Genomic DNA, 115,343 nt, shown 5'->3' with positions numbered 1-115,343 from the left:
GCAGCCGGGCCGACTCCGCCGCGCCGACCAGCCGGCCCACCGCCCCGCGGTGCCGCGCGAAGGCGTATCCCGACACCCCTCGGCCCCGGGACTCCTGGCCCGAGAGCGCCACCTCGGGCGCCACATCGAGCAGCACCAGGTGCAGCCCGCGGCCGCCGCGCGCCGCGGACCGCGCGATCCAGCGGCGCACCCAGGCCAGGGTGCCGCAGTCGTGCACCACCACGCTGTCGCCGGAGCGCAGCGCACGGTGCAGCGTCAGATAGTGGGCGGCCCGGACCAGCGGGCGGTAGAGGGCGTACGGCAGCCGGCGCAGCCTGCCCCGCGCCCAGCGCTCGCGGACGTCCTGCGAATCGATGCGGTGCACCGCGGCGCCGTGCGCGTCCAGCGGCGGCACGACACGGTGCATGAGGGTGCTCTTGCCGCTGCCCGGCAGGCCGGAGACCACCACCAGGTCACCGGCCGGAAACCGCAGCTCGGCGGCGCCCCGCGCCCGTCCCCCGCCCCGGAGGTCCACGGTCTCGGCAGCGCGCCCCGGCCGGACCACGGGCCGCGGCGGCCGCCCGGTCCGGGTCATGACGGGCGGCGCCGCCGGCACGACGTCCGGGGGCGCAACCCCGGAAGTGGCCCCCCATGCCGCTTCACTGTGCACCGTGATCGTCCTCCCCGTCCGGTTCTGCTCCGGTTCGAGTCCGTCCCCTACCCGCAGAGTGTCAAGAAAAGGTAATGCCCATCAAGGAGATTGTCCGATCTGCCCATGTCACGGCCGGGGCGGCGGCCGGGACTCCTGTATCCGGCGATCCCGTGCAATGATGTGGCCGCCACGTGCACCAGCGCAGCTACTCGTGCACGGCCAACTCCATACCGGCCGCTTGAACCCGCGCGGGAGAGTCCCCGGCCGCCATGGCGGGGCGCCGAAGGAGCAAGTCCTCCCTTGAATCTCTCAGGCCCCTATACCGCGCGGGCGAGGCAGATCTGAAAAGCGAGCCACTGCCCGGCCTACGGGCGGCTCCACCCAAGGTGCAAACCGGGTCCGTTCGCGCGATCCCGGTGAACCTCTCAGGTTCCGATGACAGATGGGGAGAACGTCTTGTCACCCATGCCTGGGAGCCCAGAACCATGACAGATGCCCCCCGCCTCACCGCGCTGGACGCCACCCATCGCGCGCTCGGTGCCACCATGACCGACTTCGCCGGCTGGGACATGCCGCTCCGCTACAGCAGCGAGCGTGACGAACACGTCGCCGTCCGCACCCGCGCCGGCCTCTTCGACCTCTCCCACATGGGCGAGATCACCGTCACCGGCCCGCAGGCCGCCGACCTCCTCGACTACGCGCTGGTCGGCAACATCGGCGGCGTCAAGACCGGCCGCGCCCGTTACACCATGATCTGCGAGGCCGAGGGCGGCATCCTCGACGACCTGATCGTCTACCGTCTCGCCGACCAGGAGTACATGGTCGTCGCCAACGCCTCCAACGCCCAGGTGGTGCTGGACGCGCTCACCGCGCGCGCTGGCGGTTTCGACGCCGCGATCCGCGACGACCGGGACGCCTACGCACTGCTCGCGGTGCAGGGCCCGGAGTCCCCCGCGATCCTCAAGGCGCTCACCGACGCCGATCTGGACGGTCTCAAGTACTACGCGGGACTGCCCGGCACGGTCGCCGGTGTGGAGGCACTGATCGCCCGTACCGGATACACCGGTGAGGACGGCTTCGAGCTGTTCGTCCGGCCGGCCGATGCGGTCGCCCTCTGGGAGGCGCTGACCGAGGCCGGCAAGGACGCCGGTCTGGTGCCCTGCGGTCTGTCCTGCCGCGACACGCTGCGTCTGGAGGCCGGCATGCCGCTGTACGGGCATGAGCTGAGCACCGCGACGACGCCGTTCGACGCGGGCCTGGGCCGGGTCGTGAAGTTCGAGAAGACCACCAACGGCGGTGACTTCGTGGGCCGCGAGGCGCTGGCGGCCGCCGCCGAGCGCGCCGAGACCCGGCCGCCGCGCAAGCTGGTCGGCCTGGTCGCCGGGGGCCGCCGGGTCCCGCGCGCCGGGTACCCGGTCGTCACGGCCGACGGCACGGTCATCGGTGAGGTCACGTCCGGGGCGCCGTCCCCGACGCTCGGCAAGCCGATCGCCATCGCCTATGTCGACGCCGCCTACGCCACACCGGGTACCGAGGGTGTCTGTGTGGACATCCGTGGAAGCCATGAGCCGTACGAGGTCACCGCTCTGCCGTTCTACAAGCGGCAGAAGTAACGGTTCATCGGCGGCGGACCCGGGCAGCGGTGCGCCCGCGCGTCTCACTGTGCAAGACCCTCCCCCTGGCCGTGCCAGGGGGCGACCCCCTTCACGATCACACCCTCGCGTACAGGAGAATCGAGCCATGAGCAACCCCCAGCAGCTGCGCTACAGCAAGGAGCACGAGTGGCTGTCGGGCGCCGAGGAAGGCGTCTCGACGGTCGGCATCACCGAGCACGCGGCCAACGCGCTCGGCGACGTCGTCTACGTGCAGCTCCCCGAGGTCGGTGCCACGGTCGCGGCGGGCGAGACCTGCGGCGAGCTGGAGTCGACCAAGTCGGTCAGCGACCTCTACTCGCCCGTCGACGGTGAGATCACCGAGATCAACGAGGATGTCGTCAACGACCCCTCGCTGGTGAACTCCGCCCCGTTCGAGGGCGGTTGGCTGTTCAAGGTGAAGATCAGCGGTGAGCCGGGCGACCTGCTCTCGGCCGACGAGTACGCCGCCTTCATCACCGGCTGAGCCACCCGGCTCCCCCGACCGCCACCGCCCGCGTGACAGCTCCCCCGGACTCCGCCCAGGGGACCCTCTCGCGCCCCTGACTCCCCAGGAAAGACTCATGTCGCTTCTGAACAGCTCCCTCCATGAGCTCGACCCCGACGTCGCCGCCGCCGTCGACGCCGAACTCCACCGCCAGCAGTCCACCCTCGAAATGATCGCGTCGGAGAACTTCGCCCCCGTCGCCGTCATGGAGGCCCAGGGCTCCGTCCTCACCAACAAGTACGCCGAGGGCTACCCCGGCCGCCGCTACTACGGCGGCTGTGAGCACGTCGACGTCGTCGAGCAGATCGCCATCGACCGCATCAAGGCGCTCTTCGGCGCCGAGGCCGCCAACGTCCAGCCGCACTCCGGCGCACAGGCCAACGCCGCCGCCATGTTCGCCCTCATCAAGCCGGGCGACACCATCCTGGGCCTCAACCTCGCCCACGGCGGCCACCTCACCCACGGCATGAAGATCAACTTCTCCGGCAAGCTCTACAACGTGGTGCCCTACCACGTCGACGAGAAGTCGAACCTGGTCGACATGGAAGAGGTCGAGCGCCTCGCCAAGGAGCACCGCCCGAAGCTGATCGTCGCCGGCTGGTCCGCCTACCCCCGCCAGCTGGACTTCGCCGAGTTCCGCCGGATCGCGGACGAGGTCGGCGCCTACCTGATGGTCGACATGGCGCACTTCGCCGGCCTGGTCGCCGCGGGTCTGCACCCCTCCCCCGTGCCGCACGCCCACGTCGTCACCACCACCACGCACAAGACCCTCGGCGGTCCGCGCGGCGGCGTGATCCTCTCCACCCAGGAACTCGCCAAGAAGATCAACTCGGCGGTCTTCCCGGGCCAGCAGGGCGGCCCCCTGGAGCACGTCATCGCGGCGAAGGCGGTGTCCTTCAAGGTCGCGGCGTCCGACGACTTCAAGGAGCGCCAGCAGCGCACCCTGGACGGTGCCCGCATCCTCGCCGAGCGCCTCATCCAGCCCGACGTGACCGAGGTCGGCGTGTCCGTGCTGTCCGGCGGCACCGACGTGCACCTGGTCCTCGTCGACCTGCGCAACAGCGAGCTCGACGGCCAGCAGGCCGAGGACCGCCTCCACGAGGTCGGCATCACCGTCAACCGCAACGCCATCCCGAACGACCCCCGGCCCCCGATGGTCACCTCCGGCCTGCGCATCGGCACCCCCGCGCTGGCCACCCGGGGCTTCCAGGCCGAGGACTTCCGCGAGGTCGCCGACATCATCGCCCAGGCCCTCAAGCCCGCCTACGACGCCGAAGCCCTCAAGGCCCGCGTCACGGCACTCGCGGACAAGTTCCCGCTGTACCCGTCCCTGTGACACGTCTCATGCAGTGACCTCCCCGGCCGCCGACGACCGGCGGCCGGGGAGGGAACAGAGCCGGTGAGCCCGGGGCGCTCGGTCCCGGGCTCGCTGTCTGCCTGCCCGTTCTCCTCCCCGCTTGCGCGCTGTCACGGTGCACTCCGGTGTGGTCGCCGCGTGCATGGCCGACGCGGCGGAGGGCAGCAGACCTTCCACGGGGAGGCGGCATGGCGGCCGGGCCCCGCTCCGGCGGATCAGAGCCGGACCGGCCTCCTCGACAGGCCGGGACCCGTGCGCCGCCCGGCATCGCCCCGGCGCCGTATCCACACCGACACCGACCGTTACCCCCGGCGCCGCGCACCCGACGGTTTCCGTCCGGCGGCAGCCGACCGGGTCCGCGTTACGCTCAAACAACGGCGCAGAATCGTACCTCCTGCCCCATTGCTCCACCGTCCACCACGAGCAGACAAGGGAGTCAGCCTCCGTGGCCATCTCCGTCTTCGACCTCTTCTCCATCGGCATCGGCCCCTCCAGCTCCCACACCGTCGGCCCGATGCGCGCCGCCCGGATGTTCGTCGGACGCCTCAAGAAGGACGGCCTGCTCGCCCAGACGGTCAGCGTCCGCGCCGAACTCTTCGGCTCCCTGGGCGCCACCGGCCACGGCCACGGCACCCCCAAGGCCGTCCTCCTCGGCCTCGAAGGCCACTCCCCCCGCACCGTGGACGTCGAATCCGCCGACGACGAGGTCGAGCGCATCCGCACCACCAAGCGCCTGCGCCTGCTCGGGGCGGAAATAGGCACCACCCATGAGATCGACTTCGACGAAGCCACCGAACTCATCCTCCACCGCCGCCGCGCCCTGCCCTACCACGCCAACGGGATGACGCTCTTCGCGTATGACGCCACCGGTGCGCCCCTGCTGGAGAAGACCTACTACTCGGTCGGCGGCGGCTTCGTCATCGACGAGGACGCGGTGGCCGGCGAGAACCCGATCGTCCCCGACGACACCGCCCTGACCCACCCCTTCCGCACCGGCGACGAACTCCTGCGCCTCTCCCACGACACCGGCCTGTCCATCTCCGCCCTCATGCTGGAGAACGAGAAGGCCTGGCGCACCGAGGACGAGATCCGCGCCGGACTGCTGGAGATCTGGCAGGTCATGCAGGCCTGCGTCACCCGCGGCATGTCCCGCGAGGGCATCCTGCCCGGCGGCCTCAAGGTCCGCCGCCGCGCCGCCCACTCCGCCCGCCAGCTGCGCTCGGAGGGCGACGCCACCGCCCACGCCATGGAGTGGACCACCCTCTATGCGATGGCCGTGAACGAGGAGAACGCCGCGGGCGGGCGCGTGGTGACGGCGCCCACCAACGGCGCTGCCGGCATCATCCCCGCCGTCCTGCACTACTACATCAACTTCGTGCCCGGGGCCGACGAGGACGGCATCGTCCGCTTCCTGCTCGCGGCCGGTGCGATCGGCATGCTCTTCAAGGAGAACGCCTCGATCTCCGGCGCCGAGGTCGGCTGCCAGGGCGAGGTCGGCTCCGCCTGCTCGATGGCCGCCGGCGGCCTCGCCGAGGTCCTGGGCGGCTCGCCCGAGCAGGTCGAGAACGCCGCCGAGATCGGCATGGAACACAACCTCGGCCTGACCTGCGACCCCGTCGGCGGCCTCGTGCAGATCCCCTGCATCGAGCGCAACGGCATGGCCGCCGTCAAGGCCGTCACCGCCGCCCGCATGGCGCTGCGCGGCGACGGCCGCCACCATGTCTCCCTCGACAAGGTCATCAAGACCATGAAGGACACCGGCGCCGACATGAGCGTCAAGTACAAGGAGACGGCGCGGGGCGGTCTGGCCGTCAACATCATCGAGTGCTGAGGACGGGGTGGACGGCGATGTCGAGGACAGCGCCTGCCACCCGCCGGGTGTGAGCCGCCGGGCCGGGTGAACCGGCAGGCGGGCCCACCGGTCCGGGCTACCTGCCGATCTCCCAGGCGAAGGGCGGGAGTTCGCGGGCCCGCGAGTAGATCTCCAGGGCCTGGCTCGTGGGGACGAAGGGGTGGACGCGGGCGCCTTCGAGGCCGGCCAGCAGACGGGCGCAGTGGTGGACGCAGCCGGCGACCTCCCTGCCCTGGCGGTCGACGAGGGTGGCGGCCTCCCGCGGTCCCTCGCACGGGGTCGGGTCCTTGGCGGCGGCGGCCGCGCAGCGGCGGGGGGCGGGATCGGCGGTCCCGTCGGCCGACGGGCGCGGCGGTGAAGCGTCGAGAGGCTGGTTCATCGGTGGGTCCCCCTGATGGTGCGGACGTGCCGTGAGCGGCGCCGGTGGCGGAATCGCTTCCGTCGTCACGGCACCTCACGACAGTGCTGCTCGGCGCGGGACGCGTCCATGCCCGCCTTGGGGAAGACCTGGTCCGATCGTCATCTGTTCATGGGAATGCGCATATGCAGGGGGGATGCGCGCTATGGGGCTTCTGCCGGCCCGCATCGGGAGGGGTCCCGGCGGGGGACGGCGAACGGCTCCAGGAGCAGGGCGAGGGCCAGCAGGGCCGCCGCCAGGAGCCAGCCTCCGAGGACATCGCCGGGCCAGTGGACGCGCAGGGCGACACGGGTGAGGCCGACTCCGGCGGCCCAGAGGGCGAGCACCACGTACCAGGTGCGGGCGACGGAAGGCCGGGCCCGTCGGGCGATGCCCCAGGCCAGGATTCCGGCCGCCAGCGCCGAGGTGGTGGCATGGCCGGAGGGGAACGCGTAGCCGGAGGCCCGCCCGGCCCAGTCGGCGGCGGGCGGGCGGGGGCGGGCGAGCAGTTCCATCAGGCCGTAACGGATCGCCTGGCCGACGGCGAGGACGACGAGGGCGCAGAGCACCGCGCGGAGCCGGCCCGCCGCGTCCCGGCCGGCCAGCAGGCCGGCGAGTACTGCCAGCAGATAGGGGACCGGCCCGGTGCCGGTGGCGGTCAGCGCACCGGCCATGGAGCGCAGGGGCTCCCCGTGGTGGGCGGCGGACCAGCGGATGGCCGCCCGTTCGGGAGCGACCGGGGCTCCGTGCCGTACGGACACGGTGATCGCCAGGGCGGCGAAGAGCGCGGCGCAGACCGCGGCGAAGAGGAGGAGCGGGGCCGTACGGGAGCGGCGCCGCGGCCCAGCCCGCAGTACCGGCTCCGTCCCCTGCCGTGACGGCTGTGGCTGCGGACCCGGTCCCTGCTCGGACGCCGTCACCGTGCGGCCACCAGCGGGCGCAGCCGGGTGGCGCGGATCCGGTCGACGGCGGGGGCCGCGCGGCGGGCGAGCGGGGTGAGTCCCCGGGCGACGAGGGCGCCGACGAGCAGGCCGGCGGCGACGTCGTGCGGGTAGTGGGCGCCGACCCAGACGCGGGAGGCCGCCATCAGGAGCGCGGCCGGTACGGCGATCCGGCCCAGCTGCCGGTCGCACAGCAGCAGCGCGACCGCGGCCGCCGCCACGAGGGCGGAGTGGTTGCTGGGGAAGGACCAGTCGCCGGGCCCGGGACAGACCTCGATGGTGACGGCGTGGAGCGTCCGGCAGGGCCGTGGTTCGCCGACGAAGGTCTTGGCGAGGTCGTTGACGAGAAAGGCGGTGACCACGACGACGGGGGTGGCCAGCGCGGTCGCCATCGCGCCGGCGTCGCGGGTCCGCGCCCGCCACCAGCCGATCAGCATCAGGACGGCGAAGAGGGCGAGGCCGTAGTCGGTGCCGTACGTGATGAGGGTGTTGAGGTCGTGCGGGGTGTGGCGGGCGAGCCAGGTGATCCGGGTGTAGAGGCCGCCGTCGATCGAGGCTCCCCCGAAGGCGAGGTGGGTCACGGGGGTTCTCCTTGGCGGATCGGCAGCTCGGCGGCTGGGTGCGGTGGTGCGGACGGGCGGTCGGCCGGTGGTTCAGGCGCCGGGCGGCGGGGTCGGGTCGGGGGCCGGGTGCGGGCGCCTGCGGGAGCGGAGCAGTTCGACGGCGAGCGGGGCCAGCGACACCAGCACCACCAGGGCGACCAGCGGCAGCAGATAGCGGTCGACGTTCGGTACGGACGACCCCAGGGCGTAGCCGGCGAGGGTGAGGCCGAGCGTCCAGAGCAGGCCGCCGGCGATCTGCCAGAGGGCGAAGGTGCGGGCGGGCACGCCCAGGGCGCCGGCCAGCGGGTTCAGCACGGTGCGCACGACGGGGACGAAGCGGGCCAGGACGAGGGCCTTGGCGTGGCCGTAGCGGGCGAGGAGCGCCTCGGCGCGGGCGGCGCCCTCGTGCAGCCGGCGGGCGCGGCTGCGGGCCAGCAGGGCGCGGCCGCCACGCCGGCCGATCCAGAATCCGGTCTGGGAGCCGGCGAGCGCCCCGACGACGGCGGCCGTGAGCACCTGCGGCAGCGCGAGGTGGACCCCGCCGCCGGTGCCCGGGGCGCACAGCAGACCGGCGGTGAACAGCAGCGAGTCGCCGGGCAGGAAGAAACCCACCAACAGCCCTGTCTCGGCGAAGAGCGCGACAGCGACGCCCAGCGCGCCGAACGCGGCCAGCAGCGATCCGGCGTCGAGCACGTTCACGGCCTGGTTGACCGCTGTCACCTGCGAAAATGCGGCGGCGGCAGACATGTCGGCGGCCCCTTACATAATGGGTTGCGGGCCGGCTTCCGGCCGACCCGGCCGACTACAGTCACGTAGACGGTCTACGGAACTGTAGACGACGAAAAGGTCAAGGGCGATCCATGTCGGAGACATCACCCGTGCAGCGGCGCCCCTCAGGCGAGCTGGAGGCGAGCGTGCTCGCGGCGCTCTGGGCGGCCGAGGGGCCGCTGAGCCCCGCCGAGGTCCAGAGCGCGCTGGGCGGCCGGCTCGCGCGGACCACCGTCACCACGATCCTGACCCGGCTGCACGACAAGGGAGCGGTCTCCCGCTCCCGGGCCGGCCGCGGGTTCGCGTACTCGCCGATACAGGACTCCGCGGGGCTGACCGCCCGGCGGATGCGCAGCGAGCTCGACAAGCAGGACGACCGCGGCACCGCGCTCGCCCGCTTCGTCTCGCAGCTGTCCAGCGAGGACGAGCAGGTACTGCGGTCCCTCCTGGAGGGCGCGGAGGGCGGCGCCCCCGAGGGGCCGGAAGCCGGTCCGCAGCCCGGTCCCGGGGCCGGGCCGTGATCTTCGCCGTATGGATTCCCCTGCTGATGCCGCTGCTCGCGGTTCCGGCCGCCCGCCGGCTGGCGCAGTCGCTGCCACCGCGCGCCGCGGCCTGGCTGCTGACGGGCTGCGCGGCCGCGCTGGCCGCCTGCACGGCCGCGGCGCTCGGCCTGGTGATGGCCGCCGGGGCGCTGCGCCTGCCGCCGGTCGCCGCCCTGGGCCGTCTCTCCCTGCCGCTGCTCGGCGGCGATCCCGTCGTCTCGGTCCCCGCGGCCGGTGTCGCCGCGGCGCTGCTCACCGCCTGTGCGCTCGCCGTGGTCCACCGCACCCTCCGCCATCACACCGAGCTGCGCACCGCCCGGCGCACCACCGGCGCACATCCCCCGTCGGGCGATCTGTGCGTAATGCCGGACTCCGCGCCCGATGCCTACGCCCTGCCGGGCCGCCCGGGCCGGGTGGTGGTCACGGCCGGGATGCTGCGGGCGCTGCCCCCGGACGAGCGGGAGGCGCTGTTCGCCCATGAGCGCGCCCATCTCGCGGGCCGGCACCACCTCTTCCTGCTCACGGTCGCGCTGGCCGCGGTCTGTCATCCGCTGCTCCGGTCCCTGCGCGCGCCCCTCGCCTACGCCCTGGAGCGCTGGGCCGATGAATCGGCCGCGTCCCGGGTGGGCGACCGCCGTGTCACGGCCCGCGCCATCGGCCGCGCCGCGCTGGCCGCCCGCCCCGCTGCCGCGGCGGCGCACCGTCCCGGCACCGTCCTCGCCGCGACGGCCGGGCCGGTACCCCGCCGGGTCGCCGCCCTGCTGGCCCCCGAGCGGGCCGTGGACCACCCTCCGGTGCGCGCCGGTCTCCACGGCCGCCGTCTGATCGCCGCGGCCCTGCTGGCCTGCGTCACGTTCTCCGCAGCCGCCGCCCTGGACGCCGCGGCCGATCTGCACGAGACGGTGGAGGTCGCCCAGGGGGAGGCGGCGCGCTGACGGGCCGGGGAGGGCGGGCGCGCACGGAACGCCGCCGGGCATCCTGGCGCTGCGCCCTGACGGGCCGGGAGGTCAGGCGCCCCGTGCTACGCGCCCGGCCCGGTCCCCGTAGCGGACCCCGCTCCCGTCCCCCCGCCCTTCCCCCTCCCGACCGTGAAGCCCAGGGTGGCGCCGCCGCCCGGACGGCGGGTGGCGAAGGCATGGCCGCCGTGGGCGGTGGCGATCTCGCGGACGATGGCGAGGCCGAGGCCGGAGCCGGGCAGACCGCGGGCCGTCGCGGCCCGGTAGAAGCGGTCGAAGACCCGGGTGAGGTCGGCGTCCGTGATACCGGGGCCGCGGTCGAGGACCTCGATGCGGGCGCCGGTGACGAGGACCTCGATCGGCTCCGTGCCGCCCGCGTCGAACTTGGCGGCGTTCTCCAGCAGATTGGTGAGCGCACGGTGCAGCGCGGCGGACCGCCCCTCGACCACCGCCGGGCGGATGGTCCGTACGGTGATCTCGCGTCCGGTGCGGCGGCGGGCCGAGGCCGCCGCCTTCTCCGCGACATCGGCCAGGCTCACGTCGGAGAGCGGGTCGTCGTCACGCTGTCCGGCCGCCAGATCCACCAGCTCGTTGACCAGATCGCTGAGTTCACGGGCCTCCCCCGCCAGATCGGCCAGCAGCTCGTCGCGGGCGTCCGGGGGCAGCTCGTCGAACCGCTTGAGCAACGAGATGTTCGTCCGGAGCGAGGTCAGCGGGGTGCGCAGCTCGTGGCCGGCGTCCTGGACAAGGCGCTGCTGGTCCTGGACGGCGCTGGCCAGCCGGCCGAGCATGTCGTCGAAGGCCCGCCCGAGCCGGGCGACCTCGTCCCGCCCCGCCACCGGTACCGGCACGTCCAGCCGCCCGTGTTCCGCCACCTTCTCGGCGACCGAGGTCAGCCGCACCAGCCGGCCGGTGATCCGGCGCGCCAGCCACCAGCCGCCCGCACCGGACAGCGCGATGACCGCGGCGGCCAGCAGGGCGGTGCGCTGCTGGAGCGCCGAGAGCAGATCCTCGGTCTCGCTGAACTTCTGCGCGACCTGCACCGCACCGCGGCCGCCGCCGAGCGCCACCGTCGCGACGTGGTACTCCTCGTCGCCGATGTCCGCCTCCCGCTCCGTGTCCCGGCCGGCCTGCGCGCCGGTGGCGATCCGGCGTTCCGCGGCGCCGACCGGGAGGGCCGGGCGCCCCGGCTCCACGATCCGGCCGCCGGCGCCCAGGATCTGCACCTCGGTACGGGTGGGCCGGGTGAGGTCGTCGCGCGGCCCGTCGTGGTCGGGGTCGGCGCTCGTGTAGTCGGCCGGCACGAACTGCTTCTCCTGGACCTGGCTGCGCAGATCCCGTACGACCTGCGAGAACACCGACTTCTCGTCGACCCGTACCAGCCGGGCCGCCGCGTCGTAGCTGAGGAATCCGACGAGCAGGGTCACCGCCGCGGCCCCCGCCGCGAACGCCACGGCGAAGGCCGTGCGCAGGCTGGCGGGCTTTCGGGTGCGCAGCCAGGCGGCCGACCCGCCGCTCCGCCAGGAGCGCAGCCGGCTCCGCAGCCGGGCGCGCAGCCGGCGATCGGGACGGGTGCGGGGACCGGTCCCGGTGCGGTCGCGGGGGCCGGACATCTCAGTCCTCCCGCAGCACGTAACCGACGCCGCGCACCGTGTGGATCAGCGGGCGGCTGCCCGGGACGTCGACCTTGCGCCGCAGATAACCCACATACACCGCGAGGTTCTTCGAGCCGGGCCCGAAGTCGTAGCCCCAGATGCGGTCGTAGATCGTCGAATGGTCCAGGACGATCCCGGCGTTGCGGGCCAGCAGCTCCAGCAGCTCGAATTCGGTCCGGGTCAGCTCCAGCTCCCGCTCTCCGCGCCAGGCGCGGCGCGAGGGACCGTCGATCCGCAGATCCGCCGCCTCGACGACACCGCTGTCCGCCACCCTGGCGTCGTACGGCCCCTCGGCCGCCTCGTCCTCGTCGCGGCCGCCGGAACCGGCGGCCGCGCCGCCCTCCTCCGTCGCCGCTGCCGCCGTCGTCCGCCGCAGCAGCGCCCGCAGCCGGGCGAAGACCTCTTCGACTTCGAACGGCTTGACCACGTAGTCGTCCGCCCCGGCATCCAGACCGGCGATCCGGTCGGCCGTCTCGACCCGGGCGGTGAGCATCAGGATCGGGGTGCGGTCCTGCTCGGCCCGCAGCACCTGGCACACCTGGAGCCCGTCGATCCCCGGCATCATCACATCCAGCAGGATCACATCGGGCCGCTCACGGTGCGCGGCGGCCAGCGCCTGAATGCCGTCGGCAACAGCGGTGACCTGGTACCCCTCCAGCGTCAGGGCACGCTCCAGCGCGGTGCGGATGGGGCGGTCGTCCTCGGCGAGCAGCACGGAATGGGTCACCCGGCAAGTCTGCCAAGGGCCCGGAGGTGCGGCGGCGGGCGGCCGGTCCGGCGGTCGCTTTCTTACCCGGATCTCACCCGCGGTTCTTACCGGGCTCTCACCGTCGCCACGCCATCGGCTTACCCCTTACCGCCACGGTTGCCCCGTGCCGGACGGGCCGGGCGCGGCGACCGGACCGCGAACGTACCGGCCGGTCGGATCGAACGACTCGGCACATCTCGGGGAAGAGCACGACACCGTATGAAGATCACCCTCCTGCTGCACAACGCCTATGCCATCGGCGGCACCATCCGCACCACCTTCAACCTCGCGGCCGCGCTCGCCGGCCGGCATGACGTCGAGATCGTCTCGATGCTGCGGCACCGCGAGGTCCCGCGGTTCACCCTGGATCCGCGGGTGCGGCTGATACCGCTGGTGGACACCCGGGTGGGCAGCGAGGACATGGCCGATCCGCTCTTCGGTGAGCCCGCCCGGGACTTCCCGCTCGCCGAGAAGCGGCACCACCAGTACAGCCGGCTGGTCGACCTCCGCGCCGCGGAGTTCCTGCGCACCACCGACGCGGACGTGCTGATCGGCACCCGGCCCGGCATCAATGTCTACCTGGCGCGGTTCGGCCCCCGCCGGGCGCTGCGGATCGCCCAGGAGCACCTCCGCTACGACGCCCACAGCAAGCGGCTCCGGACCGAGCTCGCCCCGCATTACCGGACGCTGGACGCCGTGGTCACCACCACCGAGGCGGATGCCTCCGTCTATCTCGCACGGATGCCGCTGCCCGGCGTGCGGGTCCTGGCCGTGCCCAACATCGTGCCCGCGCCGGCCGGGCGGCCGTCCGAGGGCACCGCGAAGGTGATCGCGGCGGCCGGCCGGCTGGTCCGCGGCAAGCGCTTCGACCTGCTGATCGAGGCGTTCTCCGCGGTCGCCGCCAAGCACCCCGACTGGCGGCTGCGGATACACGGCGGCGGCGCCGAGCGCGCACAGCTCCAAGGGCTGATCGACGGGCTCGGGCTGAGCGAGCAGGCGGAGCTGACCGGGCCGCGCTCCCCGATAGAGGCGGAGTTCGCCAAGGCGTCGATCGTCGCCTCGGCCTCGGACGCGGAGTCCTTCGGCATGACCATCGTCGAGGCGATGCGCTGCGGAGTGCCCGTCGTCAGCACCGACTGCCCGCTGGGCCCGGCCGAGATCATCCACGACGGTACGGACGGGCTGCTGGTGCCGCGCGGCGACGGCCGGGCGCTGGCCGCCGCTCTCCTCCAGCTCGTCGAGGACCCGCAGCGCCGCAGCGAGATGGCCCGTACCGCGCTGGAGAGTTCGCGCCGCTACGACCCGGAGCCGATCGCCGAGCGCTACCAACTCCTCTTCCAGGAGCTGCGGTCGACGCGCGGGAGCCGCGCCCGGCAGCGCGTCCTCGGCCGCGCCCGCGCCCGCGCACGACGGCTGGTACGACGCGCCCTGCGGCGCTGAAGCAGCCGTCTTCCGGCCCGCGGGGCCGGTCCGGCCGGCGAAACCGGCCGCCTCAACTTGACCGCGGCACAAGGAACTTCCCGACCGCAGCCTGGCGTCCCCGGTAGCGAACATGCTGAACTGCTGGAAAGCGAACAGGCACCACCGCCGGAACAAGGCTGCCGCGCAGCAAGAAACGCCGGCTCGCAGGAAATCCGATCACCGAAACGCAGGACCAGGAACCCGGGAACCCAGGAACCCAGGAACCCGGGAACGCCCGGAACACGCTGCAACGCAGGGGACGCTTCGAGCAGTTGACGCTTCGAATCCGCAGGTCCGATCGGCAGGAGGCCGTTCATGCTGCATGGTGTCGATGTCAGCTCCTACAACACTTCGTACTCCGCCGAGGGGCTGGACTTCGTTTTCGTCAAGGCCACCGAAGGCCGCTCCTACATCAATCCGCATCAGTCCGCGCAGGCGTCAAAGGCCCGTAAAGCGGGCTGTGTGGTCGGTTTCTACCACTTTCTGTGGCCGGGGAATATCGCCGCCCAGGCGAGATACTTCGTCGAGAAATGTGTATCGGTCCAGGGCGACCTCCTCGCCTGCGACTGGGAGCGCACCGGCGAGGGGACGTACGCGAGCAACGCGCAGAAGGACCAGTTCCTGGCCGAGGTGAAGAAGCTGCGGCCCACCCACCGGGTGATGCTCTACTGCAACCGCGATTTCTGGCTCAACCACGACACCACGTCCTACGCGGCCGACGGCCTGTGGATCGCCGACTACGTCTCCGCCGGGCATCCGCGGATCAAGGCGAAGTGGCGTATCCACCAGTACACCGACCGGCCCCTGGACAAGGATGTCGCGGACTTCTCGACCAAGGCCGCCCTCAAGAAGTGGGCGCACCCGGCATAAGGTTTCCTACCGGCGCGCCTTTCCGCGCCCCCAGGAACCGCGCCTACGCAGCGGGGAACACTGCGTAGGCGGCACAGGAGCAGCGCGTCACCCCCACCGCACGACGCAGCACGAGAACAAGAGGAGCAGCCGTGACCGACCCGGCGTCCAAGGCCCTGCAACAGGAGATCGCCCGGGATCTCCAGGTGACCGCGTCCTTCGACGCCGAGCAGGAAATCGAGCGCCGGGTGACCTTCCTCACGGAACGGCTGACCTCCACGGGCCTGCGCTCCCTGGTCCTGGGGATCAGCGGCGGCGTCGACTCCACCACCACCGGCCGGCTCTGCCAGCTCGCCGTGGAGCGGGCCCGCGCCGCCGGGCACGACGCGACGTTCTACGCGATGCGGCTGCCGTACGGCGTCCAGGCGGACGAGAAGGACGCTCAGCGGGCGCTGGAGTTCATCCGCGCCGACCGGGAGCTGACCGTCGACATCCGCCCGGCGAGCGACGCGGCCCTCCAGGCCGCGGTGGACGGCGGGCTCACCTTCCGCGACGCCCACCACCAGGACTTCATCCAGGGCAACATCAAGGCGCGCCAGCGCATGATCGCGCAGTACGCGGTCGCGGGTGCGCACGACGGCCTGGTCGTGGGCACCGACCACGCGGCCGAGGCGGTCTCCGGCTTCTTCACGAAGTTCGGTGACGGTGCGGCCGATGTGGTGCCGCTCACCGGGCTGACCAAGCGCCGGGTGCGCGCGGTGTCGGCGGCGCTGGGCGCCCCTCAGGAGCTGGTGCACAAGGTGCCGACGGCCGACCTGGAGACGCTCGACCCGGGCAAGCCGGACGAGGACGCGCTCGGTGTGAGCTACGACCAGATCGACGACTTCCTGGAGGGCGAGCCGGTCGACGCCGCGGCCGCCGAGGCCATCGTCCGCCGCTACCGCCTCACGGACCACAAGCGGGCGCTGCCGCTGACTCCCTGAGGGGCGGGCGCTGCCGTCGCCCCCGGAGGGCGGCAGCGCCCGGGGCGGCTGCGGGGCGGCTTCTGGCGGCTCGGAGCTGCGCTGCGGCTGCGCGCAACGGCCGCTGAGCTCTCCCCCGCCCCCGTAACGTCCCCGGCCCCGCCCCCGCCCGTCATGGACCGGCAAGGCGACCGTCACCGTCCCGGTGCTAAATCGTGGGCGTGAGCGGGCATGCATGCGGCCATGGGAAGCCGCGAAGTGCGATCGGAAGATCAACTGTCAGTGGGGCCGCCTAGGCTCCAAGACATGGGTTACGCAAACCTGCGCGAACTCCAGACCGCGCTGACCACCGCCTCCGACCTTGCCTCGTCCCTGCAATCCGCGCCGACCCGGCGCGATGCGGACCAGCTCGTCGACGTCCTCCGGCAGGCGCTGACCGCTGCCGGCTCACTGGGCGCCGAGACCGGCCCGACCGGCTGCGCCATACATCCGAACGGCGCGGTCGACCCGTTGTACGGCGACCCGGAGGACCCCCTCCCGCCGGGCTACGGAAAGTGTCTGCTCTGCAACGACCGCCGGCGCAGAGCGGACGCCCACCACCCGCACCCCCGCCCGCATCCGCGCTGGCGCCGTCGGCTGAGCGCCTAGGCAAGGCGCCCAGAGTCCGACCGGCCGGACCGCTGCGGCCAGGGCCGGACTACCATCCGCGCATGCGACCTGCCACATACAGCGATGAGGACCTGGAACAGCACTCCCTGCGGCGACGGGTGCCCGACGACGGGCAGCGGTCCGGCTTCGAGCACGACGTCGACCGGATCCTGTATTCGACGCAGTGGCGGGCACTGGCCGGCAAGAGCCAGGTGGTGGCCAGCGCCGAGCTGGGCGCGTACCACACCCGGCTGACCCACTCGATGAAGGTGGCTCAGCTCGGCCGGCGGATGGCCGAGCGCCTGGAGCGCCGATACGGCGGGCCGAATCCGGCGCTCGTCGAGGCGGCGTGCATGGCCCACGACATCGGCCATCCGCCCTTCGGGCACGCGGGTGAGCTGGCGCTGCGCGCCACGATGGACGAGCTGCACTTCGCGGACGGTGTGCTGGACAGCTTCGAGGGCAATGCACAGACCCTGCGGGTGCTGACCTTCCTCGCCGCCCACAAATATCCGGGCCATCGCGGTCTGCACCTGACCCGCGCCTGTCTGGACGCCGCCACCAAATACCCATGGGAGCGGGCGCCCGTCGACCAGGATCCGGCGCGGCATGTGAAGTGGGGGGTGTATGTCGCCGACCGGGAGGCGTTCTCGTGGGTGCGGGCCGGCCGTACGGACACCGCCGTGCCGGTCGAGGAGCAGGTCATGGACTGGGCGGACGATGTCACCTACGCCTGCCATGACGTCGAGGACTTCTACCGCACGGGCCTGATCCCGCTGGCCGCGCTGTTCCCGCCGGACGGTGCCGCGGGTGCCGACACCGAGCGGGAGATCCGCCGCTTCCTGGATTACGTCCAGGCCAAGCGGGCGCGGGAGGGTGAGGCCTTCGACCGTGCCGCGGCGCTGGTGATGATGGCGGACATCGGCAAGCGGCTGGCGGTGCCCGCTCCGTACAGCGGCAGCCATGAGGACGCGGTCGCGGTCAACCGCCGCACGGCCGATCTGATCTCGTACTTCACCCGTGGGATCGAGCTGGAAGTGGGCGGCGCGGCCGCGATCCGCTACGGGGCGCAGCTGGTGATACCGCCGGAGCGGCGGGCCGCCTGCGATCTGCTCAAGGAGCTGGTGTGGTGCTATGTCATCGACCGCCCGGCGCTGGCGACCCAGCAGCACGGCAAGCGGCGGGTGGTGAGTGAGCTGCTGCGCTGGACCCATGACGCACCGGAGCTGCTGCCGCCGGACCGCGCCGAGGAGCTGTCGCTGCACGGCGACCGGCTGCGTGCCGCCGCGGACCATGTCGCCTCGCTGACCGAGGACCAGGCGCTGGCCCTGCACCGGCGGCTGTCCGGCACGGGCCTGGGGTCGGTCAACGACAACGTCTGGCTGTGAGCCCGGGGGCGGGAGGCCGGCGCCGTTTCGCAACGGCCCGGCCCCGCCCCCCGGCCACTCGGGCCCGCCCGGTGGCCATTCGGTCCCGCCCGCCGGTGGCTATTCCTTCCCACCGCGCGGCTGGTCGGCCACGTCCCGGGGCCGTTCCGTACCGCCCCCCGGCTGATCGACCTCGTCCCGGGCCTGTTCCGTACCGCCCCCCGGCCGGTCGGCCCCGCCCCGCGGCGGTTCCGTCCCGCCCCGGGGCTTCTTCTCCGGCCGTAGCGCGATACGGCCGAGCACGGCCGCGACGGCCAGCGCGGCCACCGCGATCAGCACCTGGTCCGGTACGCCGTTACCGATCCGCGTCGCCCATTCCTCGGCCCGGACTTCGGCGTCCGCGTCGAGGATCCCGGGCAGCGCGCTGGTCCCGTTGAACCGCAGGAACAGCACGCCGATGCCGATGAAGAACACCCCGGAAAGCACCGAGGTGGTGTGCAACCGCAGCTTGCCGAGGGTGAATTCACGGCCCCGCAGCCAGCCCCGGGTGCCGAGCTTGCAGCGGTCCCAGAGCAGCGCCAGCACGAACAGCGGCAGCGCCATGCCCAGCGCGTAGACGGCGAGCATCGAGGCGCCGTACACCGGTGAGCCGCTGACCGCCGTCACCGTCAGCACCGCGCCGAGGATCGGGCCCGCGCAGAAGCCGGCGAGGCCGTAGACACAGCCGAGCAGAAACGTGGAGACGGCCGACCGCGGGGTGATCCTCGCGGCGGCGGCCTGGGCGCGCCGGGAGGCGAAGCCCAGGCCGAGGATCTGGGCGAGACCCATCGCGATGACGACCCAGCCGCCGACGGCGATCAAGAGATCGCGGTGGCCGTTGAACAGCCGGCTGGCCGCCGTACTGGCCGCGCCGAGCGGCACCAGCGTCGTGGCCAGCCCCAGGTAGAACACGCCGGTACGGGCCATCAGCCGGCCGGGGGTGGAGAGGGAGTACGCGAAGAAGGCCGGCAGCAGCAGCGCGCTGCACGGGCTGAGCAGGGCCAGCGCCCCGCCCAGGAACGCCGCGAGGTAGCCGATGTCGGTCACTGCCCGGCCCCCTTGTCCGCCGGCCCGTTCTTGGCCTCCGGCCCCTTCTTGGCCGCGCGCGCCGCGGCGTCCTTGATGCCCTGCGCGAAGACCTCGGCGGGCTGGGCCCCGGCGACCGGCCGGCCGTTGATGAGGAAGGACGGCGTGGACTGCACCCCGAGCCGGTAGCCCTCGTCCTGGTCCTTCTTCAGTGCCCGCTCGGCGTCCGCGCTCTTCAGGTCCGCACGGAACTTCTCGATGTCGGCCACACCGCTGGTGCGGGCCAGGTCGACGAGCTTGTCCTCGGCAAGCGCCTTGCCCTTGCGGGTCTTGGCGTACAGCGCGTCGTGCAGCTGCCAGAACCTGCCCTGCTGCCCGGCGGCCCAGGAGGCGCGGGCGGCGCGCTCGGAGTCGGCGCCGAAGACGGTGAAGTTGCGGAATTCGATGCGCAGGGTGCCCGCGTCGACGAACTTCTTGATCAGTCCGGGCTGGGTCTCGCGGGTGAAGCGGCCGCAGAACGAGCACTGGTAGTCGGCGTATTCGACCAGGACCACCGGGGCGTCCTTCTTGCCGACGGCCAGTGGGTCGCCGTCCTGGCGCCGGCTGGTCCGCTCGGCCAGGTCGTCGAACATCTTCTGCTGTGCGGGATCTTCCTCGGGCTCGACGGAGGCGGCGGCCTCGGGGGCGCCGCCGCGGTCGGTGCCGCGGTCGCCCTCGACGGACTTGCCGATGGCGACCCCGATGGCGATGACGGCCACGACGAGGGCGATGACCGCGCCGATGGCGGCCAGTTTGCGGGTGGGAGAGGCGGAAACGGGCATGCGGAAGCTCCAGACGTACGCAGGGGGAATTCAGGCCGTGTGCGTCGGGACAGCGGCCTATATCCGCAGTACGGGCAGGAGCGTGGTGGGGTCGGTGGCGGGCGCGCCGTCGGTCGGTGGCCGGGCGAGCGCGCACTGCGCGGGCAGGTCCGCGGCGAGCGGCCCCGGGCCGGTGGTGGCGGGGGCGAGGGGCTCACCGCGGTGCGGGGCGGGCAGCGGGGCGGACTCGTCGGGCCCCGGCGCATGCCGGTCCGAGCACTTCTTGGGCGCGTGGACCACGGCGACGGGGGCGTCGGGATCGAGCTGCGGGCCGCTGTCGGCGGCAGCCGGCCGGGCCGGTGTGTCACCGCCCGCCGGGTTCGCGGCGTCCGGTGGAACCGCCGTCGCGTCCGGTGCGGCCGCCGGCGCGCCACCGGTGCGCCATGACGCCGCGGCCGTCGCCGCCCGGCCCGACAGCCAGGCCTGGTCGCCGCCGATGCGGCACAGCAGCGGACCGAAGGTGACGGCGAGGAGGAGCAGCAGCGTCAGCGTGCCCGACCGGCGCACGTGGTGCATGTTCCTCCTCTCCGTACCTGGCGCGAGCATGAACAACCCATCCTACGGATCGTCACCGCGCGAGCGGAGCACCGACCGGCCTCGGGGCCGTCGGGGCGCCCGGGGCCCTGCGGCCGGGCGGGGAAACCGGTTCTCAGCGGTCGGCGATCCGCATCTCGAACCAGGTCGTCTTGCCGCGGGGCAGCAGATCCACGCCCCAGCGGTCGGAGAGCTTGTCGACGAGGAAGAGGCCTCGGCCGCTGATGTCCATTTCCTGGACCGGCATGAGACAGGGCAGACCGCGGGACGGGTCGCGCACCTCGATACGGAGCCAGCCACGTCGGCGGAGCATCCGCAGCCCGAACGTGCGGGCGCCGGTGTGCCGCACGGCGTTGCCGACCAGCTCGGAGACCAGCAGCACGGCGTGCTCGGTGAGCTGGGGGGTCAGGGACCACTGTTTGAGGAGTACGGCGGCGGTCAGCCGGCGGGCGATGCCGGCGGACTGGGGGCGCGAGGGGAGCCGGACCTCGCCGAGGGTCGGGTCACCGACCAGATCGAGTGCCGCCGACACCGGTTTGCGAGGAGCCTGTGCGGTGTCCTCGCCCCCCTCGGGGATGCCCCATCGCGCGGCGGCCGTATCCCTCCGCGGCCGCGGCTGCTCCATTCCTTCGAGGCCCGCCATGCCTCCCATCATGGCCGCTGCGTGGCGTCCACGGGGGCGGAACCGACGGAATCGATTGTCCGGAATCGTCGGTTCCAGCCCCCCGGTGAGACATATGCCAACGGCAGTTAAGGTTTCGGTGCGCCCCGGCTGACCTGCGACGACACCGGGCCCGCGAAGGAACGACCGAGCAGATCAACAAGGTGCCCTTAAGGCGCAATTAAGCCTTTTCCTTGTCGCCCACACGAGGCATTACCTCCCGGGCAAACCTCAGAAGCCCCATCAACACCAGCAATTTCAGAGGAACTTGGCCTTGCCCGGCCCCTCCTCGACGAAGCTGCGCATACCCGTCTCCCGGTCCTCGGTCGCGAACAGCCCCGCAAACCAGTTGCGTTCGATGGTCAGGCCGGTGTCGATGTCCGTCTCCAGGCCCGCGTCGACGGATTCCTTGGCGGCCCGCAGCGCCAGCGCGGGGCCGGCCGCCAGCCGTGCCGCCCAGGCGTGCGCCTGCTCGTAGACCTCGGCGGCCGGCACCACCCGGTCGACCAGGCCGAGGGTGAGCGCCTCCTCGGCCTTCACCTGACGGCCGGTGAAGATCAGGTCCTTGGCCTTGGACGGGCCCACCAGCCGCGCCAGCCGCTGGGTGCCGCCGGCCCCCGGGATCAGGCCCAGCAGGATCTCCGGCTGGCCGAGCTTGGCGTTGTCAGCCGCGATCCGGAAGTCGGCACAGAGCGCCAACTCGCAGCCGCCACCGAGCGCATAGCCGGTGATCGCGGCGACGACCGGCTTGGGGATTTGGGCCACGGCGGTGAACGAGTCCTGTAGGGCCTTGGAGCGCACGACCATGGCCGGGTGGTCCATGGCCTGCATTTCCTTGATGTCCGCGCCGGCCGCGAACACCTTCTCGCCGCCCCACACGACAACGGCACGCACATCGTCGCGGCGGGTGACCTCCTCGGCCAGCTCGCGCAGCCGGTCCTGGGTGGCGATGTCCAGTGCGTTCATCGGCGGACGGTCCAGGCGGATGGTGCCGACGCCGTCGGCGACCTCGAAATTCACAGTCATGCGGGAAGGTTAGTACGCGTTAACGCCGTCGGGCCCGGTGCACTCCGTCACAGTGCACCGGGCCCGGTCGTCTTCCGGCCGCCCTACTGGCGGGCCTTCCACGTCTCCCAGGAGAGGTTCCAGTCGCTGAAGCCGTTGTCGGGCTGGATCGTTTCGTCATGCGAGTTCTTGACGATGACCACATCGCCGACGACGGAGTTGCGGAAGAACCACGCCGCCGGGGTGGAGCTGTCGCCGCCACCGCGCTGGTCGAAGAGGCCCACACAGCCGTGGCTGGCGTTGCGGTTGCCGAAGGTCGCGCTGCCCGACCAGTAGTTGCCGTGGAGGAACGTGCCGGAGGTGCTCAGCCGCAGCGCATGCGGGACGTCCTTGATGTCGTACTCGCCGCCGAAGCCGACGGTGTCACCGTTCATCCGCGTCACGAGATGCTTCTCGCTGATCACCATCTTGCCGTTGTACGTCTCGGTGCCCGGCGCGCCCGAGGTGATCGGGATGGTCTTGATCTTCTTGCCGTCGCGGACCACGGTCATCTTCTTCGACTCGGCGTCGACCGTGCTGACCTGGCTGCGGCCGACGGTGAAGGAGACCTCCTTGGTCTGGGTGCCGTAGACACCGGGCCGGCCCTCGACGCCGTTGAGGTCGAGCTTGAGGGTGACCTTGGTTCCGGGCGCCCAGTACTTCTCGGGGCGGAAGTCGAGGCGGTCGTTGCCGAACCAGTGGCCCTCGACCGGGACCGACGGCTTCGCGGTGACCTTGATGGCGTCCTCGACGGCCCGGGGATCGGTGATGCCGCGGGTGAAGTGGATCGAGACCGGCATCCCGACGCCGACCTGCTGGCCGTTCTCGGGGCTGTACTGGCCGATGAAGGTGTTCTTGGGGACGAGGGTGGTGAAGCTGGAGTGCTCGGCGGCCGCCCGGCCCTTGCCGTCCACCGCTATGGCGTCGACGGTGTACTCCGTCGAGGCGCCCAGATGGCCGCTCGGCTGCCACAGGGCGCCGCTGCCCGCTATCTTCCCGTCGACCTCGTTGCCCTTGCCGTCCTTGACCTTGACGGACTTGAGCCTGCCCTTCTGGGCGGTCACCTTCAGCGCGCCGCTGGTGGCGACGTCATGCGCGCCGTCCTTGGGCGCTATCGTCACGGCGGCCTGCGAAGCGGCCTTGTCCCCGCCCGCCTTGCCGGCCGGACTGTCCTCGTCGCCGTCGCCGCCACATGCGGTCACCAGCAGCAACACCGCCCCGAGCACCAGGGCCGGCGGGCCGCCCCTGTGCGGCCACCGACGCCGGCGAGCCGGCTCCCCCGAATTCGGCTGGACGTTCACAACTGGCCCCTTTTCCCCTCGCACGGCCCGCAGTCCCCCGCGCGCGGGTGCGGACAGCCGCGCGCTTGCCGTTAGATAACCACACCGCGGTGACAGTGAACTCCCCGTGAATGTCACCGTTCAGTCCCAAGTGCGGGGGTGGTGCGGGGGCAGGGGGCGGGCGGTGCTGCGGGCCGGTGCCCGGTCAGTCCAGCGCGGACCCGGCCCGCCACAGCTCCCAGGGCATGTTCCAGCCGCCGAGGCCGTTGTCCGGCGCGACCGTACGCTCCGGGGAGTGCTGCACCACCACGGTGTCGCCGACGATCGAGCGGCCGAAGAACCAGCCCGCCGGGGTGTGCGGGCCGCCGCCCTTGATGTCCTTGAGCCCGACGCAGCCATGGCTGGTGTTGAGGCCCCCGAAGATCTCGGGCGGCGCCCAGTAGTTGCCGTGGAGGAAGGTCCCGGACCTGGTGAGGCGCATGGCGTGCGGCACGTCCGGGATGTCGTACTCGCCGCCGAAGCCGACGGTGTCGCCGTCCATGCGGGTCATCGAGTGCCGCTCCAGGATCACCATCTTCCCGTTGTAGGTGGGGTTCTCGTCGTCGCCCGCGGTGACCGGCAGCACCGCCACCACCCGGCCGCCCTGGTGCACCGTCATGGTGTGCCGGGCGGCATCGATGACGCTGACCTGGTCCCGGCCCACCCGGTAGTGGACGGTCCTGCGCTGCGTCCCGTAGGCGCCCGGCCCGGCCTTCACCCCGCGCAGCCGCAGCTCTGCCGTGATCTCGGTACCCGGGCGCCAGCGCTCACGGGGCCGGAAGTCCAGCCGGCGGTGGCCGAACCAGTGGGCGGCGATCTCGACGGCGGGCCGGGCGCTGACCCTGACGGCGCGTTCGACGGCCGCGCGGTCGGCGAGCGGCCGGTTGAAGACCAGCGAGAAGATCAGGCCGGTGCCGACCGTGGCGTCGCTCTGCGGGGAGAAGTGGCCGGTGAAGCGGTGTGCGGGTACGGAGGTGGTGAAAGTGGTGTGGCGGGCCGAGCGGTGGCCTGCGCCGTCCAGCGCCACCGCGTCGACGGTGTACTTCGCGCCGAGTTGGAGACGTCCTGGCACCGGCCGCCAGGCCATGCCGTCCGGCGAGATCCGCCCGGCGACCGGCTGCCGTCCGGCGTCACCGGTCCGGCTGACCTCGACCCGCTCCAGCCGCCCCTGAGGCACCCGGACCTCGAACCGCCCGTCGGCGCGCACACCGTGCGCGCCGTTGTGCGGGATGACCCTGATCGTCTCCTCCGGGGAGCGCGGTTTGCCGCCGACGAACACCTCCGCGTCCGCGCAGCCGGCCAGCGCCACCGCCCCGGCGAGCCCGGCCACGGCGGCGAGGACGACGCGGGTACGGCGGGCCGCCCGTGCCGCCGCCCGACGGCCCGTCCAGACCTGCGCCCGGTCCGGCACCCGGCCCCGCACACGGTTTCCCTGGCGGTGCTTTGCTCGGTCCCCTGCTCGGTTGTGCTGATGGGCGGTCATATACCGGATTGTGACGGATGATGCTCAAGTTAGGAGGTATGCCGCGTAACGGAATGTCACGGACACGTAAGGCGGAACAATCAGCCCTCGCCGCGAGAAGCGTGAGGCAACGCCTGGTTGCGGGCAGAACAACGGGGAGGGCGGGGACACCTGCACGGCCGGGACTCCTCCAGCTGACGCTGGGCGGTACCCCCCATGCCGGGGACACCGCCCGACCGAGCCATGAGCCGCAGGAGGCCGGCACGTGTCGAGCGCACCCGAGCAGGAGGCGGTGGCGGATGAACCACTCGCCCCACCCGCTGACATCCGTCCCGGCAACCCCACGCCCCTAGGGGCCCGATACCGCACCGGCCCCGATGGCATCGCCGGCACCAACTTCGCCCTGTGGGCGGGCGGCGCCGAGGCCGTGGAACTGTGTCTCTTCGACGACGCGGAGCGCGAGACGCGCCATGCGCTGACCGAGCTCACCCACGAGATCTGGCACGGCTTCCTGCCCGGCGTCCGCCCCGGCCAGCGCTACGGCTACCGGGTGCACGGCCGCTGGGACCCCTGGAGCGGCGCCCGCTGGAACCCGGCGAAGCTGCTGCTGGACCCGTATGCCAGGGCCGTGGACGGCGACTTCGGCACCCGTACGGAGCCGTCCGGGGCGGGGTCCGCACTGCCCGGCCAGCTCTACGGGCACGTCCGCGACTGGCCGCAGCAGCAGGCCGCCGACACCGTGCGCGACGACCGGGACTCGGCACCGTACGTCCCCAAGGGCGTCGTGGTCGGCGAGGACACCGGGGACGAGGGCGGCGCCGACGAATGGGAGGACGACCGCAGGCCGAAGACGCCGTGGCCGGATTCCGTCCTTTACGAACTGCATGTGCGCGGCTTCACGATGCGTCACCCCGGTATTCCGGAGCGGCTGCGCGGCACGTACGCGGGGCTCGCGCACCCCGCCGCGCTGGAGCACCTCGTCCGGCTCGGCGTCACCGCCGTCGAGCTGCTGCCCGTCCACCAGTTCGCGCACGAGGACCATCTGGTGCGCCGGGGGCTGCGCAACTACTGGGGCTACAACTCCATCGGCTACTTCGCGCCGCATGCCGGATACGCCGCCACCGGGACCCGGGGGCAGCAGGTCGGTGAGTTCAAGCGGATGGTGCGGGCGCTGCACGACGCCGGCATCGAGGTGATCCTCGACGTCGTCTACAACCACACCGCGGAGGCCGGCGAGCTGGGCCCGACGCTCTCCCTGCGGGGCATCGACAACCGCGGCTACTACCGTCTGGCGGGCGAGGCCCGCCGCTACACCGACTACACCGGCTGCGGCAACACCCTGCATGTCGTCCAGCCCCATGTCCTGCGTCTGATCACCGATTCGCTGCGCTACTGGGTCACCGAGATGGGCGTGGACGGCTTCCGCTTCGATCTGGCGGCCGCACTGGCCCGCTCCATGCACGATGTCGACATGCTCTCCCCGTTCCTCGCGGTGATCGCTCAGGACCCGGTGCTGCGCCGGGTCAAGCTGATCGCCGAGCCCTGGGACGTGGGATCGGGCGGCTACCAGGTCGGCGCCTTCCCGCCGCTGTGGACGGAGTGGAACGACCGCTACCGCGACACCGTCCGCGACTTCTGGCGCGGTGCCCAGCACGATGTCCGCGATCTGGGATACCGCCTCTCCGGATCGAGCGACCTGTACGCCTGGGGCGGCCGCCGCCCGTACGCCTCGGTCAATTTCATCACCGCGCACGACGGCTTCACCCTCCGCGACCTGGTCACCTACGAGCACAAGCGCAACGCGGACAACGGTGAGGGCAACCGCGACGGCACCCACGACAACCGGTCCTGGAACTGCGGTGCCGAGGGCGAGACCGACGACCCGGACGTCACCGCACTGCGCCACCGCCAGCTGCGCAATCTCCTGACCACCCTCCTGCTGTCGACGGGCGTGCCGATGCTGGTCGCCGGTGACGAGATGGGCCGCACCCAGCACGGCAACAACAACGCCTACTGCCAGGACAACGCGACCAGTTGGCTCGACTGGTCGTTGCTGGAGGACCCCCGGTGGCGGCCGCTGGCCGGCCTCGCCGCCCGGCTCATCGCCCTGCGCCGCGCCCACCCCGTGCTCCGCCGCCGGGCGTTCTTCTCCGGGCGGCCGCATCAGCAGGGCGGTCTGCGCGATCTCGCCTGGTTCACCGCGGACGGTACGGAGATGGCCGAGCAGGACTGGTACACCCCGGGAGCCACGCTGGGCATGTACCTCTCCGGGAACGACATCTCCCAGCGCGACGCCCGGGGCATCCGCATCGTCGACGACAGCTTCCTCGCCGTGCTCCACGCCGCCGCCCACCCCCGCCCGTTCACCCTCCCCGGACCGCCCTGGGCCCGCGCCTACGAGCTCCTCGTCGACACGGCCAGGGAGGAGCAGCCGGGGGCGGCGGAACCGCCGTACGCGGCCGGCAGCACGGTCACGCCGGCCGGACGGTCGGTGACGCTGTTCCGGGCGGTGCCGGGCTGAGGCGAGGGCGGCCGCGGCACGGGGCCATCGGCGGTGGGGCGGCCGGACCTCGGCGCGGGGCGGCTCCGGCCGGCCCGCGGCGGAGCGGCTCGAAACAGCGGGCGGGGGGGCCGGTCCGGGGAAAACCGCATGAGCGTTGTCAGTGACGCGCCTTACGCTCGCGAGTGATGGCCGATACCGCGCACACCTCGCCCCCGCCCGACCGGACCGCCTCACCTCAACACTCCGCAGTGCGCTCGCTGTTGCGCCTGTGGCCGTTCGCCCGGCCCGTGCGGGTGCGCCTGTTCACGGCCGCGTTCGTGGGCGTGCTCGCCTCGTGCATCGGCCTGGTCATCCCGCTGGTGCTCAAGTGGATGGTGGACGGGCCCGTGGCGGAGCGCGATCCGGGCGGGGTGTGGCTCGGTGGCGCGTACCTGTTGCTGCTCGGGGTCGCGGAGGCGCTGCTGTTCGGGCTGCGGCGCCGGCTGGTGGCGCGTCCGCTGGCCGGGGTGGAGGCGGCGATGCGTGACGCGCTGTACCGCCATCTCCAGCGGCTGCCGGTCGCCTTCCACGACCGCTGGTCCTCGGGCCAGTTGTTGTCGCGCGGCACGACCGACCTTCAGCTGGTGCGCCTGTTCCTCGCCTTCCCTCTGACGTTTCTGCTGGTCAACGCCACCACCATCCTGGTGGGCGCGGTGCTCCTGCTGGTCCAGCGGTGGTCGCTGGGGCTGGTGCTGCTGGCGCCGGTGGTGCCGCTGATGGTGCTGTGCTCGGTCTTCGAGGCGAAGTACGGTCGCGCCGGACCCAGGACCAGCTGGGCGATCTGACGACGGTGGTCGAGGAGTCGGTGCTCGGCATCCGCATCATCAAGGGCTTCGGACGGCATCGCAGCCAGGCACGGGCCTTCAGGGAGCTGACGCACGCGCTGCGTACGTCCGAACTCCGCAAGGCGCGGCTGCTGGCCTGGATCCTGGGGTTCAACACCACGCTCCCGGAGATCGCGATCGGCGGCGCCCTGGTGCTCGGCACGCTCCAGGTGGCCGACGGCGTGCTGTCCGCGGGCACCCTCGTCGCCTTCCTGTCGACCGCGCTGGCGTTGCGCTGGCCGGTGGAGTCGATCGGTTTCCTGCTGGCCATGGGCAACGAGGCGGCGACGGCCAGCGACCGGTACTTCGAGGTCATGGACGTGCCGGCGGTGGAGGCACCGGGTACGAGCGCACCGGGTACGAGCGCACCCGGTACGGACGCACCCGGTACGGACGCACCCGGTACGGGCGCACCGGGTACGGGCGCTCCGGACCGGCGCGAATCGGCCACGGAGAGACCGACCCCGCAGGACCCGGCCCTGAAGGGACCAGCCCTGACGGAACCGGCCGCGCAGGAACCAGCCGCGCAGGACCCGGCATCCGCCGGTACCGGCGGGCTGGTCTTCTCCGGTGTCGAGTTCCGCTACCCCGACGCGCCGCCGGACTCCCCGCCCCTCCTCAAGGACATCACCCTGCACATCCGGCCCGGCGAGACGATGGCGCTGGTCGGGGCGACGGGCAGCGGGAAGACCACCCTCACGGCGCTGGTGCCGCGGCTGTACGACCCCACGGCGGGCCGGATCCGCCTCGACGGGCGCGATCTGGCGACGCTCGGCCGGGACGAGGTCCGTGCACTGGTCGCGGTGGCCTTCGAGGAGCCGACGCTCTTCTCGGCGACCGTCGCGGAGAACGTGCTGATGGGCGGGGAGAACGCCCAGGAGAGCGATCTCCGGCGGGCGTTGGCGGTGGCGCAGGCCGAGGGCTTCGTCGGCGCTCTCCCCGAAGGCAGTGCGACCCAGGTCGGCGAGCAGGGGCTGAGCCTGTCCGGCGGGCAGCGGCAACGGCTCGCCCTGGCCCGTGCCGTGGTCGGCCGCCCGCGCTTCCTGATCCTCGACGATCCGCTCTCCGCCCTCGATGTGCACACCGAAGCCCTGGTGGAGGCGGCGCTGCGCCGGGTCCTGGCGACCACCACCGCCCTGGTCGTCGCCCACCGGCCGTCCACGGTCCTGCTCGCCGACCGGGTGGCGCTGCTCTCCGGCGGCCGGATCGCCGCCGTCGGCACCCACCACCAACTGCTGCGGGACAACCCCGAGTACACCGCCCTGATGTCCGGCGAGGGAGAGGCCGCCCGATGACCACCACCGCGACTGGTCTCCCGCCCGACGACCCCGAGGGCCGCCCCGGCCCGCAGCAGCAGCCCCCTTCCGCACCGCGGCGGCCGGAGACCGAGGACTCCCCCGCAGCCGACTCCTTCGCCCTCGATGCGCTCCCCACCCCCAAGGGCGCCTCGCGCACCCTCCTCGGCTCGCTCCTGGCGCCGCAGCGGCGCCGGGTCCGGACGGTGGCCGTCCTGCTGCTGCTCCAGCAGGCCGCCGTGCAGGCCGGTCCGCTGCTGGTCGCCTACGCGCTCGACCGCGCGGTCCCGGCGCTGCGGGCGGGCGATCACGGGCCGCTGATCGCCGTGGCGGTGGCGGCGGTGCTGTGCGCGGGGGCGTCCGGCGGGCTCCAGTTCGGCTTCATCCAGCTCTCCGCGCGAGTCAGCCAGGAGGTCCTGCTCGACCTCCGCGGGCGGATCTTCCGGCATGCGCAGGCGCTGAGCCTGGACTTCCACGAGCGCTATACGTCCGGCCGGCTGATCTCACGGGCCACCACGGACGTGGAGTCGCTGCGCGAACTCCTCGAAGAGGGGCTCCAGGAGCTGGTCACCATCATCCTGTCGACCGTCTGCATCACCGCCACCCTGGCCTACCTGGACTGGGGCTTCGGCGCGGCCGCCCTCGCCTCCGCCGGGCCGCTCGCCCTCCTCGTACGCTCCTTCCGGCGCCGTTCGCACCGGGTCTTCAGCGCGAAGTCCACGGCGATGGCGGGCGTCATCGTGAAGTTCACCGAGACCCTGAACGGCATCCGCCCGGTGCAGGCGTTCCGCCGCGAGCGGCCCAACGACGCCGCATTCGCCCGGCTCAACCACGAGCACGCACGGATCAACGGCGACACCTTCCTGGAGATGGCGCGCTATGTCGTCCTCTCCCGGCTGGCGGCCAATACCGCGGTCGCCGCGATCGTCCTGTGGGGCGCCTACCGCGTGGCCACGGGCGGCCTGGCGCTCGGCGTCCTGGCCGCCGGGGTGCTCTATCTTCGGCGGCTGTACGACCCCATCGACCGCCTCGGGATGTTCCTCAACTCCTATGAAAGCGCGGCCGCTTCCCTCCAGAAGATCGCCGGACTGCTCGCCCGGCGCCCCGGCGTCCCCGAGCCCGGGGCACCCGCCACGCTTCCGGCCGTCGCGCCCGGCCACCCGGGCCGCGAGGCCGTCTTCCACGACGTCCGCTTCGCCTACCGCACCGGCGGCGAGGTGCTGCCGCGCTTCGACCTGACCCTTGCGGCGGGCACCACTGTCGCCGTGGTGGGTGCCACCGGCGCCGGCAAGTCCACCCTCGCCAAGCTGCTGGCCCGCTTCTACGACCCCACCGAGGGCCAGGTGCTGCTCGACGGCGTCGATCTGCGCGCACTGTCCACCACCACGCTGCGCCGCGGCGTCGTCATGGTCACCCAGGAGGCGTTCCTGTTCTCCGGCACGGTCGCCGACAACATCGCCCTCGGCCGCCCGGACGCCACCCGCGAGGAGATCGAACACGCCGCGAAGGCCATCGGCGCCCACGACTTCATCGCCGCCCTGCCGGACGGCTACGACACCGATGTCCGCAAGCGCGGCGGCCGGATCTCCGCCGGCCAGCGCCAACTGGTCGGCTTCGCCCGCGCCCTGCTCGCCGACCCCGCCGTGCTCATCCTCGACGAGGCCACCAGCTCCCTGGACATCCCCGGTGAACGAGCGGTGCAGCGCGCCATGACCACGGTGCTGCAAGGCCGTACGGCCCTGGTGATCGCGCACCGCCTCTCGACCGTCGACATCGCCGACCGGGTCCTGGTGATGGCCGACGGCCGGATCGTCGAGGACGGCCCGCCGGCGCACCTCATCGCCGACCGGGGCCGGTTCGCCGAGCTGCATCAGGCGTGGCGGGACAGCGTGGGGTAGGGGGCGGAGACGGCATGAGGGGGCGGACGGCATGAGGGGGCGGACGGCATGACGGATACGGCGGGCGGGCCGGGAGTTCCCCGCCATCGCAGTGCCGGGCGGTATCTGTGGTGGCTGGTGGCGAGCCAGCGGGGGCGGGTGGCGGCGGGCGCCTCGTACGGAAGTCTGTGGATGGTGGGGCTGATGCTGCCGCCGTATGTGCTGTCGCGGGCCATCGACGACGGGCTGGTGCCGGGCCGGATGCCGGTGCTGGCCGGCTGGGTGGCGGTGCTGCTGGCGGTCGGGGCGGTGAACGCCTGGCTGGCGGTCCTGCGGCATCGCACGATGACCCGTATCCGGATGGACGCCACCTTCCGTACGGTGCGGGCCGTGGTGGCGCAGACGCTGCGGCTGGGAGCGGCACTGCCCCACAAGGTGACCGCCGGGGAGGTCGTCACGATCGGGATCGGCGATGTCGCGGTGATCAGCCAGACGCTGACGATGACCGGGCCCGGCGTCGGCGGGGTGCTGGCGTACGCCGTCGTCGCCGTGCTGCTGCTGGCCGTCTCGCCGCTGCTGGCCGCGGTGGTGCTGCTGGGTGTGCCGCTGCTCGCGGTGCTGGTCGGGCCGCTGCTGGGACGGTTGCAGGGAGCGGAGACGCGGTACCGCGAGCGGCAGAGCGGGCTGGCCGCACAGCTGACGGACCTGGTCGGCGGACTGCGGGTGCTCAACGGCCTGGGCGGGAAAGAGGTGTTCGCCGACCGCTACCGGCGCGCGTCCCAGGCGCTGCGCGGCGAGGGGTACCGCGTCGGGTCGGTGACGAGCTGGGTCCAGGCCCTCGGGGTCGGCCTGCCGACGCTGTTCCTGGCCGCGGTGACCTGGCCGGCGGCCCGGATGGCGGTCCAAGGGACCATCACCGTGGGCGAGTTGGTGGCGGTCTACGGCTATGCGGCGGCCCTGGTGGTGCCGGTGTCGTTCTTCATCGAGGGCGGCTACGACCTCACCCGGGGGCTGGTGGCCGCCCGGCGGGTCGTACGGTTCCTGGCGCTGGAGCCGGAGCGCGCGAGGGGTGTCCGTGCGGCACGGGACGCTCCCGGCGCCGCCTCCGTGCTGCGTGATCCGGCGTCGGGTGTCGAGGTGGTTCCCGGGCTGCTGACCGCACTGGCCACCGCCCGGCCGGCCGAGTCGGCGGCGGTGGTCGACCGCCTCGGCCGGTTCGCGGATCCGGCCGCGACCTGGGGCGCGGTACGTCTCGACGAGATCGCGCCACGGCAGCTCCGCGAGCGGATCCTGGTCGCGGACAACGAAGCGGATCTGTTCGCCGGGACGCTGCGCGAGGTGGTCGCCGGGCGCCGGGACCCGTCCGAGGAGGCGATCGGCCGCGCCGTCCGGACGGCCGTGGCCGAGGACATCGTCCGCGGTCTGCCGGACGGGCTGGGCGCACCGGTCGAGGCGCAGGGCCGCAATCTCTCCGGCGGGCAGCGACAGCGGCTGCGCCTGGTGCGGGCGCTGCTGGCCGACCCCGAGGTGCTGCTCGCCGTCGAACCGGCCTCGGCCGTCGACGCGCACACCGAGGCGGCCCTCGCGACCCGGCTGCACACCGCCCGCGCCGGTCGTACGACGGTGGTCACCAGCACCTCGCCCCTGCTGCTCGACCGGGCCGACCGGGTGTATTTCCTCGTCGACGGCACGGTCGCGGCCGTCGGCAGCCACCGTGAACTCCTCGACGAGCAGCCCGGATACCGCCGCCTGGTCTCTCGGGGCGAGGGCGACGGCGACGGGGGCGCGGACGCGGAAGGCGACGGCACCCACATCGTGAGCGCGCCCGAGGCGCCCGTGACAGAGGAGGGCGCGCGATGACGTCGACCACCACCCGGCCCGGACGGACCGACGACGACGGGCTGCCGGACGGTGCGGCGCTCCCGGTGGCCGACCGGGCCACCACCCGGCGGGCCGCGCTGCGACTGATCCGGCGGGACGGCCGGGCCTTCGCCCTGATGCTCGCGCTGAACGCACTGGCCGCGGGCGCCGGCCTGGCCGGCCCCTGGCTGCTCGGCCGGATCGTCGACACGGTCCGGGACGGCGGCGGGGTGCGCACGGTGGACCGGCTGGCGGCGGCCCTGGTGGTGTGCGCGGTGGCGCAGCTGCTGCTGGCGCGGTACGCCCGGTTCGTCGGGCACCGCTTCGGCGAACGGACCGTGGCGCGGGTCCGCGAGCAGTACGTCGACCGGGCGCTGGCGCTGCCCGCCGCGACGGTGGAGCGGGCGGGTACCGGCGATCTGACGGCCCGCGGCACGACGGATGTCACCGCGGTCGCACAGACGCTGCGGGACGCCGCGCCGGAGGTGTTCATCGCCGTGTCGCAGGCGCTGTTCCTGCTGGCCGCGGTGGTGGTGCTCGATCCGCTGCTCGGCGCGTGCGGACTGGGACTGCTGTGCGGCCTGGTCGCGGTCCGGTGGTATCTGCGCCGGGCCCGTACCGCGTATCTGGCGGAGGGGGCGGCGACCTCGGCGCTCGCCGAGCTGCTGGCGGCCACCGCCGCGGGCGCCCGGACCGTCGAGGCCCTGGGGCTCGAGGAGCGCCGGACGGCGGCGAGCGAGCAGGCCATCGAGCGGTGCCGCCGCACCCGCACCCGCACGCTGTTCCTGCGCAGTGTGCTGCTGCCCGCCGTGGACCTCTCGTACGTCCTCCCGGTGATCGGCGTGCTGCTGGTCGGCGGGGCGATGCAGGGGCGGGGCGGCATCAGCCTGGGCGTGGTGGTCTCCGCGGCGCTGTATCTGCGGCAGCTGTCCGAACCGCTTCAGACGATCCTGCTCTGGGTCGAACAACTCCAGAGCAGCGGCGCCGCGTTCGCCCGTGTCGAGGGCCTGGGCCGGGCACCGCGGACCACCGGGGCCGCCCCCGCGGCCCTCCTGCCCCGCCCCTCCCCGGAGCCCTCCCCCGTCCCCGCCGCCCCCGCCGACGACCGCATCGATGTCACCGCCGTCCACTACGCCTACGACCCCGGGGGCAGCGGCCCGCGACCCGCCGCCCCTCGCGATGTCCTGCACGGTGTGGACCTGACCGTCCGCCCCGGCGAACGCCTCGCCCTGGTCGGCCCGTCGGGAGCCGGCAAATCCACCCTGGGACGGCTGCTGGCGGGCATCGACGCGCCGCGCAGCGGCTCGGTGACCGTCGGCCGGGTGCCGGTCGCCGCGCTGGATCCGGAGGTGCTGCGCCGGCAGGTCGTCCTCGTGACCCAGGAGCACCACGTCTTCCTCGGCACCGTCCGGGACAATCTGCGGATCGCCGCGCCCGATGCCGATGACGCCACGCTGCGCGGCGCACTTGCCGCCGTGGGGGCCGACTGGGCCGCCGAGCTGCCGGCCGGCCTGGACACCGAACTGGGCTCCGGCGGCCATCGTCCCGACGGCGCCCAGTCCCAGCAACTGGCCCTGGCCCGGGTGGTGCTGGCGGATCCGCACACCCTGATCCTGGACGAGGCGACCGCGCTGCTCGACCCCCGTACGGCACGGCACACGGAACGCGCGCTGGCCGCCGTCCTGAAGGGCCGTACGGTCATCGCCATCGCGCACCGCCTGCACACCGCACACGACGCGGACCGGGTGGCCGTCATGGAGGCCGGCCGGCTGACCGAACTCGGCACCCATGACGAGCTGGTGGCGGCGGACGGCGCGTATGCCGCGCTGTGGCGCTCCTGGCATAGCTAGGGCGGTCCGCAAAGTCCCGCCCCCGGTGCACCGAGGCGCCCGGCGGGGCGGATCTTCAGGGGACGGGATCCGGACGGCTATGAGCTGCGGCGGGAGCGGTTTCCGGAGGTTTGAAAGGGCCTGGACGGGTCGCGCGGCCGATCACGGGCCGTCCGGCTACCGGACACCGATTTCGCGCAACGGCCGGTTTCCGGCCAATCGTTGAACGGACCCTGACAACAAGCCACTTGTGGTGGGACTCTTCCCGGCAACCGCCGCACGGATCCCCACAGCACCACATCCCGCGGCCGCAGGTACCGCCTGCTCCACCGGCACCACCCGTACGTCCAGCACCTCCCGTACGTCTCCCCCCACACGCTCCAAGAGTTCTGCCTCGCTCTGCCCGGACGGCCGCTTCGCCGCCCGGTCCCCCTCGGCCGCCTCGCCACGCAGCGGCCACCGCAGAAGGAGTCAGTGTGAGACGCACCCCCCATGGACGCGCCGTTGCGACCGGCGCACTCGTCGCCGTCACGGCGATGCTGGCAGTCGGCGTCCAGGCCGGCACCGGCACGGCGGCCGCCCCGCGGCCGGGCACCACGCACGCCACCCCCGATCCCGGCGCCCTGCCGGCCAAGCTGTCCCCGTCCCAGCGTGCGGAGCTGATACGGGCAGCCGGCGCCACCACCGCCGAGACCGCGCGGCAGCTGAAGCTCGGCGCGAAGGAGAAGCTGGCCGTCAAGGACGTCTCGAAGGACGTCGACGGCACCGTCCACACCCGCTACGAGCGCACCTACGACGGACTGCCCGTCCTCGGCGGCGACCTCGTGGTGCACGAGAGCAAGGGCGGCACGCTCAAGGGCGTCACCAAGGCCGTGCGCTCCCAGATCAAGCTCGCCGGCACCACCGCGAAGGTGAAGCCCGCCGCGGCCGAGGCGAAGGCCGTCAAGTCGGCGCAGGCGCTCGGGTCGAAGAAGACCGAGGCCTCGAAGGCACCGCGCAAGGTGGTCTGGGTCGCCGACGGCAAGCCGCTGCTCGCGTACGAAACCGTGGTCGGCGGGCTCCAGGACGACGGCACCCCCAACGAGCTGCACGTCATCACGGATGCCACGACCGGGGCCAAGCTCTTCCAGTACCAGGGCATCGAGAACGGCGTCGGCAACACCCAGTACAGCGGCAAGGTCACCGTCGGATCGTCGGGCTCGGCGCCGAACTTCTCGCTGACCGACCCCACCCGCGGCAACCACAAGACCTACGACCTCAAGCACGGCTCCTCCGGGACCGGCACGCTGTTCACCGACGCGGACGACACCTGGGGCGACGGCACCCCGCAGAACACCCAGACGGCGGGTGCCGACGCGGCCTTCGGTGCCCAGGTGACCTGGGACTACTACAAGAACGTGCACGGCCGCAGCGGCATCAAGGGCGACGGCGTCGGCGCCTACTCCCGGGCGCACTACGGCAACAGCTACGTCAACGCCTTCTGGGACGACGGCTGCTTCTGCATGACGTACGGCGACGGCAGCGGCAACTCCGCCCCGCTGACCTCCATCGACGTGGCCGGCCACGAGATGTCGCACGGTGTCACCGCGGCCACCGCCGACCTCACCTACAGCGGTGAGTCCGGCGGCCTGAACGAGGCGACCTCCGACATCTTCGGTACGGCGGTGGAGTTCTACGCCAACACCTCCTCCGACCCCGGTGACTACCTCATCGGCGAGAAGATCGACATCAATGGCGACGGCACCCCGCTGCGCTACATGGACAAGCCGTCCAAGGACGGTGCGTCGGCCGACTACTGGTCGAGCAACGTCGGCAACAAGGACGTGCACTACTCGTCCGGTGTCGCCAACCACTTCTTCTACCTGCTGTCCGAGGGCAGCGGCCCGAAGGACATCGGCGGCGTCCACTACGACAGCCCGACCTTCGACAATCTGCCGGTCCCGGGCATCGGCCGGGCCAACGCCGAGAAGGTCTGGTTCAAGGCACTCAGCCAGTACATGAGCGCCAACACCAACTACGCGGCCGCCCGCACCGCCACCCTCAAGGCCGCCGCCGACCTGTTCGGTGAGGGCAGCGCCTCGTACAACACGGTCGCCAACACCTGGGCGGCGGTCAACGTCGGCTCCCGCGTCCCGGACAGCGGCGCGGTCTCCGTCACCAACCCGGGCGGCCAGACCAGCACCGTGGGCCAGGCGGCGAGCCTCCAGATCAAGGCGAGCAGCGGCACCGCGGGAGCGCTGTCGTACGCGGCGACCGGGCTGCCCGCCGGGCTGTCGATCAACGCGACCACCGGTCTGATCTCCGGTACGCCGACCACGGCCGGCACCGGCAGTGTGACGGTCACGGTCACCGACGCCGCGAAGAAGACCGGTACCACCGCCTTCACCTGGACCATCAACCCGGCCGGCGGCAGCAACGTCTTCGAGAACACCGACGACGTGGCGATCCCGGACGCCGGTGCGGCGGTCACCTCACCGCTCAATGTCGGCCGCACCGGCAACGCACCGAGCACGCTGAAGGTCGCGGTGGACATCGTGCACACCTACCGCGGTGACCTGGTCGTGGACCTGATCGCCCCGGACGGCACGGCCTACCGGCTGAAGAACTCCAGCGCCTTCGACTCGGCGGCCGACGTGAAGACGACCTACACCGTCAACGCCTCCTCGGAGAAGGCGAGCGGGACCTGGAAACTTCGGGTCCAGGACGTCTACTCTCAGGACTCCGGCTACATCAACGGCTGGAAGCTGACGTTCTGACCGGACGTCGGCACTCAGCCTTCACCCTCGTGTGATTCAGGCGGGCCGGTGCCTCAAGAACCTCGCAACTGACCTGTCAGGGCAAGCCTGTTGGGCGTCACTCCCGGATACTCGGGGGTGGCGCCCAGCTCCGTTATACGAACAGCGATCACCTCTCTACGGACATTTTTCAGCCAATCTCCGAACACCCTCCTGACATGCACGTGTTCGAAATGGCAGTCTTCCCGAACGCACGTCACACCCGCATCGCTTTGCACCCCCACCACTTGGCAAAGTTGAAGGAGCACGCGTGACCCCCCACATGTCCCGTAAGACCCGTGTCGCCGGTACCGCCATAGCCGCAGCGGCCCTCCTGGCCGCCGGCATCACCGCAGGTACCGCCGGTGCCTCGCCCGTCCAGGCCCCCACCGCGGACGGTTCACCCCTCAAGCTCAGTGCCTCGCACCGCGCGGAACTGCTGCGCGACGCGGGCGCCACCAAGGCGCAGACCGCCAAGGAACTCGGCCTGGGCGCCCAGGAGAAGCTGGTCGTCAAGGACGTCATCAAGGACGCCGACGGCACCACGCACACCCGCTACGACCGCACCTACGCCGGACTGCCGGTGCTGGGCGGCGACCTGATCGTGCACACCGCCAAGGGCGGCGCGATCAAGAGCACCACCAAGTCGACCGGCAAGTCGGTCAAGGTGGCCTCCACCACGGCGAAGATCGCCCCGACGGCCGCCGCGCAGTCGGCGCAGGGCACCGCGGCGAAGTCGCTCAGCGCGAAGAAGGCCGACGCGCAGGCCCCCAAGAAGGTCGTCTGGGCCGCCTCCGGCAAGCCCGTCCTCGCCTACGACACCATCGTCAAGGGCGTCAAGAAGGACGGCACCCCCAGCCGGATGCACGTCATCACCGACGCCAACAGCGGCAAGAAGCTGTTCCAGTACGACGACATTCGCACCGGCAAGGGCGAGAGCGAGTTCAGCGGCAGCGTCGAGCTGGGCACCACCAAGGAGGGCAGCGGCTTCACGCTGACCGACAAGGAGCGCGGCGGTCACAAGACCAGCAACCTGGAGAACTCCGAGTCCGGTGAGGGCAAGGCCTTCACGGACGAGGACGACAAGTGGGGCACCGGCAAGCCCGACGACCCGCAGACCGCGGCCGTCGACGCGCACTACGGTGCCGCCGAGACCTGGGACTACTACAAGACGGTGCACGGCCGCGCCGGCATCAAGGGTGACGGCAAGGGTGCCTCCTCGCGCGTCCACTACGGCAACAACTACGTGAACGCCTTCTGGGACGACGACTGCTTCTGCATGACGTACGGCGACGGCGAGGGCAACAAGGCCCCGCTCACCGCCATCGACGTCGCGGCGCACGAGATGTCGCACGGTGTCACCTCCGCCACCGCCAACCTCACCTACAGCGGTGAGTCCGGCGGCCTGAACGAGGGCACCTCGGACATCTTCGGTACCTCGGTCGAGTTCTACGCCAAGAACGACAAGGACCCGGGCGACTACCTCATCGGCGAGAAGATCGACATCAACGGTGACGGCACGCCGCTGCGCTACATGGACAAGCCGTCCAAGGACGGTCAGTCGAAGGACTTCTGGGACTCCAGCACCGGTGGCCTCGACCCGCACTACTCCTCGGGCGTCGCCAACCACTTCTTCTACCTGCTGTCCGAGGGCAGCGGCCCGAAGGAGATCGGTGGCGTGAAGTACGACAGCCCGACGAAGGACAACACCAAGGTCGAGGGCATCGGCCGGGACAAGGCCGAGAAGATCTGGTTCAAGGCCCTGACCGAGTACATGACCTCGAACACCGACTACAAGGCCGCCCGTGAGGCGACCGTCAAGGCGGCCACCGACCTGTACAAGGCCGGCAGCCCCGAGGTCAAGGGCGTCGAGGCCGCGTGGGACGGCGTCGCCGTCAAGTGACGCACCGCGCGGGAACGCGCTGATCGTCCCGGGGTGAACCACCCCGGAGCGGGCGGTGTCCGGAGAGCACTTCTCCGGGCACCGCCTTCGCGCGTCATGGGGCGGCCGCACCCCCGGGTGCGCGGCCGTGGGCCGTGGCGTGCCCGGCCGGAGGAGGGTGCCGGAGCCGGATCAGGTCGTCGGCGTCCGCCTCGTAGCCGCTGTGGGCGGCATCGGGGCCGCGGCCGTGGCCCCGGCGGTCCCTCAGGAGCAGGCGGTGCCGGCCGGCGAGCGGAAGCTGCGCGGCGCCGCCGTAGCGGGTGCCGTCTCCCCAGGTCAGGATGCCGTGGGCGAACACGACCGGTGGCCCGCGCCCTCCGGCCCCGCCTCACTCGGCCACCTGCACGCCCCGGCCCCTGCGCGTCCGCTCCGCACGGCCCGGCGCCGCCCTCCCGCAGCGGAAGCACGCGTGGAGCCGGCCTCCGCACACCGGCCGTCGCGTCAGCTCACCTGCTCACAGGCGTAGTTCAGCGACTTTCCACGGCCGGCGCCCCTCCCCGGCCCCGGCATCCGCCGATATGGCTGATTCCACCCCCTCATGCGCTCTTGTACGGACTCCCTCCTAGAGGGAGGCTGCGTGTGGCGCCGAGGGAACCCGGCCCGGCACCGGACATCCGCACACCGCAACTCCGCTGTGATCACAACGAGTTGAGGAGGCGAACGCCGACCGTGTCTGCGCAGCGCCGCAGTCTCCCGCGAGGGGACGGGGAGGTGTCCGCCGGGTCACGGCGGGCCGGTGGCCACGTACCCGTGGTTCACCTTCCGCCGGATCGCCCGGCCGCCGCCCGCGGGAAGGCTCGTCGGGTACGCCCTTCCTCGCCCGCGTCGCACACCTGCACAGGATCCACCGGGGGAACCACCGACCGGAGGCCGGCGGAGCACCGACCCGCCCCGCCGTGCCATCCGCCAGCCGAGTGAAAGCGGACAGGAGCGCCCATGCCCGCAACCGGTCCCCCGGCCGTGGAGCGGATACAAAGGACAAAACCCAGCAAAGCGTCACAAGCCCAGGTGAGCCCATGATCGGTCGCATTCCTGTTCTGGACATCCGCCCGCAGATCGATTGCGGCCGCCGCCCGGCGAAGGCGGTGGTGGGTGAGACCTTCGAAGTCTCGGCCACCGTCTTCCGCGAAGGGCATGACGCGGTCGCGGCGAATGTGGTGCTGCGCAATCCGGCCGGCCGCTGCGGCTCGTGGACCCCGATGCGGGAGCGGTCACCCGGCTCCGACCGGTGGGGCGCCGAGGTCACCCCCGGCATCGAGGGCCGCTGGTCGTTCACCGTCGAGGCCTGGTCCGACCCGGTCGCCACCTGGCGGCGCCACGCCACCGTCAAGATCCCGGCGGGCATCGACACCGAGCTGGTGCTCGCCGAGGGCGCCGAGCTCCATGAGCGGGCGGCCTCCGAGGTCCCCAAGAGCGACGGCAGGGAGTCCGTGCTCGCCGCCGTGGATACCCTGCGCAACCCCGAGCTGCCCGCCGCCACCCGACTGGCCGCGGCGCTCTCCCCTCAGGTCACCGCGGCGCTGGACCGCCATCCACTGCGCGAACTGCTCACCGTCTCGCGTCCGATGCCGCTGGTCGTCGAGCGCCGGCGGGCCCTGTACGGCTCGTGGTACGAGCTCTTCCCGCGCTCCGAGGGCGCCACCGTCACCCCGGGCGGGACGGCCGTCAGCGGGACCCTGCGCACCGCCGCCGAACGGCTCCCGGCCGTCGCCGCCATGGGCTTCGATGTCGTCTATCTGCCGCCGGTCCACCCCATCGGCACCTCTTTTCGCAAGGGCCCCAACAACGCGCTCTCGGCCGGCCCGGACGATGTCGGCTCCCCCTGGGCCATCGGCTCGCCGGCCGGCGGCCATGACGCGCTCCACCCGGACCTGGGCACCTTCGAGGACTTCGACCACTTCGTGCGCACCGCCCAGGAGCTGCGGATGGAGGTGGCCCTGGACTTCGCGCTCCAGTGCTCCCCCGACCACCCCTGGGTCACCCTGCACCCCCAGTGGTTCCACCACCGCGCGGACGGCTCGATCGCCTACGCCGAGAACCCGCCGAAGAAGTACCAGGACATCTACCCCCTCGCCTTCGACGCCGACTTCCGCGGGCTGGTCCGCGAGACCGAACGCCTGCTGCGCTTCTGGATGGCCAAGGGCGTACGGATCTTCCGCGTGGACAACCCCCACACCAAACCGGTGGCCTTCTGGGAGAAGGTGATCGGCGAGATCAACCGCACCGACCCGGATGTGCTCTTCCTCGCCGAGGCCTTCACCCGCCCCGCCATGGTGCACACCCTCGCCCGGATCGGCTTCCACCAGTCGTACACCTACTTCACCTGGCGCAACACCAAGCAGGAGATCACCGACTACCTCACCGAGCTGTCCGGGGAGAGCGCCGCCTACCTGCGGCCCAACTTCTTCGTGAACACCCCGGACATCCTGCACGCCTACCTCCAGGAGGGCGGCCGTCCCGCCTTCGAGGTACGCGCCGTCCTGGCCGCCACCCTCTCCCCCACCTGGGGGGTCTACGCCGGATACGAGCTCTGCGAGTCGACGCCGCTGCGCCGCGGCAGCGAGGAGTACCTCGACTCGGAGAAGTTCCAACTGCGGCCGCGTGACTGGGATGCGGCGGCCAGAGAGGGGCGCACCCTCGCCCCTTTGATCTCCACGCTCAACCGCATCCGGCGCCGGCACCCTGCCCTTCAGCAGCTGCGCAATCTGCATTTCCACCCGGTCGACAACGACGCCGTGCTCGCCTTCTCCAAGCACGAGGGGCACGGCGACCGGGCCGACACGGTGCTCACGGTGGTCAACCTCGACCCGCACCACACCCACGAGGCGACGGTGTCGTTGGACATGCCGGTACTCGGCCTCGGCCGGCACGAGTCCTTTCCGGTGCGCGACGAGCTCACCGGCGATACCTACCACTGGGGCAGAGACAACTATGTGCGCCTGGAGCCGGGCCGCTCGCTCGCGCCCGCCCATGTGCTGTCGCTGCGACCGTCCTCACCGATCGGAGGGTCACCCAATTGATCGTCAATGAGCCTGTCCCCGACACGTTCGAGGACACCCCGGCAAAGGACCGCGATCCCGACTGGTTCAAACGGGCCGTTTTCTACGAAGTCCTGGTGCGCTCCTTCCAGGACAGCAATGGCGACGGCATCGGCGACCTCAAAGGCATCACGGCGAAGCTCGACTATCTGCAATGGCTGGGGGTGGACTGCCTCTGGCTGCCGCCGTTCTTCAAATCCCCCTTGCGGGACGGCGGTTATGACGTCGCCAATTACACCGCCGTGCTTCCCGAATTCGGCGATCTGGCCGACTTCGTGGAATTCGTGGATGCCGCACACCATCGCGGCATGCGGGTGATCATCGACATGGTGATGAACCACACCAGCGACCAGCACCCGTGGTTCCAGGAGTCGCGCAGTGACCCCGAAGGCCCGTACGGCGACTATTACGTCTGGGCCGACGACGACAAGCAGTACGCCGACGCCCGCATCATCTTCGTCGACACCGAGGCCTCCAACTGGACCTTCGACCCGGTCCGCAAGCAGTACTTCTGGCACCGCTTCTTCTCCCACCAGCCGGACCTCAACTACGAGAACCCGGCGGTCCAGGAGGAGATGATCTCCGCCCTGCGCTTCTGGCTCGACCTGGGGATCGACGGCTTCCGGCTGGACGCGGTGCCGTACCTCTACGCCGAGGAGGGCACCAACTGCGAGAACCTTCCCGCCTCGCACGCCTTCCTCAAGCGGGTCCGCGCGGAGATCGACGCGCAGTACCCGGACACCGTGCTGCTGGCCGAGGCCAATCAATGGCCGGAGGACGTCGTCGACTACTTCGGCGACTACGGCGTCGGCGGGGACGAATGCCATATGGCCTTCCATTTCCCGGTCATGCCGCGCATCTTCATGGCCGTACGGCGCGAATCGCGCTATCCGGTCTCGGAAATCCTCGCCAAGACCCCGGCGATCCCGTCCGGCTGCCAGTGGGGCATCTTCCTGCGCAACCACGACGAGCTGACCCTCGAAATGGTCACGGACGAAGAGCGCGACTACATGTACGCGGAATACGCCAAGGACCCGCGGATGCGCGCCAATATCGGCATCCGCCGGCGGCTGGCCCCGCTGCTCGACAACGACCGCAATCAGATCGAGCTCTTCACGGCCCTGCTGCTGTCGCTGCCGGGTTCGCCGATTCTCTATTACGGCGACGAGATCGGCATGGGCGACAACATCTGGCTCGGCGACCGGGACGCGGTACGCACCCCGATGCAGTGGACGCCGGACCGCAACGCCGGATTCTCCTCCTGCGACCCGGGCCGGCTCTCCCTGCCGACGATCATGGATCCGGTCTACGGCTACCAGGTCACCAACGTCGAGGCGGCGATGAGTTCGCCCTCCTCGCTGCTGCACTGGACCCGCCGGATGATCGAGATCCGCAAGCAGAACCCGGCGTTCGGGCTGGGCAGCTACACCGAGCTGTCCTCCAGCAATCCGGCGGTGCTGGCCTTCCTGCGGGAGGCGCCGGGCACCGGCGGCGCGGACGACGACCTGGTGCTGTGCGTGCACAACTTCTCGCGCTTCGCCCAGCCGACGGAGCTGGACCTGCGGTCGTTCAGCGGCCGCCATCCGGTGGAACTCATCGGCGGCGTCCGCTTCCCGGCCATCGGGGAGCTGCCGTATCTGCTGACCCTCGCGGGCCACGGGTTCTACTGGTTCCGGCTGCGCAGGAATTCGGGCCGGCCGCCGGTGCCCTGACCGGGCACGGGCGCCGGAGACTCGCCCGTACGCGGCCGCACGGCGCGTACGGGCGTTTTTTGACCTTTCGTTCGGGCAGTCTCCCTACTACCGCACGGGCCGGGTGAGCCATCGTCGGTCCCCCCGGCTCGGGAGGGAGACCGCCGCGCAGCGGAGCAGGGCACGCCGGTATATCGCCGCTGCCGCACCAGACGCTCTCGCCCGGTGCCCGCCCCCGGACCCCGTCCAGGGGCACCGCCGGCACCCTCCGTCTGGGGGTACCCCCACCGCGCCACCGCACAGTCAAGGCCGTATTCCGGGACACTTTGCCCTATATGTCGTGTGCCCGGGGAAAGGACGCGACGCCATGTCGGACACCGCCTCGACCCGTGCCACCCGAAACACCCCTGATCACCGCCCGCTCGTCGCCGCACCGGATCTGCTGTCCTCGCTGGCGCCCCTGCTCGCCGAATGGGTACCACGCCAGCGCTGGTTCGCCGGCAAGGGACGGCTGATCACCGGCTTCACTCTGCTCTCGGCGACCGAGCTGCTGCCGTGCACCGACGCGAGCGCGCCCGGCCTGCTGCTGCTGCTCGTCCGCGCCCAGCAGAGCGCGCCACCGAGCCGTACGCCGTCCGGCGGCGACTGCTACCAGCTCCTGCTGGGAGTGCATCCGGCGCTGTCGCCGCAGCTGGCGCACGCGGCGATCGGCCGTCCGGGCGGCGGCCCGCTGCGCGGTCGCACCGTCTATGACGCGCTGCTCGACAACCGGCTGTGCGGGCTGCTGCTGGAGCGGCTGCGGGTGCCGGGCCGGCTCGGCGCGCTGCGCTTCTGCCGGGAGCCCGATGCCGACATCCCCTCCGGACTGGCGGGCCGGCCGATCGCCGTCGAACAGTCCAACTCCTCGATCGTCTACGGCGATTCCTTCATCCTGAAGGTCTTCCGGCGGATCGAACCGGGCATCAACCCGGATCTGGAGCTGCCGCGGGCCCTGGCGGACGCCAAGTGCGCGCGGGTACCCGCGCCCGCCGCCTGGTACGAGTCGGCGGCCGCCGAGGAGGGCGGCGAGGCGACGACGCTGGGCGTGCTCCAGCCCTTCCTGCCGGGCTCGGCGGACGGCTGGCAGCTGGCGCTGAGTGCGCTGGCCGTCCGCGCGGACTTCACCGGCTCGGCGCGGGCGCTCGGTCATGCCACCGCCGAGGTGCACACCGCGCTCGCCCAGACGCTGCCGACCACCGAGCTGCGCCGCCCGCAGCTCGATGTGATCGCCGCCCAGATGAACGAGCGGCTGGAGGCCACCGCCCGCGCCGTGCCCGTGCTCCAGCCCTACCGCGCCCGGCTGCGCACCGCCTTCGACGCGCTCGCCACCCTCGGCCACGACGGCCGCAGCTGGGCCGCCCAGCGCATCCACGGCGATCTGCATCTGGGCCAGACGCTGCGCTCCGCCGACGAGGGCCGCTGGTCATTGATCGACTTCGAGGGCGAACCCGCCCGCCCGCTGGCCGAGCGGCGCCGGCCGCAGCCGGCCGTACGCGATATCGCGGCGATGCTGCGCTCCTTCGACTACGCCGCGCGCAGCGGCCCGGCCGGCGGTGACCCCTGGTCGCTGGAGTGGGCCCGGCGCACCCGCGACGCCTACTGCCGGGGCTATGCGGAGGCCGGCGGGCTCGATCCGCGCTCGGCACCCGAACTGATGCGCGCCTACGAGACCGACAAGGCCGTCTACGAGGTGCTCTACGAGGCCCGGCACCGGCCCGACTGGCTGTCCGTCCCGATGGCCGCCATCCGGCGGCTGGCGGCCGGCGGGGAGCCGGCCGTGGGCGCGGACGGGACCGGTCCGGCCCGGTCCCCCGGGTCCGACAACGGCCGGGGGTGAGGGGCCGCAGACGAACCGCCGATCCGCCGCCCGTACGCCCCTGAACCCGCCCGACGCCCCGCCCCGCCCGAGGAGGCCCTCTCGTGACCGCCCGCCCGCCGTCCCGCCCCACCACTCCCGACACCGCACCCGCTTCGGGCGCGACCGACGACAGCGCGGCGGGGCGGTCCGGCCACCCGGCGGCGCCCCGGCCGCCGGCCACCGCCCAGCAGGGCACCTTCGCCGGCAGCGCGGCCGGCGCCGCCTCCTTCACCCGGCCGGCCGCACCTCGCGAGACGGCCGCCGTGTCCCGCGAGACGCCCGCCGCGCCCGGCCGGCCTGCCGGGCCCGCGGGCCCGGCACAGGCGGCACAGCCGGGGTCCGGCAGCCACGGGGTCCGGGCCGCCGCCCCGCTGTCCGACGGGGACCGCGACCGGCTCCTGGGCGGTGCCCATCACGATCCGCACGGGCTGCTCGGCGCCCACCCCGTGCGCGGCGGGCTGCTCATCCGGGTCCTGCGGCCGTACGCCGAGCGCGTCACCGTCCTGGCGAAGGGGCTGCGCGCCGACCTGCCCGCCGAGGGCGACGGGCTGTTCGCCGGGGTGCTGCCGCTGCGCACCGTCCCGGAGTACGAGCTGCTCGTCGACTACGGCGACAACGCCCTGACGGTGCAGGACCCCTACCGCTTCCTGCCCACGCTCGGCGAGCTGGACCTGCATCTGTTCGGCGAGGGCCGGCACGAGCAGCTGTGGCAGGCGCTCGGTGCGCGGATCATGGACCATCAGGGCGTGACCGGCACCCGCTTCACGGTCTGGGCGCCCAATGCCCAGGGTGTCCGGGTCGTCGGCAACTTCAACTACTGGGACGGGACCGGCCACCCGATGCGCTCGCTGGGCTCCTCGGGCGTCTGGGAGCTCTTCGTGCCGGGCATCGGCGAGGGCGAGCTGTACAAGTTCGAGATCACCCGGCCGGACGGCTCCCGGACCGTGCGTGCCGACCCGATGGCCCGGCGGACCGAGTGCCCGCCCGCCAACGCCTCGGTCGTCGACGCCTCGCACTACCGCTGGACGGACGGCGACTGGATGGCCCGGCGCGGCGAGCGGCCGGTGCACGAGGCGCCGTTCTCCGTCTACGAGGTGCACCTCGCCTCCTGGCGCCCCGGCCTCACCTACCGCCAGCTGGCCGTCCAACTCCCCGCGTACATCAAGGACCTGGGCTTCACCCACGTCGAGTTCATGCCGGCCTCCGAGCACCCCTTCGGCGGCTCCTGGGGCTATCAGGTGACCGGGTTCTACGCACCCACCGCCAGGATGGGCACCCCGGACGACTTCCGGTTCCTGGTCGACGCGCTGCACCGGGCCGGTCTCGGCGTGCTGATGGACTGGGTGCCGGCGCACTTCCCGCGCGACGACTGGGCGCTGGCGGAGTTCGACGGCCGGCCGCTCTACGAGCCCCAGGACCCGGCACGGGCCGCGCACCCGGACTGGGGCACCCTGGAGTTCGACTACGGCCGCACCGAGGTCCGTAACTTCCTGGTCGCCAACGCCGTGTTCTGGTGCGAGGAGTTCCATATCGACGGCCTGCGGGTGGACGCCGTCGCCTCGATGCTCTACCTCGACTACTCCCGCGAGGACGGCGACTGGACCCCGAACGTCCACGGCGGCCGGGAGAACCTCGACGCGGTGGCCTTCCTCCAGGAGATGAATGCGACGGTCTACCGCCGCTGCCCCGGTGTCGTGACCATCGCCGAGGAGTCCACGGCCTGGGACGGCGTCACCCGCGCCACCCATCATGTGGGCCCCGGCGGCTTCGGCGGTCTGGGCTTCGGCCTGAAGTGGAACATGGGCTGGATGCACGACTCCCTCGGCTATATCTCCAAGGAGCCGGTGCACCGCAAGTACCACCACGGCGAGATGACCTTCTCGATGATCTACGCCTACTCCGAGAACTATGTGCTGCCGATCTCGCACGACGAGGTGGTGCACGGCAAGCGCGCACTGGTGTCGAAGATGCCCGGTGACTGGTGGCAGCAGCGCGCCAACCACCGGGCCTACCTCGGGTTCATGTGGGCCCACCCCGGCAAGCAACTCCTCTTCATGGGGCAGGAGTTCGCCCAGGGCGCGGAGTGGGCGGAGAGTCACGGACCGGACTGGTGGCTGCTCGACCCGTCGTACGAGGCGGAGCCGGACCACCGGGGCGTACGCGATCTCGTCCGCGAGCTGAACCGCCGGTATGCCGCCACACCCGCGCTGTGGGAGCGCGACACCGACCCGGCCGGTTTCGCCTGGATCGACGGCGACGCGCACGAGGACAACGTCTTCTCCTTCCTGCGCTTCGCCGCCGACGGCACCCCGCTGATCTCGGTCACCAACTTCTCGCCCGTCGTCCGCCGCGCCTACCGGATCGGCGTGCCCGACACGGTTCCCGCCTGGCGGGAGGTCCTCAACACCGACGACCCGCGCTACGGCGGCAGCGGCGTCACCAACGCCGACGTCCTCAAGGCCGAACCCACCCCCTGGAACGGCCGCGCCTCGTCCGTCTCCCCCGTCCTCCCCCCGCTGGCCACCCTTTGGCTACGACCCTCCTGACCACCTCATGGCTGATGGCTGTCGGACCCTTCTCCCGCAACTGCGGCACCCCCGCCGAACAGATCCGTCCCCCACGTCGCTATGGCCTGTTCCTCCCCGTTCGCACCCCCGCGCACCCGGTCCTGACCGGCCGCGCCTTCCCTGTCACTTGCATAGTGCCAGGGGGCACTGACAATCGGCACGGGCCAGGAAAACACCAGGTCAGAGGGGTGCGAGAGGGGCGTGCGGGGTGGGGTGCGGGGCAGCGTGCCGCCCGGTCGCGCCGAAGGGGCGGGTGCCGCATCCGGCACCCGCCCCTTCTCCCCTCCTGCGCCGGGATTCAGACCTTGACGGACGTCTTCTCCAGCCCGTCCCGCGGCTCGATGACCTCCGCGCCGACCGGCGTGGCGGCCGCGTCGTCGACCAGCGTCTTCTCGTCGAACGGCACCCGGCCGGCCAGCACCTCCGAGGCCCGCGCCTTGTCGATCTCCTTGGTCCAGGTGCCGATCAGGATGGTGGCCACCGCGTTGCCGGCGAAGTTCGTCAGGGCGCGGGCCTCGCTCATGAAGCGGTCGATGCCGACGATCAGGCCGACGCCGTCCACCAGTTCGGGGCGGTGCGACTGGAGGCCGCCGGCCAGCGTCGCCAGGCCCGCGCCGGTGACGCCCGCCGCGCCCTTCGACGCGATGACCATGAACACCAGCAGCGAGATCTGCTGGCCGAGCGGGAGCGGCTTGCCCATCGCCTCGGCCACGAACAGCGAGGACATCGTCAGGTAGATGGCGGTGCCGTCGAGGTTGAAGCTGTAGCCGGTGGGGACGGTGATGCCGACCACCGGCCTGCTGACGCCCAGGTGCTCCATCTTCGCGATCAGCCGGGGCAGCGCCGACTCCGAGGAGGAGGTGGACAGGATCAGCAGGAATTCCCGGGCGAGGTACTTCAGCAGCAGGAAGATGTTGACGCCGGCGACCAGCCGCAGCAGCGCGCCGAGCACCACGATCACGAACAGCAGACAGGTCGTGTAGAAGCCGACCATGATGACGGCCAGGGACTTCAGTGCGTCCAGGCCGGTCTCGCCGACCACGGCCGCGATGGCGCCGAAGGCTCCCACCGGTGCCGCCCACATGATCATGGACAGCACCCGGAAGACCAGCTTCTGGAGGTGACCGACACCGCGCAGCACCGGCTCGCCCGCCGAGCCCAGCGCCTGAAGCCCGAAGCCGACCAGCAGCGCCACCAGCAGCGTCTGGAGCACCTCACCCTGGGTGAAGGCGGAGACCAGCGTCGTGGGGATCATGCCGAGCAGGAACTCGGACAGGGACTCCCCGCCGCCCTCCGTCTGCGCATGGCCCGCGTGCCGGACGGTCTCGGTGAGATGGAGACCCGATCCGGGGTCCAGCAGGTTGCCGACGACCAGGCCGATGGCCAGGGCGACGGTGGACATGACCATGAAGTAGCCGAGGGCCAGCCCGCCCACCGCGCCGACCTTGGCAGCCTTCCGCACCGAGCCGATGCCCAGCACGATGGTGCAGAAGATGACCGGCGAGATCATCATCTTGATCAGGTTCACGAACCCGGTGCCCAGCGGCTTGAGCTGGACGGCGACACCGGGGGCCGCGAAGCCCACGACGATGCCGAGCAGCACCGCCCCGATCACGGCGACGTACAGGAAATGGGTCCGGTCCCGCTTCGCCGGTGCGGTCTCCTCGGTGGTGCCCCCGGTGGACGGGGTCTGTGCAGCCACGGCTGCCTCCTCGGTCTACGGCTGTGCGCTGATCTGCGGCTCTGTCACACAACAAGTTCCGGCGACTATGCACGCCGCTGTGGCGCCCGTCACCCTTGCGTACATTTCGTTCACGTAAAACTGACCGTGCAGACGGTTCGGAAAGTGACCGTGCAGACTGTTGCGTATGCGACTCCCCCGACCCCGCCCGTCCCGGCGGCTGCGCGGTCCCCGCAGCCTCGCCGGACAGCTCTTCGCCATGCAGGTGGTGCTGGTGGCGGTGGTCGTCATGGGCTGCGCGCTCTTTGCGTACGTCAGCGCGGGACGGCAGGCGGAGGAGACCGCGCGGCGGCAGGCGACCGCGGCGGCCACCGCCGTCGCCGACTCCCCGGCAGTGGTGGCGGCGGCGCGCAGCAAGGACCCGACGGCCGCGCTCCAGCCGTACGCCGAGCGGCTGCGGCGCGATGCCGGCGTCGACTTCGTGGTGGTGATGGCCCGGGACGGGACCCGCTGGACGCACCCCGAGCCGTCCGCGATCGGCAGGAAGTACCTGGGGCACATCGGGCCTGCGCTGCACGGCAGGGTCTTCCCCGAGACGCACATGGGGGTGCTCGGACCGTCCGTACGGGTCGTCGCGCCGGTCCGTGATCCGCAGCGCGGCGGCCGGATCACGGCCCTGGTCAGCTCCGGGATCACCATCGAGACGATCAGTGCGCAGCTGCGCGAACAGGTCCTTGCGCTGGTCGGCGTGGCCGCGGCGGCGCTGGCGCTGGGCGGCCTGGGGACGTATGTGATCAATGCCCGGCTGCGGCGGCACACCCACGGGATGAACGCGGCCGAGCTCAGCCGGATGCACGAGTACCACCAGGCCGCGCTGCACGCCGTACGCGAGGGGCTCCTGATGCTCGACGGGCAGCGCAGGGTCGCCCTGATCAACGACGGCGGGCGGGAGCTGCTGGGGCTGTCGGACGACGCGGTGGGCCGTCTCGTCACCGAGCTGGGGCTGCCGGAGCCGCTGACCGAGGCGCTGCTGGCGCCCGGACCGCGCGTCGACGAGCTCCAGCTGACCCGCGAGCGGGTGCTGGTCGTCAACTCCGCACCGGTCTCCGGCGGGGAGCGCCGCGGCAGCGTCGTCACCCTGCGTGATCACACCGAACTCCAGGCGCTGTCCGGGGAGTTGGACTCGGTACGCGGCTTCACCGAGGCGCTGCGCTCACAGGCGCACGAGGCCGCCAACCGGCTGCACACCGTCGTCTCGCTGATCGAGCTGGGGCGGGCCGAGGAGGCCGTGGAGTTCGCGACCGCGGAGCTGGAACTGGCGCAGGCGCTGACCGATCAGGTGGTCGGCGCGGTCGCCGAGCCGGTGCTCGCCGCGCTGCTGCTCGGCAAGGCCGCGCAGGCCAACGAGCGCGGTGTCGCACTGATCCTCACGCCCGACAGCCGGATCGACGACGGGCTGCTGCCGCCCGGTCTGCCGGCCCGCGATCTGGTGACGGTGCTGGGCAACCTCCTCGACAACGCCCTCGACGCCGCCGCACCCACCCCGGAGCACGACACCGACGAGCCGCCGCGGGTGTGGGTCACCGCGCGGGCACACGACGGCGAGCTGCTGCTGCGGGTGGCGGACAACGGTCCGGGGGTGGCCGCGGACGCCGTCGAGGAGATCTTCCAGCGGGGCTGGAGCACCAAGCAGAGCACCACCGCGCCCGCCCGGGGCCGCGGCCTGGGCCTGGCCCTGGTCCAGCAGGCGGTACGCCGCAACGGTGGCACCGTCACCCTGGACCGGGCGCCGGAGGGCGGCGCGCGGTTCACCGTACGGCTGCCCCTGCGCACGGGGGCGACGGCATGAGCGCGGCGGCGGGCGCGGCCCGCCCGGCGGCGAGAGGATGTACCCGGTGACCCCCTCCGACATCCGGGTCCTCGTCGTCGAGGACGATCCGGTCGCCGCCGACGCACACGCCCTGTACGTGGGGCGGGTGCCCGGCTTCACCGTCTCCGGCACCGTGCACTCCGGCGCCGGCGCCCGCCGCCACCTCGAACAGCACGCCGTCGATCTGCTCCTGCTCGACCTCTACCTGCCCGACGGCCACGGGCTCCAGCTGGTGCGGACGCTGCGCGCGGCCGGTCACACCGCGGACGTCATCGCGGTCACCTCAGCCCGCGATCTGGCGATGGTGCGCGAGGGCGTCTCGCTCGGCGTGGTGCAGTACGTGCTGAAGCCGTTCACCTTCGCCACCCTGCGCGACCGGCTCACCCGCTATGCCGAGTTCCGTGCCACCACGGGCGAGGCCAGCGGACAGGACGAGGTGGACCGGGCGATCGCCGCACTGCGCGCACCGCGTCCTGCCTCGCTGCCCAAGGGGCTGACCGCGGCCACCCTGCGGGCGGTGACCGAAGTGCTGCGGGCCGCGGGGAGCGGGCTGACGGCGACCGAAGCGGCAGCCGACGTGGGCATCTCCCGGATCACCGCCCGCCGCTATCTCGAACATCTCGTGGAGAGCGGCCGGGCCGCCCGCGCGCCCCAGTACGGCCAGGTCGGCCGACCCGAATTGCGCTATCGGTGGTCGGGCCATTGACCGGCTGAGACAGCTGACCTGCTTTCAGCGGGCAGCCCACCGTGGTCAGTTGGAGGTCGCCGTGCGCCCCACCGCCCGCTGATTCTTCTGGCCGCCGCCATCGTGGCCGCCGGCACGCTCACCGCCTGCGGCAGCGGGTCCGGGAGCGACAAGAACACCGTCAAGGCCGCCTTCATCAAGGACACCAACGGCAAGGTTCCCGGAGCAACTGCCCGCCTCGGTGAGCATTTTCCATTTCTTCGGCAATTACGGGGCCATTGCCTTCGGTGAACTGCCGGCATTCTCGATCCTGTACTCGACACCCGTGCCCGTGCTGTACATCCTTGTCTCCCGACGGCTCGGCGGCGGCTTTGCGCTCGGTGGCGCGATGAAGGGCCGAGCCAAGCTCGTGCAGGGAAAACCCACGAGGCCGGGACGGAAAACCGGCCGGCTAGTAGCTTCCTACGACTTTCCGGCTTGGCTATCCACACGATAGGAGCGGCGCCACCCCGTCACTTACCGTGTGCCGGTGAACACACAAGCCGGGGAGCCCCGCCGGCCCCCTTTCGACGCCGAAGCCGCCCGACGGCTCCGCGAGGCCCTCGGCATGACCCCTGCCCATGTCGCCTATGGAATAGGGGCCGCGTTCGGAATACCGATATCGCCCGCGGCGGTGGCGTCCTGGGAAGACGGCCGGAGCACCCCCACGGAGGCCGAACTGACCGCGCTGGCCGGCGCCCTGTGGTGCGCGCCGGGCGAACTCCTCGGCGCACCGGACACGCTGCGCGAATACCGGATGACACTGGGCCTCGCCCCGGCGGACCTCGCGCTGCGGATCGGCATGGACCAGGTCGCGTACGAGCGCCTGGAGGCGGGCGGGAAGTGGAACGGCAACGACAGGCAGGCCGCGGCGCTCGCCGAGGTGCTGGACCTGCCGCTGCCGGCGCTGATCCGCTTCACCGGCCAGGACGGGAAGCTGACCGAGCTGCTGACCAGCGCCGCCACCACCCGCTGGCAGGCCTATGTCCGGCCGGTCGGCAAGGTCGTACCGCTGCCCAAGCACCGGCTCCAGGACGTTCTCCAGGAGTTGCACGCCGACTACCAGGCGACCATGACGGCTACGCTCAACTGGGGCGGCGGCGGCAGCGCCGACGAGTCCGGGCGAGCGGGACGCGCCTTTCTCGACGGCATCCTGGCGGAATTCTGGGCGCGGGCCGACGCACAGCACCACTGAGTTACTCCCGCAACCCTGAGACCTCCCGTCGCCCAGAGGTCGGACGGCCGTCCGTCCAGAGAATGACGCCGGGTACGGCGATGGCACTTCCGGCCGGTGCGGCTTTCGGTCCTTGCGGCCGAGGCGTGGGCTGACCTGTGCATTCGAGAATGGGGACATCGAATCTTCCGTCCCCTCTCCAGGAGTTCCCGTGTCCCACGCGGCCGCCCTTCCGGGTTTCCCCGGTTCCCCCGCCCCCACCCGTGCCGCCGTCGCCGCCCGCGCCACGGATCTGAGCAAGGTCTACGGCCAGGGGGAGACGCGTGTGGTCGCGCTGGACTCCGTCTCGGTCGAGTTCGGCAAGGCCCAATTCACCGCGATCATGGGCCCGTCCGGCTCCGGCAAGTCGACGTTGATGCACTGCATGGCCGGCCTGGACGCGATCTCCTCCGGCTCCGCCCGGATCGGCGATGTGGAGCTGGCGTCGCTGAACGACAAGCAGCTGACGCGGCTGCGCCGGGACAAGATCGGCTTCATCTTCCAGGCGTTCAACCTGCTGCCCACGCTGACCGCGCAGGAGAACATCACGCTGCCGATGGACATCGCGGGCCGTAAGCCCGACCGGGAGTGGCTCAACGCCGTGATCGAGACCGTCGGCCTGTCCGGGCGGCTCACCCACCGTCCTGCCCAGCTCTCCGGCGGCCAGCAGCAGCGGGTCGCGGTGGCACGGGCGCTGGCCGCCCAGCCGGAGATCATCTTCGCGGACGAGCCGACCGGCAACCTCGACTCCCGCTCCGGCGCCGAAGTGCTGGGCTTCCTGCGGGAGTCGGTGCGGGCGATGGAGCAGACGGTCGTGATGGTCACCCATGACCCGGTCGCCGCGGGCTACGCGGACCGGGTGGTCTTCCTCGCGGACGGCCGGATCGTCGAGGAGCTCCACGACCCCACCCCGGACGCCGTCCTGGACCGGATGCGGCTGTTCGACGCCAAGGGCCGTACGCGCTGACCCCGGCGCACCGCGCCCCGCCCCTCTCCGCCCCCCGGGGCGCTGCCCTTCATCCCGAGCCACCGGACCCAGGACTGACACCACCACCATGCTGCGTACTGCCCTGCGCAATGTCCTTGCGCACAAAGCCCGATTGATGATGACCGCGCTCGCGGTACTGCTCGGCGTCGCCTTCGTCGCCGGCACCCTCATCTTCAGCGACACCGTCGGCGAAGCCATCAGGAAGGCCTCCACCAAGAACCTCAAGGGGGTGGCCGTCTCCGTCCAGGCCGTCTCCGACGACAACGCCCCGCCGACCGGCAAGGACGGCAAGCGCACCACCCTCCTCGACGACAAGGTGGTGGACAAGATCCGTGCGCTGCCCGGCGTGCAGTCCGTGCGGCGCAATGTCGCCGGCACGGCGACCCTCGCCGGCCCGGACGGCATACCGATCGGCAACGGCTGGCAGAACATCGCCACCAACTTCCAGCCGGACAAGGACGGCTACGACGAGCGCTATCCGCTCATGGAGGGCCGCGGCCCGGTCGCCGCGAACGAGATCGCGCTGGACGAGGCCACCGCGAAGGCGGCAGGACACAAGGTCGGCGACTCGGTGCGGTTCGCCACCGACGGCCCGGTGCTGACGAAGAAGCTGGTCGGCATCGTCACGACCGAGGACCCGCAGGTGACCGCGGGCGGCAGCCTCGCACTCTTCGACACCGCCACCGCACAGAAGCTGTATCTGCACCCCGGCCAGTTCGACGAGCTGGTGGTGGGCGCCGCGCCCGGCGCCGATCAGCAGGCCCTGACCGCCAAGGTCCGCGAGGCGCTGCCCAAGGACCGCGCCGAGGCGACCAGCGGAACCGAACTCGCCGCCGAGCAGTCCCGGATGATCGCCGAGCAGAACAAGTCCCTGAGCCAGACGCTGCTGGTCTTCGCCGGGATCGCGCTGTTCGTCGGCATCTTCATCATCGCCAACACCTTCACCATGCTGATCTCCCAGCGCAGCCGGGAGATCGCCCTGCTCCGCGCGGTCGGCGCCTCCCGCCGGCAGGTCGTGCGCTCGGTTCTCGCGGAGGCGGGCCTGCTGGGCCTGGTCTCGTCCGTCATCGGGCTCGGGCTGGGCGCCGGGATCGCGGTGGGCCTGCGGGCTGTGCTCGACGCCAACGGCGCGGGCTTCCCGGACGGGCCGCTCATCGTCAGCCCGACTGCGGTGCTCTCCGCGCTCGGCGTCGGTGTCGTGGTGACCGTACTGGCCGCCTGGCTGCCGTCCCGCAAGGCGGCGAAGATCGCCCCGGTGGAGGCGCTCAACACCGTCGAGGCGCCGCCGGCCCTGCGCAGTCTGGTGATCCGCAACTCCCTCGGCGCGGTCGTCACCGGCCTCGGCGTCGCGGTCATGTTCTACGTCACCACGCTCAAGTCCGCCGACGACATGCCGATTGCGATGGCCGGCTCGCTCCTGACGCTGACCGGCGTCATCATCCTCGCGCCGCTGCTGTCCCGGCCCCTGGTCTCGCTGGCGGGCGTGGTCACCACCCGGCTCTTCGGCATCGGCGGCAAGCTGGCCAAGCAGAACGCGCTGCGCAACCCGCGCCGTACGGCGGCCACCGCTTCGGCTCTGATGATCGGCCTCACCCTGATCACCGGAATGACGGTGGTCGGCAACTCGGCTCAGCAGGCCATGGACAAGATGACGGCCAACGGGCTGAAGGCCGACTACAAGGTCGCGACCTCGACCTACATCGGTCTGGACGCCAAGCTGTCGCAGAAGGTGGCGGACCTCCCGGGCGTCGAGGCGATGGCTCCGCTGCGCAACTCGGGCATCGAGACCGGTGATTCCTATCTGAACCTGGTCGGCACCGACCTCGCGACGATCGGCAAGGTAGCCCGGCTGGACTTCACCAGCGGTTCGTTGGCGTCGGCCGGCGCCAACGGCATCGCGATCTCCCGGACCGCGGCCAAGGAGCACGGCTGGCAGACCGGTGACACCGTCGACGCGACCTTCGGGGACAAGAAGAAGGCCGAGCTGAAGATCGCCGGGATCTACACGGACAACCCGGTGGCCGGCGAGGCGATCGGCGCCACGGCCCTGGTGGACCCGCACATGACCGAGCTGAAGAACAACGAGCTGCTGGTGAAGGCCACTGACGGCCCGACGGAGGAGCTGGAGAAGCAGATCCGGCACGCCCTCGGCGACAGTCCGCTGCTGAAGGTCCAGGACCACGCCGACCTGCGCAAGGAGAACGCCGGGCAGATCGATACCGTGCTCTACATCGTCTACGGACTGCTGGGCATGGCCGTGATCATCGCGGTGGTGGGCGTCGTCAACACCCTTGCCATGTCGGTCTTCGAGCGGACCCGCGAGATCGGGATGCTGCGGGCGATCGGACTGGCCCGCAGCGGCATCAAGCAGATGGTCCGGCTGGAGTCGGTGGTCATCTCGCTGTTCGGCGCGGTCCTGGGCATCGGCGTGGGCGTCTTCCTGTCCTGGGCCGGCGGCAACCTGGTCAGCCAGGGACTCCCGACGTACGAACTGCTGCTGCCCTGGGGCCGGCTCGGGCTGTTCCTGCTGATCGCGCTGGTCGTGGGCGTGCTGGCCGCGCTCTGGCCGGCCCGCCGGGCGGCGCGGCTGAACGTGCTGGAAGCCATCGGCGCACAGTGACCGTCTGACCCGCACCCCCCACAAAGCGGCGCGCCTGTCCTCGGCCGAGGACAGGCGCGCCGCCGTTGGTGGTTCCGGGGGGCCGGGGCTCAGAAGACCGACTCGGCCTCGTCCATCCGCGAGCCGGGCACCGTCTTGAGCTCGGTGACGGCCTCGTGCAGCGGCACCATCGTGATGTCGGTGCCGCGCAGCGCGGTCATCCTGCCGAAGTCGCCGCGGTGCGCGGCCTCGACGGCGTGCCAGCCGAAGCGGGTGGCGAGCACCCGGTCGTACGCGGTGGGGGTACCGCCGCGCTGGACGTGGCCGAGGATGACCGGGCGGGCCTCCTTGCCGAGGCGCTTCTCCAGTTCGACGGCGAGGTGGTTGCCGATGCCGGTGAACCGCTCATGGCCGAACTGGTCGATTGCGCCCTTCTTGTAGTCCATGGTCTCCTCGGCCGGGTGGGCACCCTCGGCGACGCAGACGACCGCGAACTTCTTGCCCCGGGCGAACCGCTCCTCGACCATCTTGACCAGGTCGTTCACATCGAAGGGCCGCTCGGGCAGACAGATGCCGTGGGCGCCGCCGGCCATTCCGGACTCCAGCGCGATCCAGCCGGCGTGCCGTCCCATCACCTCGACGACCATGACCCGCTGGTGCGACTCCGCGGTGGTCTTGAGGCGGTCGATCGCCTCCGTCGCGACACCGACGGCGGTGTCGAAGCCGAAGGTGCGGTCGGTCGAGGAGATGTCGTTGTCGATGGTCTTGGGGACGCCGACGACCGGCATCCCGGCGTCCGCCAGCATCCGGGCGGCGGTGAGGGTGCCCTCGCCGCCGATCGGGATCAGGACGTCGATGCCGTAGTCCTTGGAGAGGTCCTTGGACTTCTCGCAGGCCTCACGGAGCCGGTTGCGCTCCAGCCGGGACGAGCCGAGGATGGTGCCGCCGCGGGCGAGGATGCCGCTGACCGCGTCGAGATCGAGCTTGCGGAAGCGTCCTTCGAGGAGGCCCTTGAAACCGTCCTCGAAACCGATGACCTCGTCGTCGTGTCCGGTGAGGGCGCGGTGGACAACAGACCGGATCACAGCATTCAGGCCAGGACAGTCGCCGCCTGCGGTGAGGACTCCGATACGCATCGTGCTGTGTCTCCTGTGCTCGCTGTTGGTTCGTGTGAGCCGGTCCGATTGTTTCACGGACGACCGGCCCTCCCCGCATACACAGACCCCACCCCTACTGTCCTCGCACGGACTCCGCAAGGGAAACTGGGAGAGCGGCTTAGCTAGACACGCAGGTATTGTCAAGAGGGGCACGCCCACAATAACGGCTGATTTTGACCTTGTGGCCATCGATTGGATCGGAGAGCACGCGTGACGCGCAGCGTGTACGTGACCGGCATCGACCGCGGCGACGGCCGCCAGGTCGTCGAGCTGGGGGTCATGGAGCTGCTGACCCGCCATGTCGACCGAGTGGGGGTCTTCCGCCCGCTGACCCACAGTGACGGGCCCGATCGGCTGTTCGACCTGCTGCGGTCCCGCTACCGGCTCACCCAGTCCCCCGACAGCGTGTACGGCCTCAGCTACGAGGAGGCCGCCGCCCTCCAGGCCGAACGCGGCATCGACGAGCTGGTCTCCCGGCTCGTCGAGCGCTTTCATGCCGTGGCCAGGGACTACGAATACGTCCTGGTCCTCGGCTCGGACTTCGCGGGCACCAACCTCCCGGCCGAGCTGAACCTCAACGCACGGCTCGCCAACGAATTCGGCGCCGCCGTGCTGGCCGTCGTCGGCGGTCAGGGCCAGGAGGCCGAGTCGGTACGCGCCGAGGCCCGCAACGCCTACGGCGCCTACCACTCGATGGGCTGCGACGTCGTGGCCATGGTCGTCAACCGGGTCGCCCCCGAGCACCGCGAGGCCGTCGTCGACCGGCTCGCCGCCCGGCTCCCGGTGCCCTGCTACGCGCTCCCCGAGGACGGCTCGCTCTCCGCGCCGACCGTCGGCCAGATCGTGCACACCCTCGGTGCCGAGGTGCTGCTCGGCGACGACTCGGGCCTCGCCAGGGACGCCCGGGACTTCGTGTTCGGCGGCGCCATGCTGCCGACCTTCCTCAAGGCGCTCACCCCCGGCGCCCTCGTGGTGACCCCCGGGGACCGGGCGGACCTGGTCATCGGCTCGCTCGCCGCGCACAGCGCCGGGGCCCCGCCGATCGCCGGTGTGCTGCTCACCCTCGACGAGCGGCCGGGACCCGACATCATGGCGCTGGCCGCCCGCCTCGCGCCCGGCACCCCGGTGGTCTCCGTACCCGGCGGCTCCTTCCCGACCGCGGGCGAGCTGTTCGCGATCGAGGGCAAGCTGAACGCCGCCTCGCCGCGCAAGGCGGAGACCGCGCTCGGCCTGTTCGAGCGGCATGTGGACACCGTGGAGCTGACGAACCGCATCTCCGTCGCCCGCTCCGGCCGGGTCACGCCGATGATGTTCGAGCACGAGCTGATCGAGCGCTCCCGCTCCGGCCGCCGGCGGGTCGTCCTCCCGGAGGGCAGCGAGGAGCGGGTGCTGCGGGCCGCCGATGTGCTGCTGCGCCGCGACGTCTGCGATCTGACGCTGCTGGGCGAGGAGGAGGCGATCCGCAAGCGCGCCGCCGACCTCGCCATCGACCTGGCGGGCGCCCAGATCATCGACCCGCAGACCTCCGAGCTGCGCGACCGGTTCGCCGAGCGCTACGCCGCGCTGCGCGCCCACAAGGGCGTCAGTGTCGAGCTGGCCTTCGACGTGGTCGCGGATGTCTCCTACTTCGGCACCCTGATGGTCCAGGAGGGCCTGGCCGACGGCATGGTCTCCGGCGCGGTGCACTCCACCGCCGCCACCATCCGGCCCGCCTTCGAGATCATCAAGACCAAGCCGGGCGCCCAGATCGTGTCCTCGGTGTTCTTCATGTGCCTGGCCGACCGCGTCCTGGTCTACGGCGACTGCGCGGTCAACCCGGACCCGAACGCCGAACAGCTGGCGGACATCGCCATCCAGTCGGCCACCACCGCCGCCCAGTTCGGCGTCGAGCCGCGGATCGCGATGCTCTCGTACTCCACCGGCACCTCCGGCTCCGGCGCGGACGTCGACAAGGTCCGCAAGGCCACCGAGATCGTCCGCGCGCAGCGCCCCGATCTGCTGGTCGAGGGCCCGATCCAGTACGACGCGGCGGTGGACGCGGCGGTCGCGCAGACCAAGCTCCCCGAGTCCGACGTGGCCGGCAAGGCGACCGTGCTGATCTTCCCGGACCTCAACACCGGCAACAACACGTACAAGGCCGTGCAGCGGTCGGCCGGTGCGGTCGCCGTCGGCCCGGTCCTCCAGGGTCTGCGCAAGCCGGTCAACGACCTCTCGCGCGGCGCCCTGGTCCAGGACATCGTCAACACCGTGGCCATCACCGCCATCCAGGCGCAGGGCGCCCAGCCCGGCGCCGGCCACACCGCCTGACCGGCCGCTCCCTCCCTCCCGTCCCCGCACCCCATCGGAAAGCGCTACATGACTGCCACCGCCACCCGCGTCCTCGTCCTCAATTCCGGCTCCTCGTCGGTCAAGTACCAGCTGATCGACATGAACGACGGCACCCGGCTCGCCGTCGGCCTGGTCGAGCGGATCGGCGAGCAGACCTCGCGCCTGGCCCACACCCCGCTGGCCGCCGGCGGCGACAAGCGGGAGACCGAGGGCGCGATCGCCGACCACGACGCCGCGCTGAAGGCCGTCGCCGCGGAGCTGGCCGCCGACGGGCTCGGCCTCGACTCCCCCCAGCTGGCCGCGATCGGGCACCGGGTGGTGCACGGCGGGCTGAAGTTCACCGAGCCGACCGTGATCGACGACGCGGTGCTCAAGGAGATCGAGCGGCTGGTGCCGGTCGCGCCGCTGCACAACCCGGCCAACATCACCGGCATCCGCACCGCCCAGGCGATGCGCCCCGACCTGCCGCAGGTCGCGGTCTTCGACACCGCCTTCCACGCCACGATGCCGGAGTACGCGGCCCGCTACGCCATCGACGTGGAGACCGCCGACGCCCACCGCATCCGCCGCTACGGCTTCCACGGCACCTCGCACGCCTATGTCTCCCGCAAGACCGCGGCGCTGCTGGGCAAGGACCCCTCCGAGGTCAATGTCATCGTGCTCCACCTGGGCAACGGCGCCTCCGCCTCGGCGGTGGCCGGCGGCCGCTGTGTGGACACCTCGATGGGGCTGACCCCGCTGGAGGGCCTGGTCATGGGCACCCGCTCCGGTGACATCGACCCGGCGGTCACCTTCCACCTCAAGCGGGTGGCGGGGATGTCGACGGACGAGATCGACGTCCTGCTCAACAAGAAGAGCGGTCTGATCGGGCTCTGCGGCGACAACGACATGCGGGAGATCCGGCGCCGGATCGACGAGGGGGACGAGCGCGCCCGGCTCGCCTTCGACATCTACATCCACCGGCTGAAGAAGTACATCGGCGCCTACAGCGCGGTGCTCGGCCGGGTCGACGCGGTGGCGTTCACCGCGGGCGTCGGGGAGAACGCCGCCCCGGTGCGGGAGGCCGCCGTCGCGGGCCTGGAGGAGATGGGCATGGCCGTGGACGCCTCGCTCAACGCCGTGCGGTCCGACGAGCCCCGGCTGATCTCGCCGGAGTACGCCCGGGTCGCGGTCGCCGTCGTGCCGACGGACGAGGAGCTGGAGATCGCTCAGCAGACATACGCCCTGGTCAACGCCTAGGACTCGGTGTTTCCGCCTACCGAAATATTCCGCTCCGAAACAAACCGATAGGATTCCGCCATGCGCCGTTCCAAAATCGTCTGCACCCTGGGCCCCGCCGTCGACTCCTACGACCAGCTGAAGACGCTGATCGAGGCCGGCATGAACGTGGCCCGATTCAACATGAGCCACGGGACCCAGCCGGAGCACGAGGAGCGGTATCACCGCCTCCGAAAGGCCTCCGAGGAGACCGGCCGCGCCGTCGGCGTGCTGGCCGACCTCCAGGGCCCCAAGATCCGCCTGGAGACCTTCGCCAACGGCCCCGTGGAGCTGGTGCGTGGCGACGAGTTCGTCATCACCACCGAGGACGTCCCCGGTGACAAGACCATCTGCGGGACGACCTACAAGGGCCTGCCCGGGGACGTGTCCAAGGGCGACCCGATCCTGATCAACGACGGCAATGTCGCGCTCCAGGTCGTCGAGATCGACGGCTCGCGGGTGCACACCATCGTCATCGAGGGCGGGGTCATCTCCGACCACAAGGGCATCAACCTGCCGGGCGCCGCGGTGAACGTCCCCGCACTGTCCGAGAAGGACATCGAGGACCTCAAGTTCGCCCTGAAGCTGGGCTGCGACATGGTCGCGCTGTCCTTCGTGCGGGACGCCAAGGACGTCCAGGACGTGCACCGCGTCATGGACCAGGTCGGCCGCCGGGTCCCGGTCATCGCCAAGGTCGAGAAGCCGCAGGCGGTCGCCAACATGCAGGAGGTCGTGATGGCCTTCGACGCCGTCATGGTCGCCCGTGGTGACCTGGCGGTGGAGTACCCGCTGGAGAAGGTCCCGATGGTGCAGAAGCGCCTGGTGGAGCTGTGCCGCAGGAACGCCAAGCCGGTGATCGTCGCGACCCAGATGATGGAGTCGATGATCACCAACTCCCGGCCGACCCGCGCCGAGGCGTCCGATGTCGCCAACGCCATCCTCGACGGCGCCGACGCGGTCATGCTCTCCGCCGAGTCGTCCGTCGGCGCCTACCCGATCGAGACCGTCAAGACGATGTCGAAGATCGTCGAGGCGGCCGAGGAGGAGCTGCTCTCCAAGGGCCTCCAGCCGCTGGTGCCCGGCAAGAAGCCGCGCACACAGGGCGGTTCGGTGGCCCGCGCGGCGTGCGAGATGGCGGACTTCCTGGACGGCAAGGCGCTGATCGCCTTCACCAAGTCCGGTGACACCGCCCGCCGCCTGTCCCGCTACCGCGCGGCCCAGCCCATCCTGGCCTTCACCACCGAGGCGTCCACCCGCAACCAGCTCACGCTGAGCTGGGGCGTCGACGCCTTCGTCGTGCCGCACGTCGACAACACCGACGCGATGGTCGACCTGGTCGACGCCGAGCTGCTCAAGCTCAAGCGCTACAGCAAGGGCGACACCATGCTCATCACCGCCGGTTCGCCCCCCGGCGTCCCCGGCACCACCAACATGGTGCGCGTGCACCACCTCGGCGGCGAGCAGGCCTGACGCCCCGGGCACACGAAACGGCGGTGGGCCGCCCCCGGCAAGGGGGCGGCCCACCGCCGTTTTCTGCGGCTCCCGGACGGCTTTGTGGTCCTCGGCCCGCGGCCGTGGCCCTCAGTCCGTGATCGACTGGTGCAGACCCGGGATGTGGAGATTGCCGCCGAACTGGCCCGCCTGGTCGATCTTCACCTTGGTGAAGTACGCGAACGGGACGTTGATCGGCGGCGGGTGCTCGGGGTCGAAGACGATCGGGATCAGGCCGAAGAGGTTGCCCTGAAGCCGCTCGGTGTACATCGTCACCTTGCCGCCACGGATCGTGGACGTCGATCCCGGTGCGCCCTGGACGTGGTAGCGCTTCTTGGACGTCGGGTCGTCGACGATCTGGTGCAGATCGCCGATGTCGACGCTGTCCGCCGTGAACTTCAGGGCCTGCTTGGTGTGGCCGTTCTGCGTCTGGACATTGACGACGCCCTCGTAGTTCAGGCCGCGCAGGGTGAGCGCGCTGGACTCCAGGTGCCAGGGGTCGTCGGGCAGGGTGGCGGGGGTCTGCTCGCCCTTGCCCTTCTGCTTGTTCTCGACGACGCAGGGGAACGCCTTCTTGCCGCTGGCGTCCTTGCCGTCGACGCCGCCGCCGGGCAGGGCGTTGTCCGCCGCGCCCACCGCGCCGTGGACGGTGTCGTTGACCGTCTTCGACCCGTTCTTGACGGCGTCACCGGCCTTGCCGGCGCCGTCCTTGAGGCCGTCGACCGTGTCCTGGACCGGCTTGGTGACCTTGTCGGTGGCGGAACCGGAGTCCTTGGACGCGGACGGCGAGGGGCTCGGCGAAGCCGGCTCGGACGCCGAGGGGCTCGGCGAATCCGCCGGCTCCTCGGACTTGTCGCCGCCGAGGAGACCGCCGAGCGCGTCACCGATGCCGCCCAGCAGACCGCCGTCGTCCTTCTTCTCCTCGGAGGCCGACGGCGACGGGGTCGCGGAGCCCGAAGGCTCATCGGTCTTCGCGGAGCCGGACGGCGTGGACTCGGGCGCCTTGTCGGCGTCCTTGCCGGCCGAGGGCGAGGGCGAGGCGGAAGGCCCGGCGGACGGCTCTGCGCCGTCCTTGCCCTGCGCATCGTCCTTCTGGTCCTTCGCACCGTCCTTGGACTTGGCGTCCTTCTCGTCCACCTTGTCCGGAGCGGTGACGCACGGGCCGTCCTTGAAGGGGCTCTTGGGCGCCGGCTTGGCTATCGCCATCTGGGGCGTCAGCCCCATGCCCATGAGCACGGCGGACGGCATGGCGGCGATGGCTATCGCCTTGCCCGCGGGCACGTGGAGCCGAGTCAGCAGCGGCTTCCTCGGTGCCGCGTGCCTCGGCCCGGTTCTCGCCCCGGCAGCTGCGCTCTCGTGCAGCTCGTCACCCGGCACGGTGCCTCCCGTTCGTTCCGTTGGTCGGGCTCGTTCCTGACAGGTCGTCCAGTCCATTGCCCAACCCGGGACCGGCAGCCGGCGCGGGGTGCGTGGCGACCACCGGTCCGGCGACCGTGGTGCGGCCCGCCTCGTCGGCGTCGTCCCCGCTCCGGCCGGCCTTGCCCGGCGCCCAGGAGACTCCCAGCGCACCGCCGATCAGCCCCAGGAGGAAGCCGATCAGGAAGGCGCCGAAGTTCGAGACGACCAGGGAGACCAGAGAGAGCAGAATCGCCGCCACGCCCGCGAAGACGCGCGAGGCGGGCTGGAACCACATGGTCAGACCGAGCACGACCAGCAGTACGCCGATGATCAGCGAGCCGGCGCCGGCGGTGGTCGCCATGCGGACGGTCAGGGAACCGATCGTGAGATTCGCGTAAGGGATGTACATGATCGGGATGCCGGCCAGCAGAGTCAGCATGCCGCCCCAGAACGGGCGGTATCCGCGCCACTCCCGGAACGAAAGCCGCTTGCGGCCGATGGTCTCGATCAGCCGTGGTCGCGTGTCGGCGCTCATGTCGTACAGCTCCTCGGGACTGGCAAATCGGTGGTTCTGTGCTGGGTGTCCTACTAGGCGCTACCCGGCGTACGGGCACGGGGAACGGCGATGGCCGTACAGCTCGCCCCGCGCCCGCACGCTCAGTGCGTCAGTAGCACTCGCTCTTGCCCTTGGCGACGCTCATCTTCAGGCCGCTGAGCTTGAACGTTCCGGCCGTCGTGGCCCATGCCTGCTGCCTGACGTGGGTCAGCGTGGCCGAGTCGGCCTGCTGGGCGAACGAGCCCGGGTCGGCCTTGTCGCCCTTGTGCATGCCCGGGCCCTTGGTCGTCGAGCCCGCAGCAACACCGATGTCGATGTTGTTGAAGGTCGCGTCCGCGGACAGCTCGTCGAGGTCGATGTAGAGGTTCTTCGCCTCGACAGGCGTGTCACCGCCACCGGCCGACAGCTTCATCGACACATCGCCGAAGACCGGGACCGGCACGACTACCGACTGGCACAGGTTCTTGATCTTGGCGTTCGAGAACCCCGAGACCGCCACCGGGACCTGCTTGCCGCCCTTCTGGGCGTCAATGGCTCCGTACTGAACAAATCCGGTGCCGTCCAGCCGGTCTGTAGCGACCTTGAACTGCTGGCCGGACACGCTGAACGACGCCGCGAGCGCACCCTGCGAGAGGGCAACACCGATCGCGGCCGTAGCCGCGACGCTCGGCACCATGACGACGGCGAACCGCTTCCATCTGGTCCCGCCACGAGCCAGGGACTCCATGACTTTCCTCCTTCTCGGACGTACATCTCCGGTACGGGCCGCCTCACTTGGGAAGCCGTACCTGGGATGGGAGAAGCGCTACGTCCTCGGGAAGGAGAGCGCCTGTCTCGGAGGCACATCGTGTTCCGAATACCGGCGATCACCCCCGAGCGACAACCACTGGCCACGCTCTCGCGCAACCTCACTGGACAGGCCCTGCCGGGTGGGGCAGAGACCCCCCTGTCCAAGACCGGCGACACTGCCGCCGGCCACTCGGTGGGGACCCAAATACCCCGCGGTGCCGACCGGATGCCGGACTGCGGGAATGGACCGAGCGTGGCCGATCGTGGTCCATTCGCGGCCGCCGCACAAGGGGCTCGTTACTTGCGGGTAACGACCCGATAACCACGCCACGACCCACCGAAATCAACCGGACACATACGGTCGCCACTAACGGTGAGGGGACATTGGGCAATTGCGGACACAGTGCCGCAAGGAGGTCGCCCAGGCTTACTTGAAGTAACAGCGGCCACGATTACCAAGTTTTGGTAAAACGTGGCCGCTGTGTCGTTTGTTCGGTCAACGCGCGGAGGGCGTACTGGTCAGAAGCGGGCGACTGCGAAGACAGCGGGTCAGAACAGCACCCGGGCAAGGGCGGTACGCCCCGCCGTCACCCGCGGATCTTCCGCGCCGATGACCTCGAACAGCTCCAGCAGCCGCCGTCGCGCTGCCTCCCGGTCGTCACCCGCCGACCGCTTCACCGCGTCGACCAGCCGGCCGAACGCGTCCTCGACGTGCCCGCCGACCAGATCGAGGTCCGCGGCCCGGATCTGCGCCTGCACATCGGCCGGGTTCTCCGCGGCCTCCTTGCGCACCGCCTGCGGATCCAGGTCCTGCACGCGATGCAGGAGTTCGGCCTGAGCCAGACCGAGCTTGGCCTCCGGGTTGGCCGGATCGTCGTTGAGCACGTTCTTGTAGGCCTGGACGGCACCGCCCAGATCGCCGGAGTCCAGCGCCTGGTTCGCGGCCTCCAGCAGGGCGTCGTAGGGACCGGCCGGCTCCGGGGCCTCGGCCTCCTGGGCCGGCTCGCCCTCGGCCTGCGGGTCGACGGGCGCTCCCACGATGCCGAACTGCTGCTCGGCGGCCTGCACCAGCTGGTCGAGCACCTGGCGGATCTGCGACTCGGGGGCCGCACCCTGGAACAGCGGGATCGGCTGGCCCGCGACGACCGCGAAGACCGCCGGGATGCCCTGCACCCCGAACTGCTGGAACAGCATCTGGTTGGCATCGACGTCGATCTTGGCCAGCACGAACTTGCCGGCGTACTCCCCCACGAGGCGCTCCAGCAGCGGACCCAGCTGCTTGCACGGCTCGCACCACTCGGCCCAGAAGTCGATGACGACCGGGACCTCGGTCGAGCGCTGCAGGACGTCCTGCTGGAACCCCGCCTCATCGACATCGAACACCAGGCGGGCACCGCTCGCGGGCGCCTGGCCCGTACGGGCGGCCTCGGCACGTGCCTGCTCCGCCTTCTGCTTCGCTTCCCCCGCCGCCTTCACCGCTGCGAGGTCGACGACTCCACTCATGGACATATTGCGTGGCTGCATGGGTCCATCCTCCCCCCTGGGCGGGCCGTTCCGGAAAGCGATCCGGAAAGCGCTGCGGTCTGCGATGCGATCGGTGCTGCGGCCTGCGGTGCAAAGCGCCGGTCCGGTGCCGCCGCCGGGCCTTCTGCCGGGCACCGCATCCCGTCCGCACGCCCCGCCGGAATGCCGGCGTACGTCCGGGACCGCTGCCCGATTCCGGCCCCGAGGAGGGCCGGAGTGCGGTCCCGAGGAGGACCGTCGTGCGCGGCCATGGGTCCCCACCCACGGCCAGTGGCTGTCGCTCTTACGCTACGACCCGTAGCGTAACTCGCCGTCGCCCCCGAGCAACAACCGGTTCCGGCCCCGTGGAGAGTGATCTGCCTCACGGGCGGCGTGGCCCGTACTCGCCGGTATGGTCGCCCGCATGCACCACTCAGCCAGCCCCCGGAAAGGCCGCACGGGCCGACCGCGCAGCGCCGAGACCGATCTTGCGATCCTCCACGCGACCCGTGCCGCGCTGGTCGATCTGGGCTGGGGGCGGCTCACCATGAGTGATGTGGCGGCCCGGGCCGGGGTCGCCAAGACCACGCTCTACCGCCGCTGGGCCAACAAGAACGAGCTCGTCGTGGACGCCGTGGCGGTCCTTTTCGACGAGCTCGAACTCCCCGACCGGGGCTGTCTGAAATCCGACATCGAGGGAGTGGTGCTCCAGTTCGGCGCGCTGCTCGCCCGGCCGGAGACCAAGACGGCGCTGATGGCCGTGGTGGCCGAGTCCACCACCGACGAGGCGCTGCGCGAACGGATCCGCTCGGCGATCGTCGACCGCCAGAAGCGGCTGGTCCTGCTCGGCCGCTCGCGCGCCCAGGCCCGTGGCGAGCTGCCCCCGGACACCCCCGGTGAGGAGGGCGAGCAGGCGGCCGCCCGCAACATGGACCTGATCTTCGATGTGATCGCCGGGGCGATCGTGCACCGCACCCTGGTCAGCGGTGAACCCGTGGACGCCGCGTGGGGGCGCGACTTCACGGCGCTCTTCCTCACCGGGCTGTCCGGTCTGGGCGACCAGCGCTGAGACCGGGCGCCGGGGCCCGGCCGTGGCGCGGCACCGAGGTGCCGCGCCACGCTCCGGTCAGACCTGGTAGCGGTCCGCGGCGAACAGCCGCAGGTTCTCGGCCACCCACTCCGATGTCCGCTTCAGTCCCTCCTCCAAGGAGACCTCCGGCCGCCACGAAGCCCACTCGCGGGCCCGGGAGTTGTCCGACAGGAGCCGCTCGACCTCGCTGCCGGCGGGCCGCAGCCGTTCGGTGTCCACCACCACCTCGGCCTCGCGGCCCGAGGCCGCTATCAGCGCCTCGGCGAGTGCCCCGATGGAGATCTCCCGCCCGGTGCCGAGGTTGACGACCTCGCCCAGCGCCCGGTCGCAGTCGGCCAGCGCCAGGAACCCGGCCGCGGTGTCGGTGACATAGGTGAAGTCGCGGGTCGGGGTGAGCGAGCCGAGCTTGATCTGCCGGGCACCCGAGTGGAGTTGGGCGAGGATCGTGGGGATCACGGCGCGCGCCGACTGCCGCGGCCCGTAGGTGTTGAACGGCCGCACCACGGTCACCGGCAGCCCGAAGGCGTGCCGGTGCGACAGCGCCATCATGTCCGCGCCGATCTTCGAGGCGGAGTACGGAGACTGCGGCTGAAGCGGGTGGTCCTCACCGATCGGCGCGGTCAGCGCGGTCCCGTAGACCTCACTGGTGGACGTGTGCACCAGCCGCCGCACCGCATGCCGCCGGCAGGCCTCCGCGACGTTCTCCGTCCCGACGACGTTCGTCTGCACATAGGCGCCCGGTGAGTCGTAGCTGTACGGAATCCCGATCAGCGCGGCCAGATGGAAGACGGTGTCGCAGCCCGCGACCGCGTCCATCACCCGGCCCGCGTCCCGCACATCGCCCGCGACCATCTCGACGGGGCCGCCCGGCACGAGATAGCGCGCCAGATTTCCCTTTTCGGCGTACGGCTTGTAATGGACGAACGCGCGCACCTCGGCGCCGGCCTCCACGAGCATGTCGACCAGGGCCGAGCCGATGAACCCCTCGGCTCCGGTCACCAGGACCTTACGGCCCGTCCACTGCTGGGTGTTGCTGCTCATGCTGACTCCTTCATCGTGAGGTGGTGGGGGGCAAGGGGGTGACCGGCCAGCGCCAGCGCCTTGGCGGCCAGCAGGTCGGCGGCCCGCGCATGGGTGCCGGGGTCGGCGGCCGCGCCCATCGCGGCGAGCCGGTCAGGGTCGTCGAGAAGCGGGGTGACCAGCTCGTCCAGCCGCTCCGCCGAGGTCTGCGGATCGGGCAGCAGCAGCGCCGCCCCCGCGTCGGACAGCACTCGCGCGTTGTGGGTCTGGTGGTCACCCGGCGCATGCGGATACGGCACGAGAACGGCCGGCATCCCGATCGTGGCCAGCTCCGCGACGGTCGCCGAACCGGCCCGGCACACCACGAGATCGGCGGCGGCATACGCCAGATCCATCCGGTCCACGTACGGCACGGCCTCGGCGACCGCGTCCCCGCCGTTCGCCGCCAGGAGGGCCCGGGTCTCCTCCAGGGCCGCGGGCCCGGTCTTGATCAGCAGCCGGAGGTCCGTACGCCCCCGGTAGCGGCCGGCCAGGCCCACCGCCGCCTCGGTCAGCCGGGCCGCTCCGAGGCTGCCGCCGTTGACCAGCAGCAGCCGCGCCCCGTCCGGAACGCCCAGGGCCCGGCGGGCAGTGGGCCGCAGGCGCTCCCGGTTCAGCTCGGCCAGCGGACCGACCAGCGGCATCCCCACCGTCTCGGCCCGCTCGCCGCCGGCCAGGTGCTCCCGGCTGCGGTCGAAGGCGAGGGCGATGTGCGGGGTGAGCCGGGCCGCGAACTGGTTGGCCCGGCCGGGCACCGCGTTGGACTCATGGATCAGGCTCGGCAGCCCGGCCAGCCGGGCCCCGACGATCACCGGGGCGCTCGGATAGCCGCCCATACCGACCGCGACCTGGGCTTTCTGTTCCTTGAGGATCGCCCGGCACTGGGCACCCGAGCGAAGCAGGGCGGCCGGCAGCAGATAGCGTCGGGCGCCTAGCGAGGGGTCGAAGGGGATCATGTCGACGGTGTGCAGCCGGTATCCGGCCTTCGGGATCAGCCGCGTCTCCAGGCCGCGTTCGGTCCCGACGAAGGAGATCACCGCATCGGGCACGGCCCGGCGGAGCGCGTCGGCGAGGGCGAGTCCCGGATAGATGTGGCCGCCGGTGCCGCCTGCACCGATCACGACGGAGAGTGGTGTGCGCATGGCCGCCACGCTCGCGATACGCCCTAAGAGGCTTCTAAGAGAGGTGTTTGGCAGCCTATGTCCATGCCGCCCACGCCCGGGAACACCCCGGCCCCCAAGATCCTCGTCGTCGACGACGAACCGGAGGTGCGCGCCGCCGTGGAGGACGGCCTCGCCGTGGAGGGCTATACGGTACGCGGCGCCGCCGACGGCCTGGCCGCCCTCTCGGAGGTCGCCGGCTGGCAGCCGGACGCCCTCGTCCTGGACGTGATGATGCCCGTCCTGGACGGTCTGGCCGTCTGCCGACGGCTGCGCGCGCTGGACGACCGCACCCCGATCCTCGTCCTGACCGCGCTGGACTCGGTCAGCGAACGGGTCGACGGGCTCGACGCCGGCGCCGATGACTACCTCGTCAAACCGTTCGCCCTGGACGAGCTGGTGGCCCGCGTCCGGGCCCTGCTGCGCCGGGCCTCGACCGGCGCCGTCGACGACAGCCGGCTCTCCTTCGGCGATCTGGTCGTCGACCCCCTGACCCGCAGCGGCCACCGGGCGGGCCGGCCCCTGGAGTTCAGCCGCACCGAATGGGCGCTGCTGGAACTGCTGCTACAGCACCCCGGACAGGTGCTGCCGCGCGAAGTCATCCTGGAGCGCGTCTGGGGCCGCGACTTCGGCCCGGACTCCAACTCCCTGGCCGTGTACATCGGTTATCTGCGCCGCAAACTGGAGGCGGGCGGCGAGCCCCGCCTCGTCCACACCGTGCACGGTGTGGGCTACCGCCTGGACCACGCGGACGGCGTATGACCGGCACCCGCGGCCTCGGGGCCCGCTGGCGACGCCGCCGCCCGCTCCGCACCCGGCTGGCGCTGGCCGCCTCCGCCGCGGTGGCGCTGGTGGCGGTCGGCATCTGCGCCGCCGCCTTCGCCATCATCCAACACCAGATGACCCGTCAGCTGGAACTGAACCTGAACCAGACGGCCACGCAGGCCATCCATCAGCGCCACGACTGGGGCCCGACGCCGAGTGACACCCTCTGCCGGTACCCGGCCTCGCCCTGTATCCAGATCGTGCCGTCCGACCCTGCCAAGGACCCGCGCGAGCGGTATGTGCTGCCCGTCTCCGACGCCACCCGGCAGGTCGCCGACGGGCGGCGCGCGCCGTTTTACAGCAAGCTGACGGTGGCCGGGCAGCCGGTCCGGATGGTCACCATGCGCCTGGGGACCAAGGACGAGGCGGTGCAGGTCGCCCAGCGCTCCGACACCGTCGACCGGGGCGTACAACAGGCCGCCTGGGCGCTGTCCGCGGCCGGCGCCGCCGGCGTCCTGCTGGCCGCCGCCCTCGGCTACTGGGTGTCCCGTACGGGGCTGGCCCCGGTCGCCCGGCTCACCGCCACCGCGGAACGCATCGCCGCCACCCGCGACGCCGGCCATCGCATCGAACTCCCCGGCGGCCCAACCGCCCGGGAGGACGAGATCACCCGCCTCGCCACCAGCTTCAACACCATGCTCGGCGAGCTGGAACAGTCCGTCACCGCGCAGCGCCGCCTGGTCGCCGACGCCTCCCACGAACTGCGCACCCCGCTGACGGCGCTGCGCACCAACGCCGAACTCCTGGCCCGCGCCGACCGCCTGACCGACGCCCAGCGCGATCGCGCCTCGGCCGCGCTGGGCCGTCAGCTGCGCGCGGTCACCACCCTCGTCAACGACCTGATCGAACTGGCCCGCGACGAGGAGCCGCAGCCCCTGGTGGAGCAGGTGCGCCCGGCGGCCCTCCTGGAGCACGCGGTTAGCGCGGCCCGCGAACACTGGCCGGAGATCACCTTCACCACCGCCCTCGCCCCCTCCGCGGCCGGCCTCACAATCCCCGGCGTGCCGCCCCGCCTGTCCCGGCTGCTGTCCAACCTCCTCGACAACGCCGCGAAGTTCTCCCCGCCGGGCGGCCCGGTCGAGGCCGAACTCACCTTTGCCTCGGGAGAGTTGGAGCTGACGATCCGCGACCATGGCCCCGGCATCGCGGCGGACGACCTCCCCCATGTCTTCGACCGCTTCTACCGCGCCAAGACGGCCCGCGCCCTGCCCGGCTCGGGCCTGGGCCTGGCCATGGCCCGCCAGATCGCCCGCGCCCACGGCGCCGAACTCACCGCCGAACAGGCGCCGGGGGGCGGGGCGATGTTCCGGTTGCGGGTGCCGGTCGCGGCGGCGTAGGCCCGCTCAGCGGCCGCCGTCGGCCTCTTTCTCCGCCGCCTTCTCCTCGACCGCCGTGCGGACCGCCTGCCGGTCCTGCGGCGACATCGACCGCCAGCTCTCCCGCATCCCGGAGAGCCCGTCGGTGAGCGCGCGGAAGCCGGACGGGTCGTCGAGCGCATCCTTGAGTTCGAGCCGCCCGCCCAGCACCTTACGGGCGAGGTCCTGAAGGGCGGGCGGGGCGGACGCGCTGTTCCGGACGGCCCGCAGGGAGGCGGTGAGGTGCTCGTTCTGCTCCTGGGTCAGGTCCTGGTCCTCGACCGGGTAGTCGCGGTCGCCGGGGGCGGTGAAGCCGTTACTGCTGTTCATCGGGTGGTTCGTTCCTCTCACCGGTGCCGGGCTGTCAGCCGAAGGCGTTGCGGACACGATCGGCCTCGCCCTGACCGTCCTCCGGGGCCTCGGTGTCGGGAATGCCGTCCGCGATCCGGGACCTGGCACCGCCCGACGGCGCGGCCTGCGAGGCCGAGCCGTCGGAGGCGCCGTCGGACGCGCCCTCCTCTGACGCGCCGCCACCGGACGCGCCGCCGTCGCTCGCGTCCTGGCCCTCGGCCGCCGGCTCCGGGTCCTTGTGGCGGATGTCGTAGACGCCCCTGACGCCTTCGGCGGCCTCCTGCTCGCCCTCCCACATCTGCCTGCCGCCCGCGGCGAAATCGCCGTGCGCGACCTGACCGGCGCCCTGGGCCACGTGGTACGCGCCCGTACCGGCCTTGCCGACGTCCTTGAGCTTGTCGCCGAAGCCGGCCTTGTCCCAGTCCGAGAGGCCGTGCACGTCGTCGAGGTCCACGAGGGGCTTCGCCCCCGCCTTGACCGCGTCCCCGACCGAGAACCCGTCCTGCGCCCCGAAGTAGCCCTTGACGCCTTGCGAGGCGATGTTCTGCCCGATCCCCTTGGCCGCGTCCTTGCCGAGGTCCTTGGCCAGGTCCACCAGGATCTCCCGGGCGCCCTTCACCACCTTCTTCTCCAGCGCTTCCTTGACGGCCTGGAAGATCTTCGTCTTCGCCTCCGTCAGGATCCTGCGCACGACCGCCCGGGTCGTCGCCGTGGCCGCGGCGGCCCCGGCCTCGGAGGCGCCCAGCGTGACCGGCGCGGCGGCCTGGGCCATCGCGAACTCGACGGCCAGCGCGATCAGCTGGACGATCACCGCGATCTTCATGATCATGACGATCGCGGCCACCACCTGGAGCACCATGGCGAGCACCTCGGCGGCCTCGGCGGCGTCATCGAGGTAGCCGTCACCGACCTTCCGCCAGGCGTTGCCGAAGGCCTCGACCGCCTCGCCGGAGTTGGCGCCGCGCACCGTGTTCGCGGCGGTGCCGCCCTGCTGCTGGGACCGGCGGACGGCGGCGGCGAAGTCGCTCCAGGCTTCGGCCGCGTCCCGCATCTTGCCCTCGTCGACATCGGGCCACTGGAAGCCCAGCAGATCGAGGACCCAGTCGACCTCTTTCGGCAGCATGATGGTGGGCATGGTGTGTCACTCCCCCGGGTGGCGCGGGAACATGTGGCGGGTGGGCGGGCCGGGCGCGGGGCGGGCGTCGCGGCCTGACAAGGCGTCAGTTCGTGATGTCGGGGCGGTGTGCCGCGTACCGGGCAAGGTGATCGTGCTGCTCCTGCTCGGTGGTGTCGTAATGCGCGCCCATGGCCCCGAGCCTGCTGCCGATCCTGGAGATTTCCGCGCCGAGGTGCGGCATCGACTCGGCGATGCCCTCGCTCACCGGCTTGTAGAAATCATTGAAAATCTTGACGAATTCGTCGCTGCCCCACTCTTCGGCCTCTTTGAGAGCGGCCTGCAACTTCTTGGCGGCCTCGCCGAAATCGGAGCCGATGTCGTGGAAAACACCGCCCTGCGTCGTGAGGACGGCCGGGTCCACGTCGTACCCGGAGCCTGCCATGATTCACCCCTGAACTGCACGAATAAGGATCGGATAAATCCAATGGCGTACGGTATCCGACACCCGCGGCAGTCGTGACGGGAGAATCCCGAAGGGATTACTCGCACCCGCAACCGGCGCCCGATGACGTCATGCACCCCCGGCAGCGGCCTTTGCGCCCCGCCAATCACCAGGAAAGGGAACAAGTGCCATGCCCAAGTCTCCAGGCATGTCCGGCAAGAGGTCATTCGGCGGGAAGTGCGCCTTTGCAGTCCTCCTTGTTGCCGTTCTGTCGGCCAGTGGCATGTTTGCCACGAAAGGGGTAACCGCGGCGGGCCTCACAGGCAGTCATGGAACCTTCACCGTTCAGGACTGCTATCCGCACCACAGCTCCAGCTCACGGTCCAGCTCGCGTTCCTACGACTTCGACTGTGACGGAGCTTTCCGCTCGGACGACGGAAAGGCCACCGACGGCCGGGCGTCCATGAACAGTGTCGACACCGACTACCGCTCAGGTGCCCGCCTCCCGGTCCAGGCGCACGACGGCAGCACCCTTCTCAGCTTCCTGGCTTCGACGTACACCATCGCCAGTCGCGGGGAGGTCACGAAGAATTTCATGATCGCCTTCTCGGTGCTCCTGGCCCTCCCGTTCCTGCTGTTCGGGTGGCTGACCGGCTTCGGCGAAACCGGCGGCACCGTTCGTCAGATGCGGGAGACCTGGCGCGCCACCGCGGGGACGCGCACGCGCACCCTCGTGCTCACGTCGGCGGCAGCGGCCCTCTTCGGCATGATCGTCGTCAGCCCCGTCCTCGGGTTCGTCCTGCCCGCGGCGGCCTGACCGGCACGGGCGGGCCGCCCTGCGTCTTCGGGGCCTCCGGGCCCACGGGGCGGCAGGACCACGCCTGCCGCCCCGGACCGGCGTCAACGCGCCGGAGGGCCGGCCTCAGAACCCCGCCGGCTCCGTATAAACCCCCCACTCGTCCCGCAGCACTCCGCAGATCTCACCGAGCGTCGCCTCGGCCCGTACGGCCTCCAGCATGGGCTCGATCATGTTGCCGCCGTCCCGGGCGGCTTCCAGCATCGCCTTCAGCGAGGCCTGGACCCGGGCGTCGTCACGGGCCTCCTTGCGCTGCGCGAGCGCCCGCACCTGCTCGCGCTCGACCTCGTGGCTGACCCGCAGGATCTCCAGGTCGCCGGTGACCGAGCCGTGGTGGCAGTTGACGCCCACGACCTTCTTGTCGCCCTTCTCCAGCGCCTGCTGGTACTGGAAGGCGGATTCGGCGATCTCGCCGGTGAACCAGCCGTCCTCGATGCCGCGCAGGATGCCGGACGTCATCGGGCCGATCGGGTGCTCGCCGTTGGGGACCGCCCGCCTGCCGCGCTCCTTGATCTGGTCGAAGATCTTCTCGGCGTCCGCCTCGATCCGGTCGGTCAGCGACTCGATGAACCACGAACCGCCCAGCGGGTCGGCGACGTTGGCGACACCGGTCTCCTCCATCAGCACCTGCTGGGTGCGCAGCGCGATCTCCGCGGCCTGCTCACTGGGCAGGGCGAGAGTCTCGTCCAGCGCGTTGGTGTGCAGCGAGTTCGTGCCGCCGAGCACTGCCGCCAGGGCCTCGACGGCGGTCCGTACGACGTTGTTGTACGGCTGCTGGGCGGTCAGCGAGACACCCGCGGTCTGGGTGTGGAAACGCAGCCACTGCGCCTTGTCGCTCGTCGCGCCGTAGACGTCCCGCATCCAGCGGGCCCAGATCCGGCGCGCGGCACGGAACTTGGCGATCTCCTCGAAGAAGTCCAGATGCGCGTCGAAGAAGAAGGACAGGCCGGGGGCGAAGGTGTCGACGTCCAGCCCGCGGGAGAGGCCCAGCTCCACATAGCCGAAGCCGTCGGCGAGCGTGTACGCCAGCTCCTGGGCGGCCGTCGCGCCCGCCTCGCGGATGTGGTAGCCGGAGACCGAGAGCGGCTTGTACGCGGGGATGCCGCGCGCGCAGTGCTCCATCAGGTCGCCGATCAGGCGCAGATGCGGCTCGGGCTGGAAGAGCCACTCCTTCTGTGCGATGTACTCCTTGAAGATGTCCGTCTGGAGCGTGCCGTTCAGGACCCCCGGATCGATGCCCTGCCGTTCGGCGGCCACCAGATACATGCAGAAGACCGGGACGGCGGGCCCGCTGATCGTCATGGACGTCGTGACATCGCCCAGCGGAATGTCCTGGAAAAGGACCTCCATGTCGGCCGCCGAGTCGATGGCGACACCGCAGTGCCCGACCTCGCCGAGCGAGCGCGGGTCGTCGGAGTCCCGGCCCATCAGGGTGGGCATGTCGAAGGCGACGGAGAGGCCGCCGCCGCCCGCCTTCAGGATCATCTTGTAACGCTCGTTGGTCTGCTCGGCATTGCCGAAGCCGGCGAACTGGCGGATCGTCCACGTCCGCCCGCGGTAGCCGGTCGGATACAGGCCCCGCGTGAAGGGGTACTCGCCCGGCCACCCGATCCGCTCGAACCCCTCGACCGAGTCCCCGGGCCGGGGCCCGTACGCCGGCTCGACGGGATCTCCCGAGAGCGTGGTGAAGTCCGCGTCCCGCTTCCGGGCGGAGTCGTACCGAGCCTGCCAGCGGCGGCGGCCCTCATCGATCGCGTCAGCGTCCATACCTTCGAATTTACTTGGACGTCCTAGTAATTGTCGACGGGAGGGGAGTGTGAGTCGCGATACGCGTCGCCGTGGTCACCGCCCGTAATGGCGCCTGGCAAACGAAAACGCGCCCGTCCGGTGCAGGGACAGGCGCGTCGGAGGAGGCCGGCAGGGGTGCCGTCGGACCGGGCCGGGGGGCGGACCGGTGGGCTTCAGGCCTTCACCGGCTCCGGAGCGTCATCGGCGATCAGCGGCTCGATCTCGCGCACCACCTGGCGCTCCACGAAGAACGCAGCGGTGGGGATCGTGCCCGAGACCAGCACCCACAGCAGCTTGCCGAACTTCCACTTGGCCTTGGAGCCCAGGTCGAAGGCGAAGACCAGGTAGATGATGTAGAGCACGCCGTGGATCTGCGAGACGACGAGGGTGAGGTCCTTGCCCATCCCGAAGCCGTACTTGAAAACCATGCACGTGCAGAGCACCAGCAGCATCACGGCGGTGATGTAGGCCATCGCCCGGTAGCGGGTCAGGACGCTTCGCTTCATGCCCCGAGCGTAACCACCCGTTCCGGGGCGATCTTCGCCGCCCCCCTGCGGACGCCGGACCCGCCGGGCAGGGTGACGGCACCCGCTACTCGTCCTGGAAGTCCGCCGCCGCCACCCGCAGCGGCCGCAGCATCGCGAAGATCTCCCCGCACTCCTCGGCGTCGTACGCCCCGAGCCCGAAGTCCATCGCCATCAGCTCGCGGGTCGCGCTGTCACACACCTCGCGGCCCTTCTCGGTGATGGTGGCGAGCGTGCCCCGCCCGTCGTTCGGGTTCGGCCGCTTGGCGACGAGACCGGACTTCACCAGCCGGTCGACGGTGTTCGTCACCGAGGTCGGATGCACCATCAGCCGCTCACCGATCTTCGACATCGGCAGTTCACCGGCCTTGGAGAAGGTCAGCAGCACCAGCGCCTCGTAGCGGGCGAAGGTCAGTCCGTACGGCTTGACCACCGCGTCCACCTCGGCCAGCAGGATCTGATGGGCGCGCATGATCGAGGTGATGGCGGCCATCGAGGGCACGGCGCCCCATCGCTGCTGCCACAGTTCGTCGGCACGCGCGATGGGATCGAAAGCAAGGCTGAGCGGCTTCGGCACGCGTCCGACCCTACCCGGCAGTCATATGGTGGTCAGCCGTGTCTCAGGTTTCGGTACCGGGAACCGGACCGGCCGGGTCCCGCACCGGACCGGCGGCCGCCCGGACCGTTGCGGCAGGCCGCCCGTGCGCCGTACGCCGCACCTCCCGGATCACCGCCAGCACACCGACCACCCCCACCACCCCGGCGGCCGGCATCACGACCCGCAGCGGTGCGTACTCCGCGGCGGCGCCGGCCAGCCCCATCGCCGACCCCATGACCGTCATCCGGCCCGCCTGCATCACCGTCATCGCCTGCCCCAGCAGCGCGTCGGGGACCGCGGCGACGAACCAGCGGTCGACACCGAAGTTGTACGAGATCCCGGTGCCGGTCAGCACGAGCAGCAGCACCGCCCAGCCGAGCGAGGGCTGTGCGGCGAACCCGAGAGAGGGCAGCACGGCGAAGACGCCCATGGGGAACGTCAGCCGGGTGCGGGCCCGCGGGCCGAGGAACGAGCCCACCAGACTCTCGGCGACCACCGCCCCCACGGGCATGCTGCACATCAGCAGCCCCATACCGGCAGGACCGACGCCCAGCCCGCCGGCGTAGGGGATCAGCAGCGCCTCGGGGACGGAGACGAACGCCGGCGGCAGCCAGGTCAGCAACAGCAGCGCCCGCACCCGGCGGTCGGCCAGCAGCCGCCGGACCCCGCCCAGCGAGGCCCCCAGCAGCGCACCGCGTCCCTCGCCCCGCGCCCCCTCGCGCGCCGGCCGCGCCAGGGTCCCCAGCCGGAGCAGCAGCGCCGAGCCGAGGAACGTACCGGCGGTGAGCGCGAGCACCGCCGCCGGGGAGACCACGGCGAGCAGCAGGCCCCCCGCCCCGAACCCGGCGAGCTGTGCGCTCTGGTTCACGATGCGGATCACCGAGCGTCCCAGCACGAACAGCTCTCCCCCGCCGAGGACCTCCCCCAGCGTCGCGGCCCGGGTCCCGGCGAAGACCGGCGCGATGGCCGCGATGACACAGCGCAGCACCAGCAGGGCCGCGACCGGGGTGCCCGGCAGCACCATGCCCGCCGCCGCCAGCGCACACAGCACATCGCAGACGACCAGCACCCGCCGGGCCGGATAACGGTCGGCGACGGCGGACAGCAGCGTCCCGCCGAGCACGTACGGCAGCAGTCCCAGCGCAAAGGTCAGGGCGCTCAGCAGCGGCGACGCGGTGAGCCGGAAGACGAGGACGGACAACGCGATCTCGCAGACGACCACGCCGAGCGAGGACAGCAGATGCGCGGCGAAGACGAACCGGAACTCCGGGACGGCGAACACGGCGCGATAGCCGTCGGCGCGGACCTCGCCGGCGGACGGTCCGGCGCCGGCGCCGGCGCCCTCTTCGGGGCAGGCGGGAGGACGGCCCGACGGCTCGGGCCCGGAGGGGGAGGGCATGCGTGCAGCCTGCCGGACCCCGGCCGGGCCCCGTATTCTTTCGGCTCCAGCCGAATCCCGGGCCGGGGGGAGCGTGCACGGCCATGCCGGTGACCCTGCACTTCGGCGCCGACGACCTGCTCCGCATCCGGTTCGCCGTCTCGGCGCTGTGCGAGACCCATGAGGCCGTACGCACCCTGCGCCGCGCGGACCGGCACGGCTATCACACGCCGTGGCTGCGCCGGATGCACGAGACGCTGGCCGGCCTGGACCTGACGCCGCTGTGGCTGTTCATGCCGTCGTCCGGCTACACCCCCGACTTCCTGGGCCGCCCGCCGGACACACCGCTGGCCGGCTTCGACGACGAGCTGGCGCGGCTGCGCGCCACCGACCCGGCCCTGGCCCGCGCCGAGATGGCCAAGTCGCTGGCGGGTACGCCGGGTGCCGCACAGTCGGCGCGCGGCCGGGCGGCGCTGGCGGACCCGGCGCGGGCCGTACGCGAGCTGGCCGAGGTCACCGAACGGGCCTGGCGGGTGCTGATCGCCCCGGACTGGCCGCGGCTGCGGGCACTGCTGGAGGCCGAGATCGCCTACCGGTCGCGCCAGTTGGCGGACGGCGGACTCCAGCGGCTGTTCGCCGATCTGCATCCGCGGGTGTCGTGGTCGGGCGACACGCTCACCGTCCGTACCCGTACCGACGTCGCCCGGATGCAGGATCTGGACGGCCGCGGGGTGCTGCTGCTGCCCAGCGTCTTCGTGTGGCCGGACGTGGTCAGCGGTTTCGAACCGCCGTGGCAGCCGACCGTCATCTATCCGGCGCGCGGCATCGGCGGGCTGTGGACCGAGCCGGAGACGGGCCCGGCGCTCGCGCGGCTGCTGGGGGCGAACCGCGCCGCCGTACTGGCCGCCCTCGACGCACCGTCGACCACGACGGCCCTGGCCCACCGGCTCGGCCTGGCGCCGTCCTCCGTCTCGGTGCATCTGTCCGTGCTGCGCGACGCCGGTCTGCTGGCCTCGCGCCGGCACGGACATCAGGTGCTGTACGAGCGCACGCCGCTGGGGATCACCCTGGCGGCGGGCGGTTGAGGCCCGGACGGGCGCTCAGGGGTGGCCCGGGGCTTGCTCGGGGAGGTGCCCTGACTTGCCCGGGGGTACCCGGGGCCCGCTCAGGAACGGCCGCTGCCGCCCTCGGCGAGATAGCGCTCCACGGTCTCCACCTTCGAGGTCAGGCCGTCCGTGACGCCGGGCCGGATGTCGGCCTTGAGCACCAGGGAGACCCGCCCGGAACGCGCCTCGACGGCCGCGACCGCGCGCTTGACGACATCCATGACCTCGTCCCATTCACCTTCGATGGAGGTGAACATCGCGTCCGTGCGGTGCGGCAGCCCCGACTCGCGGACGACCCGGACCGCGTCGGCGACGTACTCGCCGACGTCCTCGCCGACGCCCAGGGGGCTCACGGAGAAGGCGACGATCATGTGTTCAGGACCCCTTCCTTGCGGGCGCGGGCCGCGATCACGCCCGCCTCCTCCTCGCGCTTGAGGATCTTGTCCCCGAAGAGGCCGCCGAACGGCAGGATCGCCAGCACGAAGAAGAAGGCGACGCGCTTGACGGGCCACTTCGTGCGGTTCCACACGTCCAGCAGCAGGACCACGTAGGTGAGGAAGAGCAGACCGTGGATCAGGCCGAGCGGCATCACCAGGGAGTCGTAGTCGAAGGCCAGGCGGAAGCCGGTGCCGAAGATCAGCAGCGCCGGGAAGGAGAGCGCCTCCGGGATGGATGCCAGGCGCAGTCGGTGCAGGGCGGCAGCGGTCTTGATGTCCACGGGAACCTCGTTCGGGTGGCGGGCGAGGAGCACGGCTTGTGCAAGAGTTCACAAGCTCCGCCCCATTGTTACAGCCGCCTCGGCGATCTCGGCGCCGGGGGGAGGTAAGGGGCCGGCCCGGACAGGCGCCCGCGAGAGATCAGGGCGGGATCAGGGCGATATCAGGGCCAAAGGGCCTGCCCCCCGCGGCCGCGGCCGACTACCGTCTGACCCGTGGCTCAGTTTCGGCTCCAGGGGAGCAAGGTGCTCGCCGTCGACATGACGGGCGACGCCGTCAAGGCGAAAAACGGTGCGATGGTCGCGTACGACGGCCAGATGGCATTCAAGAAGATGTCCGGCGGCGGTGAGGGCCTGCGCGGCATGGTCACCCGGCGGCTCACGGGTGAGCAGATGGCCGTGATGGAGGTGAAGGGCCACGGCACCTGCTACTTCGCCGATCGCGCCAGCGAGATCAACTTGGTGCAGTTGCAGGGCGAGAAGCTGTACGTCGAGGCCAGCAATCTGCTGTGCACGGACGCCGCGCTGCGTACGGGCACGACCTTCACCGGCCTGCGCGGCGCCTCCCAGGGCAACGGCCTGTTCACCACCACCGTCGAGGGCAGCGGCCAGGCGGCGATCACGTCCCACGGCCCCGCGGTGGTGCTGCGGGTCACCAAGCAGTACCCCCTCCAGGTCGACCCGGGCGCCTACGTCGCCCACACCGGCGACCTCAAGCAGCACTTCCAGTCCGGGGTGAACTTCCGCACCTTCATCGGTGAGGGCTCCGGCGAGGCCTTCCAGATCCGTTTCGAGGGCGAGGGCCTGGTCTACGTACAGCCCAGCGAGCGCAACACCGTGGGAGGTGAGGTCTGATGCCGTTCACCGTCCTCAATTCCCGCATGGTGGAGGCCAGGATCGGGCCGGGCCAGCGGCTGTTCAGCCAGCGCGGCGCGATGCTCGCCTACCGCGGCGAGGTCAGCTTCACCCCCAACATCCAGGGCGGCCAGGGCGGTGTCGGCTCGATGATCGGCCGCCGGATCGCCGGCGAGGCCACCCCCCTGATGACCGTGGAGGGCACAGGGACCGTCATGTTCGGCCACGGCGGCCATCACGTCCAGGTCGTCGACCTCACGGGCGAGACGCTCTACGTCGAGGCCGATCGCCTGCTGGCCTTCGACGGCGCACTCCAGCAGGGCACGATGTTCATGGGCTCGCAGGGCGGGGTGATGGGCATGGTGCGCGGCCAGGTCACCGGCCAGGGCCTGTTCACCACGACCCTCAAGGGCGTCGGCTCGGCCGCGGTGATGGCGCACGGCGGCGTCATCGAACTGCCGATCACGCCCCAGCGCCCGGTCCATGTCGACCCGCAGGCCTATGTCGCCCACCGCGGCGACGTCCGCAACAAACTGTCCACGGCACTCGGCTGGCGCGACATGGTCGGCCGGGGCTCGGGCGAGGCCTTCCAGCTGGAGCTGTCGGGCCAAGGCACCGTCTATGTACAGGCGTCGGAGGAAAAGCTGTGACCGGTCCCGTCGTCCACGACGTCTCTTCGCTCCCCGCCGACGACAACGTCAACGCGTACGCCTTCAGCGTCGAACTGAACGGCCAGTGGTTCCTTCAGAAGGGGAAGATGATCGCCTACTACGGGCAGATCGACTTCCACGGCATCGGACACGGCCGCCTGGACCGCCTGGTCGCCGGAAGTTTCCATTCGCCATTGCACGCCGCGGACTGGGTCGTCGCCGAGGGCCGGGGAAAGATGCTGCTCGCGGACCGTGCCTTCGACGTGAACTCCTTCGACCTGGACGAGGGCAACCTCACGATTCGCGCGGGCAACCTGCTCGCATTTCAGCCATCTCTCGCGCTGAAGCAGTCGATCGTCCCGGGCTTTCTCACCCTCATCGGGACGGGCAAGTTCGTGGCCGCGTCCAACGGCCCGGTGGTCTTCATGGAGCCGCCGCTCCGGGTGGACCCGCAGGCGCTCGTGGGCTGGGCCGACTGTCCCTCCCCGTGCCATCACTACGACCATCAGTACCTGCGGGGATTCCTGGGCGGGCTGCGGGCGCACACCGGAATCGGCGGCGCGTCCGGCGAGGAGCACCAGTTCGAGTTCGTCGGCGCCGGCACGGTCCTGCTCCAGTCGACGGAGCAGCTGATGCCGGAGCTGGAAACCGGGGCGGTACCCACCGAGGCGGGCGTTCCGGGCGGGGGCGGACACGTCCCGCAAAGTGGCTCACAACTGCCCCAGCTGCCCGGCAACCTCGGGAGCCTCCAGCGCCGCTTCGGGCTGTGAGCGGTAGTCTGCGGACGGTGACCTCGAACGTCTGACCAACGTCCGGCCCCCACCGGGACCGTCATCGCCCCCACGATTAATTCATTATTCAACTTTCACGGGTAGAATCATTCCATGACGACCGACAGCGACACCCCCTGGCTGACCAACCAGGAGCAGTGTGCCTGGCGCACCCACCTGGACGTCAGCAGACTGCTGATGCACCAACTCGAGCGTGACCTCCAGCCGTTCGGCCTGACGAACAACGACTACGAGATCCTGGTCAACCTCTCCGAGGCCGAGGACCGACGGCTGCGGATGAGCGACCTGGCGGCCAGCACCCTCCAGTCCAAGAGCCGCCTCTCCCACCAGATCACCCGGATGGAGAACGCCGGTCTGGTGCGCCGCGAGAGCTGCGAGTCGGACCGCCGGGGCCTCTACGCGGTGCTCACGGACGAGGGCTGGGACACCATGCGCCGGGTCGCCCCGCACCATGTCGCCTCGGTCCGCAAGCACTTCATCGACCTGTTCACCACCGAGGACCTCCAGGCGCTGCGCACCTCGCTCACCCCGGTCGCCGAGCACCTCCGCAAGGAGCGTGGCGGCCTCTGACCGTCCGGCCTCGGCCCCCTGACCGGGCCGAGGCCCCGCTGCCCCGCGGGGGATCAACCGGCCACCGGCAGCCGCAGCTCGAACACCGACCCCGCACGCACGGCCAGCGAGCCGCCGTGCCGCTCCGCGACGTCCCGTGCGATGGCCAGCCCCAGCCCGGCCCCGCCGTCGTCCCGCGCCCGCGCGTCATCGAGCCGTACGAACCGCTCGAAGATCCGCTCCCGCTCGCTTTCCGGCACCCCGGGCCCGTCGTCCTCGACCCGCAGCACCACCCATTCCCCGTCCCGCACCACGGCCGCCCGCACGGACGAGACGGCATGCCGCTGCGCGTTGTCGAGCAGATTCCCCAGCACCCGCCCCAACTGACTGCGGGATCCGGTGACTTCCCCGTCCGCCAGCTCACCGATCTGCACCGGGACCCGGTCCGCGACCCGCTGCGAGCTCTCCTCGCGCACCATCGCCGCCAGACCGATCCGGGCATCCGCCGGCCGCTCCCCCGCATCCAGCCGGGCCAGCAACAGCAGGTCCGCCGCCAGCCGCTGCAACCGCACGGTGTCCTCCACCGCGCCCGGCACGTCCAGCAACTCCGGATGCGCCACCCCCACTTCGAGCTGGGTGCGCAGACTCGCGATCGGGCTGCGCAGCTCGTGCGAGGCGTCTGCGACGAACCGCCGCTGCCGCTCCACGGACGACTCCAGCGCCGCCAGCGTCTCGTTGGTCGTCCGCGCCAGCCTGCCGACCTCGTCCTGCGACGCCGGCACCGGCACCCGCCGGCTCAGATCCGTACTCGCCGTGATCGCGGCCATCTCCCCGCGGATCCCCTCCACCGGCCGCAGCGCCCGCCGGGTCACCAGCCAGGTCACCCCCGCCACCACCACGAGCAGCAGCGGCAGCCCGATCAGCATGGCCGTCCGCACCGACCCCACGGCGTCCCGCTCCGGCGACAGTGCCGACCCCGCCCGCACCGTCACCTGCGCGCCGTGGGTGTCCTTGGCCTCCAGCACCGCGAACCGGTAGTCGGCCACCGTCCCGTCGACATTCGCGGTCCCGTCCCGGTAGTCGACATCGTCATCGACCTCACCGGGCTTCAGCTGCACCCCGTCGTCATCGTCGTCATCGTCGTCGTCCCCCGACCCGCGCAGCCCGGCGCTCCCCGCCCCCGGCTTCGCACCCCCGACGGGCTTGCCGTCGACGGCCCGCACCTCGTCGCCGGCCGCCAGCACCCGCCCCTGCTCATCGGCGACCACCACCGGATGCTCGTCACCGTCCGGCAGATCCAGCTTGTCGTACGCCGTGCCCGTCGCGATCTGCGAGGCCACCTCCCGCGCCGCGACCTGGGCCTGAAGTCCGACCTGGTCCTGAAGATGGCTGCGCAGCACCAGCAGCACCGCCGTCCCCGCCGCGATCAGCGCCAGGGCCACCACGACGGTCGCCCCGGCCGCCGCCCTGGCCCGTACGGAGCCCAGCACCCTACTCACCGGCCACCAGCCGGTATCCCGCGCCGCGCACCGTCACGATGTGCCCCGCGCCGAGTTTGCGCCGCAGTGCGCTCACATACACCTCGATGATGTTGACATCGCCCTCGTAGGCGAAGTCCCAGACGTGCTCCAGGATCTCCGCCTTCGAGACCACCTCGCCCGACCGCAGCGCCAGCTGTTCCAGCACGGCGAACTCCTTCGCCGTCAGCGTCACTTCGCCGCCGTCCCGCTCGACCCGCTGCGCACCCTGGTCGATGACCAGCGCCCCCACCCGCAGCACCGGCTGCGCACTCCGGCCGTGCCGCCGCAGCAGCGCCTTGACCCGCGCCACCAGCACCACATACGAGAACGGCTTGGTCAGATAGTCGTCGGCGCCGGTGTCCAGCCCCTCGGCCTCGTCGTACTCGCCGTCCTTGGCGGTCAGCATCAGCACCGGCACGTCATGGCCGGCGGCCCGCAGCGCCGCGCACACGCGGTACCCGTTCATCCCCGGCAGCATGATGTCGAGCACGATCAGGTCATAGCCGTCCGCGGTCGCCAGCCGCAGCCCCTCCAGACCGTCGTGCACCACGTCGACCGCGTACCCCTCGGCCATCAGGCCCTTGGCCAGCGACAGGGCCAGCCGCTTCTCGTCCTCCACGATCAGGAGACGGAACGGGCGGCGCTCGGCGCCTCCGGCAGGACGGTGGTGGGTGACGTGCGGGTGCATGCGCCCACCATGACATTCCGCAGCTGAAGCCCCCTTCAGGTGCCTTCAGCGTCCCTTCAGGTCCGTTCGGCCAGTGTGTGGGCACAGCCGATCGCAAGGGGAGAAAAACATGAAGCGCCATCTCGTCATCGCCACCGCCGCCGCGGCCGCCCTCATCGCGGGCGGCACGGTCACCGCCGCGGCGGTCAGCAGCGACGCCGGCTCCGCCCACGCCGCCTCCGGCAAGCAGCTCTCGGCGCAGCCGGCCGCCCCCCAGGCGGGCTCGGGCACGGCGCAGGTGCAGGACGGCCGTTCCAGCATCCCGATGCAGGACGACGACGCGAACGGCCAGGAGGAGCTCCGCGAGGCCAACGCCGCCAAGGTGACCGCCTCGGACGCCGGGGCCGCCGCCCGCAAGGCCGTCCCCGGCACCGTGACCGGTCTCGACCTGGACGCGGACCGCGCCGGCCTGGTCTGGGACGCGGACGTGCTGGGCAAGGACGGCAAGTGGCACGAGATCACCCTCGACGCCGGCAACGCACGGGTACTCAACCAGCACGTCGACCACGAGGACGACGACGACCACGCCCGGGAGCAGGCCGCCGCCAAGAACGCGAAGACGGACGCCGCGGCCGCCGCGCGCACCGCCGCCTCGCACGGCAAGGTGACCTCCGTCGAACTGGACGACGACCACGGGACGAAGGCCGCCTGGGAGGTCGAGACGATCACGAAGGACGGCAAGGAGCACAAGTTCCTGGTCGACGCCCAGTCCGGCAAGCTGAGCGTCGCCCCGCAGCACGACGCGGACGACGACGACAACGACGGCGCGGACGACTGACACGCGCCGCTCGATCCGGCCCCCGCCCACACCACTACGGGTGGGGGCCGCTCCTGCGGGCGGTGCACCGGACATCCACTCCGACCGCCGCACGTTGGCGGCCGTCCCGCCGTACCGATGACCGTTACGGCCCCGAGCACTCGCCCCTTGGCAGGACACTGGGCAACAGCCAGGGACGAGCCACACCAGCACTTGGCAGGACGCCGACCGGGCGTGCCGCAGGTTCTTGGCCACCCAGCCCAGTCGTCATGCGGGCCGCCCCGCCCCGGGTGAGGCTTGTCCGCGCCGACGCATGTGATCGGTGACGGACAGTGCCACCGGCCCGCAGCCGGGAACGGGCGTAGGTCGGAGGGGATGTACCGGAGCCCGCCCGCAGGACCGGAGCACACGCCGGGGCAATCAACTCCACGTACCAGATGCGCCCGCGCCGAGGACGGGTTCCGGTGCGTCCCCTCCGACCCCCGCGGCAATCACGAACCCCGAAAGGCGCCAGCCCCCACCGGCCTCCGGTGACGGTTCGGCCGCGCCACCCAGGGGCGCGGAAAACTGCGCGACCAGCCACGACACAGCCGCAACCGCAACCAAACGACGGCATCCCGCAAAAGAACCGGCCGCCCCGCGGCCCCCTCAGTCCCCGTTCGTCAACCCGTCGACCAACTCATCGGCCGCCCGGTACGGATCCGTCTCGCCCGAGACGATCCGCTCCGCCAGCGCGTCCAGGCGCCGGTCCCCCCGCAGGTCACCGATCCGTTCCCGCAGCGCCGTGACCGCGATCGTCTCGACCTCGTGGGCCGCCCGGGAGCGGCGCCGCTCGGCAAGGACGCCGCGCTCCTCCATCCAGGCCCGGTGCTTCTCCAGCGCCTCGACGACCTCGTCGACGCCCTCGCCGCGTGCCGCCACCGTCTTGACGATCGGCGGCCGCCAGTCACCGGGCGTCCGGGATTCGCCCAGCCCCAGCATGTGGTTGAGCTCGCGGGCGGTGGCGTCGGCCCCGTCGCGGTCCGCCTTGTTGACGACATAGACGTCCCCGATCTCCAGGATTCCGGCCTTGGCCGCCTGGATGCCGTCGCCCATGCCGGGCGCGAGCAGCACCACGCTCGTATCGGCCTGGGAAGCGATCTCCACCTCGGACTGGCCGACACCGACCGTCTCGACGAGGACCACGTCGCAGCCCGCCGCGTCCAGCACCCGGATCGCCTGGGGCGCTGCCCATGCCAGGCCGCCCAGATGGCCCCGGGTGGCCATCGAGCGGATGTAGACACCGGGATCCGAGGCGTGCTCGCTCATCCGTACGCGGTCGCCGAGGAGCGCGCCCCCGGAGAACGGCGACGACGGGTCGACGGCGAGCACGCCGACCCGTTTGCCCGTCTTGCGGTACGCCGTCACCAGCGCGGAGGTGGTGGTGGACTTCCCGACGCCGGGCGAGCCGGTGAGCCCGACCACATAGGCGTTGCCGGTGAGCGGCGCCAGCGCCGCCATCACCTCGCGCAGCTCCGGTGACGCCCCCTCCACGAGAGAGATCAGCCGCGCCACGGCCCTCGGCCGGCCCTGCCGTGCCTGCTCCACCAGCTGTGGGACGTCCACCATCGCCGCTCGGCTCCTTCGGTTCGCTCGTACGCGAATCGGCCCGCCCGTACGCGTGTCCGCGTACGGGTGTCGCTTACTTACCCGGTACGCGAATGATCAGCGCGTCGCCCTGACCACCGCCACCACAGAGCGCGGCGGCGCCCACGCCACCACCCCGCCGGCGCAGCTCCAGCGCGAGATGCAGCACGATACGGGCGCCGGACATCCCGATCGGGTGACCCAGCGCAATGGCGCCGCCATTGACATTCACCTTTTCCGGGGACACCCCGAGATCCTTCATTGACTGCACGGCGACGGCCGCGAACGCCTCGTTGATCTCGATCAGGTCAAGATCACCGACGGTCAGTCCGTCCTTGCCCAGCGCGTGGTTGATCGCGTTGGACGGCTGGGACTGGAGCGAGTTGTCGGGGCCGGCGACATTGCCGTGCGCACCGATCTCCGCGATCCACTCGAGACCGAGTTCCTCGGCCTTGGCCTTGCTCATGACGACCACGGCGGCGGCACCGTCGGAGATCTGCGAGGAGGTGCCGGCGGTGATCGTGCCGTCCTTGGCGAAGGCCGGACGGAGCTTGCCCAGCGACTCGGCCGTGGTCTCGCCGCGGATGCCCTCGTCCTTGCTGAAGACGACCGGCTCGCCCTTGCGCTGCGGGATCTCCACGGGGGTGATCTCGGCCTCGAAGAGCCCGTTCTTCTGGGCGGCGGCGGCCCGCTGATGGGAGCGCGCGGCGACCTCGTCCTGCTCCGGTCGGGCGATGCCCAGCCGGGTGTTGTGCTTCTCGGTCGACTCGCCCATGGCGATGCCTTCGTAGGCGTCCGTGAGGCCGTCGTGCGCCATCGCGTCGAGCATCTCGACGGCGCCGTACTTGAAGCCCTCACGGGACTTCGGGAGCAGGTGCGGGGCGTTGGTCATGGACTCCTGGCCGCCGGCGACGACGACGTCGAACTCACCAGCGCGGATGAGCTGGTCGGCCAGCGCGATGGCGTCGAGACCGGAGAGACAGACCTTGTTGACGGTCAGCGCGGGGACGCTCATGGGGATGCCGGCCTTGACGGCGGCCTGGCGTGCCGGGATCTGCCCTGCCCCGGCCTGGAGCACCTGGCCCATGATCACGTACTGCACCTGGTCGCCGCCGATGCCCGCCCGGTCCAGTGCCGCCTTGATGGCGACGGCGCCCAGGTCGGCGCCGGAGAAGGTCCGCAGGGATCCCAGGAGCCGCCCCATCGGGGTGCGCGCTCCCGCCACGATCACTGAGGTGCTGCCGTTCGTGCCGTTCGTTGCAGACATGCGGTGCGGCCTTCCTTTGCAGGGAAGTTAACGAGGGTTCCCGTCAATGTACTGAGCGGTACGCGCCGGGTCACCGGCAAGCAGGTGTGATCGCGCGCACGTTGCGTAACCAGCCATGTGAGCGGTGCACTGGAGCCATGCTGACGCGAATCGACCACATCGGGATCGCCTGTTTCGACCTCGACAAGACTGTCGAGTTCTACCGTGCCACGTACGGCTTCGAGGTGTTCCACTCCGAGGTCAACGAGGAGCAGGGAGTCCGGGAAGCCATGCTCAAGATCAATGAGACGTCCGACGGCGGCGCCTCGTATTTGCAGCTCCTGGAGCCCACCCGCGAGGACTCCGCGGTGGGCAAGTGGCTTGCCAAGAACGGCGAGGGCGTCCACCACATCGCCTTCGGCACCGCGGACGTGGACGGCGACTCCGAGGCCATCCGCGGCAAGGGCGTCCGGGTCCTCTACGACGAGCCCAGGACGGGTTCGATGGGGTCCCGGATCACCTTCCTGCACCCCAAGGATTGTCACGGAGTGCTCACCGAACTCGTCACCGCGGCGCCCGCCACCTCCGAAGACCACTGACCTTCACCTTCCCCGGCCGGTAGAGTGCAGCCTCGGCCGGGGTACGGGAGTGGGGCTCGGTCCATACTCTGCCGATGATCTGACACCATTTCTTCGGAAGGGTCAGCTCCGATGGGCGCGAGTCCGGTACGACGTGACGTGTACGGGACGAGCGCCGCAGGACCGGAGACGGCCGCCACCATGACCAGGGGACGGATGGGACCGCGCAGTGCGGGGCAACGACCGCTACGAGGCTGACGACCACCTCTCGCAGTTCGAGGCCGAGATGGAGCGGCTGAAGAGCGAGCGGGACAAGGCCGTTCAGCACGCCGACGACCTCGGCTACCAGGTCGAGGTGCTGCGCGCCAAGCTCCATGAGGCGCGCCGCAACCTCGCGACCCGCCCTGCCTACGACAACGTCAGTCATCAGGCCGAGCAGCTGCTGCGCAATGCGCAGATCCAGGCGGACCAACTGCGTACGGACGCCGAGCGCGAGCTGCGCGAGGCGCGGGCGCAGACCCAGCGGCTGCTCCAGGAGCAGGCCGAGCGGCAGTCCCGGCTGGAGGCCGAGCTGCACTCCGAGGCGGTCACCCGGCGCCAGCGGCTCGACGAGGAGCTCAACGAGCGCCGGCAGACCGTCGAATCGCACGTCAACGAGAACGTCGCCTGGGCCGAACAGCTGCGTGCCCGTACGGAGTCGCAGGCCCGCCGGCTGATGGAGGAGTCCCGCAGAGAGGCCGAGCAGGCGCTGGCCGCCGCGCGGGCCGAGGCCCAGCGGCTGGCCGAACGCGCCCGGGAGCGGCTCGGCACGGCGGCCGAAGAGGCCCGTACCGAAGCGGAAAGCATCCTGCGCCGGGCCCGGACGGACGCCGAGCGGCTGCTGAACGCCGCCTCCAACCAGGCCCAGGAGGCCACCGATCAGGCCGAGCAGCTGCGTACCAGCGTCGGCACCGAGTCGGAGGAGGCGCGCCGCCAGGCCGCGGAGCTGACCCGCACCGCCGAGGCCCGCGTCCAGGAGGCCGACAAGGCGCTGCGCGAGGCGCGCGCCGAGGCGGAGAAGCTGGTCGAGGAGGCGCAGCAGAGCGCCACCAAGCGGCTGACGGCCGCCGAGTCGGACAACGAGCAGCGCACCCGTACGGCCAAGGCGGAGATCGCCCGGCTGGTCGGTGAGGCCACCAAGGACGCCGAGGCGCTCAAGGCCGAGGCCGAGCAACTGCGCGAGGACGCCCGTACCGAGGCCGACCGGCTGATCGCCGAGGCGGAGGAGACCGCCCGGTCCAAGGCGTCGGAGGACGCCGCGGCACAGCTGGCGAAGGCCGCACGCACCGCCGAGGAGGTGCTGACCAAGGCGTCGGAGGACGCCAAGGCCACCACCAAGGCGGCCGCGGAGGAGGCCGAACGGCTGCGCAGCGAGGCCGAGTCCGAGGCGGACCGGCTGCGCGAAGAGGCACATGACACCGCGGCCCAGCTCAAGGGCGCGGCGAAGGACGACACCAAGGAGTACCGCGCCAAGACCGCCGAACTCCAGGAGGAGGCACGGCGGCTGCGCGGTGAGGCGGAGCAGCTGCGCGCGGACGCGGTCGCCGAGGGCGAGCGGATCCGCAGCGAGGCCCGCCGGGAGGCGGTTCAGCAGATCGAGGAGGCGGCCGGGTCCGCCGAGGAGCTGCTGGCCAAGGCGAAGGCGGATGCCGAGGAGACCCGTTCGGGTGCCGTCGCGGAGAGCGAGCGGGTGCGGACGGAGGCCATCGAGCGGGCCACGGCGCTGCGCCGGCAGGCCGAGGAGGCCCTGGAGCGGGCCCGTTCGGAGGCCGAGGAGCTGCTGACCGAGGGCGCCCAGGCCGCGGAGATGGTGACCACCGAGGCCGAGGAGTCCGCCGCGCGGCAGCGCGTGGAGGCCGAGCAGGCCGCGGAGGAGCTGCGGACCGGCGCCCAGGCCGAGCTGGACCGGCTGCACCACGAGGCGGAGGAGAAGGTCACCGCCGCCGAGGAGTCGCTGCGCGGTGCCCGCGCGGAGGCGGAGCGGCTGCGCCGGGAGACGCAGGAGGAGGCGGCCCGCCTCAAGGCGGAGTCGGCCGAGCGGCGCCGGCTGCTGACGCAGCAGGCCGAGGAGGAGGCCGAAAGGCTGCGGACGGAGGCCGCTTCGGACGCCTCGTCGGCACGGTCCGAGGCCGAGTCGGTGGCGGCGCGGCTGCGCGCCGAGGCGTCGGCCGAGGCGGAGCGGCTGAAGGCGGAGGCGCAGGAGACCGCGGACCGGGTGCGCGCCGAGGCCGCGACGGCCGCGGAGCGCACGGGCGCGGAAGCGGCGCAGGCGCTGGCCGCGGCCCAGGAGGAGGCCGCACGGCGCCGCCGGGAGGCCGAGCAGCTGCTGGGCGACGCCCGCGAGGAGGCCCACCAGGAGCGGACCGCGGCGCGCGAGCAGAGCGACGAACTGCTGGCGGCGGCCCGTACGCGGGTGGGCGAGGCGCAGGAGGAAGCCGAGCGGCTGGTCGAGGAAGCGGACCGGCGGGCCGGCGAACTGGTGGCGGCGGCCGAGCAGACCGCACAGCAGGTGCGGGACGCGGTCGCGGGGCTGCACGAGCAGGCCGGTGAAGAGATCGCCGGGCTGCGTTCGGCGGCCGAGCATGCCGCGGAGCGCACGAAGGCCGAGGCGCAGGACGAGGCCGACCGGGTCCGCCGGGATGCCTACGAGGAGCGGGAGCGCGCCTCGCAGGACGTGGCGCGGGCGCGGCAGGAGGCCCAGGAGGCGACGGAGGCCGCGAAGTCCCTGGCGGAGCGGGCGGTTTCCGAGGCCATCGAGGAGGCCGAGGCGCTCCGGACCGAAGCGGCCGGGGTGCTGGACGAGGCACGCCGGGACGCCAATACGGCGCGCTCGGAGGCCGCCGACCAGGCCGACCGGCTGGTGTCGGAGGCGACCGCGCAGGCCGAGAAGCTGGTCGCGGACGCCACGGCGAAGGCGCAGCAGCTGCGTACGGACGCCTCGGATGCGCTGGCGGCAGGCGAGCAGGACGCGGCACGGGCCCGTGCCGAGGCGCGCAACGACGCGAACCGGATGCGCTCGGACGCCGCGGAGCAGGCCGACCGGCTGGTCACCGAGGCGCGCGCGGAGGCCGAACGGATCGTCACCGAGGCGACCGAGCTGACGTCTTCGGCGCAGGACGACGCGGACCGTACGGTCCAGGAGGCCCAGCAGCACGCCGAGCGGCTGCGGGCCGAGGGCGAGCAGCAGGCGCAGTCCCTGGTGGCGGAGGCGACCGAGGCGGCGGAGCGGCTGCGGGCCGAGGCGGCCGAGGTGGTCGAGAAGGCCCGTCTGGACGCCGAGCAGACCGGCGACGAGGCGCGCAAGGCGGCCAACAAGACGCGTTCGGACGCCGCGCAGCAGGCCGACGAGCTGATGTCGGAAGCCGCGACCGAGGCGGAGCGGCTGCGCACGGAGGCGGCGGAGACCACCTCGGACGCCGAGCGGGACGCGGACCGTACCCGGGCCGATGCCCGCGAGCAGGCGGACCGGATGGTCGCGACGGCCACCGCGGAGGCGGACCGGCTGCGGGCGGATGCGGCCGAAACGGTCACCGCCGCACAGGAGCACGCCAACCGCACCCGTAACGAGTCCGCGAAGCTCAAGGAGGACGCCGAGGCGGCGGCCGAGCAGACCCGGACCGAGGCTCAGCAGGAGGCGGACCGGCTGCTCGACGAGGCACGCAAGGACGCCGCCAAGCGCCGCGGGGACGCGGCCGAGCAGGCGGACCAGCTCGTCGCCAAGGCCCAGGAGGAGGCGCTGAAGGCCGCCACCGCCGCCGAGGAACAGGCCGACACCATGGTCGGGGCGGCCCGCAAGGAAGCCGACCGGCTCCTCGCGGAGGCGGCGTCCGACGGCAACGAACGGGTGGAAAAGGCGCGTACCGACGCGAACACCCTGCTGGAGGAGGCCCGCCGGGACGCCACCGGTATCCGCGAGCGCGCCGAGGAGCTGCGCCAGCGGATCGAGTCCGAGGTCGAGGAGCTGCACGAGCGGGCCCGCCGGGAGTCGGCGGAGACGATGAAGAACGCCGGCGAACGGGTCGACAAGCTCATCGCGCAGGCCACCGCCCAGCAGGTGGAGGCCGAGGAGAAGGCCGACCGGATGGTGGCGGACGCGAACAGCGAGGCGAGCAAGGTCCGGATCTCGGCGGTGAAGAAGGCCGAGGGCCTGATCAAGGAGGCCGAGAACAAGAAGGCCGCGGCGGTGCGCGACGCGGAGCGGATGCGCAGCGAGGCCGAGACGGAGGCTGCCCGGATCGTGGACGAGGGCCAGCGGGAGCTGGAGGTTCTGGTGCGCCGGCGCGAGGACATCAACGCCGAAATCTCCCGCGTTCAGGACGTTCTGGAAGCCCTGGAGTCGTTCGAGGCGCCTGGCGGAAACGGGGAGGGCAAGGGCGCCGGAGTGAAGGCGGCCGCGGGCGCGGGGGCAACTCGTTCGAGTGGCAAGCAGTCTGAGGGGTAGCCACTCAAATGAGGGGTCATTCTCCAGATCAAACGGGCATTGACTCGATGACACGCCGTTGTGACCCCTAGGATTCTCCTTATCACCTCACCGGTCTCTTCGACAGGAACCCCATGAGCGACACTTCCTCCCCTTTCGGCTTCGAGCTCGTGCGGCGTGGGTACGACCGCGGTCAGGTGGATGACCGCATTACGAAGCTTGTCGCCGATCGCGACAGCGCGCTGGCCCGCATCACGTCGCTGGAAAAGCGGATCGAGGAACTGCACCTCGAAACGCAGAACGCCCAGGCGCAGGTCAATGACGCCGAACCGTCCTACGCGGGCCTCGGTGCGCGCGTGGAGAAGATCCTCCGCCTCGCCGAAGAGGAAGCGAAGGATCTGCGCGAAGAGGCCCGCCGGGCCGCCGAGCAGCACCGTGAGCTGGCCGAGTCGGCCGCCCAGCAGGTCCGCAACGACGCCGAGCAGTTCGCCACGGACCGCAAGGCGAAGGCGGAGGACGAGGGCGCCCGGATCGTCGAGAAGGCCAAGGGCGAGGCGTCCACGCTGCGCGCCGAGGCGCAGAAGGACGCGCAGTCCAAGCGCGAGGAGGCGGACTCCCTCTTCGAGGAGACCCGCGCCAAGGCCGCGCAGGCCGCAGCCGACTTCGAGACCAACCTCGCCAAGCGCCGTGAGCAGTCCGAGCGCGACCTGGCCTCGCGTCAGGCCAAGGCCGAGAAGCGGCTCGCGGAGATCGAGCACCGTGCCGAGCAGCTCCGCCTGGAGGCCGAGAAGCTGCGTACGGACGCGGAGCGCCGGGCCCGCCAGACGGTGGAGACCGCGCAGCGCCAGGCCGAGGACATCGTGGCGGACGCGAACGCCAAGGCGGATCGTATCCGCAGCGAATCCGAGCGCGAGCTGGCGGCGCTGACCAACCGCCGCGACTCGATCAACGCCCAGCTGACCAACGTCCGCGAGATGCTGGCGACGCTGACCGGCGCGGCGGTGGCCGCGGCCGGCGCCCCCGGCGAGGAGGAGACCACCTCCCGCGGCGTCCCCGCCCAGCAGACCCGCTGACTTCCCCCAGCTATCGCTGGGAGGTACCCCCACCCCCAGCTGACGCTGGGTGGTGCCCCAGGCAGGTTTCGCCCCCGTCCGGACCGCGCGCCCCCGTACCGCCTTCTGTGGCGGTACGGGGGCGTTGTGCATATGGGGGGTCAGCCGGGCGGCCCCGCCCCGGTGGCAGGGGCCATGGAGCGCGCCTAGCGTGCGGTACATGATCGAGCTCGAGGGGCTGACCAAGCATTACGGCGACAAGGTCGCCGTGGACCACCTCACGTTCACGGTGCGGCCCGGTATCGTCACGGGCTTCCTCGGGCCCAACGGCGCGGGCAAGTCGACGACCATGCGGATGATGCTCGACCTGGACAACCCGACGTCGGGAACGGTCCGGATCGACGGCAGGCACTACCGGCAGCTGCGGGATCCGCTGACGTACATCGGCGCGCTGCTGGAGGCGAAGGCGGTGCACGGCGGCCGCAGCGCCGCCAACCATCTGCGGTGTCTGGCGCAGAGCAACGGCATTCCCCGTCGCCGGGTCGGTGAGGTGCTGGACACCGTCGGGCTGTCCGCCGTCGCCAGGAAGCGCTCGAAGGGGTTCTCGCTCGGGATGAGCCAGCGGCTCGGTATTGCCGCGGCGCTGCTCGGCGATCCGCAGGTGCTGCTCTTCGACGAGCCGGTCAACGGCCTCGACCCCGAAGGCATCCACTGGATCCGCAATCTGATGAAGAACCTGGCGGGCCAGGGCCGGACGGTCTTCGTCTCCTCCCATCTGATGAGCGAGATGGCGCTGACCGCCGAGCACCTGATCGTGATCGGGCAGGGCCGGCTGATGGCGGACACCTCGATGAAGGACTTCATCCACCAGAACTCCCGGTCGTACGTCCGGATGCGGTCCCCGGAGCAGGAGAAGCTGCTCGATGTGCTGCACGCCGAGGGCATCGAGGCGGTGGCGGTCGGCAACGGCTCGCTGGAGATCGACGGGGTGCCCGCCGACCGGCTGGGCGAACTGGCCGCCGGGCATCAGCTGGCCCTGCACGAGCTGAGCCCCCAGCAGGCGTCCCTGGAAGAGGCGTTCATGCAGCTGACGGCCGAATCGGTGGAGTATCACGCGCACGACGGCGAACCGGTGCCGGCACAGACCGGAGGGTCGCCGACGGCGCAGCCCCCGGGAGCACCGCAGCCGGCCGGCACACGGCCGGGGGCGCCGCAGCCGACCGGCTGGGGTGCGGACTGGCAGAAGAAGAGGAGCTGACCCATGGCGGTGGCCGGGCAGGTCATTCGGTCGGAGTGGACCAAGATCAGGTCGGTGCGGTCCACGGTATGGACGCTGGGCATCGCCGTCGTGGCCACCATTGGGCTGGGCGTGCTGATCTGCACCCTGGCGAGCAGCGACTTCGGCTCGATGCCGGCCAGGGACCGGCTGGCGTTCGACGCCACCAACATCAGCTTCGCCGGAATGGGGCTGGGCCAGCTCGCGATGATCGTCTTCGGGGTGCTGGTGGTCTCGAACGAGTACAGCACCGGCATGATCCGTGCCTCGCTGGCGGCCGTGCCCCAGCGCGGCACCTTTCTCTTCTGCAAGCTTCTCGTGGCCACCGCGCTGGTCTTCGTCGTCGGCCTGGCGACCAGCTTCGTGACGTTCTTCGCCGGACAGTCGGTACTGGGCGAACTCCGGGCGGACATCGGCGATCCGGGCGTATTGCGCGCGGTGATCGGCGGCGGGCTCTATATGACGCTGATCGCGCTGTTCTCGATGGCGGTCGCCACGATGCTGCGCAGCCCGATGCTCTCGCTGGGCATTCTGATGCCGTTCTTTTTCCTGATTTCCAACATTCTCGGAAATGTCTCGGCGACCAAGAAAATCGGGCGCTATCTGCCGGATCAGGCGGGCTCGAAAATCATGCAGGTGGTGACCCCGGCCGGCGACGATGTGCCCTACGGCCCGTGGGGCGGGCTGGCCATCATGATCGCCTGGACGGCCGCGGCACTTATCGGCGGATACGTACTCCTCAAGAAGCGAGACGCCTGACCGGCACGCCGGCCCCGTATCCGCCCCCCTCCATCGCGGGCGCAAGGGAGAAACGCGGCGCGGCACGGCGGGACGGCCGAGGACGAGGGGAATTGACGGGAACCGTCAACCGCCGGATAGCCTCCTAACCCTCACGGGGGCACGAGACCGCCTCTGCCCCGGACATCTCGCGAGGGGCGGAGAATGATCGAGGCAGTCGGCCTGACAAAGCGCTACGGCGCCAAGACGGCCGTGTACAACCTGTCGTTCCAGGTACGGCCGGGCACGGTGACCGGCTTCCTGGGGCCCAACGGCTCCGGTAAGTCGACCACGATGCGCATGATTCTGGGCCTGGACGCACCGACCTCGGGGCGGGCCACCATCGCCGGCCGTCCCTTCCGCAGCCTCCCCAACGCCCCGCGTCAGGTGGGCGCACTGCTGGATGCCAAGGCCGTGCACGGCGGACGCAGCGCGCGCCAGCATCTGCTCTCGCTCGCCCAGCTGTCCGGCATCCCGGCCCGCCGGGTCGACGAGGTGCTCGGGGTGGTCGGCCTCCAGGACGTCGCGGGGCGGCGCTCCAAGGGCTTCTCGCTCGGCATGGGCCAGCGGCTGGGCATCGCCGCGGCACTGCTCGGCGATCCGCAGGTGCTGCTCTTCGACGAGCCGGTCAACGGCCTCGACCCCGAAGGCATCCTGTGGGTGCGCAACCTGATGAAGCAGCTGGCCTCCGAGGGCCGTACGGTCTTTGTGTCCTCGCACCTGATGAGCGAAATGGCGCTGACCGCCGAGCACTTGATCGTGATCGGCCGTGGACAGCTGATGGCGGACATGCCGGTCAAGGACTTCATCTCGGCCAACTCCGCCGATTTCGCCCGGGTACGTACGCCGGACACCGAGCCGGAGCAGCGCGAGAAGCTGACCGCCGCGATCGGTGAGGCGGGCGGGCAGACCGCGCCCGAGCCGGACGGTGCACTGCGGGTGACCGGGCTGCCGCTCCCCCGTATCAGCGAGCTCGCGCACCAGGCCGATGTCCGGCTGTGGGAGCTGTCGCCGCACCAGGCGTCGCTGGAAGAGGCGTACATGCGCCTGACGCAGAGCGCCGTGGACTACCGCTCGACGGCCGACCCTCGGAGCGGTCTCCAGGGCGCCCCCGCCGGGTACGCCCCGCAGGGTGGCGCCCCGCAGGGCTTCGCCGGCGGTCCTGGGTACGGGGCCGGTCAGCCCGGTGTCCCCGGCCAGGTTCCGGCCGGTGTCCCCGGCCAGGGGCAGCCCAACCCCTATGCCCAGCAGGCCCCGTACGCCCAGCAGGCGCCCGGGGCCGCGGGACCGGGCTATCCGCCGCCCGCGCAGGCTCAAGGTCACCCGTACGGGTCGCCCGAGTCCTACGGTGCACCCCACCCGTACGGGCAGCAGCCCGCCGCGCCGATGCCGCCGGCGACCCCCGCCGCCCCTGCCGACCAGCCCACGCCGCACCACGAGGACGCCCGATGACCAGCCCTCAGCAGCCGCAGCCCCAGCCGCAGCCTGAGCGCGGACCCCACGACACCGGCGCGCACGAGCAGCCGGTGCCGGCCGCGCCGCCGATGCCGCCCGCCGCGCCGCCGGCCGCACCTCCCCAGCAGCAGGGCATGCCGCCCCAGGCGCCGCCCGCCAGGCCGGAGCAGCCCGGTCAGCAGCCGGCACCGCAGCAGCCCGCGCCCGCCAAGGAGGCCGGCACGATGATGCTCCAGGCCCAGCAGGCGCCCGGACAGCCCGCACCCGGGCAGCCCGCGCCCGCCAAGGAACCGGGCACCATGGCGCTCCAGGCTCAGCAGGCCCCCGGGCAGCCCGCACCGGCCAAGGAAGCCGGCACGATGATGCTCCAGGCCCAGCCCTACCCCGAGCCCCAGCCGCTCGCGGCGCACGGTCCGGGCAAGGACGCGGGCACGATGATGCTCCAGACCCAGGCACCGCCCCAGGCGCAGGCCCAGCCCCCGCAGCACCCGGCACCGCCGCACCCCCAGCAGGCCTTCGCCGGCGCGGCGGGCGGCTATCTCTCGCCCATCCCGGTGCGCCCCACCCACCTCGGCCATGCGCTGGCCTCCGAGTGGACGAAGATCCGCTCGGTGCGCTCGACGATCTGGACGCTGGGCGTGATGCTGCTGCTGATCCTCGGCATCGGGCTGCTGGCCTCGCTCGCGGCGGGCTCGGAGCGCGAGCTGGATCCGCTGCTGGGCGTCGGCTTCGTCGGCGTCCTGCTCGGCAGCCTGTGCGTGATCACCCTGGGTGTGCTGTCGATCTCGTCCGAGTATGGCACCGGCATGATCCGTACGACGCTGACCGCCTCCCCCAGCCGCGTGCGGATGCTGACCGCGAAGGCGATCGTCTTCTTCGCCCTCGCACTCGCCCTGACGACGGTCGCGACCACTCTGGTCGCCCTGCTCGACAGCGCGATGCTCAACGGCCCCGCGCCGACCGCCGATCAGTGGCTGCGCGCCACCCTCGGTGCCGGTCTGTATGTCGCGCTGCTCGGTCTGCTGGCACTGTCCGTCGGCACCCTGCTGCGGCACTCGGCGGGCGCCATCAGCACGATGATGGGTGTGGTGCTGCTGCCGATGCTGCTGGCGCTGTTCCTCCAGGGCGAGAGCCTCAAGGACATCCAGCGGGCGCTGATCGAGTACTCGGTCCCCAGCGCCCTCGCGACGCTGTACGACATTCCCTTCCTCAGTACCGGCCCGACCGGCTGGACCCCGTTGTGGATCCTCGCCGGGGTGACCGCGGTGGTGCTGGGCGGCGCCTATGCGGCCGTCATGCAGCGCGACGTCTGACGCCGCGCCCGCCGCTCCCCGCAGAGCCTGTCGTCGTGCCCCGCCCGGGGCGCGAAGGCGGGCTCTGCTCAGTATCGGGGCGCATTCCGGGACCGCTGGAGCCGCGCGCTCCGGCGGTCCCGCGCGTTCCAGCACGCCCTGTGCCAGTGCCTGCGGTCCTCGACGTCACCGTGCTGCGGCCAGGCGACAACATGCGGCACCCCGGGCGGAATCTCCTGGTCGCAGCCGGGGCAGCGGTAGTGCTTGGCCGCGCCGCCGCCCCCGACGGGCCGGACGACCCAGTCCTCGCCGCGCCACTCCTCGGTGGTGTCCCAGCCACCACGGGGAGGCGCCCCCATCCGGCCGTAGTGGTCACCGCCCGGTCGGTCGATGGGCTTCGCACCGCCGTGCTGGCGATTTCGGCGCGGGGACACAGAACACCTCGGCTATGTACGGAGTCACGGGCTGTCACCAGCGTACGCGGCGCGGTCAGGGGTGGACGCCCCTCGGCAGGATTCTGCGATCATCAGGAAATTTCCCGTCAGGCCGTGCCCTGGGCACGTGTCACACGTTGTTGCCTGTAAGGGGGGAGTCGCGTCGGCTGCGAGGAGGCAGAGAGCGATGCGCGTTGGGGCTTTCATCCTGGCCGCTCAATTTCCCGGTCAGGGACAGGGGGAAGCACTGCACCGCGCGGTGCGCTCCGCGGAGGTCGCGGAGGAGGCCGGACTCGACGATGTCTGGCTGGCGGAACACCATTTCGTGCCCTACGGCGTCTGCCCGAACGCGGTGACGCTGGCCGGGCTGCTGCTGGGGCGGACCCGCCGGATCGGCGTCGGCACGGCGGTGAGTGTGCTGCCGACCCAGCATCCGGTAGCGCTCGGTGAGCAGGCGGCGCTGCTGCATCTCACCACCGACGGGCGGTTCACGCTCGGCGTCGGCAGGGGCGGTCCGTGGATCGATCTGGAGGTGTTCGGTTCCGGACTCGCCGCGTACGACCACGGCTTCCCGGAATCGCTCGATCTGCTGATGCGCTGGCTGCGGGAGCCGCGGGTCGGCGCGCAGGGCGAGCGCTATACATTCCGCGAAGTAGCGGTGGTACCACGCCCGGCCGAGGCACTGACCGATCCGTACGATCCGGGAGCCGGTGCCCTGGGCCCGCCGGTGGTGGTGGCCTGCACCTCCCCGTCGTCGGTGCGCACGGCCGCCGAGCGCGGGCTGCCGATGCTGCTGGGCATGCACTGCGGCGACGAGGAGAAGGCGGAGATGGTCGCGCTGTGGCGGTCGGCCGCCCGGGAGGCGGGCCGGGACGGCGACGAGGTGGCCGCGGCCGAGCATGTCTCGGCGGGCGTGGTGCAGATCGACGACACCCGCGAGGCAGCGGCGGAGACCCTGACGAAGGCGATGCCCGGCTGGCTTCAGCAGGGTCTGGGCGCGCATGTGACGGTCGACGGCCGCTATCGCGCGATGCGTGATCCGCTGGCCTATACGGAGTTGCTGTGCGAGCTGCACCCCGTCGGCCCGCCGCAGCTGTGCGCGGACCGGCTGGCGGCGACGTCGGAGCGTACGGGCATCACACGGTTCGCGCTGCTCGTCGAGGGCTCCGGCGACCTCGCGGCGACGGAGGAGAACGTCCGCCGGCTGGGCACGGAAGTCCTGCCGCAGCTGGGGTGACCGGAGCCGGCCGGGCGGACGGCATGCGGGTGCCGTGTGCGGGTAAATGTGCCTGTGATGCGGTGGTGCGGGGGCGCCGTACCGGAGAGAGGTCAGCTTCTGGTGAGTGGTGCTGCCGCTGGCGCACCGGCGCGGTGTGTGTCACCACCGTGTGCAGCAGCGGCAGCAACTTCGTTCAGCAGTCGCGGAGTTCGGGCGACTGGTTCAGCAGCTGACCCCGGATGGAGGTGAAGCGGGCCAGTCGGTCGTCCACCACCGGGTCGAGCGGGAAAACCGCGACGCGGTGGCAGTTCTGAAAAGCGAGCCGCACACCGAAGTGGCGCTCCAGCGAACCACGTATGGCGTCACTCGCCAGCGCGCGCAGCAGCTGGCCGCGTGCCTGCTCGTCCGGCGGCGGCGTCTGATTGTCGGCGAACTCTCCGCCGTCCACCTTCAGCTGGGCCACCAGAGAGCTGATCATCCCCCATGCATAGGGCAGGGAGGTCCGGACGCAGTCGACAAATGCGGCTTCGTCGACCTCGCCTCGCTCGGCCTGTTCGAGGAGGGCCGGTGAGACGTCGAGCGACATGAGGTTCTCCTCTCGCGGCCCCGCCGGAACGGACAGGGCCTAGGGACGGGACTGGGGGTTCCGCGACGGAGCGTATTCGCCTCACAACCCCCCGCTTCAACGGTATGCCGCGCAAGAGGCCCGCACCAGGAGATTGCACATACAACCGGCCATTGGCGAGCGCCGGGGGTGCGGGGATTTCCCCCGGAAAGGCACCGTGGTCCAGGGCGAATCGCGTGGGGGCCCTCCGGTCGAGTAGCGTTTCGCCCCATGCGTCTCGTCATCGCCCGCTGCTCCGTGGACTACGCGGGCCGGCTCACCGCCCATCTCCCCTCGGCCCCTCGCCTCATCCTGGTGAAGGCGGACGGCTCCGTCTCCATTCACGCGGACGACCGGGCCTACAAACCCCTCAACTGGATGTCGCCGCCCTGCACTCTCAAGGAGGGCGACGGTGAGGTGTGGACGGTGGAGAACAAGGGTGGCGAGAAGCTCATCATCACCCTCGAGGAGGTCATGCACGACTCCTCGCACGAGCTCGGCGTCGACCCGGGGCTCATCAAGGACGGGGTGGAGGCGCACCTCCAGGAGCTGCTCGCGGACCGGATCGAAACCTTGGGCGAGGGATACTCCCTGATTCGGCGTGAATACCCCACTGCCATCGGCCCGGTGGATATCTTGTGCCGGGACGCCGATAGCCAGACCGTCGCCGTCGAGATCAAGCGGCGTGGTGAGATCGACGGTGTCGAGCAGCTGACCCGCTACCTCGAACTCCTCAACCGTGACCCGCACTTGGCGCCGGTGAAGGGGATCTTCGCGGCCCAGGAGATCAAGCCGCAGGCCCGGGTGCTGGCCACCGACCGCGGAATCGGCTGCGTCGTCCTGGACTACGACGCGCTGCGCGGCATCGAGGACGACAAGCTCCGCCTGTTCTGACCCCGTGCGGCCCTCTGACGGCCGCCGAACGCAACGGCCCCGGTACCTGTACCGGGGCCGTTGCGCTGCTCTCTGCGGGGCCGTCAGCCGGCCGGGGCGCTCTGCGTACCGGAGGAGGAGGGCGCCGTGCCGTCCGACGGCGTGCCGCCGCCGGGGGCCGGTGCTCCGTCGGACGGAGTGGTGCCGGAGCCGCCGGAGGTGCCGCCGGAGGGGTTGGCGGCCGACTGCGACGGGCTCTGGGTCGTCGGCTTGCCCGTGGGGTCCTCGGTGGGCGTCGGATCCGTCGGCTCGTCGGTGGGTTCCGTCGGCGTCGGGTCCGTCGGCTCGTCGGTGGGCGGGCGCGTATGGGTCGGGCGGCCGGTGGGCGTGGTGGGCCGCCCGGTCGGACCGGTGGGGGCGGTCGTCGGGTCGGTGGGCGCGGCGCTCGACTCGGTGGGCGAGCCGCTGGTGGCGGGGTCGCTGACCGAGGGGGACGGGGTCTGCGCGTGACCGGGGGTGCCGGGCCGGGTGGCGCCGGCAGCGGTGGGCGGCACACCGGAGCCCGTACCGGGCTGTTCGGCCGGCAGGTCGGTGCTGTCGCCGTCGTCGGTGGTCTGTTCCGTGCTGACCTTGTCGTCATGGGGCTGGTCGCCGCCCGTTGCCCCGAGGGTGACGATGGTGCCGAGGACGGCCGCCAGCAGCGCGCCGGCGCCCGCGGCCACGGCATTGCGGCGCGCCCCGCCGAACACCCGCAGGGCGCCCTTGCCGGTCTTGGTGCCGCCGGCGGCCGCGGCCGGGACGGACGTGGTGGCGGCAGTGGCCGAAGCACCCCGGGCGACGATCGTCGCCGCGGTCTCCTCGGCGCGCGGCGCCCGCAGCTTGGCGGTCGAGACGCCGTCACGCGGCGTCACGGCCCGGCCCTTCCGCACCGCCCGCTGCGCAGCCGCCTGCGGCAGGGCCGTGGTGGCGGCCGCGGCCGCGTCGGCCCGCGAACGGTCGGTGACCAGTGCCAGGGCGCGCCGTCCGGCCACCGCGCCGTTGCGGTCGGAGAGCACCCCGCGCAGCCCGATGGAGGCCTCCAGCTCGGCGCGCGCCCGGTCGAGGCTGCCGGCGCACAGTGCCAGCACGCCCAGCTCGTGGTGGAAGTAGGCCTCTTCGGCGACCTCGCCGGCCAGCCGCGCGGCCTCCTGGCCGTGCCGCAGGCTGCGCTCCCAGGCGCTCCACTGCAACGCGGCGGCGAATGCCGGGGCGGCCGTACGGGCGAGCAGCACGGCCGCGCTGGCGTGCCCGCTCTCCCGGCTGCCGGTCAGTACGCCCATCGCGGCCAGCGCCACATCGGACTCGGCGGCGGCCCGCTCGGGGGTGACCGAGGGGTGACCGGCCCACCAGGCGTAGTGCTGGGCCGCGGTGTGCGCCCGTGCGGCGGCGCCCTCCGCGTAGCCGGCCGCCTCCAGCTGGTCCTGGACGGTGGCGGCGAGACGGTAGTGGCTGCCGACCGGGGTGATCAGGCCGCAGGCCAGCAGCTCGCCGAGGGCGGCGTCGGCGTGGGTGTCCTGGGTGAGGGCCGGCAGGTGCGCCTGGTGCGGCAGCTCGCCGCCGAGCGCGACGGCGAAGCGCAGCGTCTCCTGGGCGGCGGCGCCGAGCCGTGCGGCGAGCAGCGGGGCGGGGGCGGCGGCCTCCCCGAGGGACGGCAGCGGCACCTCGGGGCGCTCACCGGGCTCGACGTCGGGGTCGGCGGGGTCGGTGGCCGTCCCCTCCTCGGGGAAGGCGGCCGTCCCGGGGAAGGCGGTTGTCCCCGCCTCGGGGAACAGCCCGTAGCCGTCGTCGAGGGCTCCCGGCTCGGCCCGCATCCGGTCGTACTGCCGCAGCAGGGCGGCGGCCTGGACGAACCGCAGCGGCAGCCCCTCGGACTCGAACCAGAGGTCGGCGGCCCAGGCCTCCTCGTCGTCGGTGAGCGGCCGGTCCACGGCACGCGCCAGCAGCCGGGCGCAGGCGTCGCGGCCGAGTCCGCCGAGGAAGACCTCTTCGAGGTGGGAGTCGGCACTGGGGGCCGCGACATCGGGAGTGGCGGCAATCAGGAAGGCGCATTCGGGGGTGGCGTCGAGCAGCTCGTCGAGCGCGGCACCGCCGAATTCCAGGTCGTCCAGGACGACGATGGCGCCGATCTCGGCGATCATGCGCAGCAGTTCGGGCCGGTCGGGGCGGTGCTGCGGGGCCCGGTAGACGGCGGTGAACAGCTCGTACAGCAGGTCGGTGGCGGTGCGGTGGTAGCCGGAGAGCCGGATGACGCCGTCGGGGGCGAGGTCGGCACAGCCGGCGGCGACGGCGTCCAGCAGCCGGGTGCGGCCCGAGCCGGAGGGGCCGGTGACACGCACGGAGCGGCCGCGGGAGAGCAGCCGGACGAGGCGTTCGGTGTCCTCGGTGCGCTCTTCGAGCGCGGCCTGGTGGCCGGCGAATCCGGGCGGGCCCGGGGGCAGCGGGGGCGCGGCGGCGCGGGCGGCCGCGGCGCGTTCCTGCGGGTCGAGCCTGCCGGGGGCGTCCGGGCGCTCGCCGGGCGGGCAGGGTTCTATTTCGCTGCCGTCGACGGGGTTGACGGTGACGAGGTAGGGGCCCGAGACGAGCCGGACGACGCGGGCGAGCCCGCCGGAGCCGCCGCGCGCGCCGCCGAACGCGGGGGCCGGCGGCTCGGCAGGTCTGCCCTGCTCGCCGTACTCCTCAGGTCCCCGGTGAGGGTTCGGGTCCATGCTGCAAGCTCCCAGATCTGGCGTGCCGACTGCGCTTCCGGCCGTCCGCACTCCCCCGGCTCCGGCAGGTCGTCCTCAGCCGTCGCGTCTGGTCCGGTGCCCGCCGCGGATGATGGCATACGGGCGGGAACCGAACCTTAGACCTGGAGAGCGGGCCGGTGCACCGGCGGGGGCCGGTCCTGACCAGAAGTTCCTGGATTGGTCGGTATCACGCGGTTTGCGACATTTCTGCCGCTCAGCTCTTCAGTTTTCGTCACGCTTTGAGGTCCGATCCTGATCGCCCGGGAGGGTGCCCCGGCCCCGTCTGCGGGACGCCGGGCGGCCGACCGCACCGGCCTCACACCCGGGGAAGCGTTTCCGCTTCGATGCCGCCCTCGATGGCGAGGATGCGGTGCAGCCGGGTGGCGACCAGCAGGCGCTGCATCTGGGGCGGCACTCCGCGCAGCACCAGCCTGCGGTTGACCCGGCCGGCGCGGCGGTGCGCGCCCATGATCACGCCGAGGCCGGTGGCGTCCCAGGAATCCAGCTCGGTCAGGTCCAGCACGAGATCGCCCCGACCGGAGTCGACGGCGGCGTGCAGGGCCGTACGGGCGTCCGCCGCGCTGCGGACGTCGAGGCGGCCCCCGACGACCAGCTCGGCGTGGTCGCCCCTGATGTGCATATGCGCTCCCCGATCTCATGGGTGGTGACGCCTGGACGTCTACAGATCTGACTGCCTCTCATGCGGCGAAGTTGCCGCCTGTAAGCGAACCGATACCGAATTCACCCCGTGGGGTGACCCCATCGGGCCAATGGGGCTGACGCGGCATCAGTGCTTGTAGAAGCCCTGCCCACTCTTGCGGCCGATATCGCCCGCATCGACCATTCGCCGCATGATCTCCGGCGGCGCGAACTTCTCGTCCTGGGACTCGGTGTAGATGTTGTCGGTGGCGTGCATCAGGATGTCGACGCCCGTCAGGTCGGCGGTGGCCAGCGGTCCCATCGCGTGGCCGAAGCCCAACTTGCAGGCGATGTCGATGTCCTCGGCGCTGGCGACGCCGGATTCGTAGAGCTTGGCGGCCTCGACGACCAGCGCCGAGATCAGGCGGGTGGTGACGAAGCCGGCCACATCGCGGTTGACGACGACGCAGGTCTTGCCGACCGACTCGGCGAACTGCCGGGCCGTGGCGAGGGCTTCGTCGCTGGTCTTGTAGCCGCGCACCAGCTCGCACAGCTGCATCATCGGCACCGGCGAGAAGAAGTGCGTACCGACGACCCGCTCGGGACGGGAGGTGGCCGCGGCGATCTTGGTGATCGGGATGGCCGACGTGTTGGAGGCCAGCACCGCCTCGTCCTTGACCAGCTTGTCCAGCGACTGGAAGATCTCGCGCTTGACGTCGATCCGCTCGAAGACGGCCTCGACGACGATATCGGCGTCGGCGGCGGCCTCCAGGTCGGTCGTGGTGGTGATCCGGGCCAGCGACTGCTCGGCGTCGGCCGCCGACAGCTTGCCCTTGGCGACGAACTTCTCGAACGACGCCTCGATGCCACCCTTGCCCCGGGCCAGCGCCCCCTCCGTCACATCGCGAAGAACCACGTCCCAGCCCGCCTGGGCCGAGACCTGCGCGATACCGGACCCCATGAGTCCGGCCCCGATGACGGCGAGCTTCTTTGCCACTGCTTGTCCCCTCACACCCTGTGCATTTGACGGTCCCGGGTGACGTTAGCGGTCGTAAGCGATCGTTTGGAGGGTAAGAGATGCGCGTCACGTCTCAGATGACGGACGTCACACCGACGGGGCGCCCGGGGCGGGCCGGGATCCGGACAGCCCGCCGTCAGTCGGTCGTCCGTACGGCGTAGTTGAGGACCTTTTCGCCGAGCAGCTCTTCCATCTCGTCGAGGAGGACGAGGGCATCCCGCGAGGCCTCGGCGGGCTTGCGGCCGGCGAGCATCTCGTGCGCGATCCAGCCCATCAGGCTCTGGTGCACCCAGCCGATCTGTCCCGCCATCAGACCCGGCATCGGGTCGTCGGCCGCCGCGCTGGTCTCCTCCCGGAGCGTTTCCTCCAGGTTGAGGTGGATCTCCTGCTGCATGTACCAGAGGCGGGCCTTGAGGGTGGGCGCCCCGTGCACCACGCGCATGAACTGGTCGTAACCCTCCATCAGTCCGACCCGCGGGGAGACCGCCTCGACCTCCTCGCGCAGCTCCCGCAGCACGGCGGCGGCCGCGGACTCCCCGGCCGGCCGGCCGCGCACGAAGCGCGAGAGCCTGTCCAGGACGCCCTTGCTCCGGTCGAAGAAGAGATCCTCCTTGGCCGGGAAGTAGTTGTAGACGGTGTTGACGGAGACGTCCGCGGCCTCGGCGACCTCCGCGATGGTCACCGCGTCGAAGCCGCGCGCCATGAACAGGCCGGTGGCCACGTCCGAGATGTACTGCCGGGTCTGCCGCTTCTTCCGCTCCCTGAGCCCCTCTGCCATGCCCTCACCCTACCTTTCGTTGGGCTCAGTGAAATTTTGGGGGCGTTGCAATTTTTCATTCCCTCTGTTTTTCTGTGGGCATGCCAGTCCTCCACGCGTCCGGACTCGCCCGGACCTTCACCACCGAACGCGGCACCGTCGAGGCCGTACGGGGCATCGATCTCACCGCCGAGCGCGGCGAGATCCTCGGCTTCCTCGGGCCCAACGGCGCCGGGAAGACCACCACCCTGCGGATGCTCACGACCCTGCTGACCCCCACCGGCGGCACCGCGACCGTCGCCGGCTGCGACCTCGTCCGCGACCCGGCCGGCGTGCGCCGCGCCTCCGGTTACGTCGCCCAGTCCGGCGGCGTCGACCCCCATGTCCCGGTGCGCGAGGAGCTGGTCACCCAGGCCCGCCTCTACCGCCTCGGCAAGGCCGAAGCCCTCGCCCGTGCCGAGGAGTTGGCCGCCGAACTGGGCCTGGACGGGCTGCTCGACCGCAGGACCGCCACGCTCTCCGGCGGCCAGCGGCGCCGGCTGGACATCGCGATGGGCCTCACCCACCGCCCCGAGGTGCTGTTCCTCGACGAGCCGACCACCGGGCTCGACCCGGGCAGCCGCGCCGATCTGTGGGAGCTGATCCGCCGCATCCGCGCCGAGCACGGCACCACCGTCTTCCTGACCACGCACTACCTCGACGAGGCCGATGCGCTGGCCGACCGACTGGTGATCATCGACAAGGGCGTGGTGGTCGCGGAGGGCACACCGGAGGCCCTCAAGCGCGCCCATGCCGGCTCCCCCGGCGCGTCCCTCCAGGACGCCTTCCTCGCCCTCACCGGGAGCACCCCCGCGCCGCAGGACCCGTCCCCCCTCACCGTCCACGACAGGCCCTAGGAGCCCTCCTTGTCCCCGTTCCTCTCCGACACCGCACTGGTCTTCGGGCGGTACGCCCGCCAGACGCTGCGCTCCAAGCTCCAGATGCTCTTCGGCGTGCTGATGCCGCTGCTGTACCTGCTCTTCTTCGGCCCGCTGCTGACCGATCTGCCACTGTCCTCGTCCGGCAGCTCCTGGCAGGTGCTGGTGCCCGGCCTGCTGCTCCAACTCGGCCTGTTCGGGGCCTCGTTCTGCGGTTTCGGCATCATCGTCGAGAAGCAGTACGGGGTGGTGGAGCGGATGCGGGTGACGCCGGTGAGCCGGCTGGCGCTGCTGCTGGGGCGGGTGCTGCGGGACGCCGTGCTGTTCGTGTTCCAGGCGGTGCTGCTGGTGCTGGCCGCGCTGGTGATGGGGCTGCGCGCACCGCTGCCCGGCATCCTCATCGGCCTGGCGTTCGTCGCCGTGCTGACCGTGGCGCTGGCCTCGCTGTCGTACGCGCTGGCGCTGAGGGTCAGCACCCCGCAGGAGTTCGGCCCGGTCATCAACGCCGTCACCATGCCCTCGATGCTGCTGTCCGGGCTGATGCTGCCGATGGCACTGGGCCCCAAGTGGCTCGATGTGCTCTCGCACTTCATGCCGTTCCGCTATCTCGTGGACGCGGTGCGCGCGGCGTTCGTCGGCTCCTACGCCTCCTCGGCCATGCTCTACGGCGTGCTGGTGGCGGTCGCATTCGCCGCGCTGTCCGTGACCTATTGCACCCGGGCCTTCCGCAGGTCCGCGGCGTAGGCTCGCCCATATGGTGAATCTGACGCGCATCTACACCCGCACCGGCGACAAGGGCACCACCGCCCTCGGCGACATGAGCCGCACCGCCAAGACCGACTCGCGGATCTCGGCGTACGCGGACGCCAACGAGGCCAATGCGGCGATCGGCGTGGCCCTGGCGCTCGGCTCGCTCCCCGAGGACGTCGCCGCGGTGCTGCTGCGGGTGCAGAACGACCTGTTCGATGTCGGCGCGGACCTGTCGACGCCGGTGGCGGAGAACCCGGAATTCCCGCCGCTGCGCGTCGAGCAGAGCTATATCGACAAGCTGGAGGCGGACTGCGACCGCTTCCTGGCGGAGCTGGAGAAGCTGCGCAGCTTCATCCTTCCCGGCGGTACGGCCGGCGCCGCGCTGTTGCACCAGGCGTGCACGGTCGTCCGCCGTGCGGAGCGCTCGACCTGGGCCGCCTTCGAGGAACACGGCGAGACCATGAACCCGCTGACCGCCACCTACCTCAACCGCCTCTCCGACCTCCTGTTCATCCTGGCCCGTACGGCCAACAAGGAGGTCGGGGACGTGCTGTGGGTGCCGGGCGGAGAGCGCTGACCGGCCGCCGGGCGCCGGGGGGCTCCTCAAGGGCCCCCTCCCCCGTCCTGAGGGCTGCCCCTCAGCTCAGCGTCTTCTGCTGCTGCGGCGAGGCCGCCTCCTCGGGGGCGGCCGTCCGGCCCGGGTCCTTCTTCTGCCAGATGAGGTAGCTCAGCGCGATCAGGCCGTGGATGCTGACGATCTTCAGCGAGGTGCCCTGCCACTCGTGCAGCGAGGTGGTGTCGCCGCCGTCACCGACGTACCAGATCGCGGCCTGGAGCAGGCCGCACGCGACCACTGCCATCAGCACCGTGCGCAGCCACAGCTTCCCCTCGTGCTTGGCGCGGGCCAGGCCGTAGCCCACCTTGGCCGGTGGCGGGCCGCCCGCGAAGCGGTGCGAGAAGTGCCCGTCGACCCACTTGATCGTGTGGTGGCCGTAGGCGACCGTGAAGCCGATGTAGACGGCGGCCAGGCCGTGTTTCCAGTCCGCCGCGGCCCCGTTCTTCAGGTCGATCGCCGTGACGATCAGCAAGATCAGCTCCAGCAGCGGCTCCATCAGGAGCACCGCCGCCCCGGTACGCGGCATCCGGGCCAGATAGCGCAGCGCCAGACCGGCGACCAGCAGCACCCAGAAGCCGACCTCGCAGGCGATGATCAGGGCGACGATCACGGCTGTCTCCTTTCAGGTCTCTCCACCGAACACCTCAAGCCTTCCAGCGGCCGCCGCCCGCCACGTCGTCGCACGCGATGATCCGGCACTGCATCTTTCGATGTAGCACGCGCCGTACGGGGATGACCCGGACGTGGAGGCAACGGGCCCCGGCGCCGTGTTTGATGGAGGGGTGACCGCCAGATCCCTCGCCGCCCCCGGCCGGCCGCACCGCCTCGATGTCCTCATCGCGGGCGGCGGGCTGCTCGGCGGGCTGCTGCTCTGGGCGCTGAATCTGCACGGCGGTCCCTCGCTCCTGGGGCTGCCCCCCTCCCTCACCCTGGTCGCGCTCGCCGCCATGTCGGTGGCCGAACTGATGCGCCGTACGGCCCCGATGGCGGCGCTGGGCCTCGCGGTGCCGGCCCTGGCACTGGACATCTCCGCGGGCACCCTGGTCGCCACCGTCCTGATGTTCACCGACGTGGTCTACGCGGCGGTGCTCTACGGCCCGCCGGGCGCGGCCCGCCGGATCCCGCTGCACTCCGTCCTGGTGACGCTCCTGGCGGCCATCGCACTGACCGCGGTCTGGCAGACCCCGCAGGTCGTGATGGCCATCATCGGCATCGCGCTGGTCACCATCACCCCCGCCTGGACCGGCATCATCCTCCGCAATCACCGCGACGCCGCGCAGGCCGCCCAGCTGCGGGCCGAGCAGATCGCGCTGCTGGCCGAGATCGACCGGACGCAGGCGGTGGCCGGCGAGCGGGCACGGATGGCGCGCGAGCTGCACGACATGGTCGCCAACCACCTGTCCGCCATCGCGATCCACTCGACCGCGGCACAGTCCATCGACGACCCGTCGGCGACCCGCGAGGCGCTCGGGGTGATCCGTGAGAACAGCGTGCAAGGTCTGGCCGAAATGCGCCGTCTCATCGGGCTGTTGCGGGGCCCGAAGGCGGACGACGAGGACGAGGAGCCCGCCGCGACGCCCACGCTCGACGGACTGGACGCCCTGATCGACCAGGCCCGTACGAGCGGCCGGAGCAGCGGACTGACCTTCGTGCTGGACGACGCCCGGAACCCGGACGGCCCGGGGGCAGGGCCGGTACCGGCGGCCCCGGTGGAGCTGGCCGCCTACCGCATCGTCCAGGAGTCGCTGACCAACGCCCTCAAGCACGCCGCGCCCGGCGAGGTGCTGGTGCGCCTGGCCCATGACCGCGGCGGGGCGCTCACCGTCGCCGTCCGCAGCCCGTTCGCCGACCGGCCCGGCCCCCGTGCGCCCGGCTCCGGCACCGGTCTGGTCGGGATGCGTGAGCGGATCGCCCTGCTGGGCGGAGCATTCGAGGCCGGCCCCGAGAGCGGGCCGGCCGGCACAGTCTGGCTGGTGCGGGCAGCGTTGCCCGCCGCCGAGGAGGAAGAGCAACGATGACAGGCGCCGACGCGCAGCCGATCCGGGTTCTCGTCGCCGAGGACCAGTCCGCCGTACGGGCCGGGCTGGTCCTCATCCTGCGCTCCGCCCCCGACATCGAGGTCGTCGGGGAGGCGGAGGACGGCGAGGAGGCGGTACGGCTCGCCCGCGAGCTGCGACCCGCCCTCGTCCTCATGGACATCCAGATGCCCCGCCTCGACGGGGTCTCCGCCACCCGGCAGGTGGTCTCCGAGAAGCTGGCGGATGTGC

Annotated in this window: 96 protein-coding genes, 2 pseudogenes and 1 riboswitch (2 of these 99 only partly in view); of the genes and pseudogenes, 55 read left to right on the top strand and 43 right to left on the bottom strand. The window is 71.7% G+C overall.

The features are described from left to right. Nucleotides 1-574, bottom strand: the 5' portion of a protein-coding gene (locus IF67_RS0103885; protein ID WP_037838767.1) for an AAA family ATPase. It extends 74 nt beyond the left edge of the window; the window shows 574 of its 648 coding nt (coding positions 1-574); it begins with the start codon at nt 572-574; its stop codon lies beyond the left edge, outside the window. Nucleotides 575-870: 296 nt separating this feature from the next. After that, nucleotides 871-966: riboswitch (glycine riboswitch) on the top strand. A 150-nt stretch (nt 967-1,116) separates the two neighbouring features. Here IF67_RS0103885 and gcvT point away from each other — a divergent pair. From gcvT to IF67_RS0103865, 4 genes are all read left to right on the top strand, one after another. After that, entirely contained in the window at nt 1,117-2,244 is a 1,128-nt protein-coding gene (gene gcvT / locus IF67_RS0103880) for a glycine cleavage system aminomethyltransferase GcvT (protein WP_030982108.1), read from the top strand. Nucleotides 2,245-2,371: 127 nt separating this feature from the next. Then, entirely contained in the window at nt 2,372-2,749 is a 378-nt protein-coding gene (gene gcvH, locus IF67_RS0103875; protein ID WP_030982106.1) for a glycine cleavage system protein GcvH, read from the top strand. A gap of 97 nt (nt 2,750-2,846) precedes the next feature. After that, on the top strand, nt 2,847-4,106 hold the full coding sequence (gene glyA, locus IF67_RS0103870) for a serine hydroxymethyltransferase (RefSeq protein WP_030982104.1): 1,260 nt from the start codon (nt 2,847-2,849) through the stop codon (nt 4,104-4,106). 466 nt (nt 4,107-4,572) lie between these two features. Continuing rightward, the gene (locus IF67_RS0103865) at nt 4,573-5,958 is read left to right on the top strand and encodes an L-serine ammonia-lyase (RefSeq protein ID WP_030982101.1); all 1,386 of its coding nucleotides are present in this window, start codon (nt 4,573-4,575) and stop codon (nt 5,956-5,958) included. 97 nt (nt 5,959-6,055) lie between these two features. Here the strand turns inward: IF67_RS0103865 and IF67_RS0103860 are convergent, their stop codons facing one another. From IF67_RS0103860 to IF67_RS0103845, 4 genes are all read right to left on the bottom strand, one after another. Continuing rightward, nucleotides 6,056-6,358, bottom strand: a complete 303-nt coding sequence (locus IF67_RS0103860) for a hypothetical protein (protein WP_030982099.1) — start codon at nt 6,356-6,358, stop codon at nt 6,056-6,058. Nucleotides 6,359-6,540: 182 nt separating this feature from the next. After that, nucleotides 6,541-7,296, bottom strand: coding sequence for a phosphatase PAP2 family protein (locus IF67_RS0103855; protein ID WP_037838648.1), 756 nt, complete (start codon nt 7,294-7,296; stop codon nt 6,541-6,543). After that, nucleotides 7,293-7,898 (bottom strand): phosphatase PAP2 family protein, encoded by a 606-nt coding sequence (locus IF67_RS0103850; RefSeq protein WP_030982095.1) that lies wholly within the window; start codon nt 7,896-7,898, stop codon nt 7,293-7,295. The genes IF67_RS0103855 and IF67_RS0103850 overlap by 4 nt, the downstream gene beginning before the upstream one ends. A gap of 72 nt (nt 7,899-7,970) precedes the next feature. Continuing rightward, complete coding sequence (locus IF67_RS0103845) at nt 7,971-8,666, bottom strand: DedA family protein (RefSeq protein WP_051817515.1); 696 nt, start codon at nt 8,664-8,666, stop codon at nt 7,971-7,973. 113 nt (nt 8,667-8,779) lie between these two features. Between IF67_RS0103845 and IF67_RS0103840 the strand changes: the two genes are divergently transcribed. Beyond that, nucleotides 8,780-9,208 carry a BlaI/MecI/CopY family transcriptional regulator gene (locus IF67_RS0103840; RefSeq protein WP_030982092.1) on the top strand — a complete coding sequence of 143 codons (429 nt, stop codon included), beginning with the start codon at nt 8,780-8,782 and terminating at the stop codon, nt 9,206-9,208. Continuing rightward, entirely contained in the window at nt 9,205-10,164 is a 960-nt protein-coding gene (locus IF67_RS0103835) for a M56 family metallopeptidase (protein WP_030982090.1), read from the top strand. The genes IF67_RS0103840 and IF67_RS0103835 overlap by 4 nt, the downstream gene beginning before the upstream one ends. A gap of 86 nt (nt 10,165-10,250) precedes the next feature. Here the strand turns inward: IF67_RS0103835 and IF67_RS0103830 are convergent, their stop codons facing one another. Continuing rightward, nucleotides 10,251-11,798 (bottom strand): sensor histidine kinase, encoded by a 1,548-nt coding sequence (locus IF67_RS0103830; protein ID WP_030982089.1) that lies wholly within the window; start codon nt 11,796-11,798, stop codon nt 10,251-10,253. Nucleotide 11,799: 1 nt separating this feature from the next. Further along, on the bottom strand, nt 11,800-12,567 hold the full coding sequence (locus tag IF67_RS0103825) for a response regulator transcription factor (RefSeq protein WP_199812673.1): 768 nt from the start codon (nt 12,565-12,567) through the stop codon (nt 11,800-11,802). A gap of 240 nt (nt 12,568-12,807) precedes the next feature. Between IF67_RS0103825 and IF67_RS0103820 the strand changes: the two genes are divergently transcribed. The 5 genes from IF67_RS0103820 (at nt 12,808) to dgt (ending at nt 17,896) form a co-directional block, all read left to right on the top strand. Next, on the top strand, nt 12,808-14,028 hold the full coding sequence (locus IF67_RS0103820; protein WP_030982085.1) for a glycosyltransferase family 4 protein: 1,221 nt from the start codon (nt 12,808-12,810) through the stop codon (nt 14,026-14,028). A gap of 336 nt (nt 14,029-14,364) precedes the next feature. Next, complete coding sequence (locus IF67_RS0103815) at nt 14,365-14,919, top strand: GH25 family lysozyme (protein ID WP_030982083.1); 555 nt, start codon at nt 14,365-14,367, stop codon at nt 14,917-14,919. A gap of 131 nt (nt 14,920-15,050) precedes the next feature. Continuing rightward, a complete protein-coding gene (gene nadE / locus IF67_RS0103810) occupies nt 15,051-15,881 on the top strand; it encodes an ammonia-dependent NAD(+) synthetase (RefSeq protein ID WP_030982081.1) in 831 nt (276 codons plus the stop codon). Between the two features lie 285 nt (nt 15,882-16,166). After that, nucleotides 16,167-16,508 (top strand): hypothetical protein, encoded by a 342-nt coding sequence (locus IF67_RS0103805; protein ID WP_030982079.1) that lies wholly within the window; start codon nt 16,167-16,169, stop codon nt 16,506-16,508. Between the two features lie 62 nt (nt 16,509-16,570). Next, nucleotides 16,571-17,896 (top strand): dGTP triphosphohydrolase, encoded by a 1,326-nt coding sequence (dgt, locus tag IF67_RS0103800; RefSeq protein WP_234340957.1) that lies wholly within the window; start codon nt 16,571-16,573, stop codon nt 17,894-17,896. A gap of 99 nt (nt 17,897-17,995) precedes the next feature. Here the strand turns inward: dgt and IF67_RS0103795 are convergent, their stop codons facing one another. From IF67_RS0103795 to IF67_RS0103765, 7 genes are all read right to left on the bottom strand, one after another. Then, entirely contained in the window at nt 17,996-18,961 is a 966-nt protein-coding gene (locus IF67_RS0103795; RefSeq protein ID WP_234340956.1) for a cytochrome c biogenesis CcdA family protein, read from the bottom strand. Continuing rightward, entirely contained in the window at nt 18,958-19,761 is an 804-nt protein-coding gene (locus tag IF67_RS0103790; protein ID WP_030982073.1) for a DsbA family protein, read from the bottom strand. Before IF67_RS0103790 ends, IF67_RS0103795 begins: the two co-directional genes overlap by 4 nt. 57 nt (nt 19,762-19,818) lie before the next feature. Next, a complete protein-coding gene (locus tag IF67_RS0103785) occupies nt 19,819-20,316 on the bottom strand; it encodes a hypothetical protein (protein WP_030982071.1) in 498 nt (165 codons plus the stop codon). A gap of 133 nt (nt 20,317-20,449) precedes the next feature. Next, the gene (locus tag IF67_RS0103780) at nt 20,450-20,989 is read right to left on the bottom strand and encodes an ATP-binding protein (protein ID WP_030982069.1); all 540 of its coding nucleotides are present in this window, start codon (nt 20,987-20,989) and stop codon (nt 20,450-20,452) included. A 264-nt stretch (nt 20,990-21,253) separates the two neighbouring features. After that, on the bottom strand, nt 21,254-22,021 hold the full coding sequence (locus IF67_RS0103775) for an enoyl-CoA hydratase/isomerase family protein (RefSeq protein WP_030982067.1): 768 nt from the start codon (nt 22,019-22,021) through the stop codon (nt 21,254-21,256). An 83-nt stretch (nt 22,022-22,104) separates the two neighbouring features. Then, a complete protein-coding gene (locus tag IF67_RS0103770; protein ID WP_078889245.1) occupies nt 22,105-23,340 on the bottom strand; it encodes a L,D-transpeptidase in 1,236 nt (411 codons plus the stop codon). A 184-nt stretch (nt 23,341-23,524) separates the two neighbouring features. Beyond that, a complete protein-coding gene (locus tag IF67_RS0103765) occupies nt 23,525-24,781 on the bottom strand; it encodes a L,D-transpeptidase (protein ID WP_030982064.1) in 1,257 nt (418 codons plus the stop codon). A 304-nt stretch (nt 24,782-25,085) separates the two neighbouring features. On the opposite strand from IF67_RS0103765, the gene glgX reads away from it, so the two are divergent. From glgX to IF67_RS0103730, 7 genes and pseudogenes are all read left to right on the top strand, one after another. After that, nucleotides 25,086-27,341 (top strand): glycogen debranching protein GlgX, encoded by a 2,256-nt coding sequence (gene glgX / locus IF67_RS0103760; RefSeq protein ID WP_030982063.1) that lies wholly within the window; start codon nt 25,086-25,088, stop codon nt 27,339-27,341. A 167-nt stretch (nt 27,342-27,508) separates the two neighbouring features. Continuing rightward, nucleotides 27,509-29,481 (top strand): annotated as a pseudogene (locus IF67_RS38750) (ABC transporter transmembrane domain-containing protein). After that, nucleotides 29,478-31,379: an ABC transporter ATP-binding protein gene (locus tag IF67_RS0103750; RefSeq protein ID WP_030982062.1), complete on the top strand. Its 1,902-nt coding sequence runs from the start codon at nt 29,478-29,480 to the stop codon at nt 31,377-31,379. Before IF67_RS38750 ends, IF67_RS0103750 begins: the two are co-directional and overlap by 4 nt. Before the next feature lie 48 nt (nt 31,380-31,427). After that, a complete protein-coding gene (locus IF67_RS0103745) occupies nt 31,428-33,218 on the top strand; it encodes an ABC transporter ATP-binding protein (protein WP_030982061.1) in 1,791 nt (596 codons plus the stop codon). Beyond that, nucleotides 33,215-35,068 (top strand): ABC transporter ATP-binding protein, encoded by a 1,854-nt coding sequence (locus tag IF67_RS0103740; protein ID WP_051817513.1) that lies wholly within the window; start codon nt 33,215-33,217, stop codon nt 35,066-35,068. Before IF67_RS0103745 ends, IF67_RS0103740 begins: the two co-directional genes overlap by 4 nt. 455 nt (nt 35,069-35,523) lie before the next feature. Then, entirely contained in the window at nt 35,524-37,803 is a 2,280-nt protein-coding gene (locus IF67_RS0103735) for a M4 family metallopeptidase (protein WP_030982059.1), read from the top strand. A 301-nt stretch (nt 37,804-38,104) separates the two neighbouring features. Next, nucleotides 38,105-39,724, top strand: coding sequence for a M4 family metallopeptidase (locus IF67_RS0103730; RefSeq protein ID WP_234340976.1), 1,620 nt, complete (start codon nt 38,105-38,107; stop codon nt 39,722-39,724). 94 nt (nt 39,725-39,818) lie between these two features. Here IF67_RS0103730 and IF67_RS0103725 read toward each other — a convergent pair whose 3' ends face one another. Next, complete coding sequence (locus IF67_RS0103725) at nt 39,819-40,061, bottom strand: hypothetical protein (RefSeq protein ID WP_030982057.1); 243 nt, start codon at nt 40,059-40,061, stop codon at nt 39,819-39,821. A 718-nt stretch (nt 40,062-40,779) separates the two neighbouring features. Between IF67_RS0103725 and IF67_RS0103720 the strand changes: the two genes are divergently transcribed. The 4 genes from IF67_RS0103720 to glgB all read left to right on the top strand — a co-directional run bounded on the left by IF67_RS0103720 (nt 40,780) and on the right by glgB (nt 48,935). Continuing rightward, nucleotides 40,780-42,783 carry an alpha-1,4-glucan--maltose-1-phosphate maltosyltransferase gene (locus IF67_RS0103720; protein ID WP_030982056.1) on the top strand — a complete coding sequence of 668 codons (2,004 nt, stop codon included), beginning with the start codon at nt 40,780-40,782 and terminating at the stop codon, nt 42,781-42,783. Continuing rightward, on the top strand, nt 42,780-44,513 hold the full coding sequence (gene treS / locus IF67_RS0103715; RefSeq protein ID WP_030982054.1) for a maltose alpha-D-glucosyltransferase: 1,734 nt from the start codon (nt 42,780-42,782) through the stop codon (nt 44,511-44,513). The genes IF67_RS0103720 and treS overlap by 4 nt, the downstream gene beginning before the upstream one ends. A 346-nt stretch (nt 44,514-44,859) precedes the next feature. After that, complete coding sequence (locus IF67_RS0103710; protein WP_030982053.1) at nt 44,860-46,368, top strand: maltokinase N-terminal cap-like domain-containing protein; 1,509 nt, start codon at nt 44,860-44,862, stop codon at nt 46,366-46,368. Between the two features lie 83 nt (nt 46,369-46,451). Beyond that, the gene (glgB, locus tag IF67_RS0103705) at nt 46,452-48,935 is read left to right on the top strand and encodes a 1,4-alpha-glucan branching enzyme (RefSeq protein WP_199812672.1); all 2,484 of its coding nucleotides are present in this window, start codon (nt 46,452-46,454) and stop codon (nt 48,933-48,935) included. A 319-nt stretch (nt 48,936-49,254) separates the two neighbouring features. On the opposite strand, the gene IF67_RS0103700 is transcribed toward glgB, so the two are convergent. Next, the gene (locus tag IF67_RS0103700) at nt 49,255-50,658 is read right to left on the bottom strand and encodes a cation:dicarboxylate symporter family transporter (RefSeq protein ID WP_030982049.1); all 1,404 of its coding nucleotides are present in this window, start codon (nt 50,656-50,658) and stop codon (nt 49,255-49,257) included. Between the two features lie 166 nt (nt 50,659-50,824). Here IF67_RS0103700 and IF67_RS0103695 point away from each other — a divergent pair, with 166 nt between their 5' ends. The 6 genes and pseudogenes from IF67_RS0103695 to IF67_RS0103675 all read left to right on the top strand — a co-directional run bounded on the left by IF67_RS0103695 (nt 50,825) and on the right by IF67_RS0103675 (nt 58,052). Further along, complete coding sequence (locus tag IF67_RS0103695; protein WP_030982047.1) at nt 50,825-52,486, top strand: sensor histidine kinase; 1,662 nt, start codon at nt 50,825-50,827, stop codon at nt 52,484-52,486. Between the two features lie 37 nt (nt 52,487-52,523). After that, the gene (locus IF67_RS0103690; protein ID WP_030982045.1) at nt 52,524-53,213 is read left to right on the top strand and encodes a response regulator; all 690 of its coding nucleotides are present in this window, start codon (nt 52,524-52,526) and stop codon (nt 53,211-53,213) included. Between the two features lie 199 nt (nt 53,214-53,412). Next, nucleotides 53,413-53,589, top strand: a pseudogene (locus tag IF67_RS44605) (carbohydrate ABC transporter permease); the annotation flags it as partial. 126 nt (nt 53,590-53,715) lie between these two features. Beyond that, nucleotides 53,716-54,426 (top strand): helix-turn-helix domain-containing protein, encoded by a 711-nt coding sequence (locus tag IF67_RS0103685; RefSeq protein WP_078889241.1) that lies wholly within the window; start codon nt 53,716-53,718, stop codon nt 54,424-54,426. A 190-nt stretch (nt 54,427-54,616) separates the two neighbouring features. Continuing rightward, nucleotides 54,617-55,411, top strand: a complete 795-nt coding sequence (locus IF67_RS0103680; protein ID WP_030982042.1) for an ABC transporter ATP-binding protein — start codon at nt 54,617-54,619, stop codon at nt 55,409-55,411. Nucleotides 55,412-55,499: 88 nt separating this feature from the next. Continuing rightward, nucleotides 55,500-58,052: an ABC transporter permease gene (locus IF67_RS0103675; protein ID WP_030982039.1), complete on the top strand. Its 2,553-nt coding sequence runs from the start codon at nt 55,500-55,502 to the stop codon at nt 58,050-58,052. A gap of 89 nt (nt 58,053-58,141) precedes the next feature. Here IF67_RS0103675 and IF67_RS0103670 read toward each other — a convergent pair whose 3' ends face one another. Continuing rightward, nucleotides 58,142-59,167 (bottom strand): ATP-dependent 6-phosphofructokinase, encoded by a 1,026-nt coding sequence (locus tag IF67_RS0103670; protein WP_030982031.1) that lies wholly within the window; start codon nt 59,165-59,167, stop codon nt 58,142-58,144. A gap of 231 nt (nt 59,168-59,398) precedes the next feature. Between IF67_RS0103670 and pta the strand changes: the two genes are divergently transcribed. Genes pta through pyk form a run of 3 tightly spaced genes read left to right on the top strand, consistent with a single transcriptional unit; the run spans nt 59,399 to nt 64,243 of the window. Then, entirely contained in the window at nt 59,399-61,495 is a 2,097-nt protein-coding gene (gene pta, locus IF67_RS0103665) for a phosphate acetyltransferase (protein ID WP_030982029.1), read from the top strand. A 48-nt stretch (nt 61,496-61,543) separates the two neighbouring features. Beyond that, nucleotides 61,544-62,755, top strand: coding sequence for an acetate kinase (locus IF67_RS0103660; protein WP_030982027.1), 1,212 nt, complete (start codon nt 61,544-61,546; stop codon nt 62,753-62,755). A 60-nt stretch (nt 62,756-62,815) separates the two neighbouring features. Beyond that, on the top strand, nt 62,816-64,243 hold the full coding sequence (gene pyk / locus IF67_RS0103655; RefSeq protein WP_030982025.1) for a pyruvate kinase: 1,428 nt from the start codon (nt 62,816-62,818) through the stop codon (nt 64,241-64,243). Between the two features lie 111 nt (nt 64,244-64,354). On the opposite strand, the gene IF67_RS0103650 is transcribed toward pyk, so the two are convergent. The 4 genes from IF67_RS0103650 to IF67_RS0103635 form a co-directional block, all read right to left on the bottom strand. Next, nucleotides 64,355-65,545, bottom strand: a complete 1,191-nt coding sequence (locus tag IF67_RS0103650; protein WP_420708593.1) for a hypothetical protein — start codon at nt 65,543-65,545, stop codon at nt 64,355-64,357. A gap of 85 nt (nt 65,546-65,630) precedes the next feature. Next, the gene (locus IF67_RS0103645) at nt 65,631-66,197 is read right to left on the bottom strand and encodes a DUF6114 domain-containing protein (RefSeq protein ID WP_030080177.1); all 567 of its coding nucleotides are present in this window, start codon (nt 66,195-66,197) and stop codon (nt 65,631-65,633) included. A gap of 130 nt (nt 66,198-66,327) precedes the next feature. Then, nucleotides 66,328-66,945 carry a DUF6230 family protein gene (locus IF67_RS0103640; protein WP_030982021.1) on the bottom strand — a complete coding sequence of 206 codons (618 nt, stop codon included), beginning with the start codon at nt 66,943-66,945 and terminating at the stop codon, nt 66,328-66,330. Nucleotides 66,946-67,556: 611 nt separating this feature from the next. After that, the gene (locus tag IF67_RS0103635) at nt 67,557-68,531 is read right to left on the bottom strand and encodes a tetratricopeptide repeat protein (protein ID WP_030982018.1); all 975 of its coding nucleotides are present in this window, start codon (nt 68,529-68,531) and stop codon (nt 67,557-67,559) included. Nucleotides 68,532-68,922: 391 nt separating this feature from the next. Between IF67_RS0103635 and IF67_RS0103630 the strand changes: the two genes are divergently transcribed. Further along, on the top strand, nt 68,923-69,579 hold the full coding sequence (locus IF67_RS0103630; RefSeq protein ID WP_030982016.1) for a TetR/AcrR family transcriptional regulator: 657 nt from the start codon (nt 68,923-68,925) through the stop codon (nt 69,577-69,579). Nucleotides 69,580-69,636: 57 nt separating this feature from the next. On the opposite strand, the gene IF67_RS0103625 is transcribed toward IF67_RS0103630, so the two are convergent. Together IF67_RS0103625 and IF67_RS0103620 are read right to left on the bottom strand one after the other, a co-directional pair. After that, entirely contained in the window at nt 69,637-70,641 is a 1,005-nt protein-coding gene (locus IF67_RS0103625) for an SDR family NAD(P)-dependent oxidoreductase (RefSeq protein ID WP_030982014.1), read from the bottom strand. Then, entirely contained in the window at nt 70,638-71,801 is a 1,164-nt protein-coding gene (locus IF67_RS0103620) for a UDP-N-acetylglucosamine--N-acetylmuramyl-(pentapeptide) pyrophosphoryl-undecaprenol N-acetylglucosamine transferase (protein ID WP_037838645.1), read from the bottom strand. Before IF67_RS0103620 ends, IF67_RS0103625 begins: the two co-directional genes overlap by 4 nt. Nucleotides 71,802-71,858: 57 nt before the next feature. Between IF67_RS0103620 and IF67_RS0103615 the strand changes: the two genes are divergently transcribed. Then, nucleotides 71,859-72,581: a response regulator transcription factor gene (locus IF67_RS0103615; protein ID WP_030982011.1), complete on the top strand. Its 723-nt coding sequence runs from the start codon at nt 71,859-71,861 to the stop codon at nt 72,579-72,581. Next, nucleotides 72,578-73,981 carry a HAMP domain-containing sensor histidine kinase gene (locus IF67_RS0103610; protein ID WP_030982009.1) on the top strand — a complete coding sequence of 468 codons (1,404 nt, stop codon included), beginning with the start codon at nt 72,578-72,580 and terminating at the stop codon, nt 73,979-73,981. The genes IF67_RS0103615 and IF67_RS0103610 overlap by 4 nt, the downstream gene beginning before the upstream one ends. Nucleotides 73,982-73,987: 6 nt before the next feature. Here the strand turns inward: IF67_RS0103610 and IF67_RS0103605 are convergent, their stop codons facing one another. From IF67_RS0103605 to IF67_RS0103595, 3 genes are all read right to left on the bottom strand, one after another. Beyond that, entirely contained in the window at nt 73,988-74,329 is a 342-nt protein-coding gene (locus IF67_RS0103605; RefSeq protein ID WP_030982008.1) for a hypothetical protein, read from the bottom strand. A gap of 34 nt (nt 74,330-74,363) precedes the next feature. Beyond that, nucleotides 74,364-75,485 carry a hypothetical protein gene (locus IF67_RS40160; protein WP_051817511.1) on the bottom strand — a complete coding sequence of 374 codons (1,122 nt, stop codon included), beginning with the start codon at nt 75,483-75,485 and terminating at the stop codon, nt 74,364-74,366. A gap of 85 nt (nt 75,486-75,570) precedes the next feature. Beyond that, complete coding sequence (locus IF67_RS0103595; protein ID WP_051817508.1) at nt 75,571-75,909, bottom strand: hypothetical protein; 339 nt, start codon at nt 75,907-75,909, stop codon at nt 75,571-75,573. A gap of 463 nt (nt 75,910-76,372) precedes the next feature. Between IF67_RS0103595 and IF67_RS0103590 the strand changes: the two genes are divergently transcribed. After that, nucleotides 76,373-76,726, top strand: coding sequence for a hypothetical protein (locus IF67_RS0103590; protein WP_030981998.1), 354 nt, complete (start codon nt 76,373-76,375; stop codon nt 76,724-76,726). A 105-nt stretch (nt 76,727-76,831) separates the two neighbouring features. Here the strand turns inward: IF67_RS0103590 and IF67_RS0103585 are convergent, their stop codons facing one another. The 4 genes from IF67_RS0103585 to IF67_RS0103570 all read right to left on the bottom strand — a co-directional run bounded on the left by IF67_RS0103585 (nt 76,832) and on the right by IF67_RS0103570 (nt 81,074). Continuing rightward, entirely contained in the window at nt 76,832-78,532 is a 1,701-nt protein-coding gene (locus IF67_RS0103585) for an acyl-CoA mutase large subunit family protein (protein WP_030981996.1), read from the bottom strand. Nucleotides 78,533-78,726: 194 nt separating this feature from the next. Then, complete coding sequence (locus tag IF67_RS0103580; protein WP_030981994.1) at nt 78,727-79,059, bottom strand: DUF3817 domain-containing protein; 333 nt, start codon at nt 79,057-79,059, stop codon at nt 78,727-78,729. Between the two features lie 85 nt (nt 79,060-79,144). Further along, nucleotides 79,145-79,654, bottom strand: a complete 510-nt coding sequence (locus IF67_RS0103575; RefSeq protein WP_030981992.1) for a MarR family winged helix-turn-helix transcriptional regulator — start codon at nt 79,652-79,654, stop codon at nt 79,145-79,147. 43 nt (nt 79,655-79,697) lie between these two features. Further along, on the bottom strand, nt 79,698-81,074 hold the full coding sequence (locus IF67_RS0103570; RefSeq protein ID WP_030981990.1) for an MFS transporter: 1,377 nt from the start codon (nt 81,072-81,074) through the stop codon (nt 79,698-79,700). 83 nt (nt 81,075-81,157) lie between these two features. On the opposite strand from IF67_RS0103570, the gene IF67_RS0103565 reads away from it, so the two are divergent. Continuing rightward, nucleotides 81,158-82,138: an ArsR/SmtB family transcription factor gene (locus IF67_RS0103565; RefSeq protein WP_030981988.1), complete on the top strand. Its 981-nt coding sequence runs from the start codon at nt 81,158-81,160 to the stop codon at nt 82,136-82,138. Between the two features lie 80 nt (nt 82,139-82,218). Here IF67_RS0103565 and IF67_RS0103560 read toward each other — a convergent pair whose 3' ends face one another. Together IF67_RS0103560 and IF67_RS0103555 are read right to left on the bottom strand one after the other, a co-directional pair. After that, entirely contained in the window at nt 82,219-82,530 is a 312-nt protein-coding gene (locus IF67_RS0103560) for an MTH1187 family thiamine-binding protein (protein WP_030981987.1), read from the bottom strand. Then, the gene (locus IF67_RS0103555; protein ID WP_030981984.1) at nt 82,527-82,877 is read right to left on the bottom strand and encodes a DUF3817 domain-containing protein; all 351 of its coding nucleotides are present in this window, start codon (nt 82,875-82,877) and stop codon (nt 82,527-82,529) included. Before IF67_RS0103555 ends, IF67_RS0103560 begins: the two co-directional genes overlap by 4 nt. A 213-nt stretch (nt 82,878-83,090) precedes the next feature. On the opposite strand from IF67_RS0103555, the gene IF67_RS0103550 reads away from it, so the two are divergent. The 4 genes from IF67_RS0103550 (at nt 83,091) to IF67_RS0103535 (ending at nt 85,740) form a co-directional block, all read left to right on the top strand. Beyond that, entirely contained in the window at nt 83,091-83,729 is a 639-nt protein-coding gene (locus tag IF67_RS0103550; protein ID WP_037838644.1) for an AIM24 family protein, read from the top strand. Further along, nucleotides 83,729-84,379 (top strand): AIM24 family protein, encoded by a 651-nt coding sequence (locus IF67_RS0103545; protein WP_030981978.1) that lies wholly within the window; start codon nt 83,729-83,731, stop codon nt 84,377-84,379. The genes IF67_RS0103550 and IF67_RS0103545 overlap by 1 nt, the downstream gene beginning before the upstream one ends. Then, nucleotides 84,376-85,149, top strand: coding sequence for an AIM24 family protein (locus tag IF67_RS0103540; RefSeq protein ID WP_030981975.1), 774 nt, complete (start codon nt 84,376-84,378; stop codon nt 85,147-85,149). The genes IF67_RS0103545 and IF67_RS0103540 overlap by 4 nt, the downstream gene beginning before the upstream one ends. 114 nt (nt 85,150-85,263) lie before the next feature. Further along, nucleotides 85,264-85,740 carry a MarR family winged helix-turn-helix transcriptional regulator gene (locus IF67_RS0103535; protein WP_030981974.1) on the top strand — a complete coding sequence of 159 codons (477 nt, stop codon included), beginning with the start codon at nt 85,264-85,266 and terminating at the stop codon, nt 85,738-85,740. A gap of 53 nt (nt 85,741-85,793) precedes the next feature. Here the strand turns inward: IF67_RS0103535 and IF67_RS0103530 are convergent, their stop codons facing one another. Both IF67_RS0103530 and IF67_RS0103525 read right to left on the bottom strand, forming a co-directional pair. Further along, nucleotides 85,794-87,206: a sensor histidine kinase gene (locus IF67_RS0103530; RefSeq protein ID WP_030981972.1), complete on the bottom strand. Its 1,413-nt coding sequence runs from the start codon at nt 87,204-87,206 to the stop codon at nt 85,794-85,796. Nucleotides 87,207-87,210: 4 nt separating this feature from the next. Then, nucleotides 87,211-87,927, bottom strand: a complete 717-nt coding sequence (locus tag IF67_RS0103525; RefSeq protein ID WP_051817506.1) for a response regulator transcription factor — start codon at nt 87,925-87,927, stop codon at nt 87,211-87,213. A 109-nt stretch (nt 87,928-88,036) separates the two neighbouring features. Between IF67_RS0103525 and IF67_RS0103520 the strand changes: the two genes are divergently transcribed. Beyond that, on the top strand, nt 88,037-88,744 hold the full coding sequence (locus IF67_RS0103520) for a PepSY domain-containing protein (protein ID WP_030981968.1): 708 nt from the start codon (nt 88,037-88,039) through the stop codon (nt 88,742-88,744). Nucleotides 88,745-89,371: 627 nt separating this feature from the next. Here the strand turns inward: IF67_RS0103520 and meaB are convergent. Both meaB and IF67_RS0103510 read right to left on the bottom strand, forming a co-directional pair. Beyond that, entirely contained in the window at nt 89,372-90,331 is a 960-nt protein-coding gene (meaB, locus tag IF67_RS0103515) for a methylmalonyl Co-A mutase-associated GTPase MeaB (RefSeq protein ID WP_030981966.1), read from the bottom strand. Nucleotides 90,332-90,404: 73 nt separating this feature from the next. After that, nucleotides 90,405-91,580, bottom strand: a complete 1,176-nt coding sequence (locus IF67_RS0103510) for an acetyl-CoA C-acetyltransferase (RefSeq protein WP_030981964.1) — start codon at nt 91,578-91,580, stop codon at nt 90,405-90,407. A 173-nt stretch (nt 91,581-91,753) separates the two neighbouring features. Here IF67_RS0103510 and mce point away from each other — a divergent pair, with 173 nt between their 5' ends. From mce to IF67_RS38745, 7 genes are all read left to right on the top strand, one after another. After that, nucleotides 91,754-92,194 carry a methylmalonyl-CoA epimerase gene (gene mce, locus IF67_RS0103505; RefSeq protein ID WP_030080125.1) on the top strand — a complete coding sequence of 147 codons (441 nt, stop codon included), beginning with the start codon at nt 91,754-91,756 and terminating at the stop codon, nt 92,192-92,194. A gap of 208 nt (nt 92,195-92,402) precedes the next feature. After that, entirely contained in the window at nt 92,403-96,653 is a 4,251-nt protein-coding gene (gene scy, locus IF67_RS0103500) for a polarized growth protein Scy (protein WP_030981961.1), read from the top strand. Nucleotides 96,654-96,766: 113 nt separating this feature from the next. After that, on the top strand, nt 96,767-97,705 hold the full coding sequence (locus tag IF67_RS0103495; RefSeq protein WP_030981956.1) for a cellulose-binding protein: 939 nt from the start codon (nt 96,767-96,769) through the stop codon (nt 97,703-97,705). A gap of 199 nt (nt 97,706-97,904) precedes the next feature. Further along, nucleotides 97,905-98,942 (top strand): ABC transporter ATP-binding protein, encoded by a 1,038-nt coding sequence (locus tag IF67_RS0103490; RefSeq protein ID WP_030981950.1) that lies wholly within the window; start codon nt 97,905-97,907, stop codon nt 98,940-98,942. Nucleotides 98,943-98,945: 3 nt separating this feature from the next. Continuing rightward, the gene (locus IF67_RS0103485; RefSeq protein WP_030981949.1) at nt 98,946-99,719 is read left to right on the top strand and encodes an ABC transporter permease; all 774 of its coding nucleotides are present in this window, start codon (nt 98,946-98,948) and stop codon (nt 99,717-99,719) included. 183 nt (nt 99,720-99,902) lie between these two features. Beyond that, entirely contained in the window at nt 99,903-101,189 is a 1,287-nt protein-coding gene (locus IF67_RS0103480; protein WP_030981947.1) for an ABC transporter ATP-binding protein, read from the top strand. After that, on the top strand, nt 101,186-102,505 hold the full coding sequence (locus tag IF67_RS38745) for an ABC transporter permease subunit (protein WP_030981945.1): 1,320 nt from the start codon (nt 101,186-101,188) through the stop codon (nt 102,503-102,505). The genes IF67_RS0103480 and IF67_RS38745 overlap by 4 nt, the downstream gene beginning before the upstream one ends. Before the next feature lie 68 nt (nt 102,506-102,573). Here IF67_RS38745 and IF67_RS0103470 read toward each other — a convergent pair whose 3' ends face one another. Further along, nucleotides 102,574-102,918, bottom strand: a complete 345-nt coding sequence (locus tag IF67_RS0103470) for a hypothetical protein (protein WP_030981944.1) — start codon at nt 102,916-102,918, stop codon at nt 102,574-102,576. 187 nt (nt 102,919-103,105) lie between these two features. On the opposite strand from IF67_RS0103470, the gene IF67_RS0103465 reads away from it, so the two are divergent. After that, on the top strand, nt 103,106-104,155 hold the full coding sequence (locus tag IF67_RS0103465) for an LLM class flavin-dependent oxidoreductase (RefSeq protein WP_030981943.1): 1,050 nt from the start codon (nt 103,106-103,108) through the stop codon (nt 104,153-104,155). A 175-nt stretch (nt 104,156-104,330) separates the two neighbouring features. On the opposite strand, the gene IF67_RS0103460 is transcribed toward IF67_RS0103465, so the two are convergent. Next, nucleotides 104,331-104,723 carry an SCO5389 family protein gene (locus IF67_RS0103460; protein WP_030080104.1) on the bottom strand — a complete coding sequence of 131 codons (393 nt, stop codon included), beginning with the start codon at nt 104,721-104,723 and terminating at the stop codon, nt 104,331-104,333. 249 nt (nt 104,724-104,972) lie between these two features. Between IF67_RS0103460 and nucS the strand changes: the two genes are divergently transcribed. Next, the gene (gene nucS / locus IF67_RS0103455; RefSeq protein ID WP_030981938.1) at nt 104,973-105,635 is read left to right on the top strand and encodes an endonuclease NucS; all 663 of its coding nucleotides are present in this window, start codon (nt 104,973-104,975) and stop codon (nt 105,633-105,635) included. Between the two features lie 83 nt (nt 105,636-105,718). On the opposite strand, the gene IF67_RS0103450 is transcribed toward nucS, so the two are convergent. The 4 genes from IF67_RS0103450 to IF67_RS0103435 form a co-directional block, all read right to left on the bottom strand. After that, nucleotides 105,719-108,358, bottom strand: a complete 2,640-nt coding sequence (locus tag IF67_RS0103450) for an ATP-binding protein (RefSeq protein ID WP_030981937.1) — start codon at nt 108,356-108,358, stop codon at nt 105,719-105,721. A gap of 337 nt (nt 108,359-108,695) precedes the next feature. Next, nucleotides 108,696-109,019 (bottom strand): STAS domain-containing protein, encoded by a 324-nt coding sequence (locus tag IF67_RS0103445; protein WP_006603077.1) that lies wholly within the window; start codon nt 109,017-109,019, stop codon nt 108,696-108,698. A gap of 147 nt (nt 109,020-109,166) precedes the next feature. After that, complete coding sequence (locus IF67_RS0103440) at nt 109,167-110,015, bottom strand: 3-hydroxyacyl-CoA dehydrogenase family protein (protein ID WP_030081289.1); 849 nt, start codon at nt 110,013-110,015, stop codon at nt 109,167-109,169. 157 nt (nt 110,016-110,172) lie between these two features. Continuing rightward, nucleotides 110,173-110,814, bottom strand: a complete 642-nt coding sequence (locus IF67_RS0103435; protein ID WP_030981930.1) for a TetR/AcrR family transcriptional regulator — start codon at nt 110,812-110,814, stop codon at nt 110,173-110,175. An 80-nt stretch (nt 110,815-110,894) separates the two neighbouring features. Here IF67_RS0103435 and IF67_RS0103430 point away from each other — a divergent pair, with 80 nt between their 5' ends. The 3 genes from IF67_RS0103430 to IF67_RS0103420 are packed head-to-tail and all read left to right on the top strand — an operon-like array spanning nt 110,895 to nt 113,037. After that, nucleotides 110,895-111,689, top strand: coding sequence for an ABC transporter ATP-binding protein (locus IF67_RS0103430; RefSeq protein ID WP_030981923.1), 795 nt, complete (start codon nt 110,895-110,897; stop codon nt 111,687-111,689). Between the two features lie 9 nt (nt 111,690-111,698). Further along, entirely contained in the window at nt 111,699-112,454 is a 756-nt protein-coding gene (locus IF67_RS0103425; RefSeq protein ID WP_030981921.1) for an ABC transporter permease, read from the top strand. Between the two features lie 10 nt (nt 112,455-112,464). Continuing rightward, nucleotides 112,465-113,037: a cob(I)yrinic acid a,c-diamide adenosyltransferase gene (locus IF67_RS0103420; RefSeq protein ID WP_030081283.1), complete on the top strand. Its 573-nt coding sequence runs from the start codon at nt 112,465-112,467 to the stop codon at nt 113,035-113,037. A gap of 61 nt (nt 113,038-113,098) precedes the next feature. Here the strand turns inward: IF67_RS0103420 and IF67_RS0103415 are convergent, their stop codons facing one another. After that, the gene (locus IF67_RS0103415) at nt 113,099-113,686 is read right to left on the bottom strand and encodes a hypothetical protein (protein WP_030981919.1); all 588 of its coding nucleotides are present in this window, start codon (nt 113,684-113,686) and stop codon (nt 113,099-113,101) included. A gap of 172 nt (nt 113,687-113,858) precedes the next feature. Here IF67_RS0103415 and IF67_RS0103410 point away from each other — a divergent pair, with 172 nt between their 5' ends. Together IF67_RS0103410 and IF67_RS0103405 are read left to right on the top strand one after the other, a co-directional pair. Further along, nucleotides 113,859-115,094 carry a sensor histidine kinase gene (locus tag IF67_RS0103410; protein ID WP_030981917.1) on the top strand — a complete coding sequence of 412 codons (1,236 nt, stop codon included), beginning with the start codon at nt 113,859-113,861 and terminating at the stop codon, nt 115,092-115,094. Beyond that, on the top strand, nt 115,091-115,343 hold the 5' portion of the coding sequence (locus tag IF67_RS0103405) for a response regulator (RefSeq protein ID WP_030981914.1). Its footprint extends 440 nt past the window's final position; 253 of the gene's 693 nt are visible here — the first part of the coding sequence; its start codon is at nt 115,091-115,093; the stop codon falls past the right edge of the window. The genes IF67_RS0103410 and IF67_RS0103405 overlap by 4 nt, the downstream gene beginning before the upstream one ends.

This window comes from Streptomyces sp. NRRL S-1813 (genome assembly GCF_000719605.1).
GTDB lineage: Bacteria > Actinomycetota > Actinomycetes > Streptomycetales > Streptomycetaceae > Streptomyces > Streptomyces decoyicus.
The sequence above is the reverse complement of the archived record's forward strand: the minus strand, read 5'-3'. Positions and strand labels throughout refer to the sequence as shown.

Bases quoted from the DNA above. Each gene is read 5' to 3' on its own strand.
- IF67_RS0103690 (WP_030982045.1), top strand. From the start codon at position 52,524: ATGTACCCGGTGACCCCCTCCGACATCCGGGTCCTCGTCGTCGAGGAC.
- IF67_RS0103695 (WP_030982047.1), top strand. From the start codon at position 50,825: ATGCGACTCCCCCGACCCCGCCCGTCCCGGCGGCTGCGCGGTCCCCGC.
- IF67_RS0103815 (WP_030982083.1), top strand. From the start codon at position 14,365: ATGCTGCATGGTGTCGATGTCAGCTCCTACAACACTTCGTACTCCGCC.
- IF67_RS0103820 (WP_030982085.1), top strand. From the start codon at position 12,808: ATGAAGATCACCCTCCTGCTGCACAACGCCTATGCCATCGGCGGCACC.
- IF67_RS0103730 (WP_234340976.1), top strand. From the start codon at position 38,105: ATGTCCCGTAAGACCCGTGTCGCCGGTACCGCCATAGCCGCAGCGGCC.
- IF67_RS0103625 (WP_030982014.1), bottom strand. From the start codon at position 70,641: ATGAGCAGCAACACCCAGCAGTGGACGGGCCGTAAGGTCCTGGTGACC.
- nucS (WP_030981938.1), top strand. From the start codon at position 104,973: ATGCGTCTCGTCATCGCCCGCTGCTCCGTGGACTACGCGGGCCGGCTC.
- IF67_RS0103740 (WP_051817513.1), top strand. From the start codon at position 33,215: ATGACGTCGACCACCACCCGGCCCGGACGGACCGACGACGACGGGCTG.
- IF67_RS0103620 (WP_037838645.1), bottom strand. From the start codon at position 71,801: ATGCGCACACCACTCTCCGTCGTGATCGGTGCAGGCGGCACCGGCGGC.
- IF67_RS0103630 (WP_030982016.1), top strand. From the start codon at position 68,923: ATGGTCGCCCGCATGCACCACTCAGCCAGCCCCCGGAAAGGCCGCACG.
- IF67_RS0103720 (WP_030982056.1), top strand. From the start codon at position 40,780: ATGATCGGTCGCATTCCTGTTCTGGACATCCGCCCGCAGATCGATTGC.
- IF67_RS0103565 (WP_030981988.1), top strand. From the start codon at position 81,158: ATGCCGGTGACCCTGCACTTCGGCGCCGACGACCTGCTCCGCATCCGG.
- IF67_RS0103460 (WP_030080104.1), bottom strand. From the start codon at position 104,723: ATGTCGCTCGACGTCTCACCGGCCCTCCTCGAACAGGCCGAGCGAGGC.
- IF67_RS0103610 (WP_030982009.1), top strand. From the start codon at position 72,578: ATGACCGGCACCCGCGGCCTCGGGGCCCGCTGGCGACGCCGCCGCCCG.
- IF67_RS0103860 (WP_030982099.1), bottom strand. From the start codon at position 6,358: ATGAACCAGCCTCTCGACGCTTCACCGCCGCGCCCGTCGGCCGACGGG.
- IF67_RS0103635 (WP_030982018.1), bottom strand. From the start codon at position 68,531: ATGCAGCCACGCAATATGTCCATGAGTGGAGTCGTCGACCTCGCAGCG.
- glyA (WP_030982104.1), top strand. From the start codon at position 2,847: ATGTCGCTTCTGAACAGCTCCCTCCATGAGCTCGACCCCGACGTCGCC.
- IF67_RS0103750 (WP_030982062.1), top strand. From the start codon at position 29,478: ATGACCACCACCGCGACTGGTCTCCCGCCCGACGACCCCGAGGGCCGC.
- IF67_RS0103670 (WP_030982031.1), bottom strand. From the start codon at position 59,167: ATGCGTATCGGAGTCCTCACCGCAGGCGGCGACTGTCCTGGCCTGAAT.
- IF67_RS0103640 (WP_030982021.1), bottom strand. From the start codon at position 66,945: ATGGAGTCCCTGGCTCGTGGCGGGACCAGATGGAAGCGGTTCGCCGTC.
- IF67_RS0103560 (WP_030981987.1), bottom strand. From the start codon at position 82,530: ATGATCGTCGCCTTCTCCGTGAGCCCCCTGGGCGTCGGCGAGGACGTC.
- IF67_RS0103745 (WP_030982061.1), top strand. From the start codon at position 31,428: ATGACGGATACGGCGGGCGGGCCGGGAGTTCCCCGCCATCGCAGTGCC.
- IF67_RS0103435 (WP_030981930.1), bottom strand. From the start codon at position 110,814: ATGGCAGAGGGGCTCAGGGAGCGGAAGAAGCGGCAGACCCGGCAGTAC.
- IF67_RS40160 (WP_051817511.1), bottom strand. From the start codon at position 75,485: ATGCCCACCATCATGCTGCCGAAAGAGGTCGACTGGGTCCTCGATCTG.
- IF67_RS0103585 (WP_030981996.1), bottom strand. From the start codon at position 78,532: ATGGACGCTGACGCGATCGATGAGGGCCGCCGCCGCTGGCAGGCTCGG.
- IF67_RS0103775 (WP_030982067.1), bottom strand. From the start codon at position 22,021: ATGACTGTGAATTTCGAGGTCGCCGACGGCGTCGGCACCATCCGCCTG.
- IF67_RS0103520 (WP_030981968.1), top strand. From the start codon at position 88,037: ATGAAGCGCCATCTCGTCATCGCCACCGCCGCCGCGGCCGCCCTCATC.
- IF67_RS0103710 (WP_030982053.1), top strand. From the start codon at position 44,860: ATGTCGGACACCGCCTCGACCCGTGCCACCCGAAACACCCCTGATCAC.
- IF67_RS0103830 (WP_030982089.1), bottom strand. From the start codon at position 11,798: ATGTCCGGCCCCCGCGACCGCACCGGGACCGGTCCCCGCACCCGTCCC.
- IF67_RS0103605 (WP_030982008.1), bottom strand. From the start codon at position 74,329: ATGAACAGCAGTAACGGCTTCACCGCCCCCGGCGACCGCGACTACCCG.
- pyk (WP_030982025.1), top strand. From the start codon at position 62,816: ATGCGCCGTTCCAAAATCGTCTGCACCCTGGGCCCCGCCGTCGACTCC.
- IF67_RS0103545 (WP_030981978.1), top strand. From the start codon at position 83,729: ATGCCGTTCACCGTCCTCAATTCCCGCATGGTGGAGGCCAGGATCGGG.
- IF67_RS0103615 (WP_030982011.1), top strand. From the start codon at position 71,859: ATGTCCATGCCGCCCACGCCCGGGAACACCCCGGCCCCCAAGATCCTC.
- IF67_RS0103675 (WP_030982039.1), top strand. From the start codon at position 55,500: ATGCTGCGTACTGCCCTGCGCAATGTCCTTGCGCACAAAGCCCGATTG.
- meaB (WP_030981966.1), bottom strand. From the start codon at position 90,331: ATGGTGGACGTCCCACAGCTGGTGGAGCAGGCACGGCAGGGCCGGCCG.
- IF67_RS0103495 (WP_030981956.1), top strand. From the start codon at position 96,767: ATGAGCGACACTTCCTCCCCTTTCGGCTTCGAGCTCGTGCGGCGTGGG.
- IF67_RS0103845 (WP_051817515.1), bottom strand. From the start codon at position 8,666: ATGTCTGCCGCCGCCGCATTTTCGCAGGTGACAGCGGTCAACCAGGCC.
- IF67_RS0103590 (WP_030981998.1), top strand. From the start codon at position 76,373: ATGAACAGTGTCGACACCGACTACCGCTCAGGTGCCCGCCTCCCGGTC.
- gcvT (WP_030982108.1), top strand. From the start codon at position 1,117: ATGACAGATGCCCCCCGCCTCACCGCGCTGGACGCCACCCATCGCGCG.
- IF67_RS0103840 (WP_030982092.1), top strand. From the start codon at position 8,780: ATGTCGGAGACATCACCCGTGCAGCGGCGCCCCTCAGGCGAGCTGGAG.
- IF67_RS0103785 (WP_030982071.1), bottom strand. From the start codon at position 20,316: ATGCACCACGTGCGCCGGTCGGGCACGCTGACGCTGCTGCTCCTCCTC.
- IF67_RS0103450 (WP_030981937.1), bottom strand. From the start codon at position 108,358: ATGGACCCGAACCCTCACCGGGGACCTGAGGAGTACGGCGAGCAGGGC.
- IF67_RS0103430 (WP_030981923.1), top strand. From the start codon at position 110,895: ATGCCAGTCCTCCACGCGTCCGGACTCGCCCGGACCTTCACCACCGAA.
- IF67_RS0103660 (WP_030982027.1), top strand. From the start codon at position 61,544: ATGACTGCCACCGCCACCCGCGTCCTCGTCCTCAATTCCGGCTCCTCG.
- dgt (WP_234340957.1), top strand. From the start codon at position 16,571: ATGCGACCTGCCACATACAGCGATGAGGACCTGGAACAGCACTCCCTG.
- IF67_RS0103535 (WP_030981974.1), top strand. From the start codon at position 85,264: ATGACGACCGACAGCGACACCCCCTGGCTGACCAACCAGGAGCAGTGT.
- IF67_RS0103580 (WP_030981994.1), bottom strand. From the start codon at position 79,059: ATGAAGCGAAGCGTCCTGACCCGCTACCGGGCGATGGCCTACATCACC.
- IF67_RS0103570 (WP_030981990.1), bottom strand. From the start codon at position 81,074: ATGCCCTCCCCCTCCGGGCCCGAGCCGTCGGGCCGTCCTCCCGCCTGC.
- IF67_RS0103445 (WP_006603077.1), bottom strand. From the start codon at position 109,019: ATGCACATCAGGGGCGACCACGCCGAGCTGGTCGTCGGGGGCCGCCTC.
- IF67_RS0103805 (WP_030982079.1), top strand. From the start codon at position 16,167: ATGGGTTACGCAAACCTGCGCGAACTCCAGACCGCGCTGACCACCGCC.
- IF67_RS0103420 (WP_030081283.1), top strand. From the start codon at position 112,465: ATGGTGAATCTGACGCGCATCTACACCCGCACCGGCGACAAGGGCACC.
- IF67_RS0103595 (WP_051817508.1), bottom strand. From the start codon at position 75,909: ATGGCAGGCTCCGGGTACGACGTGGACCCGGCCGTCCTCACGACGCAG.
- gcvH (WP_030982106.1), top strand. From the start codon at position 2,372: ATGAGCAACCCCCAGCAGCTGCGCTACAGCAAGGAGCACGAGTGGCTG.
- IF67_RS0103490 (WP_030981950.1), top strand. From the start codon at position 97,905: ATGATCGAGCTCGAGGGGCTGACCAAGCATTACGGCGACAAGGTCGCC.
- mce (WP_030080125.1), top strand. From the start codon at position 91,754: ATGCTGACGCGAATCGACCACATCGGGATCGCCTGTTTCGACCTCGAC.
- IF67_RS0103790 (WP_030982073.1), bottom strand. From the start codon at position 19,761: ATGCCCGTTTCCGCCTCTCCCACCCGCAAACTGGCCGCCATCGGCGCG.
- IF67_RS0103480 (WP_030981947.1), top strand. From the start codon at position 99,903: ATGATCGAGGCAGTCGGCCTGACAAAGCGCTACGGCGCCAAGACGGCC.
- IF67_RS0103465 (WP_030981943.1), top strand. From the start codon at position 103,106: ATGCGCGTTGGGGCTTTCATCCTGGCCGCTCAATTTCCCGGTCAGGGA.
- IF67_RS0103485 (WP_030981949.1), top strand. From the start codon at position 98,946: ATGGCGGTGGCCGGGCAGGTCATTCGGTCGGAGTGGACCAAGATCAGG.
- IF67_RS0103525 (WP_051817506.1), bottom strand. From the start codon at position 87,927: ATGCACCCGCACGTCACCCACCACCGTCCTGCCGGAGGCGCCGAGCGC.
- IF67_RS38745 (WP_030981945.1), top strand. From the start codon at position 101,186: ATGACCAGCCCTCAGCAGCCGCAGCCCCAGCCGCAGCCTGAGCGCGGA.
- IF67_RS0103780 (WP_030982069.1), bottom strand. From the start codon at position 20,989: ATGATGGGAGGCATGGCGGGCCTCGAAGGAATGGAGCAGCCGCGGCCG.
- IF67_RS0103645 (WP_030080177.1), bottom strand. From the start codon at position 66,197: ATGAGCGCCGACACGCGACCACGGCTGATCGAGACCATCGGCCGCAAG.